Below are 115,343 nucleotides of genomic sequence, written 5' to 3'. Positions count from 1 at the left end.
GAGCTGGAGACCCTGCTCGCGAAGCTCGGTTACGTCGACGGACACCACCCCGAGGGGCGGACGGCCGTCTTCGTGGGCGACCTCGTCGACCGGGGCCCCGACTCGCCGGGCGTGCTGCGCCGGGTCATGGCGATGGTCGCCGCGGGCGACGCCCTGTGCGTCCCCGGCAACCACGAGAACAAGCTCGGCCGGTGGCTCAAGGGCCGGAAGGTGCAGGAGACGCACGGACTGGCCGAGACCATCGAGCAGTTGGGGCGGGAGAGCGAGGAGTTCCGCGCGGAGGTGGCGGCGTTCATCGAGGGGCTCGTCTCCCACTACGTCCTCGACGGCGGGAACCTCGTCGTGTGCCACGCCGGTCTGCCGGAGAAGTACCACGGCCGGACGTCCGGGCGGGTTCGTTCGCACGCGCTGTACGGGGACACCACGGGCGAGACCGACGAGTTCGGGCTGCCGGTGCGTTACCCGTGGGCGGAGGAGTACCGGGGGCGGGCCACCGTCGTGTACGGGCACACTCCCGTGCCCACCACGTCGTGGATCAACAACACCCTCTGCCTCGACACCGGCGCCGTCTTCGGCGGGAAGATGACCGCGCTGCGCTGGCCGGAGCGCGAGCTCGTCGACGTACCGGCCGAGAAGGTCTGGTACGAGCCGGCGCGGCCGCTCGTCACCGAGGCGCCCGGCGGGCACCAGGGGCGGCCCCTGGACCTGGCCGATGTGCACGGGCGGCGGACGGTGGAGACCCGTCACCTCGGGAACGTCGCCGTGCGCGAGGAGAACGCCGCGGCGGCCCTGGAGGTCATGAGCCGGTTCGCGGTCGACCCGCGGCTGCTCGCGTACCTGCCGCCGACGATGGCGCCGACCGCCACCTCGAAGGAGGAGGGCTACCTGGAGCACCCGGCCGAGGCCTTCGCCCAGTACCGGGCGGACGGCGTCGAGCGGGTCGTGTGCGAGGAGAAGCACATGGGCTCGCGGGCGGTGGCCCTGGTCTGCCGCGACGATGACGCGGCGCGCGAGCGCTTCGGCGTCGCGGGGGTGACCGGTGCGCTGCACACGCGTACGGGGCGGCCCTTCTTCGACGACGTCGCCGTCACCGAGGAGGTCCTGGGGCGGCTGCGGACGGCGATCGGCGCGGCGGGGTTGTGGGACGAGCTCGACACCGACTGGCTGCTGCTCGACGGGGAGCTGATGCCGTGGTCGCTCAAGTCCGCGGGGCTGCTGCGCGCGCAGTACGCGGCGGTCGGCGCGGCCTCCGGTGCGGTCCTGCCCGGGGCGATCGACGCCCTGGAGCGGGCGGTGGGGCGCGGGGTCGAGGGCGTCGACGGGCTGCTCGCCCGGCAGCGGGAGCGGGCCGTGGACGCGACGGCCTTCACCGAGGCGTACCGCAGGTACTGCTGGCCGACCGAGGGTCTTGAGGGCGTGCGGTTCGCGCCGTTCCAGCTGCTCGCGGCGCGTGGGCGCTCGCTCGCGGCGGTGCCGCACGACGAGCAGCTTGCCTGGCTCGACCGGCTCGTCGAGCACGACCCGACCGGGCTGCTCCAGGTCACCCGCCGGCTCGTCGTCGACACCGGCGACGAGGCCTCGGTCCGCGCGGGCACCGACTGGTGGCTGGAGCTGACCGGGGCGGGTGGCGAGGGCATGGTCGTCAAGCCGCTGGCGGCGCTGGTGCGGGACGGGAACGGCCGCCTCGGGCAGCCGGGTGTGAAGGTGCGCGGCCGGGAGTACCTGCGGATCATCTACGGTCCCGAGTACACCCGACCGGAGAACCTGGAGCGGCTGCGGCAGCGGTTCCTCGGCCACAAGCGGTCGCTGGCGCTGCGCGAGTACGCCCTCGGCCTGGAGGCCCTCGACCGCCTCGCCGCGGGTGAACCGCTCTGGCGCGTCCACGAGGCCGTCTTCGCGGTCCTCGCCCTGGAGTCGGAACCGGTCGACCCGAGGCTCTGACCCGAGCCGGGGACGGGGTACCGCCCCCGGCTGCCGCGGACCTTGCGGCCCCCGCGGCGCGGCCCGGGGCTCCGGCCCGGGGCTCCGGCCCGGCGGACCGTGCCCGCCCCGGTGGCGGTCACGCCGAAGCATGGATTCCGGTGGGTGTTCGCGAAGCCTTCACCAAGGCTTCGCGAACACCCACCGGGCGGTTCCGCGGGGGGCGCAGGGGGGCCGGGGGCGGCGCTCCCCTGCGCCCCCCGTGCTCGTTGACGCGTTTCTTCCGCACCCTCTAGCGTTCTTCACCCCATGACGTGACGCAACGTCAACAACGTGGCGCAGGACGCCACATGAGGTGGGAACACACACGCGAACACGCCGGTCGGCCACCGGCGGACGGTCTTCCCCGGAGGGCCCGCGGACGGTACGGGGGTGAGCGGCGATGAGTCTCTTCGGTCAGGACCGCTCCTTCCTCCACGCCCTCCCCGCGGCCGACCGGCGGTCGCTGCTCGCCGAGGGCGCCCGGCGCGTCTACGAACCCGGGGAGGTGATGATCCGCGAACGCGACACCACCGCCTACGTCCTCGCCCTCCTCTCCGGCTGGTCCGTCGTCTCCGTCGGCACCGAGCGCGGATCGCGGCTCATCCTCGCCCTGCGCGGCGCCGGCGAGGTCGTCGGCGACCTCGCCGCCGTCGACCGCGGCCCGCGCAGCGCCAGCGTCACCGCCCTCGGCACCGTCGAGGCCGTGGCCATCTCCGGCGACCGCTTCCGCCGCTTCCTCGCCGCCCGCCCGCACGCGACCGCGCTGATCATGCGCCAGCTCGCCACCCGGCTGCGCAGCGCCGACGTCGAACGCCGCGCGCTCGCCTCCGAGACCGTCCTCCAGCGCCTCGCCGCCCGCCTCCTCGAACTCGCCGAGCGCGCCGGACGACGCGCCGACGGCGGGACCGTACTCGAACTCCCGCTGCCCCAGCACGACCTGGCGGCGGCCATCGGAGCCACCCGCGAAGCGGTGGCCAAGGCACTGCGCCTGCTCCGCGAGCAGGACGTCGTCCGCACCGCGCACCGCACCGTCGTCGTCCTCGACATGCCGGTCCTGGTGCTCCTCGCGCAGGGGCGCGCACGCCCCGGCGGAAACCCGGCGGACGAATCTCCGCCGGGTGTGTAAACGGCTACATCGCCGGTCGCGGCACGCGGCCAGTCTGGACACGCGCACCATCACGGCACCACACACAGGGAGTCCGAGAGTGAGCAGTGCGGAAGTGAACGGGGTAGCGGGCGGGATCCACCGGTTCGTCGTCTTCGGCGACATCTGCGGTTCCGGGACCCTGGACATCGCCGGGAAGGAACTGCACCGGGCCGCCATGTACGCCGCCTTCGACGAGGCGTACGGCTCCGTCGGCGTCGAACCCGGCACCTTCCACCAGGAGGACCGGGGGGACGGCATCCTCGCCGCCCTGCGCCCCGACGTGCCGCCGACGCTCATGGTCGGACGCTGGATCGACACCCTGTACGAGAGCCTCCGCGCCCACAACACGGGCCGGAGCCGCCGCCTCCGGCTGCGGATCGGGATGAACGCGGGGCTCGTCGCCCAGGACCGGCACGGGCTCGTCGGGCGGGCCGTGGACCTCGCGGCCCGGCTCTGCGACAGCGCCCCCGCCAAGCAGATCATGGCGGAGAGCCCCGAGGTCGACCTCCTCGTCGTCGTCTCCGACTGGCTGTACGGGAACGTGGTCGCCGAGGGCGGGCGGTACGTCGAGCCCGCCCACTACCGGCCGGCCCGCATCCGGTCCAAGGAGACCGACGAGACCGCGTGGTTCCACGTACCGCGCAGGACCGTCCCGCCGCTGCCCGGCGGCGAGGAGGGTGCACGGACCGGCGTTGGGCCGTCGCGGGGGGACGGCCCAACGCCCCGGACCGGGGGAGGGGACCGTACGTACCACGTCGGGGGAGACCTCCTCGACGTCCACGGCAACACCTTCCACGGCGACTTCACCGGCATCCGCAAGAGCACGGGCGCGGGCACGGCCGCGGCCGCGGCCGCGGGGGCGGGTGAACCGGAGTGAGCGACCAGGACGACGAGGCGGCGACGGGGAGCGACACCCCGGACTCCGGCCACGACCGGGACCACCGGGACGGCCGGGGGGACGGCGGCGGCCGGGGCGACCGGGCGGATCCGCACGACCGCGGCGGCGACCGGGGCAAGGACCGCGGCGATCGCGGGGATAGGGGGGATAGGGGGCGCGGTGACCGCAGCGACCGCGACCGCGACGGCGACCGCGGCGACGGCTCCGGCGAAGCCCCGCGCGAGCCGGACGTCTTCGCGGCCGCCGACCGCGGTCCCCTCGCCGGCGGCGACACCGGCGGCGCCGCCACCGCCCGCCGCGCGCTGCGCACCTGGGCGAGCACGGCCGGCGACCGCCACACCAGCGTCCAGGGCGACGGGACGTTCTTCGAGGGCAACCAGTTCTTCTCCGTGTACGGCTTCGGCGACGCCTCGCGCTTCGTCCGGGGACCCGTACCGCCCGAGACGCTCGCCCACCTCGCCCAGGTGTACTGCGAGATCGCCGGCTACCAGCGGATGAAGGAGCGGCTCCGCGAGAACCGGGTCCTCGTCCTGTGCGGAGAGCCCGGCAGCGGCCGCAAGGCCACCGCGCTCGCCCTCCTCGACGAGGTCACCGGCGGCAAGGTCTTCCGCCTCGACCCCCGCCACGGCGTCGACGAGATCACCGGCGAGGCCCTCCAGGAGGGCGGCGGCCACCTCATGGAGCTGCTCACGGAGGACGGCCGGACCGAGGGCGAAGCACCGCGCGAGGGCGCCGTCACCGCCCGGCGCCCCGCCGCCCGCCTCTCCGAACTGCACCTGGACCGCTTCGGGGAACTGCTGCGCAGCCGTGACGCGTACGGCATCGTCCTCGTCGAGAGCGGCGAGCCGGCCGACCGGCTGATGCGCGGACGGTACGGGACGTACTGCGCGCCGCCGCCCGCCGACGAGGTCCTCCGGAGGCATCTGCGGGAACGGCTGCGGGGCGAGCCGGCCGAGGCCCTCGGTGCCGCGCGGGCGCTCGCCGCGCGGCCCGACGTCGTCCGGGCGCTCGGCCTGGAGGAGCTGCGGCCCCGCGAGGCCGCCCGGCTCGCCGAACACCTCGCCCGGCACTGGCGTGGTGAGATGACGGACGATCAACTCCTCGCCGAGTGCGCCGGGTTCGTGACGGCACAGGCCCGCGAGTGGTTCGCGGGCGCCGACCGTCCCGGGGTGCTCCCCGAGGCGCTCCCCGCCCTGAACGCCGGGGCGTTCCGGATCGCCGTCGCCGTGTTCGACGGTTCCGCCTACAGCCTCGCCGCCGAGGCCGCCGAGCTCCTCGCCTGGGAACTCGCCGTCACCCTCGACCCCGGACAGGCCCCCGGACGGCGCCTGTTCGGCGCGCACGCCGAGCACCGGCCGACGCGGGCGCGGGCCGTCCTGGAGGACGGCGAACTGGACCTCGGCCCGGCGAAGGTGCCGGTACGGGCCGTGCGCTTCCGGGGCGAGGCCCTCGCCGCCGCCGTCCTCGGGGAGGTCTGGCACGGCTACCACAACGTCCGCGGGCCGGTGGCGCGCTGGCTGCGCGCCCTCTGCGACGACCCGCGCGCCGAGGTGTGGGTGCGGGCCTCCGTCGCGGCGGGCGTGCTCTGCTCCTGGGACTGGATCCACGGCTTCCGCGAGCTGATCGTCCCCCTCGCCGTGACGGACGCCCCCGTGACCCGCCTCGCGGCCGCGACCGCGCTCGCCGAGTCCGCGCGCGACCCCCGGATCAGGCCGGCCGTCGCCTCCGTGCTGAAGGACTGGGCGGTCTCCGAGGACTCCACGCTCGTCGCGACCGCCCTCCTCGCCCACGGTTTCGTCCTGGCCGCCGGGGACGTGCCCGGCTCCCTCGACGCACTCGCCCGGGTCGTCAGGACGTGCGAGCCCGCCGACGGCGACGTGCTCGTGCCGGCCTCCTTCAGCACGGCCCGGCTGCTCGCCGCCGGAGAACCGGAGCCCGTCCTCCGGAGGCTCCGCCAGTGGCTGGAGGACGGCCGGCTCAACCTCGCCAACCTGGTCCACCTCACCGCCATCCGCACGCTGAGCACCCGGACCACCCACCTGTGGGCGCTGCGCGACGTGCCCGAACTCGACGAGCACGCGGCCCGCCCGCTCCTCGTCGCCCTGCTCGCGACCAGGCCCGGGCTCGCGCCGGAACTCGCGTGGCTGCTGCGGCACACCCTCGCCACGGCCCGCTCCGGAGGGGCCGCCCTCGAAGCCCTCGGCGGCCTGCTCCGGCGCGCCGCGAAGGACCCCGAGGCGCTCGGACGCGTCTGCGCCTTCCTGCCCCGCCTCGCGGTGGACCGCCGCGACCGGGACCGGCTCAGGGGACTGCTGAACGAACTCGTCCGGGACCGTGACCGGCCCCTGGACAGGAGCGCGGCGCGCCGGATGTGGGACGCCGTGACGGAAGGAGCGAACCGATGACCGGGCCCGAGCAGAACAGGAACGCGCGGCCGGACGAGCGGGCCCGCTGGGACGACCGGGACCACGACGACCGGCAGCGGTACGAGGCACGCGACGGCCGGGAGCGGCAACGGTACGAGGGACAGGGCCGGCAGCGGTACGAAGAGCAGCGCGACCGCCGGCCGTACGAAGGCCAGAACGGCGGGCAGCACTCCGGCGGCCGAGACGGGGACGAGGACCCGGACCTCGACCTCGACCGCGCGCGGGACGAGGAGGAGCAGCCGCGGGACCCGGGGCGGCGGCGCCCGGCCGCCGACGGCCGGTCCGCGGCCTCCGGGCGGCCGCGCGGCCCCCTCATCGGCGAGTACGCGCCCCCGTACCGCCGCCGGAGCGGCCGGGTCGCGGCCGTGCTGCTCTACCGCAACGGCGGCCACCGGGTGGTCTGGCCGGACCGCGTAGAGGACGTCGACAAGCCCATGTTCGGCTCCCCGTACACCGTCTTCGAGGTGCGGCTCGGCCGCAACGTCACCGAGTTCCGGCTCCAGCTGCCGGCCGCCGGCGACGGCGTCTTCTTCGAGGCCGTCGCGAAGGTCCAGTGGGCGGTGACCGACCCGCACCTCGTCGTCCAGGAGCAGGTCGAGGACGTCGCCGAGCTGCTCCACGACGAACTGCTCGACGGGCTGCGCAGGCTCTCCCGGCGCTTCCGGATCACCGAGGCGCAGCGCGCCGACGAGGCCGTGCGCGAGGAACTCGCCGCCGGGCGGCTCAGCTTCGGCCGGGACATCGGGCTGCGGACCCGGGTCCTCGTCTTCATCGACCTCGACGACTCCGTCAAGGCCGAGGTCTCCCGGCGCGACCGGGTCGGCGTCACCATGGAGGCCGACGAGCGGGTCGCCGAGGCCGAGCGGCGCAGGGAGGCGGCCGACCGCGCGCTCGTCGCCGAGCGCGCCCGCGAGATGGAGGCCCTCTTCCGGCGCGGCGACCTGGCGCAGATCGCCCACCACATGGCGATGAACCCCGACAAGCAGTGGGAGATCCGCACCCAGCTCCAGCGGGAGCGGCGCGAGGGCCAGGACGACTACCTGCGGGTCTTCAACCGGCTCCTGGACACCGGTGTCCTGGAACGGCACGACATCGGCGAGCAGATGTACCAGGTCCTCATGTACCTGCGGTCCCAGACCGGCACCGTCCTCGGCGGCATCACCGACCGGGTCCTCAACCCCTCCGGAGACCCCTCGGGAGACCGCCCGGGAGACCGCCCGGGCGACCCCTCGCGGGGCCGGCGCGCCCTGGAGGAGGCCTCCCCGGAGCCGAGCGCCCCGGACTGGGACGACGACCCCCGGGACGCCCGGCGCGGGCGCGGCGACGAGGAGCACGGCCCGGCCCCGCGCGACCCCCGGGTCTACGAGCCGACCCGCGTCGAGTCGCGCTCCGAACGGGAGAGGGAACGCGAACGGGAGCGCGAGAGGGACCGGGACCGGGGGCGGTCGCGGGGCCGCCGGGACGAGGGCTTCGACGACGGCCGCGACCGCTACGAGCCCGACGCGTACGAGCGGAACGACCGGTACGACCGCGACGACCCGTACGACCGCGAGCGCGGCGACCGGCCGCGCCGGACCTCCCGGCCCGCCCGGCCCAGCTCCGACTTCGACGACTGGGACGACGAATGAGCACGCCGAACCAGGCCCCCGTGCCGGTACCCCTGCCCGTGCCCGCCCCCGTACCGCCCGCGGAGATGCGGTACATGGCCGAGCGGCTCCTCTCCACCGTCCGCGAGGACATCGGCCGGGCCGACACCAAGGCCGCGATCCTGCTCTCCGGCGCCCTCGCCTTCCTCGCGGTCGTGTTCTCCGGCGACCGCGCCCCGCTGCCCACCACCGGCACGGGGCTCGCGTTCCTCCTCGCGGCGGGCGCGCTGTGGACGGCCGGGGTCCTGATGCTCGTCTCGGTGGTGCTGCCGCGCACCCGGATCGGCGCGGACCGCACGTTCCTGCGCGAGCTGACGGCCGGTCCGTCCGCGGCCGCGCTGCGGGAACAGCTCGGCGCGTCCGGCGCGGACGCCACCGACTGGCTCCTCGAACAGGCCGGCGTGCACGGGCTCGTGCTCGCGGCGAAGTACCGGTGGCTGCGCCTGGGCGTGTCCGCGCTCGCGCTCGGCGCCCTCCTGGCCCTCTTCAGCGAACTGTGGTGAGAGAGAAGATGCACTGGACCAACAAGGGGAGCGCCCTGCTCCTCGCCGGGGTGCTCCTCGCGCTCCCCGGCCCGCTCACGGCACCCGCGGCCGCCACCGGTGCCGCGGGCGTGACGCGTACGGCCGCCGATCCCGCCGAAGGCCCCGATCCGCTCGACTTCGCCGTCGTCGTCGACCAGTCGGCGAGCCTGGCCGAGAAGGACCTCGCGCGCGAGACGGAGGCGGCCGCGCTGCTCAGCCAGGGCGAGATATCGGAGCGCTCCCGGGCCACGATCATCGGCTTCGGCAGCTCCGAGAAGGCCGGCCAGTCGCCCGTGCGCGAGGTCTGCCCGCTGACCGTCGCCGACGCGGCCGGCCGCGAGCGGCTCAGCGCGTGCGTCCAGCAGCTCGGCCGCCGCGACGCCGCCCGCATGGGCCCCGGCACCGACTTCCCGGCCGCCGTCCGGCAGGCCGTCACCCGCCTCACCGAGGCCGGCGGGGCGAAGACCCCGGCCGTGCCCAAGGTGATCTTCCTGCTCACCGACGGCAAGCTGGACGTCGCCGACAGCCCCGAGTACGGCACCGACCGGGACACCCGCCAGTCCAACGGGGCGCGGCGGCTCACCGAGGAGCTCGCCCGCGCCCGGGCGGCCGGCGTCCAGATCTGGCCGCTCGGCTTCGGCAGCGAGATCGACCGCTCCGCGCTCACCGCGATGGCCGAGGGCGGCTACCGGGGCGCCTGCTCCGACATCCCCGGCTCCGTCCCCCGCATGCGGGTCGTCGGCACCTCCGCCGAGATCGACAAGGCGCTCCAGGAGACCTTCGCCGCCGCCCGCTGCGCCCGGATCGCGCAGGGCACCGTCGGGAAGCCGCCGGCCGACCTGACGGTGACCATCCCGCCCATCGCCACCGACGGCTCCCTCACCGTCGCCAAGCACGACCCGAAGGTGCGGGTCACCTACTACGACCCGGCGGGCCGCAAGGTGCCCGTGCGGGGCGAGTTCGACGGCTCGACCTTCGAGGTGAGCGGCCAGGACGGGCCGGTCGAGGCGCTGCGCGTGAAGGACCCGCTGCCCGGCCGCTGGCGCGTGCACATCGAGGCGCCGGAGGGCCACCGCGACCGGGAGGTCGCCGTCCGCGCCATCTGGCAGGGCCGCCTCCGCTCCGACGTCACCCTCGACCCGGCGTCCCCGCGCGCGGGCGAGAAGGTCACCGTGCAGGTGCGGATGCAGACCCGGCGCGGGGTCGTCATCACCGATCCGCGGCAGCTGGCCGATCTCACGGCCTCCGCCGAGGTCGCCGGCGCGGGCTTCGAGCCCTTCACCTTCCGGCTCGCCGACGACGGGCGGGCGCCCGACCGCAAGGCCGGGGACGTCCGCTTCACCGGCACGTTCACCCTGCCCGCCGGTGCCACCGGCGACCTGGAGCTCGTCACGCGCATGGCGGCGCCCGGCATCACCTCCGACCGGCGCCCGGTGCACGCCCGGCGCGGCGCGGACGTGCCGGTGCTGACCGCGGGGCTCGTCGTCGACCGCGCCACCGTGCACCCGGGCGACACCGTCCACGGCACCCTCGACCTCACCAACAACGACTCCGCCCCGCACACCCTGCGGCTCGCCCTCCAGGACCAGGCGCCCGGCGCCGAGCTGACCGTCGCCCCGACGTCCGTCACGGCGGCCGCGGGCAAGAGCACCCGCATCCCCTTCACGGTGACCGTCGCCGACGGTACGGCCCTGGGCGAACTCGGCGGGCAGGTCGCGGTCGTGGACACCGGCGACGGCGACACCGTCCTCGACACGGCCTTCCTCGACGTCCTCGTGGTGGCGCCGCCCACCTGGTGGGACCGCTGGTGGAAGGCCGTCACCGGCGGCGCCGTCGCCCTCCTGGTCCTCGCCACCCTCGTCGGGATCCGGATCCTCGCCGGGATCCGCCGTCGCGACCTCACCGGGACCACCCTCGAACTGCGCGACGACGGCCGCTCCCTGTACGCGCTGACCATCCGCAGGGGACAGAGCGAGGGCGGCACCTTCGCCTTCACCGTCGACGAGCCGTACGGGGGGCCGCCCACGCTCCGCAGCGTCCGCGGCACGGCCGCCTCCACCGCCCACGTGCTGCGCCGCACCAGCTCCGGCGAGCTGCTGCTGCGCCCCCGGGGTGGCCGCCAGGTGCCGGTCAGGGCCGGTGAGCCGATCGGCCTGGGCGAGCACGAACTCGTCGTACGGGGCGGGCGCGTGTCCCCTCCGCGGAGGAGCCGTCCCCCAAGGAGGCCCGACCCCGGCACCGGACGCGGCGGCGGCACCGGTCCCGGCACGGACCCCGGCACCGGCACCGGCACCGGTCCCGGCACCGGTCCTGGCTCCGGCCCCGGCACCGGTTCCCCCTCCGGGGCGGGCGGGTCCGGCGGGTCCGACACCTACGACGTCAACTTCTGAACGGGCACCGAGGAGAGACGACATGAAGATCTACCAGCCCATGCTCTTCGTCGGACTCGGCGGCACCGGCGGAAAGATCGGCAGCGAGCTCGAACGACAGCTCCGCAGGGAACTCTGCGGACCCGACGGCACCGACCTCGTCGACGGCGGCCGCCGGCTGCCCTTCCAGCTGCCCGACTGCCTCCAGTTCGTCTACGCCGACTTCAGCGAGGGCGAACTGCTCGGCTACCCCCAGTTCCGGGCCAGGGGCGCCGAGGGCGCCGCCTTCGGCCGGACCTCCCGCATGGTCCGCGACCTGCTGCCCACCGACTTCGACTCCTCGCCCGAGGTGACCCGCATGCTGCGGGTCTCCGTCCACGAGGAGACCCGGCTCTGGCTGCCTCCGCAGGCCCGCCAGCCGCGCGTCGCCCCCCTCAACAGCGGCGCCGGCCAGCTGCCGACCGTCGGACGCGCCGCACTCTTCGCGACCATGCGCTCCGGCCTGGGCCCCGTCCTGCAGCAGCTCCGCGCGGCGATCGGCGCCATCGGACAGGCGGCGGGCGACCTCAAGCGGGTCGGCGGCGGCCGCATCCGGGGCTGCGACGTCTTCGTCGCCTTCTCCGTCGCCGGCGGCACCGGCGCCGGCATCTTCTACGACTTCATCCACCTCATCGGGCACGAGTTCCGCAACGCCAACGTGCCCGGCGTCAAGATCTACCCCCTCGTCGTCATGCCCTCCGCCTTCCCGCCGGAGGCGGGCGGCGGCCGCGAGGCCGAACTCAACGCCGCCCGCGCCCTCGTGGACCTCTCCCGGCTCGTCGACGACCAGAACGTGCCCAACGCCCTCGACACCGTCGGCGACGTCGAGGAGCGCGGCCGGCTCAGCGTCACCTACCCCAACCACGGGGTCGTCGCCCTGCGCCCCGCCACCATGCAGACCGCCTTCCTCTTCTCCAAGCCGGCCGTCATCGGCGCCGAGGACCTCCGCCGCTCCATCACCGCCATGGTGATGTCGCTGATCGGCACCGAACTCGACAACGGTTCGGTGACCCGCGCGGAGGACGACTACCAGTCCTTCGCCGCCAGCTTCATCAACAGGAGCGTCGAACGCGCCACCCCGGCCCGTACCGGCATCGGCTACCGGGGCATGTCCACCAGCCTCGCCGCCTCCCTCACCGTCCCCGTCGACGACCTCGCCGAGATCGTCGCCGCCCGCCTCCTCGCCCAGGCCGTCCGCGGCATGTCCGAACGCGCCCGGCGGCCCGCCCGCGACGGACAGGACCTCGTCCGCGACCTCTTCACCCGCTCCGGCATCGGACGCCTCTGGAGCCGCGAGGCCCCCGACGTCCCGCTGCCCGAGCAACTCCCGCGCGGCAGCCGGGACATCACCCAGGAACTCCGGCAGCGGCTCAACGACATGGAGGACTCCCTCCAGCGCCTCGACGTCCACCTCTCCCGCGAGATCCCGCGCCTCACCGAGGACTTCAGGCCGGGCGGGGGCACCCGCGAACTCCTCGGCCTCATCGGCCCGTTCCAGCTCGAAACCGTCCTCGCCGGACTCCCCGGCCACCCCGACCGGGTGGCCAGGGAGGGCTTCACCGGCATGCTCGACAACCGGCGCAACGACCCCGAACGGCCCCCGAACGTCCAGACCGCCGCCCCCAACATCCCCCACATCAAACGAAGCGTCGGCGGAGTCGTACCCGCCCGCTGGACCGACCCCGACGTCCAGGACACCCTCGCCGCCCAGCAGGCCTGGTACCAGTGGCGGGCCCGCGTCCTCTGGCACCGCGGCTGGCAGGCCGGAGAGAGCCAGTGGCGGCCCTCCCTCAACCGCGTCACCGCCGAGGTCGCCGAACTCACCAAGGTGCTCCGCGCACACGAACAGGACGAGTCCAAGTCCTTCGCCGACCGCCGCCGCGAGCTCTACCGCGACGACCGCGCGGGCATCGCCTATCTGCTGCCCCCGCAGAACACCCTGCGCGCCTTCTACGACGACGTCGTCGACCGCCTCGCCCAGAGCATGGGCCTCCCCGAGACCACCGACGCGGCGACCCTCCTCGACCGGCTCGTCGGGCCCGACGACTGGCGGCGCGCCCTCGACGCGGTCCTGCGCCCCGGGGCGGCCGTGAAGGAGATCAAGCAGGTCGTCGAGCGGCGGGTCAAGCGCCTGTTCGGCGAGGCCAACGAGGACGTCTTCGCCCGCCCCCTGCTGCCCTCCATGGAACTGCTGCTCCGCGCCGCCGCGGGCGACGAGACCGCCGAGGCGAAGGTCGACCCGCGCTGGCTCGACCAGTTCCGCTCCCGGCTCGCCGGACTCATCCCCGTCGGCTTCGTCCCCGACGGCAGCGGCCCGCTGAAGATCCTCATCGTGCACCCGGCCAGCGAGTCGGACGGCCGCGCCTCCGACTTCCTCGGGCAGGAACTCAACCTGCCCGCCCGGGTGGTCCCCGAATGCCGGGCCGTCGACACCGACTCCATCACCGTCGTCTTCTTCCGCAGCGGCATGAACCTCACCGACATCTCCGAGGTCCGCGGCGTCCTCAGCCTCTGGTCCGAGGCCCGCGACGCCGGCGGCGAGGACGACTTCCTGCACTGGCGCCAGCGGCTCGGCTACCAGGACGACTGGCTCGTCTCCACCGAGGAGGACCGGCAGCGCATCCTCCACCGGCTGCTCTGCGCCATGTGGAACGGCCACATCGCCGCCGTGGGTCCGGCCGACTCGCCCCACCTCGTCCGGATCAGCCTCCAGGACGGCGAGTCCGCGACCATGTCGCTGCGCCTGGAGGGCTTCGACGGCTCGCTGTCCAGCTGGACGGGGCTGCTGCGCGCGTACGAACGCTGGGCGCTGCTCGACGAGGGGCAGATCATCGAGCAGTTCTGCGAACGCCTCATGCGCGCCCTGCCCAAGGGCCTCGCCCAGGTACCGGCGCCCCCGTCGCCGCTCTTCAGCCACTTCGTCGAGCAGGTCGCCCCGCGCCAGCTCCGCCTGATCGACCGGATCGCCGCCGAGTACGGCCCGGCGGACAGCGAGTGGCTGGCCCCGCTCCGCCACTTCTGGGAGGTCACCTACCCGGGCGCCCTCGCCATGCGCTTCCCGAGCGCGGCCCGCGCGACCCGGGCGAACCTCCGCGCCCTGTACGAACGGCACGCACCGCGCCAGGGGCAGGGCCAGGGCCACGGGCAGGGGAAGACGCCCGGCCGTCCGCAGGACCGGCGTCCCGGCCCCGTCCCGAGGGCCCGGCAGGAACCGGGGCCCCGGATCCGGCCCCGGTACGAAGACGGTGACGGGTACGGGTACGGCGCCCGGTACGAGGACGAGGCCCCGCGCGACCCGCGTTCCGCGTACCCCCACCGCACGCCGCCCTCCCCGGCCCCGTCCGCCTACGAAGGGGACTGGGAGCTGGAGCCCGAGCCGGACCTCGGGCCCGAGGAGGAAGAGCAGTACGACGGGGAGTACGAGGACGAGTACGAGGCGGACCACGGCGCCGACTTCCGGTCCGCCGACGACGGGCCGTACCGCCGCGACCGTTCCGCCGACGACGAGCCGTACCGCCGCGACCGGGGCGGTGAGGAGGAGTGAGCCCGCGAGTCCAGCCCGTCCTGCCCGAGCGGCCGATGCCGGGCCACGCCGTCTGCATCGACCTGCGGACGCCGACGGCCGGGGCGTACGACTCCGAGGCCGCCGTCCGTGCGGCCCTGGACGTCCCGCAGCCCGGCGGCGAGCGGCGGTTCCTCGTCGTCGACGAGGCCGACCGGCTCGTCGCCCACCAACTGCTGTACGAGCGTCTCTCCTCGTACGGCCCCGCGCACATCGTGTGCCTGGCGGTCGGCGCCCGGGGAGAGCGGACCCTCAACCGCTCCCTCACCCTCCGCCCGCCCGCCGCCGGCGTCCTGTGGGTCTTCGACTCCACGGAGGACGGCGTCCCGGGCGAGGCCGTGCTGCGCCCGCTCGTCGACGTCCTGTCCACACCGGAGGTCTTCGACGCCGTCCTGCGCGCGCTCGGCGAGGTGGTGCACGGCGTCGCCGTGCCCGCCGTGCGGGTCCTGGAGCACGACCTGACCGACGAGGCCCGGGCACGTGCCTGGCGGCAGGCGGTGGAGGGCCTGGCAGGGCCCGACGTCCCGGCCGGGAACGTCTCCGCCGAGCAGGTGCCGGCCGCGCTCGCGCTGCTCCTCGACGAGGGCGTGCCGCGCTCCCTGTCCGGGCACGCGTGGCTGCCGCTCCAGGGCCGGGCGGGCGCCAGGCTCGCCGCCTGCGACGCGGCCGTCGGGGAGGCCGTCGACGGCTACCACCGGGTCCGGGGCCCGGCCGGCCTGCTCACCGGGGCGGGCCGGGGCGTCGACCTGCCGGGGGACGTCGAGCGGGTGGCGGCGGAGCTGGACCGGTTCCGCACCGCCGTCGCGGACGCGTTCGGCGCGGCCGGCGGCACCCGGCTCACCGCCGAGCACCGGGGCGTGCTGCGCGAGCGGGGGATCGAACTCCCGGAGCTGCCACGGGAGATCTCGCGGGCCGGGATCGTCCCGGCGCTGCGCGACCTCACCCACGACCTGATCGGCAAGGGGCTGCCGCTGCGGTCCGTCGCGGCGCGCCTTTCCGCCCTCTCCGCGCGCACCGCGCCCGTGGGCAGCGCGGCCCGGCTCGCCCGGCTCGACGCGATCTGCGGCCCCGAGCGGCTGCGGCGCCTCGGCGCCTCGTACCCCTTCACCGCGGGCGGTTCGCGGCCCGTCGCCTTCGCCGTGACCGGGCTCCTGGCGCTGCTCGCCGGGGTATGGCCGGTGCTCGGCTGGGTCCTCGGTCCGGCCGTCGGCGTCCTCGCCGCCGGGCTCGCCCACCTGATGCTGCGGCGCCGGCCCAACCGCTCGCCCGACGGGCGGATCGACGGCGGCGGCGCCACGGGAGCCGCGCCGCGGCTCTTCGGCGGGCTGCTCGGCGGTCTCGTCGGGGCGGGCCTCGGCCAGTTCCTGGGCCTGCCCGTCTGGGCGGGGGCCGTGGCGGCGACCGTGGCCGTGGCGGCCGTCGTGCTGCTCGCGCTGCGGGACTGGACCCGGGCCGTGGACGACTGGTGGGCGCGCGCGGACCCGGAGGAGGCCTGGCGGATCCTGCGGGAGATCCAGGACCTCGTGGTCACGACCGCCGTGCACGACTGGCTCTTCGCCGAGGTGCGGCACCACTGCTCGGCCGGGGCGGGAGCCGTCGCCGGACTGCTCAGGGGCCTCGCGGAGACCGCCGACACGCACGGACAGCCGCGCCCGGCGCGCGAGGACGAGCGGCGAGAGGACGAACCGTCCCCGCCCCGGGAGACCGGTGCGGCGTCCTGGAGCTGGGAGGACTGGAGCGACGACGCGGACGACTGGGGGGAGTCGGCGGAGGCCTGGGGCGACGGGGCGGAGGACGACCTCTGGTCCGAAGGACCGCCCCCGGCGGCCGAGCCGGCCGCTCCTCCGCACGCCTCTCCCTCCGGCTCCTTCGACCGAGACCCCGGGGTCCCCGCCGAAGGGCCGCTGTCCGGCCCCGCGCCCGGCTGGCTGGAACGGCGGTACGGGGACGGGGGCCCCGCGCTCGTCGACACCCTCGTCGGCGACCTCGTCGCCGGGACCGTCCTGATCCTCGACCGCTGCTGGGCGGGCATCGAGCGCGACCCGGGCGCCCTCGCGCGGGCCGGCCACGAGCAGCTGCTCGCGGAGCTCCTGGACGAGACCCGGCTCCGCCTGGAGCGGGACGTGGCCGCCTCGCCGCCGCCGCGGTACGAGGGCCTCCGCGACCCCGACGCGCTCACCTCCCTCGCGGCGTTCACCGACCGCTCCGACCGGCCCGACGCGGCCCGGCTCACCGGGGTCGCCGCCGACGCGGTGGCCCGGCTGCTCCTGGCGGAGGACGACCCCGGCCGTACGGCCGTGCTGTGCGGCCCCGAGCACCTGCGGCTGCTCTCCCACGATCCGCTGTCCGCCCGCCAGGTCCGCTTCGTGCCCGAGGCGATGCGGCGCGGCGCCGCCGGGGACGACATCTGGCGGGGCACCGCCGAGGACGTGGTGTGGACCGGCGCGGGCCGGCACGCCGGAATCCTCCGCCTCGTACCGCTGCGCGCGGGCGTCGTGCACACCGTCCGCGCCGAGGAGGCGGGAGAACCGTGACCGACCCGAACCACCCGAACCATCCGAGCGACCCGAGCGACCCGAACCGTCGGGATGACGCGGACCACCCGGCGTACCAGAACCGTCCGAGCGACCCGAGTCGTCCGACGGGCCAGGGGTACCCGGACCAGTCCTTCGGGCCGGACCAGCCGCCCGGCCCGGACCCCGTGGGCGACCCGAACCATTCGGGCGACCCGAACCAGCCGCTCGGCCCGGAGCACCCCGACCACCTGAGCGAGCCGACCACGCCGACCCATCCGTACTACCAGGAGCTGGAGTTCCTCACCCCCTGGGAGGTGCCGGCGCGTTTCGCCGTGCGCTACGGCGAGGACCACCGGCCGCCAGGCCGTCCCGGCGTCCTCGCGCGCCGGGCGACCCTCGGCGCGGGCGCGCACGTCCTCCAGTACCGCCTGGCGCCGTCCGCACAGGGCGACCCGCAGGCGTACGCCCTCCTGGAACGGGAGGTGGAGGCCGCCGTCGCCCTCGAACGGCGCTACGGCGGCGCGAAGTTCGGCGCGGTCTTCGCCAGGATCGTCGGCTTCGACCTGACCGCCCCCGAGCCCTTCGTGCTGTACCGGCCGCCGGCCGGCCGGCCGCTGTCCGACTGGGCCGGGCGCCTCGGCGCCGAGGACCAGGAGCGCATCACCGGCCAACTCGCCATGGCCGTACGGCTCCTGGCCGAGTCCGGCCTCGTGCACCGGGCCATCGCGCCCGACACCGTACGGTGGGACGGCTCCCGGATCCGGCTCTGCGAACCGTACGCGGCGCAGCGCGCCGGGGAGGCCCGCGAGCCCTTCGGCGGCGCCCCCTGGGCCTCGCCCGAGCAGCGCGCGGGCCACGGCGCCGCCGACCCGCGCGACGACCTGTGGTCCGTCGCCGAACTCGCCTACTACCTGCTCGCCGGCCGCCCCGACCGGGGCGAGGGACCTCCGGCCGACCTCGCCGACTACCGGCGGCTCGCCGCCCTCGGACAGAGCGGGTTCTTCGCCGCGCGCGCGGCGGACCGGCCCCGGCCGGCCGAGCTGCTGCGGCTCCTGCACGTCCCCGACCCCCTCGCCTCCGGCAGCGGGGCGGTCGACCCGCACCACCGGTGGCGTGCCGAGTACGACCGGCAGATCGCCAGGAAACGCGCGGCCACGGGCGGCGCCCCGCTCCCCGTGGAAGCGGAGGAACCGCCCCCGCCGCCACCGCGGCCGGGGCGCCCCACCCTCCGGGACCGGATCTTCGGCGGCGGCGAGTCCTCCCGCCCCACGGCCCCCGCCGTACCGCCCGAACCGGCCGCGCCCCCGCCGTCGCGCAGCCGCATGTGCCCGCACTGCCTGCTCCCCGTCGAGTACGACGAGCGGCTGCTCGTCACCATCGACGCCAAGGGCAACCGGATCCCGCTCGACCTCAGCGCCGAACGCCGCCCCGGCCACGTCGCGGACGCCCTGCGCAAGGCCTACCACCTGTGCCCGCACACCGTGGACGGCGACGAGGAGCACGAACTCCCCGTCCCCTACCTCACCAACGGCGAACCGCTCTCCGTCGCCCTGGTCGGCAGCTCCTCCGTCGGCAAGACCCACCTCCTCGCCGCCATGCTCGGCGAGGTCGAACTCGGCGGCCTGGAACCGTACGGACTCAAATGCCGGCCCCTCAACCCCGAAGCGCACCGCACGTTCGTGCGCGAGCGGGTCCAGAGGCTCAAGGAGGGGCAGCAGCTCGGCCGGACCGGACAGCAGACCTTCGCGCGCTTCGCCGACGGCCTGCTCGTCTCGGCGGGCGGCGCGCCGCCCCGCCCCGTCGTCTTCTTCGACCTCGCGGGCGAGGACCTCGCCCAGGACGGGGAGGTCGGCCGCTTCCTCATGGGGGTCGACGCCTTCATCTTCGTCCTGGACCCGCTGCGCGCCCTCCGGCTGCCCGGCCTCGACCCGGTACGCGAACAGAGCGGGCTGCGGCGGCGCGACCTCGGCGACGAGGCCTTCACCACCGTCCTCAACCGCATCCCCCGGCAGCGCGGCGGCCTCGTCGCCGCGCCCGCCGCGCTCGCCGTCAACAAGAGCGACCTCGTCCGCTTCGAACCGGCCGTCTACCGCTGGCTCGGCCGGGCCCTGCCCGGCCGCCACGACCCCGAGGCGCTCCGGGCGGAGAGCCGGGACGCGTACGCGTTCCTCGCCCAACACGCCAGTGCCGCCTGGCTCAAGCCCTTCGACGACTGCGCCGACTGCACCCTGCACTTCGTCGCCGCGACCGGCGGGCAGGCGCGCGGCGACCGATTCCCGCACGGGGCCCGGCCGCGCCGGGTCCTCGCGCCGCTGCTGTCGCTCTTCGCCCACTGCGGGCTGCTGCCCGGGGCGGAACCTATGGAGGGGATCGTCCGATGACGCGGACGGAGAACGAACTCGACCAGATCGTCTTCCGCTGGGACAGCGAGAACCTCACCGGCAACACCGGCTTCGGGCCGGTCGCCTGGTCCGGGGCCCGCGACGAGACCGAGACCCTCTTCCAGGTCTCCGGCCCCGTCCTGCGGGCCGCCGGGGAGGAGACCCGGCCGGCCCTGATCCGGCTGCGGCGGCGCGACTACGTGATGCTGGTGCGGCGCGTGCCCTTCATGGACGCCGACGGCCGTACGTCCGTGCTCTGCCACGCCCTCGTCGGCGCGCCCGCCCTCCTCGGTCCCGCGGTCTGCCTCGGGCTGCACCGCTGGGACTGGGACGGTGCCACCGCCGCGAACGCGACCCGGGCGCGGGGGCGGCTGCCGGTGGTCCCGGCGGAGGCCGTCGTCCCCGCGGCGAGCCGCCGTGGCCTCGTGGAGCTCGACCGGCTGCTTCCGTACGCCTCCGACGAACTCGTCGGCGCGGTGGCGGAGTTCCTTCGTCACCCCGACGAGCTGTTCACCGTCCTCGACGAACGGGGCGACACCGCCTGCCCCGTGCTGTGGGGGCTGCACAGCATGCTCGGGGCGCTCACCAAACGCCCCTGGACCTTCGCCACCCACGACACGCTCGAACTGCCGTCGCTCCGCTTCGCGTTCGTCGGCCGCTGGTCCGGCGCGGCGAGCCGCAACACGGAACGACGCCGCGTCGACCCGCGCGAGCGGTGCGGCGACCGGGCGGAGGAGGTCGCGGCCCGCCTCGTCCGCCACCACCTGTGGGAACTCGAGGAGAAGGGCCGCGACCGCGTGGTCGGCAGAGCCCTCCGCACCGCCGCCACCACCTACGGCGGCCCCCTCCTGGACGCGGCCACCCGAGCGGCCGACCACCTGGACGCAACGGACTCCCGCACGTCGGGGCCGCGGCGGAGGGGGCAGCCGGGGCCGGAGACGGGGAACCGGCGGGCGCCGGGCGGTGGGGACCAGGGGGCGCGGGGCCCCTGGGGCCAGGACACCGGCTCCCAGGGAGCCCCTGGCCCCCGTGACGAGGCCGACCGGCGCACGCCAGACCCGTGGGGCGAGGCCGCCGGGCCCACACCGGGGCCTCGCAACCGCCCGGCCCCGGGGCCTCGGAACCGGCCCGCGCCGGGTGCCCGGGGCCAGGGCGCGCCCGGCTCTTGGGACGAGGGCGCTCCGGAGGCCCGGCATCCGGTCTCACCGGAGTCCCGGGGCCAGGGCGCGCCCGGCTCTTGGGACGAGGGCGCTCCGGAGGCCCGGCATCCGATCTCACCGGAGTCCCGGGACCAGGGTGTCGCCGGCTCCCGGGGCGAGAGTGCCTCCGGCCCTTGGGACCGGGCCACACTGGACCCCCGTGGCGGGGGTGCGGGGGACGCCGGGCGCGAGGGCGGCCAGGGCCGCCGGGATCAGGCGGGCTCGGATCGTCGGGACCCGGGGACTCCGGAGCCTCGGGATCAGGGGGCTCCGAGCCCTTGGGACGAGGGCTCGTCGGGCCCCTGGGGGCCGAGCCCCTCGGACCCTCGGGACCGGCCCTCTGCCGGTCCTCGGGACCGGACCGTGCCGGACCCTCGGGAGCAGGACAGTCCCAGCCCCCGGCACTCCGGCACCTCTGACCCCCGGCAGCAGGGCGCCTCGGATTCCCGGCACTCCGGCACCTCGGGCTCCCGGCACTCCGGCACCTCTGACCCCTGGCAACAGGGCACCTCGGATTCCCGGCACTCCGGCACCTCGGATTCCCGGCACTCCGGCACCTCTGACCCCCGGCACTCCGGCACCTCTGACCCCCGGCACCCCGGCACCTCTGACTCCCGGCAGCAGGGCGCCTCGGATTCCCGGCACTCCGGCACCTCTGACCCCTGGCAACAGGGCACCCCGGACTCCCGGCACCCCGGCATCTCTGCCCCCCGTCACCCCAGCACCCCGGAGCCCCAGCGCCCCGAGCCGTCCGGTGACGTGCGCCCCGACCCGGTCCGTTCTCCGTACCCGGACTCCCCGGGGCCGTGGACCGATGCCTCCGGAGCGGCGGGTCCGGATCCGGACCCGGCCGTCCGGCCCGACCGGGCCGGTCCGGCGGAGCCGCCGCCTCGGCCGGGCCGGCATCCGGAGCTCGCCGAGCCGCGTGGGGCGTCGTCCTGGTCCTCCGGCCGCTCGGACGGAAACGCAGCCGAGCGGCCGTCCGACCAGAGCCGACCCGCACCCGCCTCCGCCCCCGAGCCCCCGCCGCCGCCCGTGACTCCCCCCGCTCCCGTACCCGACGTCCCGCCCGCCGAGCAGGCCCACGGCGGTGCCCTCGCCCACCCCCGTCCCGATCTGCCCCGTGTCGGGCCGCAGTGGACCAGGCCCGGTAAAGGGGTGCGGCGGCGGAAGCAGGGGCGGGAGGTCGAGACCTCGCTCGTGCACAAGCTGCCGACCGCGCGGAGCGTGGAGGAGGCCCGGGAGCTCGTCGTCCGGGCCGGGAGCCGCGAGCTGCTCGCCGCGTTGCGCCGGCCGCAGGCGTACGCCGTCGTCACCGAACTGGTCCGGGAGATCGCCCGGCGCCTGCCGTCCTGGGGCCATCCGATGCGCCGGGAGCTCTGCGAGGTGGCCATCGCCCGGGAGCTGTGGGCCGTCCCGCCGTCGAACGCCCGCGACGACCCCTCCGAGCCCCCCGAGGAGCAGCGCGCGGCGAACGCCGCCGAGCTGCACCGCTGGGCCGTCCGCCCGCTGCTCGCCGGCGGCGACGCCCCGGTCGGCACGGTCGCGGAGCTGCTCGCGCGGCTCCGTACCAGCCCGGCGCCGTCCGCCCGCGAGGCGTTCTGGCTGATCGTCGACGGCGAGAGCCCCGGCCTCCCGGACGCCGTCTGGCTGACGCTCCTGAAGGAGGCGTACGGCCTGCCCCGCACCGCGCCCCGCCCGAGCCCTCCACCGGAACCGGAGCGGCCGGACGACCTCGGCAACGGCTACACCCAACGCTTCCTGCGCCGGGCCGCGCTCCTGATCGGCGGCCTGGTGGTCGCGATCGTCCTGATCGTCCTGGCCAAGTGAGGCGGGTGACCCACGTCGAAAGGCGGGCCGGGCGAGCCCGGCTCCGTCAGGATGGGCGCATGGGATTCCATGTCGATTCCGAGACCGGGCGCCTGCGCCGCGTCATCCTGCACCGGCCCGATCTGGAGCTGAAGCGGCTCACCCCGTCCAACAAGGACGCCCTCCTCTTCGACGACGTGCTGTGGGTGCGCCGGGCCCGGCAGGAGCACGACGGCTTCGCGGACGTGCTGCGTGACCGGGGGGTGGAGGTGCACCTCTTCGGGGACCTGCTGCGCGAGGCCCTGGAGGTGCCGACGGCCCGCGCGCTGGTCCTGGAGCGGGTCTTCCACGAGAAGGAGTACGGGCCGCTCGCCGCCGACCACCTGCGCGCGGCCTTCGACTCGCTGGACTCCGCCGCGCTCGTCGAGGCACTGGTCGGCGGGATGACGAAGCGGGAGTTCCTGGCGGCGCACCGGGAGCCGACGTCGGTCCGCTTTCACGCCATGGACCTGGACGACTTCCTCCTCGGTCCGCTGCCGAACCACATCTTCACCCGGGACACCTCGGCCTGGATCTACGACGGCGTGTCCATCAACGCCATGCGCTGGCCGGCCCGGCAGCGCGAGACGATGCACTTCGAGGCGATCTACAAGCACCACCCGCTGTTCACGGGCCCGGAGGCGGGTTCCTTCCACCACTGGTCGGAGGGGCAGTCGGACTATCCGTCGACGATCGAGGGCGGCGACGTCCTCGTCATCGGCAACGGCGCCGTGCTGATCGGGATGAGCGAGCGGACCACGCCGCAGGCGGTGGAGATGCTGGCGCGGAGGATGTTCGCGTCCGGTTCGGCGCGCACGATCGTCGCGCTCGACATGCCGAAGCGGCGGGCGTTCATGCACCTGGACACGGTGATGACGATGGTCGACCAGGACACGTTCACACAGTACGCGGGTCTCGGCATGCTCCGCTCGTACACGATCGAGCCGGGCGACGCGGGACAGCCGCTGCGGGTCACCGACCATCCGCCGGAGCAGATGCACAGCGCCATCGCGGCGGCGCTCGGGCTCCAGGACATCCGGGTGCTCACGGCGACCCAGGACGTGCACGCGGCGGAGCGCGAGCAGTGGGACGACGGGTGCAACGTGCTGGCCGTGGAGCCGGGGGTGGTCGTCGCGTACGAGCGGAACGTCACGACGAACACGCACCTGCGCAAGCAGGGCATCGAGGTGATCGAGATCCCCGGCAGCGAGCTGGGCCGGGGGAGGGGCGGTCCGCGCTGCATGAGCTGTCCGGTGGAGCGGGACGCCGCCTGAGCGGCGGGGCGGGGGAGGGGGCTGTATAGAAATGTTGAAGTGCGTATACACTTCCAGGAGTCCCGACCGCCGTCCTCCCGACCCGTACCCACAGGAGCGCGTCCCATGGCCACAGACCTCATCGGCCGCCACTTCCTCAAGGAGCTGGACTTCACCGCCGAGGAGTTCCGCGGCCTGATCGCGCTCGCCGCCGAGCTCAAGGCCGCCAAGAAGGCGGGCACCGAGGTGCAGCGGCTGCGCGGCAGGAACATCGCCCTGATCTTCGAGAAGACCTCGACCCGCACCCGCTGCGCCTTCGAGGTCGCCGCCGCCGACCAGGGCGCCTCCACCACCTACCTCGACCCCTCGGGCTCCCAGATCGGCCACAAGGAGTCGGTCAAGGACACCGCCCGCGTCCTCGGCCGGATGTTCGACGGCATCGAGTACCGGGGCGACAGCCAGGCCGCGGTCGAGGAGCTCGCCGCCTTCGCGGGCGTGCCCGTCTTCAACGGCCTCACCGACGACTGGCACCCCACCCAGATGCTGGCCGACGTGCTCACCATGACCGAGCACGTGGACAAGCCGATCGACGGGATCGCCTTCGCGTACCTCGGCGACGCCCGCTTCAACATGGGCAACTCCTACCTCGTCACCGGCGCCCTGCTCGGCATGGACGTCCGGATCGTCGCCCCCGAGGCGTACTGGCCGGCCGAGGAGGTCGTCGCCGCGGCCCGCAAGCTCGGGGAGGCCAGCGGCGCCACGATCACGCTCACCGAGGACGTGCCGCAGGGCGTGGCCGGAGCGGACTTCGTCGTCACCGACGTCTGGGTGTCCATGGGCGAGCCCAAGGAGGTCTGGGACGAGCGGATCGCCGCGCTGTCCCCGTACTCCGTGACGATGGACGTGCTGCGCGCCACCGGCAACCCGGACGTCAAGTTCCTGCACTGCCTGCCCGCCTTCCACGACCTGGGCACGGCCGTCGGCCGTGACATCCACGCCCGGCACGGCCTGACCGAGCTGGAGGTCTCGGACGAGGTCTTCGAGTCGGCGCACTCGGTGGTCTTCGACGAGGCCGAGAACCGGATGCACACGATCAAGGCGGTCCTGGTCGCGACGCTGGGCGCGTAGACCGCACGGGCCCACGGCTTCCCCCGGCCCCCGCGCAGGCCCCACGGCCCCCGCGGGGGCCGTCTCGTCCCGTCAGCCCGCCCGCCGGCGCCGCTGTTCCGGTATCCCGGGCAGCGTGAACCAGACCGCCTTGCCCTGCGCCGTCGGGCGGTGGCCGCAGTCGCTGCTCAGTGCCCGGATCAGGAAGAGGCCGCGGCCGTTCTCCTGCCAGGGGTCGACCCCGGTCTCCAGATCGGGGCAGACGAGCTCGTCGGGGCGGGCGGGCTGGGAGTCGTGGACCTCGATCTGGCAGCCGCCGGGCGCCGAGAGCAGCTCGACGACCAGCTCGATGGGGCCGGCGCCGGCGGTGTGCTCGACGGCGTTGGCGACGAGCTCGGCGGTGAGGAGCTCCGCCGTGTCGCGGTCGGGGCGGCCCCCGGCCCCGGGGGCGGGGTCGGTGAGCGCGTTGCGGACCAGGGCGCGGGCGATCGGCACGGCGGCGGTGGTGTGGGGCAGGCGGACGCGCCACGCGGTGGCGGGTCCGGTGGTGGCTTCGGGCATGTGCGGCAGGCTCCCTTCACCGAGGAGTGGGCGCTTCACCGGGAGGTGGGGCGGGACGAGTGGGCGGGTGGGGGCGGGGTGGGGAAACCCGAGACGTCCTGGTTTCAACCTTACGAGGTGCAAAATCCGTTTCCCAGGGCACCCCCACCCCCGCGACAGGGACTTCGGTCACTGATCGTCCGGGACCTCGGGAGGTCCGGATTCACGCCGTCCTTATCGGCCTTATCGCGTACTCGTGACGACAGTCACAGTAGGGTGATACCCTCCCTGCGGAGGAAGGAGGCCCCTCGGATGAGCCCCTTTACCGGCTCCACGCCCCGCACGGCCCACTGGCAGCACCTGCGCCTCGACATCGACCAGGGCGTCGCCACCGTCACCCTCGCCCGCCCCGCGAAACTCAATGCGCTCACCTTCGGCGCCTACGCCGACCTGCGCGACCTCCTCGCCGAGCTCTCCCGCGAGCGCGCCGTCCGCGCCCTCGTCCTCGGCGGCGAAGGCCGCGGCTTCTGCTCGGGCGGCGACGTCGACGAGATCATCGGCGCCACCCTCGCCCTCGACACCGCCCGGCTCCTCGACTTCAACCGGATGACCGGCCAGGTCGTCCGCGCGATCCGCGAATGCCCCTTCCCCGTCGTCGCCGCGCTCCACGGCGTCGCCGCCGGCGCCGGGGCCGTCCTCGCCCTCGCCGCCGACTTCCGGATCGCCGACCCCACCACCCGCTTCTCGTTCCTCTTCACCCGGGTCGGGCTCTCCGGCGGCGACATGGGCGCCGCCTATCTGCTGCCCCGGGTCGTCGGACTCGGCCACGCCACCCGCCTGCTCATGCTGGGCGAGCCCGTCCACGCGGCCGAGGCCGAGCGCATCGGCCTCCTCAGCGAGCTCACCGAGGAGGGCGCGGCGGGGGAGCGGGCGGCCGCCCTCGCCCGCCGCCTCGCGGACGGTCCGGCCCTCGCCCTCGCCCAGACGAAGGCGCTGCTCACCGCCGAGCTCGACATGCCGCTCGCGGCGGCCGTCGAAATGGACGCGGCGACGCAGGCGCTGCTGATGAACGGCGAGGACTACGCCGAGTTCCACGCGGCCTTCACCGAGAAACGCCCCCCGAAGTGGCGGGGGTGCTGACGGTGCCGGGGCAGGACCAGGGAGCCCCCGCAGACCCGGCCCAGGCCCCCGGACGCGCGGCCGCCCCGGACCTCAAGCCTGGAGGCGCCCCCGCCCCGGGCCCCAGGCCCGGACGCGTCTCCGCCCCGGACCTCAAGCCTGGAGGCGCCCCCGCCCCGGGCCCCAAGCCCGAGGACGCCGCTGCCCCTGCCCCTGCCCCTGCCCCTGCCCCTGCCCCTGATCCCGGCTCCGATTCCGGCCCCGGCCCCCGCCCCGCCCGGATCGCCGTCGTAGGCGGTGGTCCCGGCGGTCTCTACGCCGCCGCGCTCCTCAAGCGCCAGGACCCCGCCCGCGAGATCACCGTCTGGGAGCGGAACGCGCCCTCCGACACCTTCGGGTTCGGCGTCGTCCTCTCCGACGAGACCCTCGGCGGGATCCGGGACGCCGACCCCGTCGTGTACGAGGCGCTGCGCCGCGAGCTCGTCCGCTGGGACGACATCGACGTCGTCCACCGGGGCCACCGCACCACCTCCACCGGCCACGGCTTCGCCGCCCTCGGCCGCCGCCGGCTCCTGGAGCTCCTGCACGCCCGCTGCGCCGACCTCGGCGTACGGCTCCGGTTCCGCACCGAGGCCCCGCCCGCCGCCGTCCTCGCCGGCGGCCACGACCTGGTGATCGCCGCCGACGGCGTCCACAGCCACACCCGCGAGACCCACGCCGCGCACTTCCGCCCCCGGATCACCACCCACCGCTGCCGCTACATCTGGCTCGCCGCCGACTTCCCCTTCGAGGCCTTCCGCTTCGAGATCGCCGAGACCGAGTACGGCGTGATGCAGCTCCACGCCTACCCGTACTCCACCGACTCCTCCACGGTCATCGTCGAGATGCGCGAGGAGGTCTGGCGGGCCGCCGGCTTCCACGAGCTCGACGAGGCCGAGTCCACCGCCCGCTGCGCCAAGATCTTCGCCGAGGCGCTCGGCGGCCGGGAGCTCCGCGCGAACAACTCCACCTGGACCGCCTTCCGTACCGTCGCCAACGCCCGCTGGTCGCACGGCAACACCGTGCTCATCGGCGACGCCGCCCACACCGCGCACTTCTCCATCGGCTCCGGCACCAAACTGGCCGTCGAGGACGCCGTCGCCCTCGCCGCCGCCGTCGCCGCCCACCCGGACCTCGACGAGGCCCTCACCGCGTACGAGACGGAGCGCCGTCCCGTCGTCGAGTCCACCCAGCGCGCGGCCGGCGCCAGCCTGCGCTGGTTCGAGGAGCTCGCCGGGCACGTCGACCGGCCGCCCCGCCGCTTCGCCTTCGACCTGCTCACCCGCAGCCGCCGCGTCACCCACGCCAACCTGCGCCTGCGCGACCCGGCGTTCACCGCCGCCGTCGAGGCGGACTTCGGCTGCCCGCCCGGCACCCCGCCGATGTTCACCCCGTTCCGGCTGCGCGGACTGACCCTCCGCAACAGGGTCGTCGTCTCACCCATGGACCTGTACGTCGCCGAGGACGGCGTCCCCGGCGACTTCCACCTCGTCCACCTCGGCTCCAGGGCCCTCGGCGGCGCCGGACTCGTCATGACCGAGATGGTCTGCGTGAGCCCCGAGGGCCGCATCACCCCGGGCTGCGCCGGCCTCTGGACGGACGGGCAGGCCGAGGCCTGGTCCCGCATAGCCGACTTCGTCCATACGCAGTCGCCCGGCACCGCGCTCGGCGTCCAGCTCGGCCACTCCGGCCGCAAGGGCTCCACCCGCCGCATGTGGGAGGGCATCGACCAGCCCCTCCCCGACGGGAACTGGCCCCTCGTCGCCGCCTCGCCCCTCCCGTACCGGGCGGGCGTCAACCAGACCCCGGCCGCCCTCGACCGCGCCGGACTGACCGCCGTACGCGAGCAGTTCACCGCCGCCGCCCACCGCGCCGCCCGCAGCGGCTTCGACCTGCTCGAACTGCACTGCGCCCACGGCTACCTCCTCTCCTCCTTCCTCTCCCCGCTCACCAACCACCGCACCGACGCCTACGGCGGCGACCTCACCGCCCGGCTGCGCTACCCCCTGGAGGTCTTCGACGCGGTACGGGAGGCCTGGCCGGCCGACCGGCCCATGACCGTCCGCATCTCCGCCACCGACTGGGCCGAGGGCGGCACGACCGCCGCCGATGCCGTCGCGATCGCCCGCGCCTTCGCGGACTACGGCGCCGACGCCATCGACGTCTCCACCGGCCAGGTCGTCCCCGAGGAGGAGCCCGCCTTCGGCCGCTCGTACCAGACGCCCTACGCCGACCGCATCCGCAACGAGCTCGGCGTCCCGGTGATCGCGGTCGGCGCGATCTCCTCCTGGGACGACGTCAACTCCCTGCTCCTCGCGGGCCGCGCCGACCTCTGCGCCCTCGCCCGACCCCACCTCTACGACCCGCACTGGACCCTGCACGCGGCGGCCGAGCAGGAGTACCAGGGCCCGGCCGCCCCCTGGCCCGCCCCGTACCGCGCGGGCAGCCGCCGCCCGCCGACCGGCCGCCGGGACTGACGGCGCTGGACGCTCGCGCATGCGGGTGCGACGCGAGGCCATGGTCCGCGCACCGCCCCCGCCCTTGAATGAGGGCATGACGGAAAACAGGGGCGGGAAGGGTGCCGGGGCGGTCCTCGGCGCGGCGACGGTGGCGACCGGACTGGTCGCGGGGGTGTGGTTCGCGTACGTCTGCTCGGTGATGCCGGCGCTGGCGCGCAGCGACGACCGGGTCTACGTGGAGGTGATGCGGAACATCAACGACGTGATCCAGAACCCGGTGTTCTTCACCCCGTTCTTCGGGGTGCCGGTCCTCACGGCGGTCGCGGCCTGGCAGCACCGCGCCGGCCGGGCCCGGATCTGGACGCTCGCCGGGTTCGTCCTCGGCCTGGCGGTCCTGGTCGTCACCTCGGCGGCGAACGTCCCGCTCAACGACGCCCTCGCGGCGACGAAGGACCCCGCCGCCGCCCGCGCCGCCTTCGAGACCCCGTGGGTGGCGTGGAACCTGGTCCGCGCGGTCCTCGGCACGGCCGGGCTCGCCTGCCTGCTGCGTGCCCTGGCCGTACGGAAGTAGCTACTCCCCCGAGAGGAACGGGCCGACGTACTCCGCGCCCCGGTCCCGCAGCAGTTCGTGCAGGGCCGTGAAGACCTCCGCCGAGCGGCGGCCCGGCCAGTCGTCCGGCAGGAGCTCCGCCGGGAGCACCGGGTCCGCGTACGGCAGCCGGCGCCAGGAGTCCAGGGCGAGGAGGTAGTCCCGGTAGGCGTCCTCGGCATCCGCCGGGGCCGACCGCCAGGCCCGCAGGACCGGCTCGTGGGCCGCCAGGAACTCCTCGTGGAGCCCGGCGATTGCCGGCAGGTCCCACCAGCGGGCCACCGCCTCGGCGGTCGCCGCGTACCCCAGGTGGTCGCCGCGGAAGAGGTCCACGTACGGGGAGAGCTCCAGGCGCTCCAGGGCGTTCCGGGTCTCCTCGTAGAGCCGGGCGGGCGCGATCCAAACGCCCGGGGCGGCCGAGCCGAAGCCGAGGCGGGCGAGCCGGGAGCGCAGCAGGTGCCGCTTGTGCCGCTCGGCCTCGGGCACGGAGAAGACGGCGAGGACCCAGCCCTCGGACAGCTTCGGCTCCGTACGGGCGTAGATCCGGCGGTCGCCGTCGTCCAGGAGCCGCCGGGCGTCCTCCGAGAGGGCGTACCCGGCGGCACCGCCCGCCGTCCGGCCGGGCAGCAGCAGCCCGCGCCGCTTCAGCCGCGACACCGAGGAACGCACCGAGGGCGCGTCGACGCCGAGCACGCCGAGCAGCCTGATGAGCGCCGCCACCGGCACCGGCGACTCGTCGGGCGCACGGCCGTAGGCGCCGTAGAAGGAGACGATCAGGGATCGGGGGGTGTGCTGCTCGGCCACGTGATCACTCTAAAGCCCTTCGGTCACGCCGGGTTCCGGAGCAGGAAGCGCTGGAGCTTGCCCGTCGCCGTGCGCGGCAGCGCGTCGAGGAAGACGATCTCCCGGGGAGATTTGTACGGGGCGATGCGGGCGCGGACGAAGGCCCGCAGGGCGGCGGCGGTCCCGGCGTCGCGCGGCACCCCGTCCCGTACCACCGTGTAGGCCACGACGACCTGGCCGCGCAGCTCGTCCGGGCGGCCCACCACGGCCGTCTCCACGACGTCGGGGTGGTCGAGGAGCACCTCCTCGACCTGGGGTCCGGCGATGTTGTAGCCGGCGGAGATGATCATGTCGTCGGCCCGTGAGACGTAGCGGAACCAGCCGTCGGGTTCGCGGACGTACGTGTCGCCCGTGACGTTCCAGCCGTTCCGTACGTACTCCGCCTGGCGGGGGTCGGCCAGATAGCGGCAGCCCACCGGGCCGCGCACCGCGAGCAGGCCCTCCTCGCCGTCCGGGACGGCGTTGCCGTCGCGGTCGACGATCCTGGCCTGCCAGCCGGGCACCGGGCGGCCGGTCCTGCCGGGGCGTATGTCGCCGTCGGCGGCGGAGATGAAGATGTGCAGCAGCTCCGTCGCCCCGATGCCGTTGATCAGGCGGAGTCCGGTCCGCGCGTACCAGGCCGTCCAGGTCGCCTCCGGCAGGTTCTCGCCGGCCGAGACGCAGCGGCGCAGCGAGGAGACCTCCGGAGCGGTGCCCAGGGTCAGCTCGTCGAGCATCACCCGGTAGGCCGTGGGGGCGGTGAAGAGCACCGACACGCGGTGCCGCTCGATCGCCGCGAGGAGCTGCTTGGGTCCGGCCTGTTCGAGGAGGACCGCGCTCGCCCCGGCCCGCAGGGGGAAGACGACGAGCCCGCCGAGGCCGAAGGTGAAGGCGAGCGGCGGCGAACCGGCGAAGACGTCGTCGGGCAGCGGGCGCAGGACGTGCGCGGAGAAGGTGTCGGCGACGGCCAGGACGTCCCGGTGGAAGTGGACGCAGCCCTTGGGCCGCCCGGTCGTGCCGGAGGTGAAGGCGATCAGGGCCACGTCGTCGGCGGCGGTCGCCACCGCCTCGTACGGCTCCGAGTGCCGTTCGGCGAGGGTCAGCAGGTCGTCCGGGCCGTCCCCGCCGAAGGGGGTGACCCGGAGCCCGGGTATCCGGGCCGCGAGCAGCTCGTCGAGCACGCGGTCGTCGCAGAGCGCGTGGGTGCACTGGGCCGCTTCGGCCATCACGGCCAGTTCGGGGGCGCGCTGCTGGGCCAGGACGGTGACGGCGACCCCGCCGGCCTTCATCACGGCGAGCCAGCAGGCGGCGAGCCAGGGGGTGGTGGGGCCGCGCAGGAGGACCCGGTTGCCGGGCAGCACCCGCAGGTCGGTGGTGAGGACGTGCGCGATGCGGTTCACCCGTTCGCGGAGCTCCCCGTAGCTCCAGACCCCGCCCTCGCCGTCGAGGAACGCGGGACGGTCGGCGCCGAACCGCTCCACCGTGCGGTCGAGGAGCTCCGTGCCGCAGTTGAGCCGGTCGGGGTAGAGGAGCTCGGGAAGGTCGAAGACGAGCCGGGGCCAGTGGCCGGGCGGGGGCAGCCGGTCCCGGGCGAACGTGTCGAGGTGGGCCGTAGGTGTCAGCTCCATGAGTCCGTCCCCCTGTCGTGGTGGGGTCGTCCATCGCTCCACGAGCGTATCGTGTTGGTGACGACAGTCAACGGTTCGCGACAGAGGTGCCGCGAGGCGCGGGGACGAAAGCGCCGGACGCCGCCCGGAGCAGGGCGTCGAACGGCGCTCGGCCCAGGGCGTCGGGCGACGCCGGGGTCAGGGCGCCGGACGCCGCCCGGAGCGGGGCGTCGGACGGCGTCGGGACGAAGGCACCGGAGGGCGCCCGGAGCAGGGCGTCGAAGGGAGTCGGGACGAAGGCACCGGAGGGCGCCTGGGCGAAGGCGCGGGAAGGAGTCGGGACCGGGCCCCCGGAGGGAGCCCGGAGGAGAGCGCCGGGCGGCGTCAGGACCACGGCGCCGGACGGTGCACGGACGACGGCGCCGCACGGCGCCGCCACACGGGCGCCGGAGGGCGTCAGGGAGGGCCCACATGCCCGCATTCTCGCTCGATCCGGCACAGACCACCTGGTGTGCGGAGCTCAGCGCGCTCGCCGCCGAACGCCTGAAGCCCCTCGCCGACCAGGGCGAACCCGGCCGGGTGAACCGCCCCCTCGTCGCCGCCCTCGGCGAGCTCGGCCTGCTCGCCCGCCTCTTCGAGGCCGGCGCCCTCGAACTCTGCCTCCTGCGCGAATCCCTCGCCCGGACCTGCACCGAGGCCGAGACCGCCCTCGCCCTCCAGGGCCTCGGCACCCACCCCGTCGCCGCCTTCGGCACGCCCGCCCAGCGCGCCCGCTGGCTCCCCGAGGCCACCGCAGGACGCGCCGTCGCCGCCTTCGCCCTCTCGGAGCCGGACGCCGGCTCCGACGCCGCCGCCCTCGCCCTCGACGCCGTCCCCGACGGGCGCGGCGGCTGGCGGCTGCACGGCGAGAAACGCTGGATCTCCAACGCCCCCGAGGCCGACTTCGCCACCGTCTTCGCCCGCACCACCCGGGGTGCGGGGGCCCGCGGTGTCACCGCCTTCCTCGTCCCCGCCGACCGCCCGGGCCTCGGCGGCGAGCCGCTCGACATGCTCGCCCCGCACGCCCTCGGCACCCTCACCTTCGACGGCGTCCCCGTCGGCCCCGAGGACCTCCTCGGCGCACCGGACAAGGGCTTCCGCGTCGCCATGAACACCCTCAACCTCTTCCGCCCCAGCGTCGGCGCCTTCGCCGTCGGGATGGCGCAGGCCGCCCTCGACGCGGCCCTCGCCCACACCGCCGCCCGCCCCGCCTTCGGGGGCGTCCTCGCCGACCTCCAGGCCGTCTCGCACCGCGTCGCCGAGATGGCCACCCGCACCGAGGCCGCCCGCCTCCTCGTGTACGCGGCGGCCGTCGCGTACGACGAGGGCGACCCGGACGTCCCCCGGCGCTCGGCCATGGCCAAGCTCCTCGCCACCGAGACCGCCCAGTACGTCGTCGACGCCGCCGTCCAGCTGCACGGCGCCCTCGCCCTCCAGCGCGGCCACCTCCTGGAGCACCTCTACCGGGAGGTCCGCGCGCCCCGGATCTACGAGGGCGCGACGGAGGTGCAGCGCACGATCATCGCGAAGGAGCTGTACGCGAAGGTGCCGACCGCGACGTCCATCGAGGAGCCGAAGACCGAGGAGCCGACCCCATGAGCCTGCACCGCCACAACCCCGCCGAACTCTCCCCGCCCACCGGCTTCTCGCACGCCGTCACCGCCACCGGCACCCGGCTCGTCTTCCTCGCCGGACAGACCGCGCTCGACACCGAGGGCAAGGTCGTGGGGGAGGACCTCACCGAGCAGTTCGCCACCGCCCTCGGCAATCTGCTCACCGCCCTGCGGCACGCCGGCGGCACCCCCGCCGACCTCGCCCGCGTCACCGTCTACACCACGGACGTCCCCGGCTACCGCGAGCAGGCACACGAACTGGGCCGCATCTGGCGCCGGTTGGCGGGCCGTGACTACCCGGCGATGGCCGTCATCGGAGTCGTACGCCTCTGGGACGAGCAGGCCCTGGTGGAACTCGACGGCTTCGCGGTCCTGGAGGAACCCGCGCACGCTTGATCAACTGGTCGACCGCCCGGGCCGGGCTTAGTGTCGAAAGGTGGACTGACCGGCCCACGGCTCACTCACCAGGCGAGGCCCGAGGCGCCCAATGAGTACACCCAAGCCGACGACACCGGCACAGACCGTCGCCCCGAAGAAGGGCGGTGACGGCAAGGGCATCGCCCTGTTCGTGATCGCCTCCTGTCAGCTGATGGTCGTCCTCGACATCACGATCGTGAACATCGCGCTCCCGCACATCCAGAGCGCGCTGGACTTCTCCACGACCAGCCTGTCCTGGGTCGTCAACGCCTACACCCTCACCTTCGGCGGCCTGCTGCTCCTCGGCGGGCGCACCGGCGACATCCTGGGCCGACGGCGCGTGTTCATGGCCGGCGTGCTGCTCTTCGGACTCGCCTCCCTGCTCTGCGGACTCGCGCAGAGCGAGTGGCAACTCCTCGCGGCCCGTTCGCTCCAGGGCGTCGGCGGCGCGATCGCCTCGCCGACCTCGCTCTCCCTCATCACCACCACGTTCGACGAAGGCCCGGAACGCAACCGGGCCTTCGGCGTCTTCGCCGGCGTCTCGGCCGGCGGCGGCGCGATCGGCCTGGTGGCCGGAGGCATGCTCGTCCAGTGGCTCGACTGGCGCTGGATCTTCTTCGTGAACGTGCCGATCGCCATCGTGATCGCGGTCCTCACCCCGCGTCACGTCAAGGAGTCCGAGCGGCACCCCGGCCACTTCGACCTCGCCGGCGCGGTGACGGCGACGCTCGGCATGGTGGCGCTGGTGTACGGATTCATCCGGGCCGCGCAGGAGGGCTGGTCCGATCCCTACACGATCGGCTCGTTCGTGGCCGCGATCATCCTCCTGGCCACGTTCATCCTGATCGAGCGGCGCTCCCAGCAGCCCATCACACCGCTGCACATGTTCGCCGACCGCAACCGCTCGGGCACCTACGTCATCATGCTCTGCCTGGCGGCGGCCATCTTCGGGATGTTCTTCTTCCTCACCCTGTTCGTGCAGCAGGTGCTGGGATTCAGCCCGTTGACGACGGGTCTCGCGTTCCTGCCGGTGAGCGCGATCATCGCGGTCGGAGCGGGCTTCACGTCCAACCTGCTGCCCAGGTTCGGTCCGAAACCCTTCATGGTGACGGGCTCGCTGCTCACCGCGGTCGGCCTGTCCTGGCTGACGCTCACCGACGTGGACTCCACCTATCTCGGCAGCATCCTGGGACCGATCCTCATCTTCGGCCTCGGCATGGGCCTGATGTTCGTCTCGCTGACCATCATGGCGCTGTCGAACGTCCCGCAGCAGGAGTCCGGCGCCGCTTCCGGCCTGCTCAACGCCATGCAGCAGGTGGGCGGTTCGCTCGGCCTCTCGATCCTGGTGACCGTCTTCGGCACGGCCAGCCGCAACGAGGCGGACACGCAGGTCCCCGCCTTCCTCTCGCAGGCCGGCCCGCTGGAGAAGGCCCAGTTCGCCAAGACGGGCCAGCTCCCGCCCCCCTGGGGCGACCAGGTCCTGGCCTCCGGCGTCTCCGCGGGATTCGTGACGGCGGCGATCTTCGCCGTCGTCGGGGCCCTGGTCGCCCTGTTCGTGATCCAGGTCCGCGAGTCCGACCTCGAACGCCTCAAGGGCGGCGGCGTGATGCCCGGGGCCGGCTGAGCCTCCTGCCTACGTGTCGCAGGCGATCCCGTCGCGGTCGCGGTCGAGCCCGGAGCGGTAGCCGGGCTCGCCGCGCCGGAGGGGCGCGGCCCCGGCCGCCCGGGCCGCGTCGCAGTCGGCGAAGTAGACGCCGCCCCCGCCGGAACCCGGCGTGCGCTCGGGAGCGGTCGTCGCCGGCTCGGGATGCAACGGGGCGTACGGCCGCTCGGGACAGGCGGCACCGGGCGGAGCGACCTTCAGATAGACGGTCGCGTACTGCGGATTCTCGATCTCCCCGCCCGGAGCGGGGTCCTGGAAGCAGACCTTCCACGGGCCGTCGTCGCCGGGCAGCGCCACATCGGAGTACGCGCTCTCCACGTCGACCTTCTTGACCCCGACGGGCTTCAGCAGCTCACCGGCCCGAGCGAGGGTCACTCCGGTGACGGAGGGCATCGCGGGCCAGGGGATCTTCTCCCCGTCGGCGGCGGGGCAAGGCGCCCCGTCCCGCACCACACCGAGATCCAGCACGGGCCGGCCACCGTCCCGCTGCCCCGCCGAGGTCTGGAAGCACACGGCCCACTCACCCGCGTCCCACTGCCGGGCGTCCTGCTCGGAGGCATCGTGCGACACGACGGAGTACCCGGCGGCGGAGGCGACCTCCTGCGCCTCCTTGAGCCCCTTCCCGACGAGCGCGGGAGGCCCGGCGGGCGAGGGCGTGGCGGAGGCGGAGGCACTGACGGAAGCCGCGGGCGGCCGGGCATCGCCCCGCCCCGCCTTCCCCTCCTCCGGCGGATCCCCCCTGAGGAAGGGCAGCGCGAACCACACGGCCGCGAGCACACTGGCGAGGATCTTCCGCTTCCGGTCCCAGGGACTCAGCCACGCGAGCCCGATCCCGACGGGCGGCAGCACGACCAGCGCGACGACGACGAGCCCCGGATGCTGCCACCACCGCCGATCGGCTCCTCGGGGCGGCGACGGAGGCGGCGGCGGTGCATACGCGTACGAGTCCACGCCGGGATCGTAGACAGAACCCCCGCGCCGGGCGCGGGGGTTCGCGGGCCTCTTCCGGATTCCTCCGGACCGGGGCCCTGCTCGGGTCCTAGATGTCCCGGAAAAGACTCGATGGCGCTGCGACCTGCACTGATTGATTGCAAAGGGCTGCTGAGCTGGGCAGATGCCCTTTCCTATCTTTCAGATTAGTGCCAGCTGATGCGATCGGAAGTCCCAGGAAAGTCCCAGAGGAGCCCCATGTCCAGGTGATGCAGCCTTGCTTGTCTTGCGAGGGGGGCACGACCGGTGCTGAAGTGGAGGGGAAGGGGAGACGACCGTGGTTCGGATCGTCCCCTCTAGAAGCAGAAGGGTTCCGTCAACTGCCATGGCACAGATGTCGGGCGTGCTGTCGGTGTCGTGGTCGACGTTGGGGGTTCCGGTGATGAAGGGCATCTGGGGCTGCCGACCATCCGGCGGTGCCGTAGACGGTGTCCTCACCGGTCAGAGAGTCGGCCGCGGTGGCGAGTGAGGCGAGGTCGATGTCGCTGCGAAGGCCCACAGCGGCTCGCGTTCACCCGCTTCATCGCGCTAGCAGGTCAGCGCCTGAGGATAGGTGGATTCCGGTCGTACCCACACCATCAGGCGACGACAGGACTCATCAAAGGCCTACAAACCGCCCTCTGAAACATTCGCGGGGTGTCTTCGAGGTGAGCCCCAGAGCGGTCGTGACTCGCTCTGGGCGTGAAGTCCCTTAGAAGATGTGGCCATACGTGTTCCAGCCGCCGCCGATCCTGGTCCGCGTGGCGAACGGCGCGGCCGCGTTGCCGGTGCCCGGGTACAGCCACAGGACCCCGGCCCTGTCGCGGGCCACCGCGTCCGCCCTGCCGTCGTCGGTGAGGTCCCCGGCGACGACGAGCTGGTCGTACACACCCCAGCCGCCACCGACCCGCACCCGCGCGGCATACGGAGCCGTGCCGCTGCCCGTACCCCGGTACAGCCACAACACCCCGGCCTTGTCCCGCGCCAGCAGATCGGCCCGCCCGTCACCGGTCACATCGGCGCCACCGGCGAGCTGGTCGTACACACCCCAGCCACCGCCGACCCGCACCCGCGTCTTGAACCGCGCCCCGGTGAAGTTGCCGGTGCCCTCGTACAGCCACAGCACCCCGGCCTTGTCCCGCGCGAGCAGGTCCACGTACCCGTCCCGGTCGAGGTCCCCGGCACCGGCGATCCGGTCGTAGACGCCCCAGCCACCGCCGACCTGGACGCGGGGCGCGAAGGGGCCGTTGTAGTCGTCCTGGCGGTCGTAGTACCAGAGGGTGCCGGAAGCGTCGCGGGCGACGAGGTCGCCGTGTCCCCGGGTGGCGGCCGACGGCTTGACGTAGCCGTAGTGGACGGGGAACTCCGTCAGTGGGGAGAGTTCTGTGAGCGTGTTGTACGTCTGCCAGCCGGTACCGACCTGATCTCGGGACGCGAGCACCGAGGCCGCCTTGCCGGTGCCGTGGTACTGGAACAGGGTTCCGGTGGTGTCGCGGGCCAGGAGGCCGTGGCGGGGAAGGACGGGCTTGCCCAGCGCGGTGAAGGGGGCGCTTGTCTGGCGGACGTCGGAGTACTGGGTGCGGAAGTCGTAGATGTCGTACCTGGTGAGGGCCTCGAGTTTCGCCATGTACGTGCCTGCGAGCGTGGTGAGTTCGTAGCCGATGGTGTGGTCGCCGGGCTCGAGGCGGCAGTCGAAGTTCACCGAAGAGCTCAGGAGCGTGGTGGAGGGCTGGGTGCAGGTGGCTCCGGCCTCTGTGGTGAGCCCGCCGATGTGGATGTCGCCCGGCTGGCGCCAGAGGTACCCGTCGGCCGGTCGGAACCGGAGGGTCAGGTTTCCGGCGTCGTTGGCGTGGACCCGGAGCTGCTGGCGCACCGTTCCGCCGGAGGGGACGTCAGGCAGGTCGAAGGCCATGGTGTTCAGGGCGGCGGACGCGGCGGTCTTGACGACCACCTTCGCGCTGCCGTGGGTGGCGTCGGCCGGTGTCGCGCCGGCGGTGCGGGCGGTCTCGATGCCGGCTGCCAGGTCGCCGCCCACGGGAACATAGGCGAAGCCCCAGTGGACCGCGGTGTCCGGCGTGTCCTTGGGTACGACGAAGCCGGGGCGCAGGCCGGAGGGTCCGCACACGTACACGGCGACGAGACCGGCGACCTCCGTGCAGTCGTTGGCCTGCGTGGTGAATCCCTTCGGGACTCCCGCTCCGTCACCGGCCGGTCCGGTCAGCGGCTTGGTGGAGAAGGCGATCACGGTCTTGCCGCCGGGGGTGCCGGACTCCACCTGAGGCGAGAGGCGGGGCGCGGTACCGGGAGCCGCGACCTGGTCGTGCGCGGACAGTCTCAGGACGTTGTCCTCGGCTATGGCTGTGCCGGAGTTTGCGAGTGTCGCCACGGTGAGGAGACCGGTGGCGGCGCTGAAGGCTGCTATACGGCGTGCTGCTTGGTTCATGGATCCTTCTGTGTGTGGTGATGTGAGGAAGAGGATTCTTGCAGCGCAAGACCCCTGTGCCGACAGCTGGAATGACGGGCCGGCCACAGAGGCAGGGCGAGCCGTCCCCTTCGGGAGCGGCCCGCCTTGACAGGGCTGCTGGTTGATCAGCAGTCGGCTAGAAGATGCCGGTGATGACGGTGGCCCAGCCGGCGGTGCCGGCAAGGCGAGGTGTTCCGTGCCACGTGGAACCGCCGGGGTAGGTGAGCAGGCAGCCGGTCGGGCAGAGCCTGCTGGTCAAGTTGCCCGACCCGTCGATGTACTCGACGGGAGTGTCGGGGTCGGCGGGTGTTGTGGCCCAGATGTCGCCCTGCTCTTGGCCGACAGTGGGTGTGAACTGCTTGAATTTGTATAGCGTGCCCGGTGAGTCTGGGCCGGCGTCAGGTTCCTTGTACAGGAACTCGGCATCATTGACGGTTCCCTGGATGTTGCCCGGTGAGGTGAGGTAGGGGCGCTGGGTCCAGCCGCCGCTGCCGTATTCCTTCCTGTCCGCGAAGGGGAAGGAGAGAGTGCAGCCGGGGCAGGTGCCGGTGAGCTTGCCCGGGTAGAGCCACAGCTTGCCGGTGGCGGGCTCGCGGCCGACGAGGTCGCCGACACCGTCGCCGTTGATGTCATCTACGGCAAGGTTGGTGAAGTCTCTCCACCCACCGGTGCCGAGAGTGGTCGGCTCTGCGCTGAAGGGCCCGGTCTGGTCCTGAGAGCCATCGGCGGCGGCTTTGCCGCTGTAGAGCAGGAGCTCGGCGTTGACGCAGTTCGTGCGCTTGTCGGAGTCGTCCCAGAGGCATTCGACGGTGATGAGGTCGTTTCCGGGCTTGCCGTCGATGTTGCCGGGCAGCACGATCTGGCGCAGGCCGAGCCAGTCATCTTGAGTCGAGTGGGCGATCTCCTGGCGGGCGTAGACCCAGGGGGAGCCCATTCCGTTGCCCGGGTACACAAAGAGGTGGTACCTGTACTTGCCGTCATCATCCTTCAGGAGGAGACGGACGACAAAGTCCTCGTAGCCGTCTGGGCCCTCGTTGGAATTGATGAGGCTCTGGAGGTCACCGCCGTGGGCGATGAGCGATCCGCTCCAGCCGCCGGTGCCGACGATCTTTCCTGCCGCCGGGGTTCCGAGGGTTCCGTTGCCCGCGTAGAGGGACAGTTTGCCGTCGGTGTCGGTGGCGACGAAGTCGGCGTATCCGTCTCCGTTGAGGTCTCCACGGCGGTCGTGGGGGTAGGCGCCCAGCGTGGTGGGGTTGATGCCGGGCTCGTAGACCATCTCGGACTTGGTGGTGGAGAGCTGCTTCTCCTCGTAACCACCGTCGACAGGGGAGTGGTTGTCGGCGGCGTCGTAAGCCACGGCGTAGAGGGTGCTGTACGGGTAGGTCGCGGGGGTGAAGGTGATGGTGGCGGTGTTGTTCGCGTCCGTGCCGGCGTTCACCCACGTACCGTTGGAGCAACGCCCGTTGTCGACCGAGACGTAGTGGTCGGACCAGCAGTAGCCGACCACGTCGGCTGTGGGGTGGGTGAGGCGGAGCGTGACCGGCTTGCGGGCCGGGTACAGGTCCCTGGGCCGAGTGCTGCCGTCGAGGTTCTTGGTAGTGCCGTCTTCGTCGGCGGCACTGCCGTCGGTGTTGAGGACGGCTACCGGGATCTTGGGGAAGTAAGAATCGACCGTGAAGGAACAAGTAGCGGTCGGGGCGCTGTCAGGACCTTCGCCGTCGACCGCGTACACACTCCACGTGTACGTGCCGTTGACAAGGTTCTTGGAGGGCATGGTCGCAGACGCCTGCTTGCCACTCGTCACCCATTGATAGTTCACGTTCGGCGAGAAGGAGATCACCGTACCGTTGGAGTTCTTGACGACGAAGACGGCCTTGACCTGGCCGCCGTCGCGGTCGGTGACCTTGGCGGTGAGGGCGATGCCACTGTTGCCGATGGCAGTGCCACAGGGCACGGGCTTGTTGCCGTCACCCGAGGGAACCCAGGAGCCCTCGTATGCGGCCGAGGCGTCCACGGTGGGCTTGAAGTTGTAGTCGACCTCGAGGACCGGGTTGTTGCGGAAACGCTTGAAGCTGTTCACGTCACCGAGGTAGCTGTCCGGGACACGCAGCCCGAAGGCGAGGGGGTCCCAGCTGTTGTTGGCCGCCTGCTGCACGTAGGTGGTCAGCGCGGCACTGCTGAAGTCGTGGCCGAGGTCGCCGGGGCAGTAGGTGTCGTTGCCGCCGGCGAAGGAGCCGGAGTCCAGCTTGCTGCCCCAGTAGCTTCCCTGGGAGTTCCAGGTCGGGGTGGTGGTGATGTCCTTTGCGGACCACAGCTCCGTCGGCCCGGCGACGCTAGGGGTGCAGGACCACGTGTGGGTCTCGATGACAGCGAACCTGGCGCCGGTGATGGTGGCGCCCTGCAGGCCGTTGGTGTCCATGGCAAAGAACGAGCGGGTGTCGCCGGTCCCGTTGAAGCCGACCCGCGGCTCATCGGCGGGCGTGGAGGAGTTCCAGCCGGTGCCGTTGGGGTAGGCGGCGCTCGGCGTCGCCGAGTACACCACCGCCCACTTCTCACGGGACCCACCGCTGAAGCGCGGATCGATGATCAGCGGGAACTGGTCCGCCGTGGCGAGAAGGCCAGGGTCCGGAGCCAGCGTGAGAGTGTTGCCACTCACGTCCGCGGAGACAGGGGCGCTGCTGGGGGTCTCGGACTCCGAAGCCTCGGCAGAAGCCATCATCGCCGACATCCCAGCCGCGGCTGGCTGCTGCTCCTCGGGTGCAGCCGCCGGCTGCTCCCACATCTTGGGCGCCGGTGCACTGAAGACGGTCTCGCCGGCTTCATCCTTGGCCAGGAGCTTGTGGTCGGCGGTCTCGGTGAGGGTGACTCCGTCAGTCTGGAGGCCGAGTTCGATGCTGCGCAGGGCTGGATTGGCTGCGGCTTCGGGGGTGTTGACGACCAAGTGCTGGGCGAAGCCGTCGACTTCGGCCATGAGCTTCAGATCCACGCCGGGAAGCACGGAGCGGTACGTCACGGTGTCGCCGTTGATGACCGGCTCGGGCAGAGGGCCTGGCCAGGACAGGGCGAGCTTCTTGCCGTGCTTGACCATCGTGGCCAGCGGCTGGGAGCCGCCGCCTGAGAAGGCGATGGAGAAGGCCGGGGCAGTCGGTGCGATCGATCCGTCGGACTTCTTGATGAGCTTCGTATCGGTCTGACGCCAATGGCCATCGAACCGTGTCCACTTCGGAGTGGCGTAGGAGCGGCGGGTAGTGCTGCCGTCGGGGTTGGCGAAGAACTCGGCCGTCTCCTCGCGACGGTCGATGATCTCCACACGCTGACCCGTCCGAGCGGCCGTAGCGAAGGCCGTCTTCTCGAACTCGGCTTCCGGCGCCGTGGTCTCGCCCGCAGTTTCACCCGCGGTGTTCACGGTCGTGGAGGTCTCGGGCAGGGCCACGGCCGCCGAGACGGGCCACGCCATCGAGGCGGCTATTGCCAGAGCGATTGACCTGCGGCCGCGTCTGGATCTGGTGGTGCTCATGTTCTGTGATGCCTTTCCGGAGGGCACGGCTCTCTTTGCGGGCAAGAAAGCAAATCCTGTCTCTCCTGGCGCCGGACTCTATCCCGCGCGCAGACGCCACAGTGCACCGGGCGCCTCTTTCGCCTGACTCGAAGCAAGTTTCTTGTGTGAAGAGAACGCCACAAGCGGAATCAATGCGTCCGGATCTCGCCTGCCTGGAAATAAGCGCCTTTTGTCCCTTGATGGAACACAAAAGGCCTGGTTAGACGGTTGGTCACGCTTGCAGGGGGTCGTCGGGGGGTTGGGCGGCGGCGGCCGCTTATTCGGAATCTGGCTTCGCATTTGTGCTTGCCAAGTGTGCATACTGCGGTGTTGGATGCGAGAGATCATCGAACTTTCATGTTCTCTATCGGGGTGGGTATTTCAATGTTGTTCCGCCATGGCTTTGCCATGCCTATTTATGGGCGCCTGGAAAGGCGAGCGGCGAGGCAAGCGAGAACCGGGATTGCGGGAGTTCTTTCTGCAGCCCTGAGTGTTTCCCTGCTTTCCGCACCTGCATGGGCTGTACAGGCCGAAGCTCCAAGGCCTCCGGCTGTGCCGAAGACCAAGTCCGTCAACGGCACCGACTACATCCCCACAGGGCTGAAGAGAAGACCCAAAGCGGACCCGCCCTGGCAAGCACCACCAGTCACCTGGCCCGCTGCCGCCACGCAACAGCTCACCGTTGATGCCGGCGTACAGAACCGCGTCACGGTCGGGGGAGTGCCGGTCCGCCTCGGCCGCGCTGCCTCGCACGCGAAGAAGACCAGCGCCGGCTCCGACCGGCTGGAGCTCGCGGTCAAGGACCGCGCCACCGCCCAGAAGGCGGGCGTCGACGGCCTGCTGATGTCGCTGCGCGACACCGATTCGGCAAGCGCCTCTTCGAACCGGCTCGACGTCGAGATCGACTACACGGCTATCCGTGGCGCGTACGCGGCGGGATGGTCCTCCCGTCTGCGTCTCGTGACGCTCCCGGCGTGCGCTCTGACGACGCCCGAGAAGCCGGAGTGCCGCAAGCAGACACCGCTGGCTACCGAGAACGACACCAAGAACCACACCCTGAGCGCCACGCTGACGACGGCGGGTTCCGCAACCCCTCAGGTGCCTGCGACCGGCGCAGCGGCCAAGACGTCGGCCACGCTGTCCTCGCTCGCGATGAGCACCTCAGGTGCCACGGTCCTGGCCGCCACTGCTGGCGCCAGCGGCAGTGAGGGCTCCTTCAAGGCGACCTCACTTAGCGCCTCCGGCTCTTGGTCGGCCGAGGGGAACTCGGGTGGCTTCGGCTGGAGTGTGCCGATCGACGTCCCCACCGCACCGGGCGGCCTCGTCCCGAAGATCGCCCTGTCCTACAACTCCTCCGCGATCGACGGACGCACTGCATCGACGAACAACCAGCCATCCTGGATCGGTGAGGGTTGGGAGTACTCGCCCGGCTTCATCGAGCGCCGCTACGCCTCCTGCGAGAACGACAAGCAGGGCGGCAACAACACCGCCAACACCGGTGACCTGTGCTGGAAGTCGGAGAACGCCACCCTCTCCCTCAACGGCTCTTCCAACGAGCTTGTCTGGGACGCTGCCAAGAGCACCTGGAAGCTTGAAGGTGACGACGGCTCCCGCATCGAACGCGTCTACGACAGCGAGCCGAACAACTCGGGTGACGAAGACTCCGAGTACTGGAAGGTGACCACCACCGACGGGACCCAGTACTGGTTCGGCAAGAACCGCCTCCCGGGCTGGGCTACGGGAGAAACCGAAACCAACTCCGTCTTCACCGTCCCCGTCTACGGCAACCACACGGGCGAACAGGGCCACGCAGACGACTACGCCTCCTCCGCCGAGCAGCAGGGCTGGCGCTGGAGCCTCGACTACGTCGTCGACCCGCACGGCAACGCCATGGCCCTCTACTACACCAAGGAACAGGGCTACTACGCGCAGAACAGCAAGATCGACGACCCCAAGTCCTACACTCGCGGCGGCTACCTCAACCGCATCGACTACGGCCTGCGCGCCGGTGCCGTCTACACCACCACCAACCCCGCCGGCCGCGTCACCTTCACCACCGGCAACCGCTGCACCGCGACGGACTGCACCTTCGACAAGGCGCATGCCACCAGCTGGCCTGACACGCCTGTCGACCTGAACTGCACCTCCGGAACCGAATGCCTGCAAGGCGCTCCGTCGTTCTGGTCCAAGCAGCGCCTGACGAGCATCAACACCTACTCCCTCGTAGGCTCCACCCTGCAGCCGGTCGACATGTGGGCGCTGACCCAGTCCTTTCCTGCCACGGGCGACACCTCCACGCCGTCGCTGTGGCTGGACTCCGTACAGCGCACGGCCAAGGCCGGAGCCCTCGCCGACATCACCCTCAACCCCACCGTCTTCGACGGTGAGCTGATGGCCAACCGGGTCGACGCCGCCGAAGGCCGCCCCGCCCTGAACCGCAAGCGCATCACCAGCATCACCAACGAGACCGGCGGCCAGACCCTGGTCACCTACCACCCCACCGACTGCACCCCGACGACCCTTCCTACAGAGGACAACAACAGCAAGCGTTGCTACCCGTCCTGGTGGACCCCCGACGGCTACGTCGACCCGGTCAAGGACTGGTTCCACAAGTACCTCGTCTGGACAGTCACCGAGACCGACACCACAGGCGGCAGCGGCTCAGAGTCGAAGACCACCAGCTACAACTACGCAAACGGCCCGTACTGGCGACGCGACACCAGCGAGTTCACCCTCGACAAGCACCGGTCCTGGAACGTTTACCGCGGCTACGGCACCGTCCGCACCTACACCGGCACCACGAACCGGGTGAAGACCGAGAACACCTACTACCTCGGCATGGCCGGCGACACCCTTGCCAACGGCACCCCCCGTACCGTCGCCACCATCAACGGCATCACCGACCGCGAGGACTTTGTCGGCCGCGTCGCCTCCAGCGCGACCTACGACAAGAACGGCACCGACGGCAAGATCGTCATCAAGACCACCTACACCCCGTGGGAGTCTGCCGCCACCGCCACCCAGACGGTCAAGGGCATCACCGACCCCGACAAGCCGAACGACCCCGCCCCGACACTCCAGCCCAAAACCGCGTACCTGGCAGGCACCGCAACAGAGAAGGCCAGCGCCCTCCTCGACAACGGCACCTGGCGCACCCTCACCACCAACCGCACCTTCGACTCAACCTACGGACTCCTCCTGAAGGAGTCCGATGACGGAGCCGGTACGGTCGAAGCCCGCTGCACCTACATCAACTACGTCACCCCGGACACGAGCGACTGGCTCATCGCGTACCCCAGCGAGGTCGTCAGCACCGACAACACAAACTGCCTCTCCCGACCCAATGAGACCACCGGCCAGGCTCGCACCTACTACGACAATCAGGCCCTGGGAGCAGCGCCCGAGCTAGGCAAGGCCAACCCCACCCGGACAGAGCAGCTTTCCGAATACAAGCCTGACCTCACTCCCGTCTGGGACACCGTTGTCCAGGCCAGCCACGACCAGTACGGACGTGTTGTCACCCTCAAGGGCCAGGACGGGCAGCCCGTCACGACGACCTACGCCCCGGCCACAGGTGCACAGCCGACGACCATCTCGGTAACCAACGTCAAGAACCACACCACCAGCACGACCTTTGACGGTATGCGTGGCCTCACCCTGACGGCCAAAGATGCCAACAACCGTACGTCCAGCAGCGAGTACGACGCCCTCGGCCGGCTGACCAAGGGCTGGAGCACGGGCCGCGCCACTACTGAGCAGCCCAACGCCACCATCACCTACAACCTCTCCAACAGCATCCCTTCGACGGTCACCACGAAGAAGCTCTACGAGAACGGCACCTGGGGCACCAGCACCACCTTCTACGACTCGCTCCTTCGCGCCCGCCAGACCCAGACCGACGCCATCGGCACCACCGGCCGAGTCGTCAGCGAGACCTTCTACGACAACCACGGCCGCGCCTACCTCACCAACGCGCCCTTCTACAACAGCGCCGCGGTCTCGAACACGATGCTGGTTGTCACGCCCAACCAGATCCCGCAGGCCCTGCGCAACGAGTACGACGGCCGTGGCCGCATCATCGAGAGCGTTCAGCTCTCCCTGAACGTGGAGAAGTGGCGCACCAGCACCACCTACGGTGACTACTGGACGGCCAGCGTCCCGCCCGCCGGCGGCACTGCCACCCTCACGCTCGCCGATGTCCGTGGCCGTACGGTCGAGGAGCGCCAGTACAAGGACCGCAACCCGCTCATCGGCGCCGCTGCGACTCAGTACGAGAAGACGACCCGCAGCTACGACAAGGCGGGTCTGCTCGCTGCCGTCACGGACACGTCCAAGCGAAACTCCTGGACCTACACCTACGACCTGCGCGGCCGCCCGACGGGCACAACCGACCCAGACAAGGGCGCCAGCAGCACCCACTACAACACCGACGGCCGCGTCGACACGGTGTCCGACTCGCGTGGCACTCTCGCCACCACTTACGACGAACTCGGTCGCAAGACCAGCCTGCGCACCGGGTCGGTCACCGGCACCAAGCTCGCCGAGTGGACCTACGACATGGCCGGCGGTCTCGGGCTGCCCGCCACTTCCACCCGCTACGACTCGTCCATCACCGCCAATGCCGCATACAAGACCGCGGTCAAGGGCTACGACAGCACCGGCCAGCCCACCGGCACCACCGTGACTATCCCGTCAGTGACCGGCGAGGAACTGCTCGCCGGAACCTACACAGTCGCCACCACGGCCACCCCGGTCAGCGGCCTGCCGGAAACCGCCGCCTACAGCACCACCAACACCAACGCCACCACGCATCTGCCTGCCGAGACCGTCACCAACCATTTCGGCTCGCAGGACATGCTCGGCATTGTCGATGGCACCCTCAGCCAGGTCTACCTCCGCGGCGCCGGCTACACCCCCTTCGGAGAGCTCGCCCAGGCCCAGCTCGGCAACCTCGGCAGGCTCGTCACCCAGACGAACACCTACGAGGAGTCCACCCGGCGCCTCATTACTTCCAAGGTTGACCGCGAGGCGACCGGCCCCGCCACCCCATCCAGCATCACCTACAGCTACGACCCGGTCGGCAACATCACGTCCATCCGTGATGCCCAGGACGACGGCGCCTCCCTCGACCAGCAGTGCTTCACCTATGACTGGGCCCGCCGCATCACCGAGGCCTGGACCACAGGCGACGCCTGCGCCACCAAGCCCGTCAACGGCACCGGCATCCCGAACCTGGGCACCGTCGAGCCCTACTGGACCAGCTGGACCTTCACCGACACCGGCCAGCGCGCTACAGAGACCCTCCACAAGGCCGGAGCCATCACGGCCGATACCACTCGCACCTACGCCTACCCCACCACCGCTGGTGCCGCTCAGGCTCACGGCGTCCGCACCGTCACCGCCACCGGCGGCGTAACCGGTACGGACACTTACACCTACGACACCACCGGCAACCTCATCAAGAAGGCTCCGGCCAACGCCGGACCGGTCCAGGACCTGACCTGGAACGAAGAGGGCAAGCTCGCCACCTCCACGATCTCGGGCAAGACGACGTCGTTCCTCTACGACGCCGAAGGCACCCGGATCATCAAGCGCGACCCGACCACCACCACGCTCTATCTGCCCGGCGGCCAGGAACTCGCCCTCACTCGAAAGGTCGGCACCACCCCGGCAGTCATCGCCGGCGGCACCCGCTACTACACCGTGCCCGGCGGCTCCGCCATCCGCACCAGCAACGACGGCAAGGTCCGCCTCCTCGTCGCTGACCACCACAACACCAACACCCTCTCCTTCAGCGCCACCACCCTCACCTTCAACCGCCGCAGAACTCTCCCCTACGGCGGACAGAGGGGAGCGGCACCGGCCTTCTGGCCCGGCCAGAAGGGGTTCGTCGATGGCGACATCGACTCCACCACCGGCTTCACCCACATCGGCGCCCGCGACTACGACACGAGCCTCGGCCAATTCATCAGCGCCGACCCGCTTTTCGAAATCGACAAGCCTCAAACCCTCAACGGCTACAGCTACACCGTGCAGAACCCCATCACCTTCTCCGACCCCACCGGACTCGGAATCGACGACGGCACGGGCCACACCGAACGGCCCGGCAAGAAGAAGGGCGAAGGAACCGGAGTGCCTCGCGGCACTAACGCCGGTACGAATAGCAGCGACTCTGAGGGGTCGGGCGGCAGTGACGCCGGCCAGCTCGGGGACTCAGGAATCTACCTTCCCGTCGAAGACGACGAAGAAGCTCCTGATGGATTCTTCGCGACGTTTAACGCGGAGCTCCCCAAGCGGACTGCCCAGTGGAAGAAGGAAACCGGGGACGACAAACTCCCACGTGACCAGATAGCCGCCCTGGGAATGGAAGTCTGCTCCGACCTCGGCACCTGCACCGATGCGCAGATGGCTTACCTGTACGACGTCTACGTGACTCCCATCCTGAAGGAAGCGCCAGAGTGGGCAATGGGAGGAGGGCGCGGCGTAGCGGCTGGCCCTGGGCTTCGCAGAGTTATCGAGTCAATCAAGTCGCGTAAGGGAATTTCCTCCGCAGCAGGTTGCCCCCCTAACAGCTTCACGCCTGACACTCTCGTTCTGATGGCAGACGGGACAACAAAGAGGATCGAAGACGTACGGAAGGGGGATCGAGTTCTAGCTACTGACCCCGAAACCGGTGAGACGCGATTTGAAGAAGTCACGGCAGAGATCAAGGGGCACGGCACCAAGAAGATGGTGAAGGTCACCATCGACATCGATGGTGATAGCGGCACAGCTACAGCATCCGTCACGGCGACCGACGGACACCCCTTCTGGGTTCCGGAGCTCGGTGAATGGATCGAAGCTACCGATCTCCAGGAAGGCAGCTGGCTCCAGGTAGCGCGAGAAGGAAGCTACGTCCAGGTAGAATCCATCAAGCGTTGGACTGCAACCGAAGCGACGGTGTACAACCTCACCGTCGAAAGCCTCCACACGTACTATGTGCTGGCGGGACAGACTCCGGTTCTTGTTCACAACAGTACTTGTCCTACGGGTGCTGCGAATGGAGAGAAGCTTCGTAGGCAGCTCGCGGAGGAGGCTGGTCAACTTCCGGGTATTCGCTCGGCAGATGACATCTTCGATACTCCGTCTACCCTCAGGGGTGGCGTAACGCCCGATCAGGTCAAGCCGTTCTTTGAGGGTAAGCCAGGATGGCGTCAAGAAGGCTTGGGGCGCGGCAAGAACGCTGGAGGTGGATGGGTGATTCGCGAATACACGGATCGAGGAAACCCGACCGGGCGGATGCTCAGGTGGAATCCTGGCGGTGGCCATCATGGCGATGGCGCCTACTGGAGAGTCGTGGGCCCTGAGGGAGATCTGGGAGGGATCATTCGATGACCGGGGAGCGAAAGCTGGCCGACTTTCGGCGGTGGACTCTCGCCGTGTTGGACCTGCTCAGCGCAGAACCCGACCGTCAAGCTGCATATTTGCAGGCGTCAGGAGTGGGGGTGGATGAGATCTTGCTTCAGTTCGACGACGTGCTGCATGTAGCTCGCGCCAGAGTGGGCGATCGTTCGCTGAGTCATGAGGAATATCTCCTGCTTCAGTCGGTCAATGGGCACGCGGATGCAGTGAGTGCGGGGCCTGAGTCGATTTGGACTGATCTCGCGCTCGAAGAAGCGGTCGAATGGCGAGAGCTTCGGGCTGCGGCGAGAGTGGCGAAGGCGACTCTTGAGAGGTCTTGGAGTCAAGATTTCGATAACTCGCCGAAATCTCTCGATGGGTGATTCGTGGTGAATCTGCTTCGAATTCGCCAGTGTGAGCAAGAGGCGTTTCGGTAGTTCGCTGAAATAGACAACAAGTGCCCCCGCTGATTCACAGCAGTGGGGGCACTTGAGTCGTTTGACGGCAACGGTGACGGCAACGTCAGCGGACGACGGCTGCGGCGGATGGGGCGTCAGGGTCGTCACCGGTCGGGCTGAGGGCTGCGCCGAGGGTGTCGATGGCCTGGCGCTGAAGGCGGAGTCGGACGTGGGCGTGGACGCCAGCGGCGACGCTGATGTGGGCGTGGCCGAGGAGTTCCTTGATGACGACGAGGTCGTCGCCCTGTTCCAGGAGCAGGGTGGCGGTCGAGTGGCGGAGGTCGTGGAAGCGGATCGTCCGGAGCCTGGCCTTGTGGAGGAGGCGGCGGAAGCGACGGGTGAGGTTGGTGGGGTCGAGCGGCCTGCCCCTCGGGGTGATGAAGACGAGCCCTTGTCCGTCCAGCCCGTTCCGGCCACCTGGCGCTCTTCCTGCTGCCGTCCCTGGTGGATCTTGAGGGAGTTGATGCACTCGGTGGGCAGAGCAATGCGGCGTTCGGAGGCGAGCGTCTTGGTGTTCAGTACGGTCAGGCCCTGGGTGCGGGTGCGCTGGAGGGAGCGGTGGATGGTGGCGGTGCCGCTGTCGAGGTCGAGGTCTTCCCAGTGGAGGCCGAGGAGTTCGCCCTTGCGGAGTCCGGTGCGCAGGGCGAGTTCGTGCAGCGCGTGCAGCCGGTCACCGCTCGCCGCCTGGAGGAGCTGCCGCGCCTCGGCCACTGTATGTGGCTGGAAGCGTCTCGGGCGGGGCGCGGCGGTCTTGAACGTTCCGGGCTACGTTGCGCGGCAGCTCATCCTCGCGGATGGCCTGCTCCGGGGCGGACTTGAGGACCGAGTGGACGTACGTCACGGTCAGCGGCGACAGCATTTTGCCGCAGCACTGGCCGATGGTGCAGCAGGAACGCCGGGCCGCGTCTCGTTCCTGGGTGCAGCACTGGTAGCTGGTGCGGAACCCATCGAGGAAGGCGCGTACGTCGCGTGCGGTGAGCCGCGCGAGCTTCTTCTTGCCGAGCCCGGGGATGAGGTGGAGGCGGATGCAGGCGGCGTAGCGGGTGTGGATAGGTGGTGAAGCGGGCCCCCAGGAGGGGGCGTGGGCGTTGGACAGGACCGCGCCCGCGTAGTCGTATGAACGCCAGGGCGTCTATCCTCGTTGGCCGTGCCCATCTGGGATTCGAGCCGCCTTGCCAAGCGCATAGGCTGGTTTGTCTGTAGGGCGCGGGGACCGGCCTACGCAAGGGACGCCTCGTGACCGCGCTCGCCAACATCCCCGACCAGCTCCTCCCGCTCGCCGTCCCCATCGCGGAGCTGACGCCCTACTACCGCAACCCCCGCACCGGCGACCTCCCGGCCATCACCGAGTCCCTGACCGTGAACGGCCAGTACCGCGCCGTCGTCGTCAACAAGGGAACGCACACCGGCCGCCCCAACGAGATCCTGGCAGGCAACCACACCGTCGCCGCCGCCCAGCAGCTCGGCTGGGAGCAGATCGCCGCCACCTGGGTCGACGTCGACGACCAGGCCGCCGCGCGCATCGTCGTGGTCGACAACCGCACCAACGACCTCGCCGGCTACGACACCGCCCTGCTCGCCGAAGTCCTCTCCGAGATCCCCGACCTCGGCGGAACCGGCTACGACCGCGAGAGCGTCGACCGACTCCTCGACGACACCTCCCTGCCCGAGACCCTGGAGCTCACCTCCGACGGAGCGGGCACCGGCGCGGCCGCCACCGTCGACTACCTCCAGTGGGGCTACCTCCAGTGGCAGTCCAAGCGCGTCCGGATCACCGCCGAGGAGGTCGAGGCCCTGGACGCCATCTACACGAAGTTCGTCGACGACACGAACAGCGACATGGGCTTCGGCTGGCACGTCCTGCAGCAGGCCCACCAGGAGGGCGCGGCATGAGCAAGGTGCCCACCACGACGTTCCACGAGTCGTACCCGCTCGACCAGCTCCGCCCCGCCGACTACAACCCGCGCCGCCTCAGCGAGACCGCGTTCATCCGCCTCCAGGCGTCCCTGCGTCGGCACGGCGTCGTCAAGCCGGTCATCCTCAACGCCGACGGGACCCTGGTCGCGGGCCACCAGAGAACGAAGGGCCTCAAGGCGATCGGGCTGACGCACACGCCCGCGGTCATGCTCGGCAGCAAGGTGAGGTTGCAGGACGAGATCCAGTTCAACCTCCTCCACAACCGTGTCGAGACCGAGGCCAGCGTCGTCTACGCCGACCCCGGCGAGCTCGGTGCCTGGTCCTGGATCCCCTGGCAGTCCATCCGCGTCGCCGAACGCAAGAACCTCAGCTTCATCAACGCGATCGGACACATGGCCGCCGGCCACGGCCCCTGGGACAGCGTCGTCATGGACGACCAGGGCCGCATCGTCCTCAACGCCGAGTACGCCGTCGTCGCGTCCATCAACCGCTTCGACCTCCTCGCCTGGACCGTGCCCTCCTCCGAGGCCGCTCAGCTGCACGCCGACCTCACCGGCGAGTACGGCGTCTACGACTGGACCGCCATCGAGGACAAGGCACCCGTCTGGAACCAGCACATCGTCCAGCCCAAGCGACTCCGGCAGTTCTCCTCCAAGGCCAAGGCCGGCAAGCTCGCCTACGGCTCGGAGACCTGGGACCAGCTCGTCACCCCATTCCTCAAGCCCAGCCACCATGTCATGGGCTTCGGCGCTGGGCGCGGGGACTACACCAAGCACCTGCGCGCCATCGGCTTCAATATCTCTTCCGGGTGCTCTTGCTGCTGCGCAGGCCGGTGGTGATGAGGTGATAGGTGCCGTGGCAGCAGAGCCTGGCGCAGGAGGGGCAGTGGGCGGTGCGGCGTTGCCATAGCGGACCAGGAGGCGCCTGGTTGGCGGCTCTTTGGATGCGACGTCATTCCGGACCAAGCGAAAGGTGGCGGCAGCTCCACGCCCCCATCGGGCGGGTCGTGCAACCCGTCCAGAGACTCCGGATCGGAGCCAGCGCTCTACCGGTGCAGCACGAGGCCCTTGGCGCCGCACCCGAGAGGTTCCTCGACTGGGGTGCGGGGTACTGGAGGCATAGCTCCATTACTGCGGCCGGAGCACGGCGCGAGTCGGTGGCTGCGTTGGGCCGGCATCTTGCAGCGACGCGCTGTGCAGACTGCTTGGCGCGGCCGACGGAAACCGGAAGCCATCCGGCAGCGGCGCAAAATCCCAGAGAAGTCCCACAGACACCACCACACCCCTCCCGGGTCCACGTTTATGCAGGTCAGGAGGGGTGTGAGAGATGTCTGTCCAGGGACTGTCAGATGTCCCGGAAGATCTCGATCTGCGCGCCGATCGAGTTCAGGCGCTCCGCCAGGTCCTCGTACCCCCGGTTGATGACGTAGACGTTCCGGAGGACCGACGTGCCCTCCGCCGCCATCATCGCGAGGAGGACGACGACCGCCGGGCGCAGGGCCGGGGGGCACATCATCTCGGCGGCGCGCCAGCGGGTGGGGCCTTCGACCAGGACGCGGTGGGGGTCCAGGAGCTGGAGGCGGCCGCCGAGGCGGTTGAGGTCGGTGAGGTAGATGGCGCGGTTGTCGTAGACCCAGTCGTGGATGAGGGTCTTGCCCTGGGCCGTCGCGGCGATCGCCGCGAAGAAGGGGACGTTGTCGATGTTCAGGCCCGGGAACGGCATCGGGTGGATCTTGTCGATCGGCGCTTCCAGCTTGGAGGGGCGGACCGTGAGGTCGACGAGGCGGGTGCGGCCGTTGTCCGCCGCGTACTCCGCGGAGCGGTCGTGGTCGAGGCCCATCTCCTCCAGGACCGCGAGCTCGATCTCCATGAACTCGATCGGGACCCGGCGGATCGTCAGTTCCGATTCCGTGACGACCGCCGCGGCCAGGAGGCTCATCGCCTCGACCGGGTCCTCCGAGGGGGAGTAGTCGACGTCCACGTCGATCTGGGGGATGCCGTGGACCGTCAGGGTGGTCGTGCCGATGCCGTCCACCCGTACGCCCAGCGCCTCCAGGAAGAAGCAGAGGTCCTGGACCATGTAGTTGGAGGAGGCGTTGCGGATGACGGTCACGCCGTCGTGGCGGGCGGCCGCGAGGAGGGCGTTCTCCGTCACGGTGTCGCCGCGCTCGGTCAGGACGATCGGGCGGTCGGGGGAGACCGAGCGCTCGACCTGGGCGTGGTAGATGCCCTCGGTGGCCGTGACCTCCAGGCCGAAGCGGCGCAGCGCGATCATGTGCGGCTCGATCGTGCGCGTACCGAGGTCGCAGCCGCCGGCGTACGGCAGCTTGAAGCGGTCCATGCGGTGCAGCAGCGGGCCGAGGAACATGATGATCGAGCGGGTGCGGATCGCGGCCTCGGAGTCGATGGACTCCATGTCGAGCTCGGCCGGCGGGACGATCTCCAGGTCCACGCCGTCGTTGATCCAGCGGGTGCGGACGCCGACGGAGTTGAGGACCTCCAGGAGCCGGAAGACCTCCTCGATGCGGGCGACGCGGCGCAGGACGGTGCGGCCCTTGTTGAGGAGGGAGGCGCAGAGCAGCGCGACACAGGCGTTCTTGCTCGTCTTGACGTCGATGGCGCCGGAGAGGCGCCGGCGGCCGACGACCCGGAGGTGCATCGGGCCGGCGTAGCCGAGGGAGACGATCTCGCTGTCGAGGGCTTCGCCGATACGGGCGATCATCTCAAGGCTGATGTTCTGGTTGCCGCGCTCGATCCGGTTGACGGCGCTCTGGCTCGTGGCCAGCGCTTCGGCGAGCTGCGTCTGCGTCCAGCCACGGTGCTGCCGGGCGTCACGGATGAGCTTGCCGATGCGTACGAGGTAGTCGTCTGCCATGGCGTCAACTTATCTCAGATATGAGATGCGACCTGTCATCGGGGTGGGCTATCGGGGTGAAGCGCCGTGCGCGGTCGGGTGACTTGGCTGGTAGAGCGGGAGTTCGGTGCCGCTCGGCAGCCGCACCGCGGCGAGCAGGCCCCAGGTCTGTTCGGTGATGGCCCGTGAGATCTCCGCGCCCCGGTCCTCCAGGGTTGTCAGGGTTTGGGTGAGGTCGTCACACATGAGGTAGACCTCGTGCTTGGGCTCGTCGGTGGTGGGGTGCACCGCGATCTCGGCGGGCGGCAGCTTGAAGATGAGCCAGCCGCCCCCGGCGTCCACGTGCTCGAAGCCGACGACGTCCTTGAGGAAGGCCCGGTCGGCTTCCGCGTCCCGGGTGTAGAGAATCACGTGCGCGCCGCTGAACATGATCCGATCGTCGGCCGGGGGGTCGGCTGCGGCAATCGGGCGGCGTCCGTACGGGGTGCGGTCGGCCGTGGTTAGGATCTGCCGCCATGTACACGGGTGGGGATCACATGCGGGACGCGGCCGCGCGGGACGCCGCCGTCGCCTTCGTCTACACGCCGACCGAGGCCGACTACCGGTCGGCCGTGCGGCGCTATTCGTTCGGGACGCCGTCCGGACTCGCGGGCGTGCTCGTCCCGGTGGCCGTAGGTCTCCTGATCGCGTATTTCTATGCGTGGCGCAAGGGCTTCTCGCCCGCCACGTCGGCCGTGGTGGGTGCCTGCGTGCTGGTCGCCTCGGGCGTGATCCTCCCTCGGATCCTGGCGCGCGTCGCGCGCGAGCAGTACTCCGGGACGGCGGATTACGGAACCTGTACGACCGTCGTCGGCGCCGAGGGGATGACCACCACCGGTGGCGGTCTGACCAGCACCATCGACTGGCAGGCGTTCCCCCGGTGCGTCGAGACCGACGAGCTGTTCGTCTTCATGCCCAGGCGTATGCGCATCTACTTCGTCCTGCCCAAGCGCGGCGCCGCGGACCCCGCCGACGTGGACCGTGTGCGCGCCGTCCTGGCGGCGGCGAACGTCCACCGGCTTCGGGGCATGCCAGGCATGACCGCGAGGCGGTGATGTACTAGAGTTATCTCGACATCGAGATATCTGCCGAGGCGCACCGCTGCCGCCACCCTGGTAAGGGATACCTAACTTAGCCTTACCTTAGCGGATCGACGACGCGTACGTGGCGGCAGGATGTGGTGGAACGCGCACATATATGAAGGAGACTGTCGTGTCGGCGAACAGCTTCGACGCCCGCAGCACGCTGCGCGTGGGCGACGAGTCGTACGAGATCTTCAAGCTGGACAAGGTCGAGGGCTCCGCGCGCCTCCCTTACAGCCTGAAGGTCCTCCTGGAGAACCTGCTCCGCACCGAGGACGGCGCGAACATCACCGCCGACCACATCCGGGCCCTCGGCAACTGGGACTCGCAGGCCCAGCCGAGCCAGGAGATCCAGTTCACGCCGGCGCGCGTGATCATGCAGGACTTCACCGGTGTCCCCTGTGTCGTCGACCTCGCCACCATGCGCGAGGCCGTCGCGGCGCTCGGCGGCGACCCGGCGAAGATCAACCCGCTCTCCCCGGCCGAGATGGTCATCGACCACTCCGTCATCGCCGACAAGTTCGGCACCAACTCCGCCTTCGCCGAGAACGTCGAGCTGGAGTACGGCCGCAACAAGGAGCGCTACCAGTTCCTGCGCTGGGGCCAGACCGCGTTCGACGACTTCAAGGTCGTCCCGCCGGGCACCGGCATCGTCCACCAGGTGAACATCGAGCACCTGGCCCGTACGGTCATGGTCCGCAACGGCCAGGCGTACCCCGACACCCTCGTCGGCACCGACTCGCACACCACCATGGTCAACGGCCTCGGTGTGCTCGGCTGGGGCGTCGGCGGCATCGAGGCCGAGGCCGCCATGCTCGGCCAGCCGGTCTCCATGCTCATCCCGCGCGTCGTCGGCTTCAAGCTGACCGGCGAGCTCCCCACCGGCACCACCGCCACCGACCTGGTGCTGACCATCACCGAGATGCTGCGCAAGCACGGTGTCGTCGGCAAGTTCGTCGAGTTCTACGGTGAGGGCGTCGCCGCCACCTCCCTCGCGAACCGCGCCACCATCGGCAACATGTCGCCGGAGTTCGGCTCCACCGCCGCGGTCTTCCCGATCGACGGCGAGACCCTGAACTACCTCAAGCTCACCGGCCGCTCCGAGCAGCAGGTCGCGCTCGTCGAGGCGTACGCCAAGGAGCAGGGCCTCTGGCTCGACCCGACCGCCGAGCCCGACTTCTCCGAGAAGCTGGAGCTCGACCTCTCCACGGTCGTCCCGTCCATCGCCGGCCCGAAGCGCCCGCAGGACCGCATCGTCCTCGCGAACGCCGCCGAGCAGTTCAAGAGCGACGTCCTCAACTACGTCACCACCGCCGACGAGGCCGAGCTGGAGTCCTTCCCGGCCTCCGACGCCCCGGCCAACCACCCGAACGGTGGCGCCCCGTCGAACCCGGTCCAGGTGACCGCCCCCGACGGCACCACCTACACGATCGACCACGGCGCCGTCACCGTCGCCGCGATCACCTCCTGCACCAACACGTCGAACCCGTACGTGATGGTCGCCGCCGCGCTCGTCGCGAAGAAGGCCGTCGAGAAGGGCCTGACCCGCAAGCCGTGGGTCAAGACCACCCTCGCCCCGGGCTCGAAGGTCGTCACCGACTACTTCGACAAGGCGGGCCTCACCCCGTACCTCGACAAGGTCGGCTTCAACCTCGTCGGCTACGGCTGCACCACCTGCATCGGCAACTCCGGCCCGCTGCCGGAGGAGGTCTCCAAGGCCGTCAACGAGCACGACCTGGCCGTGACCTCGGTGCTCTCGGGCAACCGCAACTTCGAGGGTCGCATCAACCCCGACGTCAAGATGAACTACCTGGCCTCCCCGCCGCTGGTCGTCGCGTACGCCATCGCGGGCTCCATGAAGGTGGACATCACCAAGGACGCCCTCGGCGTCGACCAGGACGGCAAGCCCGTCTACCTGGCCGACATCTGGCCTTCGGAGGCCGAGGTCAACGACGTCGTCGCCAACGCCATCGGCGAGGACATGTTCTCCAAGTCCTACCAGGACGTCTTCGCGGGCGACGCCCAGTGGCAGGCGCTGTCCATCCCGACCGGCAACACCTTCGAGTGGGACGCCGAGTCCACCTACGTCCGGAAGCCCCCGTACTTCGAGGGCATGACGATGGAGACCACCCCGGTCACCGACATCACGGGCGCCCGCGTGCTCGCGAAGCTCGGCGACTCGGTCACCACCGACCACATCTCCCCGGCCGGCGCCATCAAGGCCGACACCCCGGCCGGCAAGTACCTCACCGAGCACGGTGTGGAGCGTCGTGACTTCAACTCCTACGGCTCGCGCCGAGGCAACCACGAGGTCATGATCCGCGGCACCTTCGCCAACATCCGCCTGCGCAACCAGATCGCGCCGGGCACCGAGGGCGGCTACACCCGCGACTTCACCCAGGCCGACGCGCCGGTGTCGTTCATCTACGACGCCTCGCAGAACTACCAGGCCGCCGGCACCCCGCTGGTCATCCTGGGCGGCAAGGAGTACGGCTCCGGCTCGTCCCGCGACTGGGCCGCCAAGGGCACCGCGCTCCTCGGCGTCAAGGCCGTCATCACCGAGTCGTACGAGCGCATCCACCGCTCGAACCTCATCGGCATGGGCGTCCTCCCGCTCCAGTTCCCGGCCGGCCAGTCGGCCGACTCGCTCGGCCTGACCGGCGAGGAGACCTTCTCCATCACCGGCATCACCGAGCTGAACGAGGGCACGACCCCGAGCACGGTCAAGGTCACCACCGACACGGGCGTCGAGTTCGACGCGGTCGTCCGCATCGACACCCCCGGTGAGGCGGACTACTACCGCAACGGCGGCATCATGCAGTACGTCCTCCGCAACCTGATCCGCGGCTGACGCCACAGGATCCGGTAGACGGAAAGGGCCCCGCTCCTCGGAAGAGGAGCGGGGCCCTTGCGTTGGGGCGGGAGCCCGATCAGAACAGCTCGCGGAAGCTGTTCCAGCCGGACGTGCCGATCTTCACGCGGGCGCTGAGCGGCGTCGAGGCGTTGCCCGTGCCCTTGTACAGCCAGAGCTCGCCGGCGCTGTTGCGGGCGACGATGTCGGCCTTGCCGTCGAAGTTCAGGTCACCGGAGGAGGCCAGCAGGTTGTACGTGTTCCAGCCGGCGCCGATGCGGGTGCGGGCGGTGAAGGGCGCCTTGTAGTTGCCCGTGCCCTTGTACAGCCACAGCACGCCCGAGCCGTCGCGGGCGACGAGGTCGGGACGGCCGTCGCCGGTGAGGTCGCCCTTGCCGGCGATCTGGTTGTAGGCGTTCCAGCCGCCGCCGACCTTGTAGCGCGTGGTCAGCGCGCCGTTGCCGTAGCCGAGGTAGTGCCACAGCACGCCGGAGGTGTCGCGCGCGAGGATGTCGTCGGCCGCGCCGCCGCCCGTGTTGGAGGCGGAGACGATCTTGTTGTAGATGTTCCAGCCGCCGCCGAGGTCGCGGGGGGCGCCGGTGTCGACGAAGTTCAGGCGGCCGTTGCGGATGGCGTACCAGCCGTCGGAGTGGCCGTCGCCGTCCAGGTCGGCCTGGGCGAACTTGCTGTGGTAGTTCCAGCCCGTGCCGGAGTTGTCCGCGAGGCGCTGGAGGGCGCCGCCACCGACCGGCTCGTAGGCCCAGACGGTGCCGGCGCTGTTGACGCCGAGGAGGTAGTTGACCGGCGCCGAGACGGCGGTGGTGGTGGCCGCGAAGGCGCTCGCGTTCGAGGTCCGAGCGATGCCGGAGGAGACGGGCTGCGGCGCCTCGGCGGCGACCGCCGCCGTCGTGGTGCCGACCAGGGCGGCCGTTATCGCCGCGACCGTGACACGGGACAGGATGCCCGTGCGGTTCAGGCCAGAAGAGTTGGCCACGTGTACTCCAGATCCGTATGGAATAAGGCAGGTCCCGCCACGCGCCCCCTGCGGGAGGCAAGGGGTGGGCGGGGTCTCTATGATCCCGGATCCTTCTCATCGAATCTTCACCCGGCAACGGGTTTGTGACACAACTGTTTCGATGTTCGATCATTTGTCCTTTTCGTCACTTCCCTCCCTCGCGCGCGGACGTGCGTGGGAGTGAATCGCCGCCCCATGCCGTGACTCTGACGTCATGTCAAGGGTGTTGTGCGGCGAATGGTTGGACGAAACGCCGCAGATCCAGCGTGCTTATCCCGGAGGTCTCAACTCGGGAAAGATGGTCGTGCAAACCTGGTTTCGATCTTGCTCCCGCGAAGGGAAGTGGACTATACCTGTCGGCGTCCAGCCAGTCGGAGCAATCCGGCGACGGCCCGACGCGTGCACGACCCGGCTGCAAATGACCGCGGTGGCGGGGCCCTTCGCCTGTGGCGAGTGAGTACGGGCGACCGGTACACCGCCTGAGTCCTGAATGAAGGCGAGGACTTGAGCATGGGATCCACCTCCGCACACAACGGTGAGGGCCTCGGCCGTCGCGATCTGATCAAGCGTTCCGCCGCTATCGGTCTGATCTCCGTACCGACCATGGGCTTCCTGTCCGCCTGCGCGAGCAGCGGTGACGGTGGCAACGAGAAGGTCGAGAAGGGTACGAAGTCCGACAAGAACCCGCTCGGGGTGAATGCGTCGGCCCCGCTCGATTTCGTTCTCTTCGACGGCGGATTCGGACAGCAGTACGCCAAGGACGCGATCAAGGTCTACGAGACGAATTACCCCAAGGCGAGCGTCAAGTTCACGCCGACCCAGAAGATCACCACCACGCTGCAGCCGCGCTTCAACGGCGGCACCCCGCCGGACCTCATCGACAACTCGGGCGCCGAGCAGATGGACATGGGCGTCCTCGTCGGCCAGAAGCAGCTGGCGGACCTCACCCCGCTGCTCGACGCGCCGTCCATCGACGACCCGAGCAAGAAGGTCCGCGACACCCTGCGGCCCGGCATCGTCGAGATGGGCCAGTTCGACGGCGACCCGGTGTGGATCATGTACTACGCCTACACGGTCTACGGCGTCTGGTACTCGCAGAAGCTGCTCGACTCCCTCGACGCGAAGTACCCCGAGACCTGGGACGAGATGCTGGCCGTCTGCGAGAAGGCCAAGAAGAAGGGCATCGCCGGCTGGACGTACGCCGGCAAGTACCCGTACTACGTCCCCTTCTCGCTCTACCCGATGATCGGCAAGGTCGGCGGCCGCGAGGTCCTCGACGCGATCGACAACCTGGAGCCGAAGGCCTGGGAGCACCCCGCCGTCAAGACCTGTTTCGAGGCGTACTACGAGCTGGTCAAGAAGGGCTACATCCTCAAGGGCACCCCCGGCCTCGACCACATCCAGTCGCAGACCGCCTGGACCGAGGGCAAGGCGCTGTTCATCCCGAACGGCTCCTGGGTCGAGAACGAGGCCGCGAAGACCATGCCGGCCGACTTCGACCTGGCCGTCTCCGCCCCGACCGGCATCGACTCCTCCGACAAGATGCCCTTCGGCACCATCTGGGCCTCCGGCGGCGAGCCCTTCATCGTCCCGGCGAAGGCGAAGAACCTGGAGGGCGGCCTGGAGCAGCTGCGCATCATGCTCAGCGAGGCCTCCTCCAAGAACTTCACCCAGTCCGTGAAGTCGCTGACCGCCTTCAACGGCGGCACCGACGGCATCGAGCTGACCCCGGGCCTCAAGTCCGGCGTCGCCGCCCTGGAGAAGGCCGGCCAGAACGTGGTCAACCCGCGCCTCCAGGACTGGTACGTCGCCCTCCAGAAGGAGAAGATCGGTGTCGCCGGCCTCGGCGAGATGATGGCCGGCCGTGCGACGCCGGCCGAGACGATCAAGAAGATCCAGAAGTACGCCGACGAGGCGGCCAAGGACTCCTCGATCAAGCACTACAAGCACCAGTGAGCAGTGCCGGGGCCCCTTCCCGCCGACCGGGAGCGGGCCCCGGCCCCATGGCGCGCGGCAGCAGCGGCGCGTGGCACCAGCGGCGCGCGTCTCCGCGGGAAGATCGGGGTCGGTAGGAATGCAACACGGCAAGTACCGTTTCATCGTGGGGTTCCTGGCGGCCCCCCTCGCGCTCTACGTGCTGTTCGTCATCTGGCCGTTCATCCAGTCCATCTACTACTCGTTCACGGACTGGACCGGGCTGAGTCCCGAATTCGGGATGGTCGGATTCGACAACTACAGCAGAATGCTGGACGACGAGGTCTTCTGGAAATCGCTCCAGCACAGTCTGACCTTCGCGGTGGTGCTGCCGCTGGTGACCGTGGGACTCGCACTTTTCTTCGCCTTCATGCTCAATGTCGGCGGTCGGCGCCGCAGGGGCGCGGCGATCGCGGGTGTGCGCGGTTCCTCGTTCTACAAGATCGTCTATTTCTTCCCGCAGGTGCTGTCGATCGCGATCGTCGCGCTGCTCTTCCAGTTCGCGTACAACCCGAACAGCGGAGCCATCAATTCCGTATTGAAGGGCGTCGGTCTCGGCTCCATCCAGCCGGACTGGCTCGGTGATCCGGACCTCGCCCTCATCTGCGTGATGGTCGTCCTCGTCTGGTCCACCGTCGGATTCTTCGTCGTCCTCTTCTCGGCCGGCATGGCGTCCATTCCGAGGGACTTCTACGAGGCGGCCCTGCTCGACGGCGCGAACCGCTTCACCACCTTCTTCAGGATCACGATGCCGCTGCTCTGGGACACCGTGCAGTCCGGCTGGATCTACATGGGCATCCTCGCGCTCGGCGCGGAATCCTTCGCCGTCGTCCAGATCATGACCGTCGGCCCCAACGGCGGCGGACCCGACTTCTCCACCGTCGTCCTTCCGCTGTACGTGTACCAGAAGGCGTTCCGGGACGGTCAGGCCGCCTACGCAACGACCATCGGTGTCGCGCTCCTCGTCGTCACGCTGGCCTTCGCGGCCGTCGTGATGAAGGTGGGCCGGCGCGAGCGGCTGGAGTTCTGATGAAGACGACCGACACTGCCACCACCGGCGTCGGGACCCCCGGCTCCCCGGCCGGTCCCGGCCCCGCGGTCACCAAGATCGCGCCGCCCGCCGCGCGCAGGACCGCCAAGGCCGAGGGCGCGGCCCTCAACGTCTTCTCGCACGGCGTCCTGATCATCTGGGCGATCATGGTCGTCATGCCGCTGCTCTGGGCGGTCATGACCTCCTTCAAGACCGACAAGGCGATCTTCACCTCGCCGTGGTCGCTGCCCGACAAGCTGCACTTCGAGAACTGGTCGCGCGCCTGGACCGAGGCGCACATGAGCGACTACTTCCTGAACACCCTCCTGGTGGTCGGCGGCTCGCTCGTCGGCACGCTGCTCCTCGGCTCGATGGCGGCCTACGTCCTGGCCCGCTTCGACTTCCCGGGCAACCGCTTCATCTACTTCCTCTTCATCGGCGGGATGAGCTTCCCGATCATCCTGGCGCTCGTGCCGCTCTTCTACGTCATGCAGAACATGGCCCTGCTCAACACGCAGCACGGCCTGATCCTGGTCTACATCGCGTACTCGCTGCCGTTCACCGTCTTCTTCCTCACGGCCTTCTTCCGCACCCTGCCGACCTCGGTGGCGGAGGCGGCCTTCGTGGACGGCGCCTCGCACACCCGGACCTTCTTCCAGGTGATGCTGCCGATGGCCAGGCCCGGCCTCATCAGCGTCGGCATCTTCAACTTCCTCGGCCAGTGGAACCAGTACCTGCTGCCCACGGTGCTCAACACCGACCCGGAGAAGAAGGTGCTCTCGCAGGGCCTCGTCCAGCTGGCCGTCAGCCAGGGCTACAAGGGTGACTGGTCCGGCCTCTTCGCCGGCCTCGTGATGGCGATGCTCCCGGTCCTCGCCGCGTACATCGTCTTCCAGCGGCAGGTGGTCGCGGGCCTCACCGCGGGCGCCGTGAAGTAGCCCCGCGACCCTTCCTCCGGAGCCCCCGGCGCACCCGCGCCGGGGGCTCCGCGCGTCGTGTGACACTCGCCGCCGGACACTCAAGGTCTTGACGGGAACCAAGCCGAAAGCGTCCCCTTAGAGTTCACATGTTGGAGAAAACGGTGGGAGTGAGAGAGTCGATGGAGACTCCGGGGTCGCAGACGTCTCTGCACAGGGCCAATCTCGAACGGGTCGTCCGGGCGGTGCGCATGGCCGGCTCGCTCACCCAGGCGGAGATCGCCCGGGCGACGGGCCTCTCCGCCGCCACGGTCTCCAACATCGTCCGGGAGCTGAAGGACGGCGGCACCGTCGAGGTCACGCCCACCTCCGCGGGGGGCCGCAGGGCCCGCAGCGTCTCCCTCTCCGGCGACGCCGGCATCGTGATCGGCGTGGACTTCGGCCACACCCACCTCCGGGTCGCCGTCGGCAACCTCGCCCACCAGGTGCTCGCCGAGGAGGCCGAGCCGCTCGACGTGGACGCCTCCGCCGCCGAGGGCTTCGACCGCGCGGAACAGCTGGTCAAGCGGCTGATCCGGTCCACCGGCATCGGCTACGACAAGGTGATCGGCGTCGGCCTCGGCGTGCCCGGACCGATCGACGTCTCCTCCGGGACCCTCGGCTCGACCTCGATCCTGCCGGGCTGGAGCGGCATCAACCCCGCCGACGAGCTCTCCGGCCGGCTCGGCGTCCCCGTGCACGTCGACAACGACGCCAACCTCGGCGCGCTCGGCGAGCTCGTCTGGGGCAGCGGCCGGGGCGTCAAGGACCTGGCCTACATCAAGGTGGCCAGCGGCGTCGGCGCCGGACTCGTCATCGACGGGCGGGTCTACCGGGGTCCCGGCGGCACCGCCGGGGAGATCGGGCACATCACCCTGGACGAGTCGGGACCGGTCTGCCGCTGCGGCAACCGCGGCTGCCTGGAGACCTTCACCGCCGCGCGGTACGTCCTGCCGCTGCTCCAGCCGAGCCACGGCCCCGATCTGACGATGGAACGGGTCGTCCAGCTGGCCCGGGAGGGCGACCCCGGCTGCCGCCGGGTGATCGCCGACGTCGGACGGCACATCGGCAGCGGCATCGCCAACCTCTGCAACCTCCTCAACCCCAGCCGGGTGGTGCTCGGCGGCACCCTCGCCGAGGCCGGTGAGCTGGTCCTCGCGCCCATCAGGGACTCCGTCTCGCGGTACGCGATCCCCAGTGCCGCCCGGCAGCTCTCGCTGGCCCCGGGGGCCCTCGGCGGGCGCGCGGAGGTGCTCGGCGCCCTCGCCCTCGTACTGAGCGAAATGGGCGATTCAACCCTTTTGGAGAGTGCGCTGCCCTCCGCGGCGCCGACCTCTCGCCTTGCCTTCACTTAGAGAACGAACACCACCGTTGTCATCTCGTTAAGAATTTACTTCTTGACGGCAACGTTGCGGCCGAGTTGACTTCGTGGCACCTCGGCCGCACCGTCGCGGCCTCGTCAGGGAGGCAACCCCACATGAACGCAGTGACGCGTCGTGCCGTCATAGCCACGGCCGCGGTCTCGATGGCCCTCTCGCTCGCCGCCTGCGGCCAGGCCGGTGGCGGCGACAGCGCTGACAAGGGCAGCTCGACCAAGATCGGCCTGCTCCTGCCGGAGAACAAGACCTCGCGCTACGAGGCCCTGGACAAGCCCCAGTTCGAGAAGGCCGTCAAGGCCGCCTGCTCCGACTGCGAGATCGTCTACAACAACGCCGTCTCCGACGTCGTGAAGCAGAAGCAGCAGTTCGACCAGCTCATCGCCGACGGCGTCAAGGTCATCGCGCTCGACCCGGTCGACGCCGCCAAGGCCGAGGGCTGGGTCAAGGACGCCAAGGCCAAGGGCGTCAAGGTCGTCGCGTACGACCGCGCCGTCCCGGGTGCCGACGCCTACGTCAGCCACGACAACAACAAGGTCGGCGAGCTCCAGGGCCAGGCCCTGCTGACCGCGCTCGGCGCGAAGGCCGCCACCGCCAACGTCGTGATGATCAACGGCGACGAGAAGGACCCGAACGCCGCCCTGTTCAAGAAGGGCGCCCACACCGCGCTCGACGGCAAGGTCGGCAAGATCGCCTACGAGGCCTCCGGCGAGTGGGACCCGAAGGTCGCGGGCGAGAAGATGTCCGCCGCGATCTCCTCGGTCGGCAAGGACAAGATCGGCGCCGTCTACTCGGCCAACGACGGCATGGCCGGCGGCATCATCACCTCCCTCGAGAACGCCGGCGTCAAGGGCATCCCGGTGGGCGGCCAGGACGCCGAGGTCGCGGGCATCCAGCGCATCATCGCCGGCACCCAGACCTTCACCATCTACAAGTCGCCGCTCCAGCTGGCCCCCGAGGCCGCCAAGTTCGCGGTGAACCTGCTCAAGGGCAAGGACCTCGGCGCCCAGGGCGCGACCGACGGCGTCCCCTCCACGCTCTTCGCCCCGGTCGTGGTCGACAAGACCAACATCCAGACCACGGTCGTCAAGGACGGCATCTACAAGGCCGCCGACCTCTGCACGGCGGACCTCGCCGCCAAGTGCGCCGCGCTGGGCATCAAGTAACACCGCCCGAACCCGCCGGGCCCGTAGCGGCCCGGCGGCACGGATCCGGCCCCAGCGCCCCCGAAGCGGGCGCCGCCGCCCCGAGTACAGAGGGTGAAGACCCCCGGTAACAAGGCGGCGTACGACGCCCGGATCCGTCCCCAGAGCCCGTCCGGCCCCCGGCCGACCCAGACCCCGCTGTCGGTCCGGGGGCCGGACGAGCCCAGCCCCCCTCGAAACTTCGGCGCCGCACGACGGCGCGACATGCCGTCGCCCCCTCGGGCGGCGAAGGAGTTGGTTCACGTGTCCCAGACGCCCGTGCTGGCGTTGCGCGGGATCTTCAAGCGATTCGGAGCGGTCCAGGTCCTCTCCGGTGTCGATCTCGAAGTCCACGCAGGAGAGGTCGTCGCACTCGTCGGCGACAACGGAGCGGGAAAGTCCACGCTGGTCAAGACGATCGCCGGCGTGCACCCCATCGACGAGGGCGTCATCGAGTGGGAGGGCGAGCAGGTCGAGATCCAGCGCCCGCACGACTCCCAGAACCTCGGTGTCGCGACCGTCTACCAGGACCTCGCGCTCTGCGACAACCTCGACGTCGTCGCCAACCTGTTCCTCGGCCGCGAGATCAAGAAGGGCGGCGTCCTCGACGAGGTCGCCATGGAGAAGCGGGCCAAGGACCTGCTCTCCACGCTCTCCATCCGCATCCCCAGCGTCCGCATCCCCGTCGCCGCCCTCTCCGGCGGTCAGCGGCAGGTCGTCGCCATCGCCCGCGCCCTGGTCGGCAACCCCAAGATCGTGATCCTGGACGAGCCCACCGCCGCGCTCGGCGTCGAGCAGACCGCGCAGGTCCTCGACCTGGTCGAGCGGCTGCGCGAGCAGGGCCTCGGCGTCATCCTCATCAGCCACAACATGGCCGACGTGAAGGCCGTCGCCGACACCGTGGCCGTGCTCCGCCTGGGCCGCAACAACGGCACCTTCCCGGTGGCCACCACCACGCACGAAGAGATCATCGCCGCGATCACCGGTGCCACGGACAACGCCGTGACCCGCCGTCAGGCCCGCAACGCGGAGGTAGCGAAGTGAGCACGACCCCCAGCACCTCCGAGGACACCGTGCCCGAGCCCCGTACGGGCGAGGAGGCGCCGGCCGCCGCCGCGGTCCCCGCCGTCGACCCCCGCCTCCTCGTCCGCGAGCAGGGCTTCAAGGGCTACGTCGACGAGTTCAAGCGCAAGATCCGCTCGGGCGAGATCGGCTCGCTGCCCGTCGTCGTCGGCCTGATCGTCATCGGCATCGTCTTCCAGGCCCTCACCGGCAACTTCATCACCTCGTACAACCTCGACCAGATCACGCTGTACGCGGTCGGCCCCGGCATCATGGCCGTCGGCATCGTCTTCGTCCTGCTGCTCGGCGAGATCGACCTCGCCGTCGGCTCCGTGGCGGGTCTGGCCGGCTCGGTCTGGGGCGTGCTCGGCACCGACATGCCCGACGGCCTCGCCATCCTCCTCGGCATCCTGTCCGGCACCCTGATCGGCGCCTTCCACGGCATGGTCTTCGCCAAGATCGGCGTGCCCGCCTTCGTCGTCACCCTCGCCGGCTTCCTCGGCTGGGCCGGTCTGCAGACCTGGGTGATGGGCGACCGGTCGACCATCCCCACCCCGATCGGCAGCTTCGTCGAGGACCTCACCAAGTACTACTTCTCCGACGTCGCCGCCGCCTACGGCCTCGCCGTGGCCGTCATCGCCGGCTTCTACCTCGCCCAGCTGCGCGACTCCCGCCGCCGCAAGGCCGCCGAGCTGCCGCACCGCCCGCAGAGCGAGATCATCCTGCGCACCGCCGTCCTCGCGGTTCTGGTCCTCGTCGCCGCGTACGGCTTCAACCAGGAGAAGGGCCTGCCGCTCTCCCTGGTGATCTTCCTGGTGATCCTGCTCGCCACCGACTTCGTCCTGCGCCGCACCACGTACGGCCGCCAGGTCTTCGCGGTCGGCGGCGGCATCGAGGCCGCCCGCCGCGCCGGCATCAACGTGGACTGGATCCGGATCTCGGTCTTCATGATCTCCGGCACGATGGGCGCCGTCGGCGGCCTCTTCCTCGCCTCCGCGACCGGCGGCGCCGACCGCTCCCTCGGCGGCGGCAACCAGCTGATGATGTGCATCGCCGCCGCGGTCATCGGCGGCACGTCCCTGTTCGGCGGACGCGGCAAGGTCTGGTCGGCGCTCCTGGGCATCCTGGTCATCCAGTCGATCGTCCAGGGCCTCAACCAGATGAACCTGTCCTCGAACGCGATCCAGTACATGATCACCGGAGCGGTCCTGCTGATCGCCGTGATCATCGACTCGGTCTCCCGCCGCACGCAGAAGACCGCCGGACGCGCGTAACAACCGTCACATCAGCCCGGCACCGGGAAACCGGTGCCGGGCTGCGGCGCGTCCGGAGCAGTACGCCCGACCAGCACGCGCGCGCGTACAGAGCCGTACAGATCAGCGGCTTGTCGGCCGTGCGGGTGACGCCTCACCCCATGGCCCGATGCCCACGATCCAAGACGGAACATTAGACTCGACAAATCGGCAAGCTCGACCAGCTCAAAGCAAGGAGGAACGGGTGGCTCTGCTGACCCGTATCAGGGGACCGCGAGATCTGGACCGGCTCTCCCCGGAGCAGCTGGACCAGCTGGCCGACGAGATCAGGACGTTCCTCGTGGACGCCGTCTCCAAGACCGGCGGGCACCTCGGCCCCAACCTCGGTGTGGTCGAGCTGACCATCGCCCTGCACCGGGTGTTCGACTCCCCGAAGGACAAGGTCCTCTGGGACACCGGCCACCAGAGCTACGTCCACAAGCTCCTCACCGGGCGCCAGGACTTCTCGAAGCTCAAGATGAAGGGCGGCCTGTCCGGCTACCCCTCGCAGGCCGAGTCCGAGCACGACGTCATCGAGAACTCGCACGCCTCCACCGTCCTCGGCTGGGCCGACGGCCTGGCCAAGGCGAACGAGGTCCTGAAGAAGGACGACCACGTCGTCGCGGTCATCGGCGACGGCGCCCTGACCGGCGGCATGGCCTGGGAGGCGCTGAACAACATCGCCGCCGCCAAGGACCGCCCGCTCGTCATCGTCGTCAACGACAACGAGCGCTCGTACGCGCCCACCATCGGCGGCCTCGCCAACCACCTGGCCACCCTGCGCACCACCGACGGCTACGAGCGCTTCCTCGCCCGAGGCAAGGACATCCTGGAGCGCACCCCGGTCGTCGGGAAGCCGCTCTACGAGACCCTGCACGGCGCCAAGAAGGGCCTCAAGGACTTCATCGCCCCGCAGGGCATGTTCGAGGACCTCGGCCTGAAGTACGTCGGCCCCATCGACGGCCACGACATCGAGGCCCTGGAGTCCGCGCTCACGCGCGCCAAGCGCTTCGGCGGCCCGGTCATCGTCCACTGCCTCACCGAGAAGGGCCGCGGCTACCAGCCCGCCCTCCAGGACGAGGCGGACCGCTTCCACGCCGTCGGCAAGATCCACCCCGACACCGGCCTGCCCATCGCCTCCTCGGGCGCCGACTGGACCTCGGTCTTCGGCGAGGAGATGGTGGCGCTCGGCAAGGAGCGCGAGGACATCGTCGCCATCACGGCGGCCATGCTCCAGCCCGTCGGTCTCGACAAGTTCGCCAAGGCCTTCCCCGAGCGGGTCTTCGACGTCGGCATCGCCGAGCAGCACGGCGCGGTCTCCGCGGCCGGCCTCGCCACCGGAGGCCTCCACCCCGTCTTCGCGGTCTACGCGACCTTCCTCAACCGCGCCTTCGACCAGGTCCTGATGGACGTGGCCCTGCACAAGTGCGGCGTCACCTTCGTCCTCGACCGGGCCGGCGTCACCGGAACGGACGGCGCCTCGCACAACGGCATGTGGGACATGTCGATCCTCCAGGTCGTGCCCGGCCTGCGGCTCGCCGCCCCGCGCGACGCCGACCAGGTCCGCGCCCAGCTGCGCGAGGCCGTCGAGGTCACCGACGCCCCCACCGTGGTCCGCTTCTCCAAGGGCGCGGTCGGCCCGGCGGTCCCGGCCCTGCGCCGGGTCGGCGGCATGGACGTGCTCCGCGAGGCCGGCAGCGACAGGCCGGACGTCCTCCTGGTCTCCGTGGGCGCCCTGGCGCCCATGTGCCTGGAGATCGCCGACCTCCTGGACCGGCAGGGCATCTCCACCACGGTCGTCGACCCCCGCTGGGTCAAGCCCGTCGACGAGGCCCTCGCCCCGCTCGCCGAGCAGCACCGGGTCGTCGTCACCGTCGAGGACAACAGCCGCGTCGGCGGCGTCGGCTCCGCCGTCTCCCAGGCGCTGCGCGACGCCGGTGTGGACGTGCCGCTGCGTGACTTCGGCATCCCGCCGCGCTTCCTCGACCACGCCTCCCGCGGCGAGGTCCTGGCCGAGATCGGGCTGACCGCCCCGGACATCGCGCGCCAGGTCACCGGCCTGGTCTCGCGGCTCGACGGACGGTTCGAGAGCAGCGCCAAGGCCGTGGAGCCCGCGCGCGACTGACGGACCGCCGTCACCCGACGTCACCTTTGGGCCGGTTGGCTCACTCTTCGGAGTGCCGACCGGCCCTTTCGCGTGCATTCTGGCCAAAAGGCGGGCAGCCCATGGGGGATGCAGCAGGGAGGTGGACGTGAGTACGGACCAGCAGCCACGCGCCAATACCGGAATGTTCCGGACAAAATCGGTCGAGCAGTCGATCCGCGACACGGAGGAGCCGGAGCACGCGCTCAAGAAGTCCCTGTCGGCCTGGGACCTGACGGTGTTCGGCGTCGGCGTCATCATCGGCACCGGCATCTTCGTCCTCACCGGCAAGGTGGCCAAGGAGAACGCGGGCCCGGCCACCGCCCTCGCCTTCGTCGCCGCGGGCATCGTCTGCGCCCTCGCCGCCCTGTGCTACGCCGAGTTCGCCTCGACGGTGCCGGTGGCCGGATCGGCGTACACCTTCGCGTACGCGTCGATCGGCGAGCTGCCCGCCTGGATCATCGGCTGGGACCTCGTCCTGGAGTTCGCCCTCGGCACGGCGGTGGTCGCCGTCGGCTGGTCCGGGTACGTCAGATCCCTGATGGACAACATCGGCTGGCACCTGCCGGCCTCGCTCGAAGGCCCGGACGTCTCGGGCGGCACCTTCGACATCCTGGCGTTCCTCCTCGTCCTCGTGCTGACCGTGGTCCTCGTCCTCGGCATGAAGCTCTCCGCGCGGATCACCGCCGTCGTCGTCGCGATCAAGGTGACCGTGGTGATGATCGTGATCATCGCCGGTCTGTTCTTCATCGTCGGCGACAACTACAAGCCCTTCATCCCGCCGGCGGTCAGCCCGCCCGGCGGCACCTCGGGGTGGACCTCCCCGATGGTCCAGCTGATCTTCGGCTACGAGCCGACGAACTTCGGCGTCATGGGCATCTTCACCGCCGCCTCCGTCGTCTTCTTCGCCTTCATCGGCTTCGACGTGGTGGCCACCGCCGCCGAGGAGACCAAGCTGCCGCAGCGGGACATGCCCCGGGGCATCCTCGGCTCGCTCCTCATCTGCACCGTGCTGTACGTGGCGGTCGCCCTCGTCGTCACCGGCATGGAGAAGTACACCAACCTGTCCACCAGCGCCCCGCTCGCCGACGCCTTCAAGGCCGCCGGACACCCCTGGTACGCGGGCGTGATCAGCTTCGGCGCCGCCGTCGGCCTCACCACGGTCTGTCTGATCCTGCTGCTCGGCCAGACCCGGGTCTTCTTCGCGATGAGCCGCGACGGCCTGCTGCCGCGCTTCTTCTCCATCACGCACCCGAAGTTCAGGACCCCGTACCGGCCGACCATCCTGCTCGGTGTGATCATCGCCGTCGTCGCCGGCTTCACCAGCATCAACGAGCTCGCGACCCTGGTGAACATCGGCACCCTGTTCGCCTTCGTCATGGTCGCCATCGGCGTCATCATCCTCCGCCGCACCCGCCCCGACCTGCACCGGGCCTTCCGCACCCCGTGGGTGCCGGTCCTCCCGATCCTCTCCGTCGCCGCCTCGCTCTGGCTCATGCTCAACCTGCCGGGCGAGACCTGGTTCCGGTTCGCCGTCTGGATGGTGATCGGCTTCTTCGTGTACTTCCTGTACGGGCGTCGTCACAGCCGGCTCGGACAGGTGGGACGGGACGCCCGGTACTGATCCCCGGGGGTCGGAGACCGTCCGGGAGGGCGACTAAAGTCGGTTCGTACCCGAACTCCTCCCGACGACCGGAGTGCTGGATCCCCCCATGGCGAATCGATCCCAGGCCACCGACGACCGTTCCCACGGCCCCGCCGCCCCCGTGCTCCAGGGCGGCTGGCTGACCAGAGGGGAGGAGGGCCGGTTCAGCGCCTACCTGCCCCGGGACGGCGAGGTGGTGCGCTGGACCGAGGAGCCCGGCGGCGCCTGGAGCGGCCCCGTCTCCCTCGGCGGCGACGGACTGACCTCCTTCCTCGCCATCGGCCAGGGCGCCGACCGCTACGTCCACCTCGTCGGACTGCGGCCCACGGGCGGCGACGAGGGGCACGTCGAGCTGGTGCACGCCGTCCAGTTCCAGACGGGCCGCCCCGCGGCCCCCTGGCGGTCCCTGGGGCACTCCAACGGCAAGGGACCCTGGATGGGCAACCCCGCGGTCGCCGTGGACGCCCAGGGCCGCGTCTACGCCTTCGTACGGAACGGGGGCGGCGGCATCAGCTGCCGCGCCCAGAAGGACGCGGGCGGCTGGCACCCCTGGTGGGACCTGAAGGGTTCGAGGACCGACCCCTCGCCGGTCGCCGTCACCAACGGCGCGGGCATGGTCGAGCTGTACACCTCGCACGCCACCGGCCTCGCCCGCTACGTGCAGCGCGAGGCGGGGGCGAAGCCGGTCCGCGAGGAGATCCTGCCCGCCTCCGTGGCCATGGGCACCCTCGCGGCCGTGACCGGTCCCTCCGGGCACGTGACGCTCTTCTACCTCGACCAGGAGGGCCAGGTCACCGCCTGGTCGCCGGAGCGCTCCCTGGAGCCGACGCCGCTGGGCAAGGCGGCCGGCACCGGCCGACCGTCCGTCACCCGCTGCCTCATCGACGGCTTCGACTGCACGGTCCTCGCCCAGCAGTCCGAGGACGGCCGGCTCGCCCTCGCCGCCTACCCCAGCGAGCAGGAGTCGGCAGGCCTGAACTGGTCGGAGACGGGGGAGCGGCACGGCAGCCTGAACGCCGTCCTCACCCGCGGTCTCGACGGCGGCCTGGTCGCGATGACGGCGGCCGACGGGCGCACGCCGGTCACCACCCGTCAGAAGGTGGGCGCCGAAGGGCTGCTGCTCGAAGGCTGGCGCTCCATAGGCTGAGCCCGGCCCGGCACACAAGGCCCCGCCGCGGACGCGAAAGGCCTCGCCCCGTACACGAAGAGGCCCCGGCACCTGGGAAGGTGCCGGGGCCTTTCGCATGAGGCGTTACGCCGGGACGCTCGCCACGCCCTGGGCGAGGAAACGCTTGCCGTTGACGCGCTCGGAGACGCCCTCACGGTCCAGGTACGGCGTGATGCCGCCCAGGTGGAAGGGCCAGCCCGCACCGGTGATCAGGCAGAGGTCGATGTCCTGCGCCTCGGCGACGACACCCTCCTCCAGCATCAGGCCGATCTCCTGCGCCACCGCGTCCAGGACGCGGTCGCGGGCCTGCTCCTCGGTCAGGACGACGTCGCCCTGCTTCAGGAGCGCGGCGACCTCGGGGTCGAGCTCCGGCTTGAAGCCGTTCTCCGCGTTGTAGACGTAGAAGCCGCGCTTGCCGGCCTCGACGACGGCCTTCAGGTTGGGGGAGACCGTGAAGCGCTCGGGGAAGGAGCGGTTCAGGGTCTCGGAGACGTGCAGACCGATGGCCGGGCCGACGAGCTCCAGGAGGACCAGCGGCGACATCGGCAGGCCGAGCGGCTCGACCGCCTTCTCCGCCACGGCCACCGGGGTGCCCTCGTCGATGATGTTCTGGATCTCGCCCATGAAGCGGGTGAGGATGCGGTTCACGACGAACGCCGGGGCGTCCTTGGTGAGGACCGCGGTCTTCTTCAGCTTCTTGGCGACGCCGAACGCGGTGGCCAGGGAGGCGTCGTCCGTCTTCTCGCCGCGGACGATCTCCAGGAGCGGGAGGATCGCGACCGGGTTGAAGAAGTGGAAGCCGACCACGCGCTCCGGGTGCTGGAGCTTGGAGGCCATCTCCGAGACGGACAGCGAGGAGGTGTTGGTGGCGAGGATCGCGTGCGCCGGGGCGACCGCCTCGACCTCCGCGAACACCTTCTGCTTGACGGACATCTCCTCGAACACGGCCTCGATGATGAAGTCCGCGTCCGCGAAGCCCTCGGCCTTGTCGAGGACACCGGAGACCAGGCCCTTGAGACGGTTGGCCTTGTCCTGGTTGATGCGGCCCTTGCCGAGCAGCTTCTCGATCTCGCCGTGGACGTAGCCCACGCCCTTGTCGACGCGCTCCTGGTCGATGTCGGTCAGGACGACCGGCACCTCGAGGCGGCGCAGGAAGAGCAGGGCCAGCTGGGAGGCCATCAGACCGGCGCCGACGACGCCGACCTTGGTGATCGGGCGGGCCAGCGACTTGTCCGGGGCGCCGGCGGGGCGCTTGCCGCGCTTCTGCACCAGGTTGAAGGCGTAGATGCCGGAGCGCAGCTCGCCGCCCATGATCAGGTCGGCGAGGGCCTGGTCCTCGGCGTCGAAGCCCTTCTGCAGGTCGCCGTCCTTGGCGGCCTCGATGATGTCGAGGGCGCGGTAGGCGGCGGGGGCGGCGCCGTGCACCTTGGAGTCGGCGACGAGACGGCCCTTGGCGACGGCCTGGTCCCAGGCCTCGCCGCGGTCGATCTCGGGGCGGTCCACGGAGACGTCGCCCTTGAGGACGGACGCGGTCCAGAGGAGGGACTGCTCCAGGAAGTCGGCGCCCTCGAAGAGGGCGTCGGCGATGCCGAGCTCGAAGACCTGCTTGCCCTTGAGCTGGCGGTTCTGGTTGAGGCTGTTCTCGATGATGACCGAGACGGCCTTCTCGGCGCCGATCAGGTTCGGCAGGATCGCGCAGCCGCCCCAGCCCGGGACGAGACCGAGGAAGACCTCGGGCAGCGAGAAGGCCGGGAGGGCCTTCGACACGGTGCGGTAGGTGCAGTGCAGACCGACCTCGACGCCGCCGCCCATGGCCGCGCCGTTGTAGTACGCGAAGGTCGGCACGGCGAGCGCGGACAGACGCTTGAAGACGTCGTGGCCGCCCTTGCCGATGGCGAGCGCCTCGTCGTGCTTCTTCAGCAGCTCGACGCCCTTGAGGTCGGCGCCGACGGCGAAGATGAACGGCTTGCCGGTGATGCCGACGCCGACGATCTCACCGTTCGCGGCCTCGGCCTCGACCTGGTCGATCGCCGTGTTCAGGTTGGCGAGGGACTGCGGGCCGAAGGTGGTCGGCTTGGTGTGGTCGAAGCCGTTGTCCAGCGTGATCAGCGCGAACCGGCCCGCACCCGCGGGGAGTTCGAAGTGCCGTACGTGGGCCGAGGTGACGACCTCGTCCGGGAAGAGCTCGGCGGCGCCCTTCAGAAGCTCGGCGGTGGTGCTCACTTGCCCTCCCAGTGGGGGTTCTCCCAGATGACCGTCGCGCCCATGCCGAAGCCGACGCACATGGTGTTGAGGCCGTAGCGGACCTGCGGGTTCTCCTCGAACTGGCGGGCCAGCTGCGTCATCAGACGGACGCCGGAGGAGGCGAGCGGGTGGCCGTAGGCGATGGCGCCGCCGTACTGGTTGACGCGCGCGTCGTCGTCGGCGATGCCGTAGTGCTCCAGGAACGCGAGGACCTGGACCGCGAAGGCCTCGTTGATCTCGAAGAGGCCGATGTCCTCGATGGACAGGCCGGCCTGGGCGAGGGCCTTCTCGGTGGCCGGGATCGGGCCGTAGCCCATGACCTCCGGCTCGACGCCGGCGAAGGCGTACGAGACGAGGCGCATCTTGACCGGGAGGTTGTTCTCGCGGGCGAAGTCCTCGGAGGCGATGATCGAGGCGGTGGCGCCGTCGTTCAGGCCGGCCGCGTTGCCCGCGGTGACGTTGCCGTGGACGCGGAACGGCGTCTTCAGGTTCGCCAGCGACTCCAGCGTGGTGCCCGGGCGCATCGGCTCGTCGGCGGTGACCAGGCCCCAGCCGGTCTCGCCGGTGGAGGCGTCGGTGCGGCGGACCGAGATCGGCACCAGGTCCTGCTGGATCTTGCCGTCGGCGTACGCCTTGGCGGCCTTCTCCTGCGAGCGCACGGCGTACTCGTCGGCGCGCTGCTTGGTGATGCTCGGGTAGCGGTCGTGCAGGTTCTCGGCGGTCATGCCCATGAAGAGGGCGGACTCGTCGACCAGCTTCTCGCTGACGAACCGCGGGTTCGGGTCGACGCCCTCGCCCATGGGGTGGCGGCCCATGTGCTCGACGCCACCGGCGATGACGGCGTCGTACGCGCCGAAGGCGATCGAACCGGCCGTCGTCGTCACGGCGGTCAGCGCGCCGGCGCACATGCGGTCGATGGAGTAGCCCGGGACCGACTGCGGCAGGCCGGCGAGGATGCCCGCCGTGCGGCCGAGGGTCAGGCCCTGGTCGCCGATCTGCGTGGTCGCGGCGATGGCGACCTCGTCGATCTTCGCCGGGTCGAGGGCCGGGTTGCGGCGCAGCAGCTCCCGGATGGCCTTCACGACGAGGTCGTCGGCGCGGGTCTCGTGGTAGATGCCCTTCGGGCCCGCCTTGCCGAACGGGGTGCGGACGCCGTCGACGAAGACGACGTCCCTGACGGTACGAGGCACGATGGCTCTCCTCCAGGGTGCGGGATGGCACTGCTGCTGCGGCCCACGGCTAAGCGTGCGCTTGCTCCCCCCATGCTACTTGCGGGTAACCAGGCTGCCCACCCCCTGAGGGCCAAGCGGCGAAGGTCACATCCCACACCACCGCGCGCGCCCCCTCCGCGCGCCCCTCCGTTGGGACGGACCCGCAACCCGATGGGCCCAGGGCGGCGGCCCTGCCGTGGCGGCCGCTCCCCGCCAGGAACACGCTGGCCGGGCCGGGGCCGCGCGGCCCCGGACCCCCGCACGGAACGGATTCCCATGGCGAAGGTCATCACCACCGATCACTGGGTCTGGCACACGTCCACGGTCCCCGCGAACAAGGACGAGGAGGTCGAGCTCTTCGTACGGGAGCGCAACGGCACGCCCCCCGGACAGAAGCGCAGGCCGGTCCTCATGCTCCACGGCCGGAGCATCCCGGTGCTCCCGGGCTTCGACCTCCGGTACAAGACGTACAGCTGGGCCGGGGTGCTGGCGCAGGCCGGCTACGACGTCTTCATGATGGACCTCCAGGGCTCCGGCCTCTCGGCGCGACCCGAGATGGACGACCCCCGCAACGTCAACCCCGCCCAGCAGAACCTGCTGACGCCGAGGCCACCGGGATTCGTCCCGGGTCCGCCGCACTACCCGTACCAGCTGAACAACTCGTACAGCGACTGGGACGAGCTGCACACCGTCGTGGAGTTCATCCGCAAGCTGTGCGAGGTGGAGAAGATCGCGTTCATCGGCTGGTCCGCCGCCGCGTTCTGGATGGGACCCTACGCGGTCAAGAACCCCGACAAGGTCGAGAGCCTGTTCCTGCTGGCGCCGATCTTCCCGCCCAAGGGCACCTCGAACCCGCCGGCCACGCTGCCGCAGCCGGGCTTCCCGACCTTCCTCAGCACGAAGAAGGGGCTGCGCGACGGCTGGGCGGGCGAACTGCACTGCGACGGCCAGCGTGAGGACGGCATCGTCGACGTGGTCTGGGACGCGATGCAGAAGAGCGATCCGGTCGGCAGCGTCTGGGGGGACTACGACGGGCTCAACCGGTACAGGAACTTCGTCCGGTGGGGATGGAACGAGACCACCGCGGCGCAGGGCGGGGTGCTCGGCGGCAGCGTGCCCGTACTGCTCGTGTACGGGGAGTACGACAAGCAGGCGAACACGAAACCTCCCAGCCCCAACCCGGAACTCAACTTCTCGGTCCCCGCGCTGTACGACTCCGTCGCGGGCGCCCACAAGCTGATGGTCAAGCTGGCCTGCGCCGGGCATTCCGTGCCGTGGGAGAAGCAGCACGGGAACGTGCACGAGCTCTCGAAGCACTGGCTCAAGCAGCTCAAGGTCGACGGCAAGACCCACGGCGTCTTCGACATGGACGTCGACGGCAACCTCAGCCCGGCCCCGTAGGACCCGTCCCCGGACACGGCGGAGCCCCCGGCGCACGAAGAGGCGCCGGGGGCTCCGCCGACGGGGTCACGCCTTCGCCGTCAGCGCCTTCACGAGGAGCGGGGTCACCAGGTCGACCTGCCACGGGCGGGCGCCGTAGCCGCTCAGCGCGGCCGCGACCGCGTCCGGGGTGCCCGGGGCCGGCGGCTCCCAGCAGACCCGGCGCACGGTGTCCGGAGTGATCAGGTTCTCCTGGGGGAGGTGCAGCTCCTCCGCGCGCGCCGAGACCGCCGTGCGGGCCGCCGCGAGGCGGGCCGCGGCGACCGGGTCCTTGTCCGCCCAGGCGCGCGGCGGGGGCGGGCCCGCGACCTGCTGGCCCGGCTGGGGAAGCTCGCTCTCCGGGAGGGCCCTGGCGCGGTCCACCGCGGCCTGCCACTGCTCCAGCTGGCGGCGGCCCATGCGGTTGCCGAAACCGGGCAGCGCGGTGAGCGCGCCCACGTTCAGGGGGACCGCGAGCGCCGCCTCCACGATCGCCGCGTCGCTCAGCACCTTGCCGGGGGAGACGTCGCGCCGCTGGGCGACCTTGTCACGGGCCGTCCACAGCTCCCGTACGACCGCCATCTGACGGCGGCGGCGCACCTTGTGCATGCCGGAGGTGCGGCGCCACGGGTCCTTGCGCGGCGGGGCCGGCGGGGCCGCGGCGATCGCGTCGAACTCCTGGTGGGCCCACTCCAGCTTGCCCTGTCGGTCGAGCTCCTTCTCCAGCGCGTCGCGCAGGTCGACGAGGAGCTCCACGTCGAGCGCCGCGTACCGCAGCCACGGATCGGGCAGCGGGCGGGTCGACCAGTCCACCGCGGAGTGGCCCTTCTCCAGGGCGTAGCCGAGGACGGACTCGACCATCGCGCCGAGGCCGACCCGCGGGAAGCCCGCGAGGCGACCGGCCAGCTCGGTGTCGAAGAGCGAGGTGGGGAACATGCCTATGTCGCGCAGGCACGGGAGGTCCTGGGTCGCGGCGTGCAGGATCCACTCGGTCCCGGTGAGCGCCTCGCCGAGCCCCGACAGGTCGGGACAGCCGACGGGGTCGATGAGCGCGGAGCCCGCGCCCTCGCGGCGGAGCTGGACGAGATAGGCGCGCTGGCCGTAGCGGTAGCCGGAGGCGCGCTCGGCGTCCACGGCCACGGGACCGCTTCCGGCGGCGAACGCGGCGATCACCGTGGCGAGGGCCTCGTCGGTCTCGACGACGGGGGGGATCCCCTCGCGGGGCTCCAGCAACGGGATCGGAAGCCCATTCGCAGGGACATCGTCGTCCGGGGGGCCGCCCCCGGTGGTGCGCAGTGCTGTGTCTGCTGCGGTCTCTTGGGCGTCGGTCACGTGTCAAGGGTATCGGTCGACGGCAAGCGCCTGCCGACGGAACGTTCCGTCGGCAGGCGCGGGCCCGTGTCCACCGGCCGTCAGTGGATGATCCCCGTCCGCAGGGCGACCGCGACCATGCCGGCGCGGTCCCCGGTGCCCAGCTTGCGGGCGATGCGGGCGAGGTGGCTCTTGACGGTGAGGGCGGAGAGCCCCATGGAGACGCCGATCGCCTTGTTCGACTGGCCCTCCGCGACGAGCCGCAGCACTTCGACCTCACGGCCGGAGAGCTCGCGGTAGCCGCCCGGGTGGCTCGGGGCACCCGGGGGGCGGCGGTGGCCGAGGCGGGCCGCCGCGGCGCCGATGGGGGCGGCGCCGGGGCGGGTCGGGTGACCGATGTTGGTCCGGGTGCCGGTGACGACGTAGCCCTTCACGCCGCCCGCCAGGGCGTTGCGTACGGCGCCGATGTCGTCGGCGGCCGAGAGGGCGAGGCCGTTGGGCCAGCCCGCGGCGCGGGTCTCGGACAGCAGGGTCAGGCCGCTGCCGTCGGGCAGGTGGACGTCGGCAACGCAGATGTCGCGCGGGTTGCCGACGCGGGGACGGGCCTCCGCGATGGACGACGCCTCGATCACGTCGCGCACTCCGAGGGCCCACAGGTGGCGGGTGACGGTGGAGCGGACGCGGGGGTCGGCCACGACGACCATGGCCGTCGGCTTGTTCGGGCGGTAGGCGACCAGGCTTGCGGGCTGCTCGAGGAGAACGGACACCAGGCCTCCTGGGGGGAAGGGTGCGGGACGGAGCCGGCTCGGGGAAGAAGCCGGGGGCGAACCCGTGCTGTGAAGGGGTCACTGACTCCTTCGGCAGCTGGGCCGCCCGCCTTTAGGGAAAGATCACGATTTGGTGAGTAACAATTAGGGCAATTCGGACGCGTGATCGATCATCCTACGAGCGGCCCCCGCCCCGTCACCCCCACGAGGGACGCGAACGAGCCCCGCTCACGGGCCCCCCGCGGGCCTCGCCGAGCCCGTTCCTCAGGCCCCCTGCGGCCCCCGGCGCTGGGGCAGTGAGACGACTCCCGCGCCCGTCACCGTGCCCGCCCCCGGATCCGCCGGCGCGGGCGGCAGCCCCGCGATCTGGCAGAGCAGGTCGCACCAGGCCGCCAGGTGCGCCCCCGTGTCCGGCACCCCGCCCAGGCCCTCGCGCGGGGTCCAGGACGCCCGGATCTCGATCTGCGTCGCCGGCCTGCGGTCCGCGAGACCGCCGAAGTAGTGCGAGCCCGCCATCGTCACGGTCCCGCTCGCCTCCCCGTACGCGAGGCCCCGCGCCTCCATCGCCCCGGTCAGCCAGGACCAGCACACCTCGGGCAGCAGCGGGTCCGCCGCCATCTCCGGTTCCAGCTCCGCCCGGATCAGGGTCACCAGGCGGAACGTGCCCTTCCAGGCCTCGTGCCCGTCCGGGTCGTGCAGCAGGACGAGCCGCCCGTCGGCCAGGTCCTCCTCGTCCTCGACGACGGCCGCCTCCACCGCGTACGCGTACGGGGCGAGCCGCTGCGGCGGCCTGGTCGGGTCGATCTCGATCTCGGACCGCGGCCTCGCCGACCGCAAGGCCTCCACCGCCCGCCGGAACGCGGGCGGAACCCGGTTAGCCTCCGTACTGTCCGCCGTCTCGTCCTTCCCTCGGTCGCCGTCGGAATGATCGGAAAAATGTCCCTGAGCCGCAGCCATGCGGGGAAGAGTAGGCGGAACGGGGCCTCCGTGCAGGGAGGACACCCGGCCCGGACGAGCGGCTTCCCGCCACATGCGAAGATTCTGGGCGTGAGTGCCATGGACAGCCCGCAGGGCCAGCAGAAGAAGCAGCAGTCGCGGACGTACGACTCCGCGTTTCTCAAGGCGTGCCGGCGCGAGCCGGTGCCCCACACCCCCGTCTGGTTCATGCGACAGGCCGGGCGCTCCCTCCCCGAGTACCTGAAGGTCCGCGAGGGCATCCCGATGCTCGAGTCGTGCATGCGGCCCGAGCTCGTCACCGAGATCACGCTCCAGCCGGTGCGCCGCCACAAGGTCGACGCCGCGATCTACTTCAGCGACATCGTCGTCCCGCTCAAGGCCATCGGCATCGACCTCGACATCAAGCCCGGCGTCGGTCCGGTCGTCGCCGACCCGATCCGCACCCGCGCCGACCTGGCCCGGCTGCGCGACCTCACCCCCGAGGACGTCCACTACGTCACCGAGGCCATCGGCATGCTCACCGCCGAGCTGGGCGACACCCCGCTCATCGGCTTCGCCGGCGCGCCCTTCACCCTCGCGAGCTACCTCGTCGAGGGCGGCCCGTCGCGCAGCCACGAGCACACCAAGGCGCTCATGTACGGCGACCCGCAGCTCTGGGCGGACCTGCTCGACCGCCTCGCCGAGATCACCTCGACCTTCCTCAAGGTCCAGATCGAGGCCGGCGCCTCCGCCGTGCAGCTCTTCGACTCCTGGGTCGGCGCCCTCGCCCCGGCCGACTACCGCCGCTCGGTGATGCCGGCCTCCACCAAGGTCTTCGACGCGGTCGCCGGCTACGGCGTCCCGCGCATCCACTTCGGCGTGGGTACGGGCGAGCTGCTCGGCCTCATGGGCGAGGCCGGCGCGGACGTCGTCGGCGTCGACTGGCGCGTTCCGCTCGACGAGGCCGCCCGCCGCGTCGGCCCCGGCAAGGCCCTCCAGGGCAACCTGGACCCGGCCGTGCTGTTCGCCTCGACCGAGGTCGTGGAGGCGAAGACCGACGAGGTCCTGGCCGCCGCCGAGGGCCTGGAGGGGCACGTCTTCAACCTGGGCCACGGCGTCATGCCGGCGATGGACCCCGACGCCCTGACCCGCCTCGTCGAGTACGTGCACACGCGGACGGCCCGCTGACCGGTGCCCGCACGCCCCTGTGCGCCGCCGGACATCCGGCGGCGCACAGGGGTGACGTCATGCGCCGCTCAGGTCACTCCGCCGCCCGAACGGCCGCCACCGCCTTGCGCGCCGCGACCAGCACCGGGTCCCACACCGGCGAGAACGGCGGCGCGTAGCCCAGGTCCAGGGCCGTCATCCCCTCCACCGTCATCCCCGCCGTGAGCGCCACCGCCGCGATGTCCACCCGCTTCGCCGCGCCCTCCCGGCCCACGATCTGCACTCCGAGCAGCCGGCCCGTGCGCCGCTCGGCCAGCATCTTCACCGTCATCGGCGCGGCCCCCGGGTAGTAGCCCGCCCGGCTCGTCGACTCGACCGTCACCGTCACGAACCGCAGGCCCACCTCCCGGGCGTCCCGCTCCCGCAGGCCCGTCCGCGCGATCTCCAGGTCGCACACCTTCGACACGGCCGTGCCCACCACGCCCGGGAAGGTCGCGTAGCCGCCGCCCGCGTTCGCGCCGATGACCTGGCCGTGCTTGTTCGCGTGCGTGCCGAGCGGCACGTGCCGCTGCCGGCCCGAGACCAGGTCCAGGACCTCCACGCAGTCACCGCCGGCCCAGATGTTCTCGTGGCCCCGGACCCGCATCGCCAGATCGGTGAGGAGCCCCCCGTACTCCCCGAGCGGCAGCCCCGCCGCCCGCGCGAGCGAGGTCTCCGGCACCACGCCCGTGCCGAGCACCACCACGTCCGCCGGGTACTCGTCGGCGTCCGTCGCCACCGCCCGCACCCGGCCGTCCGGGCCGGTGAGGATCTTCGTCACCGGCGCCGAGACGACCGTCCTGATCCCGAGACCGTCCATCGCCCGGTGCACGAGCCGCCCCATGTCCGGATCGAGGGTCGCCATCGGCTGCTCGCCCCGTGTCAGCACGGTCACCTCGTAGCCCCGGTTCAGCAGGGCCTCGGCCATCTCCACCCCGATGTACCCGGCGCCGACGACGACCGCCCGCCGCCCCGGCGTACCGGACAGCGAGTCGAGCAGCGCCTGGCCGTCGTCGAGGGTCTGCACCCCGTGCACCCCGGGCGCGTCGATCCCCGGCAGCGGCGGGCGCAGCGGCCGGGCGCCGGTCGCGATCACCAGCTTGTCGAAGCCCGTCCACGCCTCCGTGCCGGTCTCCAGGTCCCGTGCGCGGACCCGCTGCCCCGGGACGTCGATCTCCGTCACCTCGGTCCGCGTCCGCAGATCGATGTCACGGGCCCGGTGCTCCTCGGGGGAGCGCGCGATCAGCTCCCCGCGCTCGGCCACGTCACCGCCGACCCAGTACGGGATGCCGCAGGCCGAGTACGAGGAGAAGTGCCCGCGCTCGAAGGCGACGATCTCCAGCTCCCCGGGGCCCTTGAGCCTGCGCGCCTGCGACGCGGCGGACATGCCCGCCGCGTCGCCGCCGATGACCACCAGTCGTTCGCTCATGAGACTCATGATGGGACGTCAGGGGGACGCCAGGGGACCTCAGGGGTACGGGGCTACTTCTCGGGGGTCTCCCGGGGGTGAGGCGTCGTCGGCGCCCCGGCCGCGTTCCGCGGGGTGCCCGGCAGGACGGGGCCGGGCGCGGGGGCCGCCGCCCTGGTGCGGGTCGCCAGACGCGGGCGGACCAGACGGCGCCACAGGACGAAGCCGACCAGCGCCACCGCGAGCCACGGAGCGAGCGCGCTCAGGACGACCCCGATCCAGGCCGCCGCGCCCACCAGCGCGTTCCAGCCGCCGCTCAGGGCCTCCCCGAAGCCGGGACGGCCCTCCTCCGGCTTCTCCTCCACCGGCTTCTCCTTCTCGGAGAGCCGGAGGGTGATCGTCGCCATCGTCGTCCGGTCCTTCAGCGAGGCCTGCTGGGCGAGGAGCGCCTCCAGGTCCGCCTGGCGGCGGCTCAGCTCGCTCTCCAGGCTCACGACGTCGGACAGCTTCTCCGCCCGGTCCATGAGCGCCCGCACCCGGGCCACGCTCGCCCGCTGGGTGGCGATCCGGCTCTCCACGTCCACGACCTGGTCGGTGACGTCCTTGGCGTCCGCCTTGCGGTCGAGCAGCTTCCCGGCGCCCGAGAGCTCGCCGAGGACGGAGTCGTACCGCTCCTGCGGCACCCGCAGCACGATCTGCGAGGCCAGGTGCGTGTCGTCGACCCGCTCGGTCGACTCGTTCTCCACGTGCCCGCCCGCGTCCGCCGCCACCCGGCGGGCCGTGGCCAGGGCCTTCGCCGCGTCCTTCACCTCGACGGAGAGCGAGGCCGTCCGGATGACGTGCTGCCGGACCTGCGCCTTCGACGCGGGCTTCCCGGCGGCCCCCGCGCTGCCGTCCGCGGCCGATCCGTCCGCGGCGCCCCCGCCCTCGGCCGCCCCGTCGGCGGGCTTCGCCGCCGCCATGCCCTGCTTGCCGTCGGAGGCCGTGTCCGTGGCGCCCGCGCCGCAGCCGGTCAGGACCAGTGAGGCCGTCAACAGGACCGCGGCCGTCGTTCTCGTTCTCGTTCTCGCTGTCCGCACGAGGATCCCCCCAGGTGGTGGTGAGTGATGCCCTTTGGATGAGTGATGTCCTTTGGACGTACGAGCCCCGGGCACGGGTTGCCCTCCGGCGGTAGCGATGCGGTCACGGTCCGGCCTCGGAACGGGAGCGCGCGGGCGATTTGAGAGAGTGGTGCCATGAACGCGGACATCACGGGACACCACGCCGGGCCTCATGTCGTCGTCGCCGGAGGCGGGATCGCCGGACTCGCGGCCGCCCACCGGCTGGCCCTCGCCGGCCACCGGGTGACCCTCCTCGAAGCCGACGGCCGGCTCGGCGGCAAGCTCCTCGCCGGGGAGATCGCGGGCGCGCCCGTCGACCTCGGCGCCGAGTCCCTGCTCGCCCGCCGCCCCGAGGCCGTCGCCCTCGCCCGCGCCGTCGGCCTCGGCGACCGGCTCCAGGCCCCCGCGACGACCACCGCGTCCGTCTGGTCCCGGGGCGAACTCGTCCCCATGCCCAAGGGCCACGTCATGGGTGTCCCCGGCGACCCCGCCGCCGTCGGGGGCCTGCTCTCCGCGGAGGGCGTGCGCCGCATCGGCGGCGACCTGGAGCTGCCGCCCACCGAGATCGGCGAGGACATCGCCATCGGCGCGTACGTCGCCGCGCGCATGGGCCACGAGGTCGTGGACCGGCTCGTCGAACCCCTCCTCGGCGGGGTGTACGCCGGCGACGCCCACCGCATCTCGATGAAGGCCGCCGTCCCCGCCCTCTTCGAGGCGGCCCGCGTCCACCCCACGCTCACCGCCGCCGTCCACGCCGTCCAGCGGGCCGGCGCCGCCACCCCCGCCGACGCGGCGGGCGCCGCCACCGGCCTCGGCGGCTCCGTCTTCCTCGGCATCGACGGCGGCATCGGCACCCTCCCCGGCGCGGTCGCCGACGCGGTCCGCGCCGCCGGCGGCGAGATCCTCACCGGCACCCCCGTGACCGCGCTCATCCGCACCGGCGCCACCGGCTGGCAGGTCGTGACCCGCGACCGGACCTTCGACGCCGACGCCGTGGTCCTCGCCACCCCCGCCGGCATCGCCGCCGGCCTCCTCGACGGCCACGCCCCGGACGCCGCCGCCGAGCTCGACGCGATCGACTACGCCTCCATGGCCCTGGTCACCCTCGCCTTCCGCCGCGCCGACGTGCCCGCCCTGGAAGGCTCCGGGTTCCTGGTCCCGCCCGTCGACGGCCACACCGTCAAGGCCTCCACGTTCTCCGCCCAGAAGTGGCAGTGGGTCGCCGACGGCGCCCCCGACCTGTTCGTGCTGCGGACCTCCGTCGGCCGCCACGGCGAGGAGGAGCAGGTCCACCGCGAGGACTCCGACCTCGTCGACGCCTCCCTCAAGGACCTCGCCGCCGCCACCGGCCTCTCCGCCCGCCCCGTCGCGAGCACGGTCACCCGCTGGATCGGCGGCCTGCCCCAGTACCCGGTCGGCCACCTCGCCCGCGTCGCCCGCGTCCGCGCGGCCGTCGCCGCCCTCCCCGGACTGCGCCTCGCGGGCGCCGCGTACGACGGCGTCGGCATCCCCGCCTGCATCGCGTCGGCCCACCGCGCGGCCGACGAGATCATCGCCACGTCGAAAAGGACCGACCCCGGTGCGGGGCACTCCCTGTGACGGGCGAGAATAGGCGTATGAGTGCGCCCGAAAAGATCCCGAACGCCGGTAAGAAGGCGAAGGACCTCAACGAGGTCATCCGCTACACCCTGTGGTCTGTGTTCAAGCTGCGCGACGTTCTGCCCGAGGACCGCGCCGGCTACGCCGACGAGGTCCAGGAGCTGTTCGACCAGCTCGCCGCCAAGGACATCACGATCCGCGGCACGTACGACCTGTCCGGTCTGCGCGCCGACGCCGACGTCATGATCTGGTGGCACGCCGAGACGAGCGACGAGCTCCAGGAGGCGTACAGCCTCTTCCGCCGCACCAAGCTGGGCCGCGCCCTGGAGCCGGTCTGGTCGAACATGGCGCTGCACCGCCCCGCCGAGTTCAACAAGTCGCACATCCCGGCCTTCCTGGCCGACGAGAACCCGCGCGACTACGTCTCGGTGTACCCCTTCGTGCGCTCCTACGACTGGTACCTGCTGCCGGACGAGGACCGCCGCCGCATGCTCGCCGACCACGGCAAGATGGCCCGCGGCTACCCCGACGTCCGCGCCAACACGGTCGCCTCCTTCTCCCTCGGCGACTACGAGTGGATCCTCGCCTTCGAGGCCGACGAGCTGCACCGCATCGTCGACCTCATGCGCCACCTGCGCGCCTCCGAGGCCCGGATGCACGTCCGCGAAGAGGTCCCGTTCTACACCGGCCGCCGCAAGAGCGTCGCCGACCTGGTGGCGGGCCTGGCCTGACGGCCGTACGAAACCTGGTGGCGCGCCCGGCTCCCGGCCGGGCGCGCCACCCCTTGACCCGGAAGATCAGACGGCGGGCGGCACCATTGCCCGCCGCTCCAGCGACACCGGGTCCGGCTCCGGGTGCGGCGCGCGTCACGCGCGCCGCACCGGCGTCATTTCCGGGACCTTTTTCTTCGAGGCGGCTCTCGGGCCCGTTCTCAGCCCCGCAGGGCCGCGCGGAGCTCCGGCTCCAGGACGGCGGGACCCCGCGTCGCGAGGGCGGTCAGCGGATCGGCCGACGAAAGACCGGACAGCAGCCGCTGCCCGGCCGGTGAGGCCCAGCGGGTGTACGGGTACACCTCGGCCCGCCCGATCAGCAGGCAGAGCCCCGACCCCACCAGCGGCAGCGCGAAGGCGGCGACGACCAGGCCCCGCTCCTCCGTCGGCACGAGCAGCGCCGCGACCGCCCCCAGCACCAGCGTCAGCAGGAACCCCGCCCGTACCGCCCGCACCCCGGCCGCGACCTCCCGGCGGCCCTCCTCGGACACGGCGAGCCCCCGCTCCACGAGTCCCTCCGCGAGGAGACGTACGGACTCGGCGGCGGCGACCACCGGACGCACGGCGGGAACCGGCGACTGCCCGCCCGGCCCGATCGCACCGAGCACCGCACGCTCCAGCTCGTCCCCGCCGGAGGCGTCCACGACCGTCGCCCAGCCGGTGTGGGCGAGCAGCAGCCGCCGCGCCCGGTGCATCGACACCAGGGTCAGATCCGTCACCCGCAGCGGCCCGCCGGCCAGGTAGGCCGCCTCGCACACGGTGAGCTCATCCGTACCGCCCGGCGTGGCGTGCGGGCCGGCGGCGAGCGAGGCACGGCAGACCCGCACACAGCCGACGCCGGCCACGACGTACGCCACGAGGAGGAGCGGAACCCAGACCATGTCCCGGTTCTACGGGACGACCGGCAGGCCCGCCACCCGAATGGCCGCTCAGCTGCTGGAGCTGGAACACGAGCTCGAACTCGAACTCGAACACGAGCTGGAACTGGAACACGAGCTGGAGCTTCCGCAGCTCGACCCGCCACCGGAGCAGGAGCCGGAGGAACAGGACCCGGAGGAACAGGAACTTCCACCCGAGCAGGAACTCCCGCCGCCTCCTCCGTCTCCGCAGGAGCTGCTGCCCGCACACCACTCGGTCGCCACGCCGAGGGCGACGGCGTCCGAGGACGAGAAGTGCGACGGCGAAGGCCGCCGCCCGCCGCGCCCGTTGCGGCGGGGCGGCCCGTAGAACCGGGCGGCGGCGACGAGCTGCTCCCGGAGCACCGGGTCCGGCACGGCCCGCAGCCCGTGCAGGGCCACGAGGAGGCCGGCGTCGGCGAGATGGCCGTGCTCCCTCCCGTACGCGAAGACCGCACGCCGGCCCGCCGAGGTGACCTGCTTCGCGGTGATCGAGGCGCAGACGATCGCGGTGATCCCCGCCGCGAACAGCACCGGCAGCACCTTGACGACGAACGGGAGCCGGAAGTCCGGGTCGGCGGCGAAGTCGACCACCGTGAGGACGATCGACACCGGGAAGAGTGCGAACGCGGTCAGCCCGAGGACGCCGCACCAGCGGCTCGTGGTCCGCCGCGTCGCCGGCTCGACCACCAGCCCGCGCGCCGCGAGACCGTTGCCGATCTCCTGGACCGCCGGGTGCCGCATCACGCCGAGCCGCAGGTGGTGCAGGGCCCCGTGCGGGGCGGCCGCGAGCTCCTGGAGGACGGCGCGCTCCACCGGGTCGTACCCGGTGGGGCGGACGACCGCGACGATGCCGGGCCCGCCGATCGCGATCCTGCCGTCCGCCTGGAGGGCGGCGAGCGCGGTGTCCACGACCCTGGCCGGGCCGCCGTTGAGGAAGGCGACCTCGTACCGGTCGTGGACGGGCCCGCCGGGGCCGCTGCGCGTCCGGACGACCCGGGCGATGACGAGGGCGATGGCGGCGGCGCCCACGAGGTAGACGAGAACGACGAGAAGGTTCACGGGGTCATCTCCGTACGAGGGCGTGGCGGGCGGCCCGGACGAGCCGGGTGGCACGGCCCGGCGGGCGGCTGCCGGAACGGTCCTGCCACCACTCGGTGAGCTGCCGCCGTTCCGCCGGGTCCTCCGGGCGCCCCGCGAGCAGCAGGTGCTCGGCGAAGTCGAGCGCGTCACGGCGGTAGCCGCCGGTCATGGGACGGGACCTGGCGTACGCGAGGAACGCGGGCCGGAAGTCCTTCCCGAGGATCTCCGGCAGCTCCGGCGCGACCTTCGCGACGACCCCGGCCCGCTTGGCCGCGAGGGCACGGCTCTGGACCCCGACCCGACGGGTGTCGAAGCCCTCGGGGACGGGGGTGCCGGCGACGAGGGCGGAGAGGAGGGAGGCCTGGGTGACGGCCAGACGCTGGCGGGCGGCTTCCGCCGGTGCGGGGTCCTCGACGGGTGCCGCGACCGGCATCGGGCCGCCCGAGGCCCTCGCACCGGCGCCGATCAACAGGGACGGCCGTCGGGGTGCGGGTATCCGGGGACGGGCGCCGTGCGCGTGGGCTGTGCCCACCGGTTCCGCCCTTGCGGAACGTGTGCCCACAGCGGTGATCGCCTCCAGTTCCGCCGCCAGTTCCTCGGCCGGCGGGAAGTCGTCGTCCCGCTCCAGCAGCACCCCTGGCGGGGACACGCGTGAGGCCAGGTCGCCGAGGATGTCCAGTACCGCCCCCGGCACGGGATGCGCATGGGTGTCGTGCCAGACGCCGTCGCGTTCGACGCCGCCCGCCACGTGCACGTACGCGATGGCCTCGACCGGCAGTTCGGACAGGGCCTCGGCCGGGTCCTCGCCCCGGTTGACGTGGTTGGTGTGCAGGTTGGCGACGTCGACGAGGAGCCGTACCCCCGTACGCTCCACCAGCTCCGCCAGGAACTGCCCCTCCGTCATCTCCTCGTCCGGCCAGGCGATCAGGGCCGCGATGTTCTCCAGGGCGAGCGGCACGGGCAGCGCGTCCTGCGCGATGCGCACGTTCTCGCAGAGCACGTCGAGCGCGTCCCGCGTCCGGGGCACCGGCAGCAGGTGCCCCGCTTCGAGCAGCGGGGTCGCGGTGAGCGGCCCCCCGGCCCGTACGAACGCGATGTGCTCCGTGACCAGCGGCGCCCCCAGGGCCACCGCCTTCTCGCCGAGCGCCGCGAGCCGCGCCGGGTCCGGCCGGTCCGCGCCGCCGAGCCCGAGCGAGACGCCGTGCGGCACGACCGTCACGCCGCGCTCGCGCAGCCGGGTCAGCGAGTCGGGCAGGTGGTCCGCGCAGATGTTCTCCGCGACGACCTCCACCCAGTCGACTCCGGACAGCGCCTCCACCGCCTCCGCGATCTCGGGACGCCAGCCGATGCCGATGCCGAGTTCCGTCATGTCCCCCTCCTTCGGTCCTCAGTCCCTCACCTGATGGCCCGGGAGGCGCCGGCCGAACCCCACGAGGCCGAGGTTCAGAGCTTCATTTGAGCTTCGGCCGACGTGACCGCCCCCGCCCCGGGGACGGTCACCGGCTGTCGGCCACCCAGACGTGCAGGGCGTCGCCGGACTCGGACGCCGTCGCCCAGGCGCCGTTCCCGAGTGCGGTCGGCTGGCCGGAGGGCGGGGACGGGTAGGCGATCTGCCGGAGTCCGTGCGTCCCCGTGGTGTCGAGCAGCCAGTGCCGGACCTCACCCCACTCGTCGTCGCACTCCACGGTCGAGACGACGAGGGTCGTCTCGTCCACGAAGCCGCCGGCCCAGTCCCAGCAGGCGAGCGCCTCGTCCTCGTCGTCCTCATCGGCCGAGGGGGCGTCAGGATGCCGCGGGAGCACCGACTCCGCGTCCCACTCCAGCCCCTCCAGGAGGAGGCCGCGGAAGTCGCGGACGGAGAGCGCGTCCTGGTCGTGGGAGACCGTCATGAGCCGCTCGCCCGAGGGGCTCACGCTCATCAGGCAGAGATCGCCCTCCACGTACGTGACGTCCAGCCGCTCTCCGTCCCAGCTGCCCAGGCGCAGCGGCGCGCCGTCCTGACCCTCGCCGATGCCGAGGCCCATCCGGCGGGGGTCGGTCGGGTGCGGGAGGTGCTCGCTGCCGGCCGCCGCGGCCTCGGCGTTCCCGCGGGCGAGCACACGACCGCTGACGGCGTCGATCACCAGCCACTCGTCGACCGTGTCCGGGCTCAGCTCGCCCTCGGGCAACGGGCCGCGCACATGGGCCCAGACGAGCGCTCCGTCCGCCGAGAAACCGACCGAGCCCCCGTCCGGGTAGCGGTGGCCCCGGTCCTCCGCGTACTCCTCGTACGACGCGTGCATCTCCCGGCACGCGCCGTGCCAGCAGCCGTGCCGGACCTCCCAGCGCGTCGCACCCGACGGCTCCACGGCGCGCACCGCGTGCACCCCGGCGAAGACGGCCAGGCTCGTGTCCGGCGCCACCTCCCACGTCCCGCGGTCGCGCGGCCACGGCGCGGGGAAACGGACCTCCGCCGCCGGGAGCGCGGCGAAGGCGTCGTCCAGGGGCTGCGCCGCGATCTCCTCGTCGCTCCGCTGGACGAGTGTCCGGCGCCCCGGCAGGCCCGCGAGTTCCGGTGGACCGGCCTGGGGCGAGGACATGAGGGCGGGGAGCGTGGCGTGGAGCCGGGCGCGAACGGACATGCGGATCTCCTTGAGGTGCAGGACCCGGCGCACGCTACGGCACGCGTCCGACAACCGGCCGCGCGGTCGGACGTCAGGCGCGCGGTCGGACGTCAGGCCCGAGGGAAGCGCAGGTGCGACGCGAAACGGTCGCTGCCCTCGGACACCACCGTGCACGAGCCGGGGGCGATCTCCGTGAAGCCCGCGTCGCGGACGACGGGGAGGCCGCTCGTCGTCAGGCGCGGCCAGTCCTCGGCCGCCGCCGTCCGGACCGCGAGCGGGAAGCCCGCCTCGTGCCAGGCCTTCCGGTCGGCCTCCGGCATCGCCCACCACAGGAGTTGAGCCCCGTGTCCGGCCTGGGCCATCGCCTTGCCGGCCGACATGTCGAGCTCCGGGTTGAGCCAGAGGACCGCCGCCCCCTCCGGTACGGGACCGGGCTCGGCCGGGTCGTCGAGGTCGGTGCCCGAGACCTGGAGCTTGGCGAGGTCCTTGGGCCAGCCGTCGAGCGGGACCGGCGGAAAGACCCGTACCTCCGCCTCCGTGCCGTCGACCGTGATCCCCGGCAGCGTGCCCGCGCGGCGCCACTCCGCGCCGCGCGCCCGGCGCACCACCTTGCGGATCCGGGCGTCCTGCCAGTCGGTGACGGCCTGCGCCCACTCGCCGTCGCCGAGGGAGCGGTCGTCGGTCAGGATCTCCAGGACGGCCCGCGCCGCGGTCTCCAGGGCGTCGGTACGGCTCGGGGGCGCGTCGCGCTCGATCCTGACGACCAGGGGGAGGACGAACTGGGGCTTCTCATCGCGGAGATCGGTCTCGTTGCTGCTCACCCGGCAAGTCTGCCATCGCGGCGAGGCCTGATTCTTGTGGGAATCATCGCTTCCGGGACAGGATGCCCCTCATGAAGAGTGATCTTTTTGCAGGCGAGCACCTCGCCGAGGCGGCGACGTTTCCGGGGATGACCCTCCAGAACGCCAAGTCGGTCAAGTACACCGTGAACGGGGAGATGCACGCCCGCCAGGGTTCGATGATCGCTTTCCGCGGCGACCTCCAGTTCGAGCGCAAGGGCCAGGGGATCGGCGGCATGCTCAAGCGCGCCGTCACCGGCGAGGGCCTGGCGCTGATGGCCGTACGCGGCCAGGGCGAGGCCTGGTTCGCGCACGAGGCGCAGAACTGCTTCATCGTCGAGATCGAGCAGGGCGAGGCCTTCACCGTCAACGGCCGCAACGTGCTCTGCTTCGACTCCACCCTCCACTACGACATCAGGACCGTGAAGGGCGCCGGCATGACCGGCGGCGGCCTCTTCAACTCCGTCTTCTCCGGCTACGGCAAGATCGCCCTGATGTGCGAGGGCAACCCGATCGTCATCCCCGTCACCCCGCAGGCCCCGGTGTACGTCGACACCGACGCCGTCGTCGGCTGGAGCGAGCAGCTCCACACCTCCCTGCACCGCTCGCAGTCCCTCGGCTCGATGATCCGCGGCGGCTCGGGCGAGGCGGTGCAGCTCAAGCTGGAGGGCCAGGGCTTCGTCGTCGTCCGGCCGAGCGAGCTCACCCCGCAGAAGAACGCCGCGCATTGAGGCTGGAGCACGTCGGGCGGCGGCACGGCCTGCGCGGGCCGTGGGTGTTGCGGGGGGTCTCGCTCGACCTCCCGTCCGCCGCCCTCGTCCGGGTCGTCGGCACCAACGGCACCGGCAAGTCCACGCTCCTCCGGCTCCTCGCCGGCATCGACGCGCCCACCGAGGGCCGCGTCACCGGCCGCCCCGCCCGCACGGCGTACGTTCCCGAGCGCTTCCCGGTCGCCCTCCCCTTCACGGCCCTCGACTACCTGGTCCACCTCGGACGCGTCCAGGGCCTCGGCCGGGCGGCTGCCCGGGCCCGCGCGGGGGAGTGGCTGGAGCGCTTCGGGGCCGCCGGGCACGCCGGGACCGGGCTCGCGGAGCTCTCCAAGGGCACCAGCCAGAAGGTCGCCGTCGCCCAGGCGCTCCTCGCCGACCCGGCCCTCCTCGTCCTCGACGAGGCCTGGACGGGCCTCGACGCCGGCGCCCGCGCCGAACTGGACACCGCCGTCCGCGAACGCCTCGCGACGGGCGCGACGGTCGTCTTCGTCGACCACGACCCGCGCCGCCTGGAGGGGGAGTCGGCGGTGGTGTACGGGGTGGAGGCGGGCGGGGTGCGGGAGACGGAGCCTGAGGCGCCTGGGCGCGGCCCCGGGCCGGGGCTCGGGTCGGCGGCGGCCGGTCGTCCGGAGGCGGCGGCCGGTGTTCCGGCGGGCGGGCCCGAGTCCGTGGCGGCGGGCGTGGGGCTTCGGGAAGCCCGGCCCGGGCCCGGGGCGCGGGAGGCCGGTCTCTTGAGGGGCAGGACCGGGCCCGGGTCCGACGTGCGTCTGCCGGGGGCCGCTCCCGGCGCCCCCGGGGCCCGCGTCCGTATCGTCGTCTCCGGGGGACCGTCGCTCCCCGGGCGGCTGCCCGGCGGTCCGGCGGTCGCGGTCGGCGACGGCGGCACCACCGTCCTCACCGTGGACGCGGCCCACTCCGACGCCCTCCTCGGCACGCTGCTCGCCGCGTCCTGGCACATCCACCACCTCGGTACCGAAGGCGTACGGGTATGACGGCGCTGCTGCGCTACCAGTCGGGTCTGCTGCTCCGCTCCCAGCGCTGGCTGGCGCCGCTGCTGCTGTACGCGGCCTTCATCGGCGTCGGCGTCCAGGCGGGCGAACCGGTGCTCGGCGCACTCGGGTTCAGCGCGGCCGCGCTGCTCCCGGTGGCCGCCTGGTCGGTGCGGATCTGCCTCACGCAGGAGCCGCCCGCCGCCCGGAGCGTGGTCGCGGCGGCCGCCGGCCGGGGCCGTGCGCATCTCGCGGCGCTGGTCACCGGGGCCGCGTGGCCGGTCCTCGTCGGTACGGTCGCGGTCCTCGCGGTGACGGCGATCGGCGACCGGCGCGGGGTCGGCGGGCTCGCCGCCGCCTCCGCCGGGCTGCTCGCGGCGCCGGCCTGCGCGTTGACGGGGGCGGTCGTCGGCGCGCTGAGCTCCCGCCCGTTCCTGAAGGCCCCCGGCTGGTCGCTCACCGCGCTCGTCCTGGGCTCCCTCCTCGCGCTCGTGACGACGGGTTCCCCGGCGAAGTACGCCATGACCGCCCTGGTCACCGGGGCCCGCACGGCGACCGCCGACCCGCCGTGGCTCGCCTGCGGCGGAGCGCTGCTCCTCGCGGCGGCGACGGCGGCGCTCGCGTGCCGGGCCACGGCGCGCCTGGAGTGAGGCGCGTGCCGGGTCAGCGGCGCATGAGCTCCGAGACCTTCACGAAGCGGTAGCCGCGGGCCCGGAGCTCGGGGACGATCCGGCGGATCGCCCGCTCGGTCACGGGGGCGGCGCTGCGGGTGCAGTGCATGACGACGAGCGAGCCGGGCTTCACGCCGTCGAGGACCTGGTCGGCGACGGCGTCGGGGTCCTTGGCGAAGGCGTCGCCGCTGACGACGTCCCACTGGACGGCGGTGACCCCGGCGGGCGCGAGGGCGCGCAGGGCGGCGTCGTCGTAGCAGCCGCCGGGGAAGCGGAAGTACGGGACGACGTTGACGGCCCCGGCGTCCCGGAAGGCGTCGAAGGCGCGCTGCACGTCGGACGCCTGGTCGGGCCCGGCGACGGTCGGCAGGCCGTAGCAGGGGGTCGCGAAGGCGTAGTGGCTGTAGGAGTGGTTGGCGATCTCGAAGCGCGGGTCGCCGCCGATGGACTTGGCCTGGTCGGGGTACTCCTCCGCCCAGCGGCCGGTCATGAACACGGTCGCGTCCACCTTGAGCCGGCGCAGGGTCGCGATGAGCTCGGGGTTGTCGAAGTGCTCGCCGCGCGCGGCCCGGGGGCCCTGATCGGCCGTCATGTCGGCGTCGAAGGTGAGCGCGACGACCTTCTCGGCGCTCTTCGCGCGGTGCGTGTAGACGGGGGTGAGGCCGTTCGGGCCGGGCGCCATGGTGGGCGGGGCGGCGGGGACGCGCGCGGGCTTCGCGCCGGGGGCGGCCGCGCTCGCCTTGGGAGAGGGACTCGCGACGACGGCCGCCTTCGCCTTCGGCTTGGGCGCGGGCGCGTCGGCCGCGCCGGTGCCGCAGCCGGCGAGGGCGGCCCCCAGCAGACCGAGCGCCGCCATTCTTCGTACAGAAGTGTTCACGATCGGAAGTTATCCGATCAAAGTGATGATCAGATGACGACTCGGCGTTCACCCGCCGGATCGGCCTACGAGGCGAGCAGCCGCGCCCGGCACGCCTCCACGTCGAAGTCACCCGGCGGGTACTTCGGATCCAGCGCCTCCAGGTGTTCGAGGAGCAGCTTGCTGATCGCCCAGTTGCGGTACCACTTGCGGTCCGCCGGGACCAGGTACCACGGCGCCTCGTCCGTCGAGCAGCGTTCGAGGGCCAGTTCGTAGGCGTGCTGGTACGCCGGCCACAGGGCCCGCTCCTCGATGTCGCCCGGGTTGAACTTCCAGTGCTTGTCGGGGTTGTCCAGGCGTTCGAGGAGACGGGCGCGCTGTTCCTCGTAGGAGAGGTGGAGGAAGACCTTGACCACGGTCACCCCGTCGTCGGCGAGCGTCTTCTCGAAGCGGTTGATCTGGCCGTAGCGGCGGCCGAGGAGACGCCGGGGGACCAGTTCCCGGACCCGGGCGACGAGGACGTCCTCGTAGTGCGAGCGGTCGAAGATGCCGATCTCGCCCGGCTGGGGGAGCGCCCGCATGATCCGCCACAGGAAGGGATGGTTCCGCTCCTCCTGTGTCGGCGCCTTGAAGGCGTGGATGCGGCAGCCGGACGGGTTGAAGAGGCCGATGACGTGCTTGACCGTGCCGCCCTTGCCGCTGGTGTCCATGCCCTGGAGCACGAGGAGCAGCCGCCGGCGGTCACCGGCGGTGCTGGCCGCGTACAGGCGCTCCTGGAGCGCGGCGAGGCGCGGCCCCAGGGCGGCGGTGGCGGCGAGCCCCGCCGCCTTGTCGGCGGGGCCGGCCGGGATCGCCCTCGCGTCGTACCCGGCGAGGTCGATCCGCTCGCCCTCGGGGACGCGCAGGACGTCGCGCAGGACGGGTTCCGGAGCCTTCCGCTTCTTCCCGCTCTTCTTCGCCATCCGCCGTCCCTTCCGTCGCGCCGTTCGACCTCTCCCGATCGATCCTGCGACGGATCCCGCGCGCCCGCTAGCTCAGCACCACGGGCCCGTCACCGCGAACGTCGTGCCGGGCGTGTAGCAGTTGACGTACATCGTCGAGCCGTCCGGCGAGAAGGTGACGCCCGCGAACTCGCCCCACTCCGGGGCCTCCGGGGTGCCGATGTTCTGGGCTCCCCGCGCGACCGCGTACACCTCGCCGTCCGCGCTCAGCCCGAAGACGTGCTGCGCCCCGTCGCCGTCCTCGCAGACCATCAGGCCTCCGGTCGGCGCGAGGCAGATGTTGTCGGGGGACTCGCCGGGGAGCTGGACGTCGGTGTCCGGGCCGAAGACCACCACCAGGGTCAGCCTGCGCCTGTGCGGTTCGTACTTCCACACCTGGCCGAAGTGCGTCGCCGCCGAGCCGTCCTTCGCCCGGGCGAAGGAGGACACGAAGTAGACGGCCCGCCCGCCCCAGTAGCAGCCCTCCAGCTTCTGGGCGTGGGTGATGCCCCGGGGGCCGAAGTCCTGGTGCCGGATCGGGGTCGCGGTCGCCAGGGGGTCCGGTACGGGGACCCATTCGATGCCCTCGAAGCGGGTGCCGGTCTCCTGGACCACGGACAGGTCGGGTACGCCGGGCACCCGCATGGCCTCCAGGGTGCCGCCCGCGCGCAGCGAGCCCGTGCCGCCCAGCGGCCTCTCCGGGAGGAAGCGGTAGAAGAGGCCGAAGGGCCGTTCGAAGGCGTCCTCCGTCTCGTAGACGATGCCGTTCGAAGGGTCGACGGCGATCGCCTCGTGCTGGAAGCGGCCCATCGCGGTGAGCGGGACGGCTCCCGTGCGGTGCGGGTCGGCGCCGTCGACCTCGAAGATGAAGCCGTGGTCCTTGGTGTAGCCGTTGGTGCCGGCCCGGTCCTCGGTCTCCTCGCAGGTCAGCCAGGTGTTCCAGGGCGTGGGCCCGCCGGCGCAGTTGACGGCCGTGCCGGCGATGGCGACCCGTTCGCCGAGGACGTTGTTCCGGCCGTCGAGTTCGAGGACCGTACAGCCGCCCTTGCCGGCCGGGTCGTACGTGAGCCCGGGGACGGTGGGGACGGCGATCTTGCCGGTGACCCGGTTCTCGTGGTTGCGGACGAGGTGCACCCGGCCGCGGCGGCCGGCGAAGGCGCCCATGCCGTCGTGGTTGCCGGGGACGAGGCCCTCGCCGGAGCGGAGCGGGTCGCCCTGCCGGGAGAGGACCCGGTAGCGGAAGCCGGCCGGGAGGTCGAGGAGACCGTCCGGGTCGGGTACGAGGGGGCCGTAGCCGGCCGTGCGGGGCGCGGCGCTCGCGCTGCCGGCGAAGAGTTCGGAGAGAGCGCCCGTGAAGGCGATGCCGGCGACGGACGCGCCGGTGCGGGAGAGGATCTGACGTCGCGTTGCGGACATGAGGCAACCCACTTTTCCTGTTTGGGGGTCCCCCCAGGCCGCAGGGCCTAGGGGGAGGACAGGTGTGTGTGATGTGACGTGTGACCCGCATGTGTGTATCACGCACCCTCGTGGCGCGTGAACCATGCGGGCCACAACTGCCTCGTGTGGCGCCCGTTCTGACCTGGTGTCAGGCCAGTTCGGCGGTGAGCGTGATCGTCGTGCCCGTGAGCGCCTGGCTGACCGGGCAGTTCTTCTTGGCGTCCTCGGCCAGCGCCTGGAACTCGTCCGCGTCCAGGCCCGAGACCGTGCCGCGCACGGTCAGGTGGATGCCGGTGATGCCCTCGCCCGGCTGGAAGGTGACGTCGGCCTTCGTCTCCAGGCGCTCGGGCGCGTGGCCCGCCTTCGCCAGGCCGTTCGAGAAGGCCATCGAGAAGCAGGAGGAGTGCGCCGCGGCGATGAGCTCCTCGGGGCTCGTCTTCCCGTTGGGCTCCTCCGACCGGGCCGGCCAGGAGACGTCGTACGAGCCGAGACCGGAGGAGTCGAGGGTGACGACGCCGGAGCCCTTGAGGAGGTCGCCCTGCCAGATGGTGTGGGCGTGACGCACGGTGGCCATGTGAATCCCTTTCGATCGGGTACGGCCCCCAAGCTACTGCGCCACGAGCCCCTTCGCGTCGCGGGCGAGCGCGGTGAGCCGGGAGATCGCCCGGAAGTACTTCTTGCGGTAGCCGCCGTTCAGCATCTCGTCGCTGAAGAGCTTGTCGAAGGGGAGACCGGAGGCGAGCACGGGTATCTCGCGGTCGTAGAGCCGGTCGGCGAGGACGACGAGCCGCAGTGCCGTGGACTGGTCCGGGACCGGCTGGACGTCGGTGAGGCAGACGGCGCTGAGGTCGTCGGTGAGGGCGCCGTACCGGCTCGGGTGAACCCTGGCCAGGTGTTCGAGCAGGTGCGGGAAGTCGTCGAGGGAGGCGCCGGGCGTCGCGTACGCGGTCTGGGTGACGACCTGGTCGGAGTACGGGGACGGGGCCTCGGGCAGACCGCGGTGGCGGTAGTCCTCGCCGTCGATCCGCAGCGGCCGGAAGTGGGCGGAGAGGCCCTGGATCTCGCGGAGGAAGTCGGCGGCGGCGAAGCGGCCCTCGCCGAGCTTGCCCGGCAGCGTGTTCGAGGTGGCGGCGAGGGCGACGCCCGACTCGACGAGCTTGCCGAGGAGGCTGGAGACGAGGACGGTGTCGCCCGGGTCGTCGAGCTCGAACTCGTCGATGCAGAGGAGGCGGTGTCCGCTCAGGGTCTGCACCGTCTGCTGGAAGCCGAGCGCGCCGACCAGGTTGGTCAGCTCGACGAACGTGCCGAACGCCTTCAGTGCGGGCTCCGCGGGGGTCGCGTGCCACAGCGAGGCGAGCAGGTGGGTCTTGCCGACGCCGTACCCGCCGTCCAGGTAGACCCCGCGCGGGCCGCTGGGGGCGGCGGGCTTCTTCGCGAACCAGCGGCGCTTCCCGGCGCCGGTGGCGTGCGCCCCGCCGAGGCCCTCGGCGAAGGTGCTCAGCGTCTTGACGGCGTCCGTCTGGCTCGGCTGGTTCGGGTCGGGGAGGTACGTGTCGAAGCGGACGGAGTCGAAGCGCGGCGGCGGCACCATCTCCGCGACGAGGCGGTCGGCGGGGACGTGGGGCTCTCGGGAGCAGAGCGAGAGCGGGGCCGCTTCCTGGGAAGCCGCTTCGGTGAGGGCACGGGTCGACACAGTTCCCCACTGTAAGCGCCGTGTCAGACTTCGATCATGCGCCAGCTCTTCCCTGTGACGGACATGACAGCCTTCAGCGCCGCCTCCGACCGGGAGTGGTCGCTCGACGCCCTCGCCGACGCCTACGCGTATCCGGAAGGGGATGCTCCGTGGCTGCGGGCCAACATGGTCTCCTCGCTCGACGGCGCCGGTCAGCACGAGGGGCGCTCCCAGCCGCTCTCCTCCGAGACCGACATGCGGATCTTCGGCATCCTGCGCGGGCTCGCCGACGTGGTCGTGGTGGGTGCGGAGACGGTACGTCTGGAGGGCTACCGCCCGGCCCGCGCCCGCGAGGCCTTCGCGGACCGCCGCGCCGCCGCCGGCCAGGGTCCGGCGCCCGTGCTCGCCGTCGTCAGCGCCTCCCTGAACCTCGACTTCTCGCTGCCGCTCTTCACCGAGCCGCTGGTGCCGACCCTGATCCTCACGGGGGCCGCCGCGCCCGCCGAGCGGGTCGCGGTCGCCCGGGAGGCGGGCGCCGAGGTGCTGATCGCGGGCGACGGTGCCGGGGTGGACCCCGCCCGCGCGGTCGCGGTGCTCGCGGCGCGCGGGCTGCGCCGCCAGCTGACCGAGGGCGGGCCCCGGCTGCTCGGTCAGTTCGTGGCGGCGGGCGTCCTCGACGAGCTGTGCCTGACGATCTCGCCGACGATGACGGCGGGTGACGCCCAGCGCATCGCCGGAGGCCCCGCGGTGGCCGTCCCGACACGCTTCCAGGTGGCTTCTCTGCTGGAGCAGGACGGCTTCCTCTTCACCCGCTACCGTCGGATCTGACAATCGGCGGAATTTGCCGTTCCGCTTAGCGTCCGCTGGGCACACTTACTGTCGCAGACCCCGTGCGGGCACGGGGAAGGATGGTTTCCGCAGAAGGGCTCCTGAGGTGTTCACAAGCGTTCTGATGATCGAGAAGCCCCTCACGTCCGTCGACGTGGAATTCGTCACCACCCTGCACGGCGACGAGGGCATGTCCTTCATCGTTCTCATGCAGCCGCGTGGTGACCAGGCCGATGTACTGCTGCGTGCCATCGACGACGTCGCCATGGGCGAACTGAAGGATGCCGCCCACGAGGGCGGCGAACCGGAGGGCAAGGAGGCCAGGGTTCCCGCCGAGAAGGCCCTGGAGGTCTCGCTCCAGGCCCTGAGGAAGGCCGGCTGCGAGGCGGTCGGCCAGGTCGTCGAGGACCACCCGCTCGACAAGATGAAGGCGGTGGTCGACGAGTCGGAGGCGGACGAGGTGATCGTCCTCACCGCCCCGCACTACGTGGAGGAGTTCTTCCACCGCGACTGGGCCTCCCGGGCCCGCCACAAGGTCGGCGTCCCCGTCCTGAAGCTCTTCGCCCACAGCGAGTAGCGGGAAGGCCGGTCCGCGTCCGCGCCCCGTGCAGGGGGCGCGGACACGGACCCGTCGACCGCCGGGCCCCGGACGGAGCCACTAGGCTGGAGGCTTCCAGAACCATCACCCCGGGGAGAGATCCGCATGGCACCCGCCATTCCCGCCGCCATGGAACGGCCGCACTTCATCGGCATCGGCGGTGCCGGAATGTCGGGCATCGCGAAGATCCTCGCCCAGCGCGGTGCCAAGGTCGCCGGCAGCGACGCCAAGGACTCCGCGACCGCCGAGTCGCTGCGCGCCCTCGGCGCCACCGTGCACATCGGCCACGCCGCCGAGCACCTCGCCGACGACGCCTCCGCCGTCGTCGTCTCCAGCGCCATCCGCGCCGACAACCCCGAGCTGGCCCGCGCCGCCGAGCTCGGCATCCCCGTCGTCCACCGCTCCGACGCGCTCGCCTCCCTCATGGACGGCCTGCGCGCGATCGCCGTCGCCGGTACGCACGGCAAGACGACCACCACCTCCATGCTGGCCGTCGCCCTCACCGAGCTCGGCCTCGACCCCTCGTACGCGATCGGCGGCGACCTGCACGGTCCCGGCACGAACGCCCGGCACGGCGCCGGCGAGGTCTTCGTCGCCGAGGCCGACGAGAGCGACCGCAGCTTCCAGAAGTACGACCCCGAGGTCGCGATCGTCCTCAACGTCGAGCTGGACCACCACGCGAACTACGCCTCCATGGACGAGATCTACGAGTCCTTCGAGGCCTTCACCGCGAAGATCCGCCCCGGCGGCACCCTGGTCGTCGGCGAGCACGCGGGCGCCCGCGAGCTGGCCCGCCGCGTCGCGGACCGCGAGGGCCTCTCCGTGATCACCGTCGGCGAGTCCGAGGACTCCGACGCCCGCATCCTGAAGATCGTCCCGAACGGCATGAAGAGCGAGGTGACGGTCCTCCTCGACGGCGTCGAGCACACCTTCACCGTCTCCGTCCCCGGCCGCCACTACGCGCACAACGCCGCCGCGGCCCTCGCCGCCGGCGCCCGCGTCGGCATCGACCCGGCCGAGCTCGCCCAGGCCCTCACCGCCTACACCGGCGTCGGCCGCCGCCTCCAGCTCAAGGGCGAGGCCAAGGGCGTGCAGGTCATCGACTCGTACGCGCACCACCCCACCGAGATGACCGCCGACCTGGAGGCCATGCGCGGCGCCGCCGGGGCCTCCCGCCTCCTCGTCGTCTTCCAGCCGCACCTCTTCTCCCGCACCCAGGAGCTGGGCAAGGAGATGGGCGACGCGCTGGCCCTCGCCGACGCGTCCGTCGTCCTCGACATCTACCCGGCCCGCGAGGACCCGATCCCGGGCGTCACCAGCGAGCTGATCATCACGGCGGCCCGCGCCGCCGGCGCCGACGTCACGCCCGTCCAGGACAAGACCGCCGTCCCGGACGTGATCGCGGGAATGGCCGCCCCCGGCGACCTCGTTCTCACGATGGGCGCGGGCGACGTCACGGACCTGGGTCCGCAGATCCTCGCCCGCCTGTCGAACTGAGGGAGTGGACGAACGATGGCGTACGAGGTCGAGAAGCCGGACGAGGAGTGGCAGGCGCAGCTGACCCCGTCGGAGTACCAGGTGCTCCGGCTGGCCGGCACGGAGCCCGCGTTCCGCGGTGAGTACACCGACACGAAGACGAAGGGCGTCTACTCCTGCCGCGCCTGCGGGGCGGAGCTCTTCACGTCGAACGAGAAGTTCGAGTCGCACTGCGGGTGGCCGTCCTTCTACGACCCGAAGGACAGCGAGGCCGTCGAGCTCGTCGCGGACACCTCGCACGGCATGATCCGCACCGAGGTCCGCTGCGCCCGCTGCGGCTCCCACCTGGGCCACGTCTTCGAGGGCGAGGGCTACCCGACCCCGACGGACCAGCGGTACTGCATCAACTCGATCTCGCTGCGGCTTGAGCCCGAGGAGAGCTGAACCCGGACGGTTCGTCAGCCGCCCCCCGTGGCAGGACTGTTGCGCATGGCGACAGCCGACGCGGGGGGCGTCGTCGTCTCCGGTGCGGCGGCCTCGGTCCTTCACGGTCGGCCGGGAACCTCCTGGGCCTGCGGGCGGGTCTTCGGCTGGGCGCGGAAGGAGAACGCCTCCATCAGGGGGCGGTGCTTGGTCTTCTGGACGGCGGCGATGGCCCAGTCGCCGCCGGCCGTGCGGACCAGGGTGTACGTGGCGAGCTTGCCGAGGCGGCGGGGGCGGCGCGCGGCCTTGTGGACCTCGCCGCGCGTGACGGCGATCGCGGTGCCGGGGGCGGGGAAGCGCAGGTCGACGATGTCGACGACGAGCTTCGTGTCCTTGAGGAAGCTGTCGAAGAGGGCCTGGTGGGCGCTGCCGATCTCGGTGGCGCCGCGGTAGACGGTGCCGACGAAGGTGACGTCGGTGGCGTCCTCGGTGAAGTGCGCCCCGTAGCCGGCGCCGTCGCCGCGGCCCCAGGCTTCGGCGCTGGAGCGGAGGAGCGCGCGGATCGCGACGGTGTCGGTCTCGGTGCCGGCGGCGGTGGTGCTGGCGTGGGTGTGCATGGTGGTGCCCCCTTCCGTGGTACCTTCCGCAAGGAAGTAGCTTCTCAAGAGAAGTTTCTTCCTTCGTGAGTTCTCTTCCTTTAGGAAGAGATTAGGGAGTGAGGAGTCCCGGTGTCAACGTCCGCGATGCCGTCGTCCGCGATGCCGTCCGACGCGAGCGCGATCTACCGCCGCTATCTGAGCGCCGTCCTGCTGCACGGCCACGCCGGCGCGCGCGCCGTCGGGCTCGGCGCCACCGACCTGTACGCGCTCAACATCCTCGACCTGACCGGGCCCATGACCCCCGGCGAGCTCGGCGAGCGAACCGGCCTGACCACCGGGCCCACCACCCGGCTCGTCGACCGCCTGGAGAAGGCCGGCTACGTCCGCCGCGCCGCCGACCCCCACGACCGGCGCAAGGTCATCGTCGAGCCCCTCGACCGGCCCGCCGGTCTCGACGGGGCCCTCGACCCGGCCCGCCGCCGGATCGGCGAGATCCTCGGCGGCTACACCCCCGAGCAGCTGTCCGTCCTCTTCGACTACTTCACCCGCGCCGCCGAGGCCTACCGCGAGGCGGCCGAAGAGCTCTGACCCGCGGCCGGAACCTCGCTAGTTGTGGTGTCTCAGGACGTTGGTTCCACGGCGTCCTCGAAGGTGAGCTGCTGCGGGATCGTGTCGAGAGGCTTCGGTGGCTGGTCGAACACGATGCGGTAGTCGCTGCCGGAGGTCCGGCTGATGGGTGGCCGACCTCCGAGTGCGGAGTGCGGGCGCTCGTGGTTGTAGTAGTTGAGGAAGTCCGCGAGCGCGGCCCTGCGTTCCTGCTCGGAGGTGTAGTCGCGCACGTAGGCCCACTCGCGGGCCGGCGTCCCGTTGAACCTCTCCACCTTCCCGTTCGTCCGCGGCGTGTACGGCCTGGTGCGCTTGTGCTCCGTTCCCGTCACGAACAGGGCGGCGGCCCGGGCGCGGGAGCGGTAGCAGGAGCCGTTGTCGGTGAGGACACGGCGGATCGGCGTGATGTCGTGGGCGGCGAAGAACGCGACGGAGCGATGCCAGAACGCGGCTGCGGTCACGGCCTTCTCGTCGTCCAGGGCCTCGGTGTAGGCGAGCCGGGAGTGGTCGTCGATCGCCGTGTGCAGGTACGTGTAGCCGACCTTCCCGGTGCCGGGACCGGTGCGCTTGGAGGCCCGTGCGGCTTCGGTGCCACGGTGATGCCGTGCAGCCTCTTCAGTTCGGCGGCGAGCCGGGCGGGCCCGTACTTGGTCTGGCGCCGCAGCGCCTCTACCAGATCGGCGATGTCCTCGCTCGTGCGGTTGGGGCTGGCGATGGGCCGGGAGGAACGATCCATCAGGCCGTCCTCGCCGTGGGCGAGCCAGCGGGTGTACCACTTGGCCAGGGCAGCGGCGGGAGATTCCTGCTTCCGCAGCGACGTGTGCGATCGGCCGTCCGGCATCGACCCGCAGGCACAACCGCAGACGTCCTTCGGGGGGTCAGCGATGCGTTCCGATGTCCTCTGCTGGTGGCGCTCCTGGACTCGGCGGCCGCGTTCACCGGGAGCCCCGGGACCTCGGGGCTCCCGCGTGAGCGGCTGTGCGTGGCGTCAGCGTGCGAACTTTTCGATGGCCTCCGGAGTGACGGGGGTGAAGAAGTTGACGAGGTTGCCGTCGGGGTCGCGGAACAACAGCGACCGGTTGCCCCAGGGCATCGTGGTGGGCTCGTTGACGAAGTCGGTGACGAAGCCGGTCAGGTTCTGGTGAACGCGGTCCACGTCGTCGACGAGGAACTCGGTGATCACGCTGTGGTTGTCCGCCGGACGGGCAGAGCCCGGGGAGAACAGCGGGACGGTGCGGGTGCTGGCGATCGCGAGGGTTGCGCCCGCGGTCTTGAGTTCGGCGAAGTCCTCGGTGGCCCGTATCGCCTGCATCCCTGTAGCTCGCTCGTAGAACTCGACGAGGCGTGCGACGTCGCTGGTGATGATGCGGATCGAGACGAAGTCCATGGGAATCTCCTTGGCCGTGCTGGAGGCGTGTACGTCGCAGGCTAGGAGAAATAGTGGACAGAATCGGTCCTGTATTCGCGTTAGGCTGCGAACATGCCACGACCCACCGGCCGCGTGCTGACACTCCTGGAGCTGCTGCAGTCAGGCGGCACCCGGACTGTGGCCGAGCTCGCCGACCGTCTCGGCGTCGAAGGGCGCACCGTGCGGCGGTATGTGTACCAGCTGATCGACCTGGACGTGCCCGTGGAGTCGGTGCGCGGCCGCTACGGCGGATACCGGCTGGCTCCCGGGTACCGCTTGCCTCCGCTCATGCTCAGCGATGACGAGGCGCTGGCCGTGCTGCTCGGCCTGGTCGCCGACCGCCGGGCAAGGCTGACGACGACGGAGCGCACGGCAAACGAGACGGCGTCAGCGAAGATCCGGCGGGTGCTGCCCAAGCACATCGCCCGCCGGCTCGACACACTCCTGGAATCCCTCGCCTTCACGGATCAGCCCGGCGAGTTCGACACCCCAGACGCCGGAGTCCTGCTCACCATCGCCGATGCGGTGCACCACCACCGACCGGTCTCGATCCGCTACACCGACCGCGACGGACGGCGCAGCGAACGCACACTGCACGCGTACGGGATCGTCGCCCATGCGGGCCGGTGGTACGTCACGGGCAAGGACGCCCAGATCGACGAGGACCGAACCCTCCGGCTCGACCGCATCGCAGACGCGCGGACCCTGCCCGGCTCATTCGAAACGCCCGTGGGTCTCGGTCCTGCACAGCGCGTGTTGTCAGGATTCGCCACGGCCGAGTACCGGCATCATGTGATCTTGCGGATCCACGGGACAGTTGAGCAGATCCGCGCCCATCTCCCCGCCGGCGTCGCGAGCCTGGAGGAGCACGAGCCCGCGGCCGGCCAGGACCCTGCGGCCGAGCACTGGCTGCGTGTCGAGCTACGGGCGCAGCAGCTCGACTGGTTGCCTCGGATACTCGCCTCACTCGACCGGCCGTTCGTCATCGAGCGCCCCGATGAACTACGCGACCTCGTCATCGCGCTCGCCGATCGCCTCACGTCCTGCACCCGCCAAGCCTGACGGCGAGGAACCAATGTCATGAGACAGCACAGCTAATGGACGGAGAACCCGCCGTCCACGAACAGCGACTGGCCCGTCACGTACGCCGACGAGGTGCTCGCCAGGAAGACGGCCGCGCCCGCGAAGTCCTCGGCCAGGCCGTTGCGGCCGACCATCGTGCGGGCCGCCAGGGCGGCGACCTTCTCCGGGTCGGAGGAGAGGCGCTGGTTGAGCGGGGTCATCACGAAGCCGGGGACCAGGGTGTTCGCGGTGACGCCGTACGGGGACCAGGCCTCGGCCTGCGAGCGGGCCAGCGACTCCAGGGCGCCCTTGGACACCCCGTACGCCCCGCTCTGCACGAACGCGCGGTGCGCCTGCTGCGAGGTGATGTGGATGATCCGGCCGAAGCCCCGCTCGGCCATCCCGGGCCCGAAGCGCCGGCCGAGCAGGAACGGCGCCTCCAGGTTCACGGTCATCGTCGTGTCCCACACCTCGTCGTCCAAGTCGCCGAACGGCGGACGCAGGTTGATGCCGGCCGAGTTCACCAGGACGTCCGGCTCCCCGAACACGGCCGCCGCGGCCTCCGCCCCCGCCTTGATGCCCTCCCGCGTGCTCAGGTCCGCGCTCACCCAGGCCGCCCGGCAGCCGTCGGCCGTCAGCTCGTCGACGGTCGCGACGAGCTCGGCCTCCTTGCGCGCCAGGACCACCACACGCGCCCCCGCCCGGGCCAGCGCCCCGGCGATGACCTTGCCGATACCGGAACTTCCGCCGGTGACCAGGGCGTTGCGCCCTTCGAGCGAGAACAGTCCGGAGAGGTAGCCGGCGGGGGTGCTCATGGAGGTCGCTCCTTGTGTCGTACGGTGCCGGCCGCACGTGTGCGGTGAGCGGCCGGTCCCCGCATCCTGGCACACGGGCCTCGGCGTCACCGCGCCTTGAAGACGAACCTCTCGACCTCGCTGCGGTCCAGGTTCCAGAATGTGACCGAGGGGTTCTGGCCCACGTTCACGAACTGGACCTCGTCGGAGAACTCGACGTCGATCGGCGAACCGTCCTCGCTGTTGCTCGGGTCCGCGTACGCGATGCCGAACGACTTGTAGCCGCCCGAGGTCTTCTCGCCTCCCAGGAACAGCTTCACGCCCGCGTACGCCTTCTGCTTCGGTCCGATCGTGGCGATCGCCTTCGCCGGGGACTCCATCGGCGTGAGCGGGCTGTCGGTGTTCTGGCCGAAGGTGATGAAGGGGTAGTTGTAGAGGGTGCACGGCTTGTCCGTGACGTTCGTGGCCGTGATCAGGAGGTGCTGGCCCGAGTCGTGCGCCCAGTACGACGTGCCGATCGAGACGTCATGGTCGCCGCAGGCCGGGGCCTTGCCCGAGCTGGTGGCGGTCGCGCTCGCGGACGGGCGCGCGGAGGTGGTCGCGCTGGGCTGCGGGGCTTCGGTGCTCGGGCTGGGGCTCGGGGCGGTGCTCGGCTGGGCCGAGTCGGTCGCGCTCGCGGTACCGGACGGGGCCGGGCTCGCCGCCCCGTCCTCCGTGGCGCTCGGCCCGCACGCCGTGGACGAGAGGAACGCGGCGACGGCCGCTGCTCCCAGGGCGTACGTCTTCCAACTCGTGCGGGCAGCGCGCATGGTGATCCCCCGTGTCCTTCGTATGGCTCGACGAGCAGATTCTGCACCGGCGCGGCTGCCGTATTCCGGTGCAGGACTGCTCGTTACGAACCACGGACATGGAGGTGATGCTTCCTCAGCCCAGCTGGTCGAGGAACTCTGCCCAGGTGCCGGGGGAGAGGGTCAGCTGGGGGCCGGTGGGGTTCTTGGAGTCGCGGACGTGGACGGTGGTGGGGGCGGTGGCCACCTCGACGCAGTTGCCGCCGTCACCGGTGCTGTAGCTGCTCTTGAACCAGGCCAGTTCAGTCGTGCTCATAGTGCTCCTCGGATCTCCCGCAACAGGCCCACGGTCGCCTCTACGGACAGAGCCTGTGTCCGCATCCTGGCATATCGCTGCTGGAGGATGCTGACCTCTTTGGGGTCGGAGATGAGCTGGCCCGTGCCCTGGCCTTCGCTGTACGCGTACCAGGTGTTCTCCTCGGTCTCCAGCAGACACAAAGGGCCGTCGAGCCCCGCGTGGTGCCCGCGCGACTGCGGCATGATCTGGATGTCGATGTTGCGTCGTTCGCCGAGTCCGATGATGTGGTCGATCTGCTCGCGCATGACCTCCGGAGTGGCCACCTGGCGGCGCAGCGCGTGCTCCTCCATGATGAAGCTGAAGATCGTCTCCGGGAGCTCCGTGAGGATGTGCGTCCGCTCCATGCGGGCCACCAGGTTCGACTCGATCTTGTCATCGCTCATCGCCGGGAGCTGTTTCTCGAAGAGCGTCCGGGCGTATGCGGTCGTCTGGAGCAGGCCCGGTACGAGTCGGTTCTCGAAGGTGTACAGCGTCACCGCCTGCGGCTCCAGCTCCGCCCACCCCGCGAACCATTTCGCAAGCCCCGCCCTCCGCGTCAGATGCTTCGCCGCCGCCTTGATGACGCCGAACGCCTCCAGCACCTCCTCCGCCCGGTCCACGAACTCCTTCGACGGCAGTCGTCTTCCCTGTTCGATCGAGGCGATCATCGGCACCGAGTACCCCACCAGCGGGGCGAACTGTTCCTGCGTCAGGCCCGCCCGCTTGCGGAAGACCTTGACCACTTCCCCGAAAGCCCTCAGGCTCTCCGACGTCTCCGGTTCGCTGCCCTTCGGGACCTCGTCCGTCACCCCGCCACCTCCCGTACCGATGTGCTCGCGCTGAACGCATCAAGGTTCACCGATAGTTACCGGTACAGTCCAGAGAGTGAACCCGTACGCTGCGCAGCGTACGAGTTTCTGAGCTGGTAACTCGCCTCGGGCGACGCCACATTGTCCCCATGACCTCCCCCGTGACCCGCGAACCCGCCGTCACCGTACGTGTGTTCACCCAGCGTTTCAGCTCGACCCCGCGCGGCGCCCGTCTCGCCCGCCGGCTGGCTCTCCATCAGCTGGACCGTTGGCGGCTTCCGTACGGCTCCGAGACCTCCGACGCCGTCGGGCTGCTCGTCGCCGAGCTCGCCGCCAACGCCGTGACGCACGGCCGGGTGCCCGGGCGCGACTTCGAGCTGACGCTCTCGTACGCACCCGGGCTGCGGCTCCGGGTCGACGTCTCCGACACCCGGGGCGAGCGGCGTCCGGCGCCCGTCGCCCCGGGGCCCCTCGACGAGGGCGGGCGCGGCCTGCTCCTCGTGGAGGCGCTGGCCTCGCGGTGGGCGGTGCTCGACCGCGTACCGGTCGGGAAGACCGTACGGGCCGAACTGGACCTCGCCCCGTGACTCAAGTGAGTACGGGTACTCAGGTGTTGTCCGACGAGCTTCCCCATGCTGGGGGGCGAACGCCGGACCGCATCAGAGGGGACGCCCATGGACCACGCCGTACAGCTGCGCACCGCCACGTCCGATGATCACGACTGGATCCACGAGCTGCGGCACCGGGTGTACGCGGAGGAGCTGGGCCAGCATCCGGTGCATCCGTCCGGGCGGTTGAGCGACGGTCTTGACGGCGACAACGTGTATCTCGTGGCCGCGCGCGGGGAGACGCGGATCGGTTTCGTCAGCCTCACCCCGCCGTGGGTCGGCCGCTACTCGCTGGACAAGTACCTGACGCGCGAGGAGCTGCCGGTCCTGTCGGAAGAGGCGCCGTTCGAGATCCGCGTCCTGACCGTCGAGGAGCGCTGGCGGTCCACGGCGGCGGCGCCGCTCCTCATGTACGCGGCGCTGCGCTGGGTCGCGGCGCGGGGCGGCCGCCGGGTGGTGGCGATGGGACGCACGGACCTCCTCGACATGTACCTCGCCGCCGGGTTGCGGCCGGTGGGGCGGACGGTCCGCTCGGGCGCGGTCTCGTTCGAGGTGCTGAGCGGTTCCGTGGCCGAGCTGACGAGGACGGTCCGCGAGCGTCACGGCCGGACCCTGGAGCGGCTGCGGGCGGGCCTCGACTGGCGGTTGGACGTGGAGTTCGCGCCGCGCGCGGACGGCTGCGAGCACGGCGGCGCCTTCTTCTCCGCGATCGGTACGGACTTCCGGACGCTGGCCCGCCGTCACGAGGTGGTCGCGGCCGATGTCCTCGACGCCTGGTTCCCTCCGTCTCCGAAGGTGCGCGGGGTGCTGTCGGAGGATCCGGGGTGGGCGGCACGGACCTCGCCGCCCACGGGTGCGGAAGGGCTGCTCGCGGAGATCGCCGGGGTCCGTGGGCTGCCGGTGGAGTCGCTGGTCGTCGGGGCGGGTTCGTCCGATCTGATCTTCCGGGCGTTCGGCCGGTGGCTGACGCCGGGGAGCCGGGTGCTGCTCCTCGACCCGAGCTACGGCGAGTACGCCCATGTCACCGAGCGGGTGATCGGCTGCCGGGTGGACCGGCTCCGGCTGAGCCGGGAGGACGGCTGGCTGCTCGATCCGGCCCGGCTCGCCGCCGCGACCGGGGACGGGCGGTACGACCTCGTGGTGGTGGTCAACCCGAACAATCCGACCGGCCGCCACGCTCCCGCGGAGGCTCTGCGCGCGGTGATCGAGGCCTCTCCCGCGCGGACGCGGTGGTGGATCGACGAGGCGTACCTGGGCTATGTCGATCCCGCGGAGTCGCTGGCCGGGCTGGCTTCGGTCGATCCCCGGGTCGTGGTGTGCACATCGCTTTCGAAGATGTACGCGCTGTCGGGCATGCGGGCCGCGTATCTGGTGGCCGACCCGGACACGGCCGGGGAGCTGCGCCGCTGGACGCCGCCGTGGCCCGTGAGCCTGCCGGCCCAGCTGGCCGCCGTGACGGCGCTGCGCGACCCCGGGTACTACGCGGAACGCCGGGCGCGCACCGGGGTGCTGCGCCGGGAGCTCGCCACCGGACTCTCGGAGCTCGACGGGTTCTCCTCCGTCGACGAGGGAGTGGCGAACTTCCTCACCGTGACCCTGCCGCCGGGTGGACCGAGCGCGGCCGAGCTGGTGCGTGAGTGCCGGCGCCACGACGTCTACCTGCGGGACCTGTCGCCGATGTCCCCGGCGTACGAGGGAAGGACCGTCCGCGTCGCCGTGCGCGACACGGCGGAGAACGCGCGGATCGTGGCGGCATGCCGGAGCGCCCTGGACGCGCTGCGCGCGTCGGCCGCGATGACGTCGGGCGTGCCGGGCGACCGGGTCTCCCGGTGACGACGGTCCCCGCTCTCGTGCCGTACCTCGGCGGGGCACTGGCCGTCGGCGGGGTCGCGGTGGCGGCGACCCGGCGGCGTGAGCTGATGGTCCGCTGGTGCGTGTGGGCGCTCGGCGTCCCCGTGGTCACGGGCGCGTTCTGGCTCGGGCCGCCGGGGATCGCGGTGCTCGCAGCCGTGGTCGGGGTGGTCGCGGTGGCGGAGTACGGCGGACTGCTGCGGATGGGCCCGGTCGACCGGGCGGTGCTCGGCGCGGCGGTCGTCGGGCTCGTCCTGACCGCGTGGCTGGCCCCCGGGGAGGTGCTGCGGGCCGCGGCGGCCGGGGCGCTCGCGATCGCCGGGGTGCCCCTGCTGTCGGGCGACGCCGAACACGGGCTCCGCCGCCTGGGGGCGGGCCTGCTCGGGCTCGTGTGGCTGGGCGCCCTGGCGGGTCTCGTCCCGTCGGGTGCGGTGGGCCTCGTCCTGTTCGTGGCCGTGTCGATCGCCGACATCGTCGCGTACGGGGCCGGCCGCCGTCTCGGCGGCCCCCGGCTCTCCGCGCTGTCACCCGCCAAACGGTGGAGCGGCACGCTGGCCGGGGCGGCGGCCGGTCTCCTGGCGCTCGCCGCGCTGTCGTCCCTGACGTGGCAGACGGCGGTGGCCGTGGCGGTCGGCGGGCCGCTCGGGGACCTCCTGGAGTCGATGGTCAAGCGGGGCGCCCGGGTGAAGGACGCCGGTCGTTGGCTTGCCGGCTCCGGTGGTCTGCTCGACCGGATCGACTCCCTCCTCGTCGCCCTGGCGGTGCTGCTGGTGCTGGGCTGAGCGGTCACGTGCCGTGTTCGGCCCGCGCCCGCGCAGGGCGGCGCGGGCCGAACGGCGTTCTTCGAGCGGCCTTACGGGGCCGTGGCGTACCCGGCAGGCCGGGTGGTGAAGGTGCCCCGGCCCTGGGTGCGGCCGCGGAGGCGGGACGCGTAGCCGAAGAGTTCGGCCAGCGGGACCGTCGCCGAGACCACCGCCGTGGTGGAGCGGGTCGTCTGGTCCGTGACCCGGCCCCGGCGGGCCGCGAGGTCGCCGAGGACCGAGCCGACCGACTCGGCGGGGACGGTGACCGTCACCTCGGCCACCGGTTCGAGCAGGGTCATCACGCTCGCGCGGAGCGCCTCGCGCAGGGCGAAGCGGCCCGCCGTGCGGAACGCCATCTCCGAGGAGTCCTTCGGGTGCGTGGCGCCGTCCGTGAGCGTGACCCGGACGCCCGTCACCGGGTGGCCGCCGAGGGGACCCTCGACGAGGGCGTCCCGGCAGCCGGCCTCGACCGCGCGGACGTACTCCTGCGGGACGCGGCCGCCCGTGACGGTCGAACGGAACTCGAACTCCTCCTCGCCGTCCGTCGGTTCGACGGTGATGACGACGTGGGCGAACTGGCCCGCCCCGCCGTCCTGTTTGACGTGGCGGTGGAGTAGATCCGTGACGCCCTTCGTCACCGTCTCCCGGTACGCGACCTGCGGACGGCCGACCGTGACTTCAAGGCCACGGTCGCGCCGCAGCTTCTCCACCGCGACCTCCAGGTGCAGTTCGCCGAGACCCGACAGGACGGTCTGGCCCGTCTCCGGGTCGGACCGCACCACGAGCGACGGGTCCTCCTCCGTCATCCGGGCGAGGGCCGTCGCGAGCCGCCCCGTGTCCGTGCTGCGGCGCGCCTCGACCGCGACCGAGACCACCGGGTCGGCGGTCGTCGGCGGTTCGAGGACGACCGGTGCGTCCGGCGCGCACAGCGTCGCACCGGCGCGGGCGGACTTCGGCCCGACGACGGCGACGATGTCGCCGGCGCGCGCCTCGTCCACCTCGGTCGCCCGGTCGGCCTGGACGCGCAGGATGCGGGCGATCCGCTCCGTACGGCCTGTGGTGGCGTCGAGCACGGTGTCCCCCTTCCCGATCGTGCCCGCGTAGACGCGGAGGTAGGGTTTAACCTTCGTCCGTGAGGGCCTTCTCACGTCCATGGGACGGGAGAAAGTGCAGGTCGCATGCCATGTGGACGCACCCACATGCGCTGGTGCGTGAGACATCTGTGAGATGCCCGCTGCGGTCACTCGCGTACAGGTGACAGCCTGTGAGTGAAGGGGCCGCACACGGCGCCAGTACGCACCGAAGCCGGAACCGCGCACCTTGGGGGTGAAAAATGCGGCTCCGGCTTCGGCGTGTTGTCCAACGAATGCGTCGCGCACTGAGCACGGGGTGGGGTTCACTCGTTG

83 protein-coding genes and 3 pseudogenes (1 of these 86 only partly in view) are annotated in these 115,343 nt (G+C 71.7%); 51 read left to right on the top strand and 35 right to left on the bottom strand.

The features are described 5' to 3' along the window. The 13 genes from GGE06_RS29915 to argF all read left to right on the top strand — a co-directional run. Positions 1–1,941: the 3' portion of a polynucleotide kinase-phosphatase gene (locus tag GGE06_RS29915; RefSeq protein ID WP_184932304.1), read on the top strand. 588 nt of this gene lie to the left of the window's left edge; 1,941 of the gene's 2,529 nt are visible here — the last part of the coding sequence; the start codon falls outside the window, past its left edge; its stop codon occupies positions 1,939–1,941. Between the two features lie 421 nt (positions 1,942–2,362). Then, positions 2,363–3,088 carry a Crp/Fnr family transcriptional regulator gene (locus tag GGE06_RS29910; protein WP_116158344.1) on the top strand — a complete coding sequence of 242 codons (726 nt, stop codon included), beginning with the start codon at positions 2,363–2,365 and terminating at the stop codon, positions 3,086–3,088. 79 nt (positions 3,089–3,167) lie between these two features. Next, positions 3,168–3,986: a nucleotidyl cyclase domain-containing protein gene (locus GGE06_RS29905; protein WP_221518646.1), complete on the top strand. Its 819-nt coding sequence runs from the start codon at positions 3,168–3,170 to the stop codon at positions 3,984–3,986. Beyond that, complete coding sequence (locus GGE06_RS29900; protein ID WP_312883356.1) at positions 3,983–6,412, top strand: hypothetical protein; 2,430 nt, start codon at positions 3,983–3,985, stop codon at positions 6,410–6,412. The genes GGE06_RS29905 and GGE06_RS29900 overlap by 4 nt, the downstream gene beginning before the upstream one ends. Further along, positions 6,409–8,061 carry a hypothetical protein gene (locus GGE06_RS29895; protein WP_184932303.1) on the top strand — a complete coding sequence of 551 codons (1,653 nt, stop codon included), beginning with the start codon at positions 6,409–6,411 and terminating at the stop codon, positions 8,059–8,061. Before GGE06_RS29900 ends, GGE06_RS29895 begins: the two co-directional genes overlap by 4 nt. After that, entirely contained in the window at positions 8,058–8,582 is a 525-nt protein-coding gene (locus GGE06_RS29890) for a Pycsar system effector family protein (protein WP_246532846.1), read from the top strand. Before GGE06_RS29895 ends, GGE06_RS29890 begins: the two co-directional genes overlap by 4 nt. Then, positions 8,579–10,993 (top strand): VWA domain-containing protein, encoded by a 2,415-nt coding sequence (locus tag GGE06_RS29885; RefSeq protein WP_184932302.1) that lies wholly within the window; start codon positions 8,579–8,581, stop codon positions 10,991–10,993. The genes GGE06_RS29890 and GGE06_RS29885 overlap by 4 nt, the downstream gene beginning before the upstream one ends. A gap of 22 nt (positions 10,994–11,015) precedes the next feature. Further along, positions 11,016–14,555 carry a tubulin-like doman-containing protein gene (locus tag GGE06_RS29880; protein WP_184932301.1) on the top strand — a complete coding sequence of 1,180 codons (3,540 nt, stop codon included), beginning with the start codon at positions 11,016–11,018 and terminating at the stop codon, positions 14,553–14,555. After that, entirely contained in the window at positions 14,552–17,107 is a 2,556-nt protein-coding gene (locus GGE06_RS29875) for an amino acid adenylation domain-containing protein (protein WP_184932300.1), read from the top strand. The genes GGE06_RS29880 and GGE06_RS29875 overlap by 4 nt, the downstream gene beginning before the upstream one ends. Beyond that, positions 17,104–19,470 (top strand): hypothetical protein, encoded by a 2,367-nt coding sequence (locus GGE06_RS29870; RefSeq protein ID WP_312883355.1) that lies wholly within the window; start codon positions 17,104–17,106, stop codon positions 19,468–19,470. Before GGE06_RS29875 ends, GGE06_RS29870 begins: the two co-directional genes overlap by 4 nt. Continuing rightward, positions 19,467–22,499, top strand: coding sequence for a hypothetical protein (locus GGE06_RS29865; RefSeq protein ID WP_184932299.1), 3,033 nt, complete (start codon positions 19,467–19,469; stop codon positions 22,497–22,499). Before GGE06_RS29870 ends, GGE06_RS29865 begins: the two co-directional genes overlap by 4 nt. A gap of 59 nt (positions 22,500–22,558) precedes the next feature. Further along, entirely contained in the window at positions 22,559–23,791 is a 1,233-nt protein-coding gene (locus tag GGE06_RS29860; RefSeq protein WP_116158336.1) for an arginine deiminase, read from the top strand. A gap of 105 nt (positions 23,792–23,896) precedes the next feature. Further along, positions 23,897–24,898 carry an ornithine carbamoyltransferase gene (gene argF / locus GGE06_RS29855; protein ID WP_184932298.1) on the top strand — a complete coding sequence of 334 codons (1,002 nt, stop codon included), beginning with the start codon at positions 23,897–23,899 and terminating at the stop codon, positions 24,896–24,898. Between the two features lie 72 nt (positions 24,899–24,970). On the opposite strand, the gene GGE06_RS29850 is transcribed toward argF, so the two are convergent. Next, positions 24,971–25,438: an ATP-binding protein gene (locus tag GGE06_RS29850; protein WP_116158334.1), complete on the bottom strand. Its 468-nt coding sequence runs from the start codon at positions 25,436–25,438 to the stop codon at positions 24,971–24,973. A gap of 291 nt (positions 25,439–25,729) precedes the next feature. On the opposite strand from GGE06_RS29850, the gene GGE06_RS29845 reads away from it, so the two are divergent. The 3 genes from GGE06_RS29845 to GGE06_RS29835 all read left to right on the top strand — a co-directional run bounded on the left by GGE06_RS29845 (position 25,730) and on the right by GGE06_RS29835 (position 29,605). Then, entirely contained in the window at positions 25,730–26,557 is an 828-nt protein-coding gene (locus GGE06_RS29845; protein ID WP_116158333.1) for an enoyl-CoA hydratase family protein, read from the top strand. 260 nt (positions 26,558–26,817) lie between these two features. Continuing rightward, positions 26,818–29,052, top strand: a complete 2,235-nt coding sequence (locus tag GGE06_RS29840) for a bifunctional salicylyl-CoA 5-hydroxylase/oxidoreductase (RefSeq protein ID WP_184932386.1) — start codon at positions 26,818–26,820, stop codon at positions 29,050–29,052. Between the two features lie 76 nt (positions 29,053–29,128). Next, positions 29,129–29,605, top strand: coding sequence for an anthrone oxygenase family protein (locus tag GGE06_RS29835; RefSeq protein ID WP_116158332.1), 477 nt, complete (start codon positions 29,129–29,131; stop codon positions 29,603–29,605). Here GGE06_RS29835 and GGE06_RS29830 read toward each other — a convergent pair whose 3' ends face one another. Together GGE06_RS29830 and GGE06_RS29825 are read right to left on the bottom strand one after the other, a co-directional pair. Then, entirely contained in the window at positions 29,606–30,427 is an 822-nt protein-coding gene (locus GGE06_RS29830) for a PaaX family transcriptional regulator (RefSeq protein ID WP_116158331.1), read from the bottom strand. Between the two features lie 23 nt (positions 30,428–30,450). Next, positions 30,451–32,073, bottom strand: coding sequence for an AMP-binding protein (locus GGE06_RS29825; RefSeq protein ID WP_184932297.1), 1,623 nt, complete (start codon positions 32,071–32,073; stop codon positions 30,451–30,453). A gap of 450 nt (positions 32,074–32,523) precedes the next feature. Between GGE06_RS29825 and GGE06_RS29815 the strand changes: the two genes are divergently transcribed. From GGE06_RS29815 to GGE06_RS29805, 3 genes are all read left to right on the top strand, one after another. Further along, positions 32,524–33,690, top strand: a complete 1,167-nt coding sequence (locus tag GGE06_RS29815; RefSeq protein WP_116158329.1) for an acyl-CoA dehydrogenase family protein — start codon at positions 32,524–32,526, stop codon at positions 33,688–33,690. Then, a complete protein-coding gene (locus GGE06_RS29810; RefSeq protein WP_116165261.1) occupies positions 33,687–34,100 on the top strand; it encodes a RidA family protein in 414 nt (137 codons plus the stop codon). The genes GGE06_RS29815 and GGE06_RS29810 overlap by 4 nt, the downstream gene beginning before the upstream one ends. Before the next feature lie 91 nt (positions 34,101–34,191). After that, positions 34,192–35,745 (top strand): MFS transporter, encoded by a 1,554-nt coding sequence (locus GGE06_RS29805; protein WP_184932296.1) that lies wholly within the window; start codon positions 34,192–34,194, stop codon positions 35,743–35,745. Between the two features lie 9 nt (positions 35,746–35,754). Here GGE06_RS29805 and GGE06_RS43855 read toward each other — a convergent pair whose 3' ends face one another. The 3 genes from GGE06_RS43855 to GGE06_RS29790 all read right to left on the bottom strand — a co-directional run bounded on the left by GGE06_RS43855 (position 35,755) and on the right by GGE06_RS29790 (position 42,734). Next, positions 35,755–36,735, bottom strand: a complete 981-nt coding sequence (locus GGE06_RS43855) for an excalibur calcium-binding domain-containing protein (RefSeq protein WP_312883354.1) — start codon at positions 36,733–36,735, stop codon at positions 35,755–35,757. 730 nt (positions 36,736–37,465) lie between these two features. Further along, entirely contained in the window at positions 37,466–39,196 is a 1,731-nt protein-coding gene (locus GGE06_RS29795) for an FG-GAP repeat domain-containing protein (protein ID WP_184932295.1), read from the bottom strand. Between the two features lie 157 nt (positions 39,197–39,353). Then, a complete protein-coding gene (locus GGE06_RS29790; protein ID WP_184932294.1) occupies positions 39,354–42,734 on the bottom strand; it encodes a VCBS repeat-containing protein in 3,381 nt (1,126 codons plus the stop codon). A 573-nt stretch (positions 42,735–43,307) separates the two neighbouring features. Between GGE06_RS29790 and GGE06_RS43850 the strand changes: the two genes are divergently transcribed. Further along, positions 43,308–50,129, top strand: coding sequence for a polymorphic toxin-type HINT domain-containing protein (locus tag GGE06_RS43850; RefSeq protein ID WP_184932293.1), 6,822 nt, complete (start codon positions 43,308–43,310; stop codon positions 50,127–50,129). Positions 50,130–50,173: 44 nt separating this feature from the next. Further along, the gene (locus GGE06_RS29780; protein ID WP_221518645.1) at positions 50,174–50,518 is read left to right on the top strand and encodes a hypothetical protein; all 345 of its coding nucleotides are present in this window, start codon (positions 50,174–50,176) and stop codon (positions 50,516–50,518) included. A 139-nt stretch (positions 50,519–50,657) separates the two neighbouring features. Here the strand turns inward: GGE06_RS29780 and GGE06_RS42890 are convergent. Beyond that, positions 50,658–51,641, bottom strand: a pseudogene (locus GGE06_RS42890) (tyrosine-type recombinase/integrase); the annotation flags it as partial. Between the two features lie 188 nt (positions 51,642–51,829). On the opposite strand from GGE06_RS42890, the gene GGE06_RS29770 reads away from it, so the two are divergent. Beyond that, a complete protein-coding gene (locus GGE06_RS29770; protein WP_184932291.1) occupies positions 51,830–52,486 on the top strand; it encodes a ParB N-terminal domain-containing protein in 657 nt (218 codons plus the stop codon). Then, the gene (locus tag GGE06_RS29765) at positions 52,483–53,349 is read left to right on the top strand and encodes a ParB N-terminal domain-containing protein (RefSeq protein WP_184932290.1); all 867 of its coding nucleotides are present in this window, start codon (positions 52,483–52,485) and stop codon (positions 53,347–53,349) included. The genes GGE06_RS29770 and GGE06_RS29765 overlap by 4 nt, the downstream gene beginning before the upstream one ends. A 505-nt stretch (positions 53,350–53,854) precedes the next feature. Here the strand turns inward: GGE06_RS29765 and GGE06_RS29760 are convergent. After that, a complete protein-coding gene (locus tag GGE06_RS29760) occupies positions 53,855–55,384 on the bottom strand; it encodes a helix-turn-helix domain-containing protein (protein ID WP_116158326.1) in 1,530 nt (509 codons plus the stop codon). Positions 55,385–55,432: 48 nt separating this feature from the next. Further along, positions 55,433–55,792 (bottom strand): VOC family protein, encoded by a 360-nt coding sequence (locus GGE06_RS29755; RefSeq protein WP_116158325.1) that lies wholly within the window; start codon positions 55,790–55,792, stop codon positions 55,433–55,435. Positions 55,793–55,878: 86 nt separating this feature from the next. Between GGE06_RS29755 and GGE06_RS29750 the strand changes: the two genes are divergently transcribed. Next, the gene (locus GGE06_RS29750) at positions 55,879–56,457 is read left to right on the top strand and encodes a YcxB family protein (protein ID WP_184932289.1); all 579 of its coding nucleotides are present in this window, start codon (positions 55,879–55,881) and stop codon (positions 56,455–56,457) included. Between the two features lie 157 nt (positions 56,458–56,614). After that, entirely contained in the window at positions 56,615–59,335 is a 2,721-nt protein-coding gene (gene acnA, locus GGE06_RS29745; RefSeq protein ID WP_116158323.1) for an aconitate hydratase AcnA, read from the top strand. Positions 59,336–59,414: 79 nt separating this feature from the next. Here acnA and GGE06_RS29740 read toward each other — a convergent pair whose 3' ends face one another. After that, positions 59,415–60,329, bottom strand: coding sequence for an FG-GAP repeat domain-containing protein (locus GGE06_RS29740; RefSeq protein WP_116158322.1), 915 nt, complete (start codon positions 60,327–60,329; stop codon positions 59,415–59,417). A 531-nt stretch (positions 60,330–60,860) separates the two neighbouring features. On the opposite strand from GGE06_RS29740, the gene ngcE reads away from it, so the two are divergent. From ngcE to GGE06_RS29690, 10 genes are all read left to right on the top strand, one after another. Continuing rightward, the gene (gene ngcE, locus GGE06_RS29735; RefSeq protein WP_116158321.1) at positions 60,861–62,306 is read left to right on the top strand and encodes an N-acetylglucosamine/diacetylchitobiose ABC transporter substrate-binding protein; all 1,446 of its coding nucleotides are present in this window, start codon (positions 60,861–60,863) and stop codon (positions 62,304–62,306) included. 118 nt (positions 62,307–62,424) lie between these two features. Continuing rightward, positions 62,425–63,354 carry a carbohydrate ABC transporter permease gene (locus GGE06_RS29730; RefSeq protein ID WP_116158320.1) on the top strand — a complete coding sequence of 310 codons (930 nt, stop codon included), beginning with the start codon at positions 62,425–62,427 and terminating at the stop codon, positions 63,352–63,354. Beyond that, positions 63,354–64,292: a carbohydrate ABC transporter permease gene (locus tag GGE06_RS29725; RefSeq protein ID WP_116158319.1), complete on the top strand. Its 939-nt coding sequence runs from the start codon at positions 63,354–63,356 to the stop codon at positions 64,290–64,292. The genes GGE06_RS29730 and GGE06_RS29725 overlap by 1 nt, the downstream gene beginning before the upstream one ends. Before the next feature lie 161 nt (positions 64,293–64,453). Further along, the gene (gene rok7B7, locus GGE06_RS29720) at positions 64,454–65,665 is read left to right on the top strand and encodes an ROK family transcriptional regulator (protein ID WP_184932288.1); all 1,212 of its coding nucleotides are present in this window, start codon (positions 64,454–64,456) and stop codon (positions 65,663–65,665) included. 122 nt (positions 65,666–65,787) lie between these two features. Then, on the top strand, positions 65,788–66,852 hold the full coding sequence (locus GGE06_RS29715; RefSeq protein WP_184932287.1) for a sugar ABC transporter substrate-binding protein: 1,065 nt from the start codon (positions 65,788–65,790) through the stop codon (positions 66,850–66,852). Between the two features lie 273 nt (positions 66,853–67,125). Continuing rightward, entirely contained in the window at positions 67,126–67,914 is a 789-nt protein-coding gene (locus GGE06_RS29710) for an ATP-binding cassette domain-containing protein (protein WP_181924844.1), read from the top strand. After that, positions 67,911–69,206: a sugar ABC transporter permease gene (locus tag GGE06_RS29705; RefSeq protein WP_116158316.1), complete on the top strand. Its 1,296-nt coding sequence runs from the start codon at positions 67,911–67,913 to the stop codon at positions 69,204–69,206. Before GGE06_RS29710 ends, GGE06_RS29705 begins: the two co-directional genes overlap by 4 nt. Positions 69,207–69,429: 223 nt before the next feature. Beyond that, positions 69,430–71,349 carry a 1-deoxy-D-xylulose-5-phosphate synthase gene (dxs, locus tag GGE06_RS29700; RefSeq protein WP_116158315.1) on the top strand — a complete coding sequence of 640 codons (1,920 nt, stop codon included), beginning with the start codon at positions 69,430–69,432 and terminating at the stop codon, positions 71,347–71,349. Positions 71,350–71,512: 163 nt separating this feature from the next. Further along, on the top strand, positions 71,513–72,991 hold the full coding sequence (locus tag GGE06_RS29695; protein ID WP_181924843.1) for an amino acid permease: 1,479 nt from the start codon (positions 71,513–71,515) through the stop codon (positions 72,989–72,991). 88 nt (positions 72,992–73,079) lie between these two features. Next, entirely contained in the window at positions 73,080–74,159 is a 1,080-nt protein-coding gene (locus tag GGE06_RS29690; RefSeq protein ID WP_184932286.1) for a PLL family lectin, read from the top strand. A 105-nt stretch (positions 74,160–74,264) separates the two neighbouring features. On the opposite strand, the gene GGE06_RS29685 is transcribed toward GGE06_RS29690, so the two are convergent. Together GGE06_RS29685 and GGE06_RS29680 are read right to left on the bottom strand one after the other, a co-directional pair. After that, on the bottom strand, positions 74,265–76,403 hold the full coding sequence (locus GGE06_RS29685; RefSeq protein ID WP_116158312.1) for a 3-hydroxyacyl-CoA dehydrogenase NAD-binding domain-containing protein: 2,139 nt from the start codon (positions 76,401–76,403) through the stop codon (positions 74,265–74,267). Then, a complete protein-coding gene (locus GGE06_RS29680) occupies positions 76,400–77,614 on the bottom strand; it encodes a thiolase family protein (RefSeq protein WP_116158311.1) in 1,215 nt (404 codons plus the stop codon). Before GGE06_RS29680 ends, GGE06_RS29685 begins: the two co-directional genes overlap by 4 nt. 297 nt (positions 77,615–77,911) lie before the next feature. Between GGE06_RS29680 and GGE06_RS29675 the strand changes: the two genes are divergently transcribed. Beyond that, positions 77,912–79,036 (top strand): alpha/beta hydrolase, encoded by a 1,125-nt coding sequence (locus tag GGE06_RS29675; protein ID WP_116158310.1) that lies wholly within the window; start codon positions 77,912–77,914, stop codon positions 79,034–79,036. A 66-nt stretch (positions 79,037–79,102) separates the two neighbouring features. Here the strand turns inward: GGE06_RS29675 and GGE06_RS29670 are convergent, their stop codons facing one another. The 3 genes from GGE06_RS29670 to GGE06_RS29660 all read right to left on the bottom strand — a co-directional run bounded on the left by GGE06_RS29670 (position 79,103) and on the right by GGE06_RS29660 (position 82,089). Next, the gene (locus GGE06_RS29670; protein ID WP_116158309.1) at positions 79,103–80,386 is read right to left on the bottom strand and encodes a ribonuclease D; all 1,284 of its coding nucleotides are present in this window, start codon (positions 80,384–80,386) and stop codon (positions 79,103–79,105) included. An 80-nt stretch (positions 80,387–80,466) separates the two neighbouring features. After that, positions 80,467–81,132 carry a response regulator transcription factor gene (locus tag GGE06_RS29665; protein WP_015037008.1) on the bottom strand — a complete coding sequence of 222 codons (666 nt, stop codon included), beginning with the start codon at positions 81,130–81,132 and terminating at the stop codon, positions 80,467–80,469. Between the two features lie 264 nt (positions 81,133–81,396). Next, positions 81,397–82,089: a DUF3000 domain-containing protein gene (locus GGE06_RS29660; protein WP_116158308.1), complete on the bottom strand. Its 693-nt coding sequence runs from the start codon at positions 82,087–82,089 to the stop codon at positions 81,397–81,399. A gap of 90 nt (positions 82,090–82,179) precedes the next feature. Between GGE06_RS29660 and hemE the strand changes: the two genes are divergently transcribed. Continuing rightward, positions 82,180–83,256 (top strand): uroporphyrinogen decarboxylase, encoded by a 1,077-nt coding sequence (gene hemE, locus GGE06_RS29655; protein WP_376773600.1) that lies wholly within the window; start codon positions 82,180–82,182, stop codon positions 83,254–83,256. Between the two features lie 73 nt (positions 83,257–83,329). On the opposite strand, the gene GGE06_RS29650 is transcribed toward hemE, so the two are convergent. Together GGE06_RS29650 and GGE06_RS29645 are read right to left on the bottom strand one after the other, a co-directional pair. Beyond that, a complete protein-coding gene (locus GGE06_RS29650; RefSeq protein ID WP_116158306.1) occupies positions 83,330–84,703 on the bottom strand; it encodes an FAD-dependent oxidoreductase in 1,374 nt (457 codons plus the stop codon). Positions 84,704–84,756: 53 nt separating this feature from the next. Then, positions 84,757–85,716 carry a DUF4349 domain-containing protein gene (locus GGE06_RS29645; RefSeq protein WP_246532844.1) on the bottom strand — a complete coding sequence of 320 codons (960 nt, stop codon included), beginning with the start codon at positions 85,714–85,716 and terminating at the stop codon, positions 84,757–84,759. A gap of 201 nt (positions 85,717–85,917) precedes the next feature. Between GGE06_RS29645 and hemG the strand changes: the two genes are divergently transcribed. Together hemG and hemQ are read left to right on the top strand one after the other, a co-directional pair. Next, entirely contained in the window at positions 85,918–87,381 is a 1,464-nt protein-coding gene (gene hemG, locus GGE06_RS29640; protein ID WP_184932285.1) for a protoporphyrinogen oxidase, read from the top strand. 17 nt (positions 87,382–87,398) lie between these two features. Beyond that, on the top strand, positions 87,399–88,112 hold the full coding sequence (hemQ, locus tag GGE06_RS29635; protein ID WP_116158303.1) for a hydrogen peroxide-dependent heme synthase: 714 nt from the start codon (positions 87,399–87,401) through the stop codon (positions 88,110–88,112). 200 nt (positions 88,113–88,312) lie between these two features. Here hemQ and GGE06_RS29630 read toward each other — a convergent pair whose 3' ends face one another. The 5 genes from GGE06_RS29630 to GGE06_RS29610 form a co-directional block, all read right to left on the bottom strand. Then, positions 88,313–89,032 carry a TIGR04222 domain-containing membrane protein gene (locus GGE06_RS29630; RefSeq protein ID WP_184932284.1) on the bottom strand — a complete coding sequence of 240 codons (720 nt, stop codon included), beginning with the start codon at positions 89,030–89,032 and terminating at the stop codon, positions 88,313–88,315. Positions 89,033–89,080: 48 nt separating this feature from the next. Continuing rightward, positions 89,081–90,109 (bottom strand): TIGR04222 domain-containing membrane protein, encoded by a 1,029-nt coding sequence (locus GGE06_RS29625; protein WP_116158301.1) that lies wholly within the window; start codon positions 90,107–90,109, stop codon positions 89,081–89,083. Positions 90,110–90,113: 4 nt separating this feature from the next. Continuing rightward, positions 90,114–91,499 (bottom strand): MbnB/TglH/ChrH family RiPP precursor modification enzyme, encoded by a 1,386-nt coding sequence (locus GGE06_RS29620; RefSeq protein WP_116158300.1) that lies wholly within the window; start codon positions 91,497–91,499, stop codon positions 90,114–90,116. Positions 91,500–91,626: 127 nt separating this feature from the next. After that, the gene (locus GGE06_RS29615; RefSeq protein WP_184932283.1) at positions 91,627–92,751 is read right to left on the bottom strand and encodes a hypothetical protein; all 1,125 of its coding nucleotides are present in this window, start codon (positions 92,749–92,751) and stop codon (positions 91,627–91,629) included. A gap of 92 nt (positions 92,752–92,843) precedes the next feature. Continuing rightward, positions 92,844–93,554: a peptidyl-tRNA hydrolase gene (locus tag GGE06_RS29610; protein WP_116158298.1), complete on the bottom strand. Its 711-nt coding sequence runs from the start codon at positions 93,552–93,554 to the stop codon at positions 92,844–92,846. A 71-nt stretch (positions 93,555–93,625) separates the two neighbouring features. Between GGE06_RS29610 and GGE06_RS29605 the strand changes: the two genes are divergently transcribed. Genes GGE06_RS29605 through GGE06_RS29595 form a run of 3 tightly spaced genes read left to right on the top strand, consistent with a single transcriptional unit; the run spans position 93,626 to position 95,981 of the window. Next, a complete protein-coding gene (locus tag GGE06_RS29605) occupies positions 93,626–94,303 on the top strand; it encodes an AIM24 family protein (RefSeq protein WP_116158297.1) in 678 nt (225 codons plus the stop codon). Continuing rightward, the gene (locus GGE06_RS29600) at positions 94,300–95,334 is read left to right on the top strand and encodes an ABC transporter ATP-binding protein (protein ID WP_221518644.1); all 1,035 of its coding nucleotides are present in this window, start codon (positions 94,300–94,302) and stop codon (positions 95,332–95,334) included. Before GGE06_RS29605 ends, GGE06_RS29600 begins: the two co-directional genes overlap by 4 nt. Beyond that, a complete protein-coding gene (locus GGE06_RS29595; RefSeq protein ID WP_184932282.1) occupies positions 95,331–95,981 on the top strand; it encodes an ABC transporter in 651 nt (216 codons plus the stop codon). Before GGE06_RS29600 ends, GGE06_RS29595 begins: the two co-directional genes overlap by 4 nt. Positions 95,982–95,994: 13 nt before the next feature. Here GGE06_RS29595 and GGE06_RS29590 read toward each other — a convergent pair whose 3' ends face one another. From GGE06_RS29590 to zapE, 5 genes are all read right to left on the bottom strand, one after another. Further along, the gene (locus GGE06_RS29590; protein WP_116158295.1) at positions 95,995–96,858 is read right to left on the bottom strand and encodes a polysaccharide deacetylase family protein; all 864 of its coding nucleotides are present in this window, start codon (positions 96,856–96,858) and stop codon (positions 95,995–95,997) included. An 86-nt stretch (positions 96,859–96,944) separates the two neighbouring features. After that, a complete protein-coding gene (locus GGE06_RS29585) occupies positions 96,945–97,820 on the bottom strand; it encodes a PPK2 family polyphosphate kinase (RefSeq protein WP_116158294.1) in 876 nt (291 codons plus the stop codon). Positions 97,821–97,892: 72 nt separating this feature from the next. After that, positions 97,893–99,254 (bottom strand): alkaline phosphatase PhoX, encoded by a 1,362-nt coding sequence (locus GGE06_RS29580; RefSeq protein ID WP_116158293.1) that lies wholly within the window; start codon positions 99,252–99,254, stop codon positions 97,893–97,895. A 169-nt stretch (positions 99,255–99,423) separates the two neighbouring features. Beyond that, positions 99,424–99,849 carry an OsmC family protein gene (locus GGE06_RS29575; RefSeq protein ID WP_116158292.1) on the bottom strand — a complete coding sequence of 142 codons (426 nt, stop codon included), beginning with the start codon at positions 99,847–99,849 and terminating at the stop codon, positions 99,424–99,426. A gap of 33 nt (positions 99,850–99,882) precedes the next feature. Then, positions 99,883–100,968: a cell division protein ZapE gene (gene zapE / locus GGE06_RS29570; protein WP_116158291.1), complete on the bottom strand. Its 1,086-nt coding sequence runs from the start codon at positions 100,966–100,968 to the stop codon at positions 99,883–99,885. Between the two features lie 36 nt (positions 100,969–101,004). On the opposite strand from zapE, the gene GGE06_RS29565 reads away from it, so the two are divergent. The 4 genes from GGE06_RS29565 to msrB all read left to right on the top strand — a co-directional run bounded on the left by GGE06_RS29565 (position 101,005) and on the right by msrB (position 104,293). After that, positions 101,005–101,775: a pyrimidine reductase family protein gene (locus tag GGE06_RS29565; protein WP_116158290.1), complete on the top strand. Its 771-nt coding sequence runs from the start codon at positions 101,005–101,007 to the stop codon at positions 101,773–101,775. A gap of 106 nt (positions 101,776–101,881) precedes the next feature. Then, complete coding sequence (locus GGE06_RS29560) at positions 101,882–102,352, top strand: indole-3-glycerol phosphate synthase (protein WP_116158289.1); 471 nt, start codon at positions 101,882–101,884, stop codon at positions 102,350–102,352. Positions 102,353–102,478: 126 nt separating this feature from the next. Then, complete coding sequence (gene murC, locus GGE06_RS29555; protein WP_116158288.1) at positions 102,479–103,870, top strand: UDP-N-acetylmuramate--L-alanine ligase; 1,392 nt, start codon at positions 102,479–102,481, stop codon at positions 103,868–103,870. A gap of 15 nt (positions 103,871–103,885) precedes the next feature. After that, positions 103,886–104,293: a peptide-methionine (R)-S-oxide reductase MsrB gene (gene msrB / locus GGE06_RS29550; protein WP_116158287.1), complete on the top strand. Its 408-nt coding sequence runs from the start codon at positions 103,886–103,888 to the stop codon at positions 104,291–104,293. Positions 104,294–104,394: 101 nt separating this feature from the next. On the opposite strand, the gene GGE06_RS29545 is transcribed toward msrB, so the two are convergent. Continuing rightward, positions 104,395–104,889 carry an SgcJ/EcaC family oxidoreductase gene (locus GGE06_RS29545; protein WP_184932281.1) on the bottom strand — a complete coding sequence of 165 codons (495 nt, stop codon included), beginning with the start codon at positions 104,887–104,889 and terminating at the stop codon, positions 104,395–104,397. A 111-nt stretch (positions 104,890–105,000) separates the two neighbouring features. On the opposite strand from GGE06_RS29545, the gene GGE06_RS29540 reads away from it, so the two are divergent. Further along, a complete protein-coding gene (locus GGE06_RS29540) occupies positions 105,001–105,459 on the top strand; it encodes a MarR family winged helix-turn-helix transcriptional regulator (RefSeq protein WP_312883353.1) in 459 nt (152 codons plus the stop codon). A gap of 125 nt (positions 105,460–105,584) precedes the next feature. On the opposite strand, the pseudogene GGE06_RS29535 reads toward GGE06_RS29540, so the two are convergent. Further along, positions 105,585–106,359: pseudogene (locus GGE06_RS29535) on the bottom strand (integrase core domain-containing protein); the annotation flags it as partial. Positions 106,360–106,465: 106 nt separating this feature from the next. Further along, positions 106,466–106,864 carry a VOC family protein gene (locus GGE06_RS29530; RefSeq protein ID WP_184932280.1) on the bottom strand — a complete coding sequence of 133 codons (399 nt, stop codon included), beginning with the start codon at positions 106,862–106,864 and terminating at the stop codon, positions 106,466–106,468. Between the two features lie 93 nt (positions 106,865–106,957). On the opposite strand from GGE06_RS29530, the gene GGE06_RS29525 reads away from it, so the two are divergent. Continuing rightward, the gene (locus GGE06_RS29525; RefSeq protein ID WP_184932279.1) at positions 106,958–107,947 is read left to right on the top strand and encodes a helix-turn-helix transcriptional regulator; all 990 of its coding nucleotides are present in this window, start codon (positions 106,958–106,960) and stop codon (positions 107,945–107,947) included. A gap of 32 nt (positions 107,948–107,979) precedes the next feature. On the opposite strand, the gene GGE06_RS29520 is transcribed toward GGE06_RS29525, so the two are convergent. The 4 genes from GGE06_RS29520 to GGE06_RS29505 all read right to left on the bottom strand — a co-directional run bounded on the left by GGE06_RS29520 (position 107,980) and on the right by GGE06_RS29505 (position 110,675). Continuing rightward, the gene (locus tag GGE06_RS29520; protein ID WP_184932278.1) at positions 107,980–108,762 is read right to left on the bottom strand and encodes an SDR family NAD(P)-dependent oxidoreductase; all 783 of its coding nucleotides are present in this window, start codon (positions 108,760–108,762) and stop codon (positions 107,980–107,982) included. Positions 108,763–108,848: 86 nt separating this feature from the next. After that, on the bottom strand, positions 108,849–109,550 hold the full coding sequence (locus GGE06_RS29515; protein ID WP_184932277.1) for a DUF4232 domain-containing protein: 702 nt from the start codon (positions 109,548–109,550) through the stop codon (positions 108,849–108,851). 115 nt (positions 109,551–109,665) lie between these two features. Beyond that, positions 109,666–109,845 carry a DUF397 domain-containing protein gene (locus tag GGE06_RS29510; RefSeq protein WP_184932276.1) on the bottom strand — a complete coding sequence of 60 codons (180 nt, stop codon included), beginning with the start codon at positions 109,843–109,845 and terminating at the stop codon, positions 109,666–109,668. Further along, the gene (locus GGE06_RS29505; protein WP_116158279.1) at positions 109,842–110,675 is read right to left on the bottom strand and encodes a helix-turn-helix domain-containing protein; all 834 of its coding nucleotides are present in this window, start codon (positions 110,673–110,675) and stop codon (positions 109,842–109,844) included. Before GGE06_RS29505 ends, GGE06_RS29510 begins: the two co-directional genes overlap by 4 nt. 149 nt (positions 110,676–110,824) lie before the next feature. Between GGE06_RS29505 and GGE06_RS29500 the strand changes: the two genes are divergently transcribed. From GGE06_RS29500 to GGE06_RS29490, 3 genes are all read left to right on the top strand, one after another. After that, entirely contained in the window at positions 110,825–111,262 is a 438-nt protein-coding gene (locus GGE06_RS29500) for an ATP-binding protein (protein WP_116158278.1), read from the top strand. A gap of 87 nt (positions 111,263–111,349) precedes the next feature. Continuing rightward, entirely contained in the window at positions 111,350–113,116 is a 1,767-nt protein-coding gene (locus tag GGE06_RS29495) for a histidinol-phosphate aminotransferase family protein (protein ID WP_116158277.1), read from the top strand. After that, on the top strand, positions 113,113–113,916 hold the full coding sequence (locus GGE06_RS29490) for a phosphatidate cytidylyltransferase (RefSeq protein ID WP_184932275.1): 804 nt from the start codon (positions 113,113–113,115) through the stop codon (positions 113,914–113,916). Before GGE06_RS29495 ends, GGE06_RS29490 begins: the two co-directional genes overlap by 4 nt. A 71-nt stretch (positions 113,917–113,987) precedes the next feature. Here the strand turns inward: GGE06_RS29490 and GGE06_RS29485 are convergent. Beyond that, a pseudogene (locus tag GGE06_RS29485) lies at positions 113,988–115,052 on the bottom strand (EF-Tu/IF-2/RF-3 family GTPase); the annotation flags it as partial. Positions 115,053–115,343 lie beyond the last annotated feature (291 nt).

The organism is Streptomyces nymphaeiformis, from assembly GCF_014203895.1.
Taxonomy (GTDB): Bacteria; Actinomycetota; Actinomycetes; order Streptomycetales; family Streptomycetaceae; genus Streptomyces; species Streptomyces nymphaeiformis.
The sequence above is the reverse complement of the archived record's forward strand: the minus strand, read 5'-3'. Positions and strand labels throughout refer to the sequence as shown.

What these genes read in the sequence shown, in the direction of transcription:
- GGE06_RS29910 (WP_116158344.1), top strand. Translation starts at nt 2,363, where the DNA reads ATGAGTCTCTTCGGTCAGGACCGCTCCTTCCTCCACGCCCTCCCCGCG.
- GGE06_RS29895 (WP_184932303.1), top strand. Translation starts at nt 6,409, where the DNA reads ATGACCGGGCCCGAGCAGAACAGGAACGCGCGGCCGGACGAGCGGGCC.
- GGE06_RS29890 (WP_246532846.1), top strand. Translation starts at nt 8,058, where the DNA reads ATGAGCACGCCGAACCAGGCCCCCGTGCCGGTACCCCTGCCCGTGCCC.
- GGE06_RS29880 (WP_184932301.1), top strand. Translation starts at nt 11,016, where the DNA reads ATGAAGATCTACCAGCCCATGCTCTTCGTCGGACTCGGCGGCACCGGC.
- GGE06_RS29865 (WP_184932299.1), top strand. Translation starts at nt 19,467, where the DNA reads ATGACGCGGACGGAGAACGAACTCGACCAGATCGTCTTCCGCTGGGAC.
- GGE06_RS29860 (WP_116158336.1), top strand. Translation starts at nt 22,559, where the DNA reads ATGGGATTCCATGTCGATTCCGAGACCGGGCGCCTGCGCCGCGTCATC.
- argF (WP_184932298.1), top strand. Translation starts at nt 23,897, where the DNA reads ATGGCCACAGACCTCATCGGCCGCCACTTCCTCAAGGAGCTGGACTTC.
- GGE06_RS29850 (WP_116158334.1), bottom strand. Translation starts at nt 25,438, where the DNA reads ATGCCCGAAGCCACCACCGGACCCGCCACCGCGTGGCGCGTCCGCCTG.
- GGE06_RS29845 (WP_116158333.1), top strand. Translation starts at nt 25,730, where the DNA reads ATGAGCCCCTTTACCGGCTCCACGCCCCGCACGGCCCACTGGCAGCAC.
- GGE06_RS29835 (WP_116158332.1), top strand. Translation starts at nt 29,129, where the DNA reads ATGACGGAAAACAGGGGCGGGAAGGGTGCCGGGGCGGTCCTCGGCGCG.
- GGE06_RS29825 (WP_184932297.1), bottom strand. Translation starts at nt 32,073, where the DNA reads ATGGAGCTGACACCTACGGCCCACCTCGACACGTTCGCCCGGGACCGG.
- GGE06_RS29815 (WP_116158329.1), top strand. Translation starts at nt 32,524, where the DNA reads ATGCCCGCATTCTCGCTCGATCCGGCACAGACCACCTGGTGTGCGGAG.
- GGE06_RS29810 (WP_116165261.1), top strand. Translation starts at nt 33,687, where the DNA reads ATGAGCCTGCACCGCCACAACCCCGCCGAACTCTCCCCGCCCACCGGC.
- GGE06_RS29805 (WP_184932296.1), top strand. Translation starts at nt 34,192, where the DNA reads ATGAGTACACCCAAGCCGACGACACCGGCACAGACCGTCGCCCCGAAG.
- GGE06_RS29795 (WP_184932295.1), bottom strand. Translation starts at nt 39,196, where the DNA reads ATGAACCAAGCAGCACGCCGTATAGCAGCCTTCAGCGCCGCCACCGGT.
- GGE06_RS29790 (WP_184932294.1), bottom strand. Translation starts at nt 42,734, where the DNA reads ATGAGCACCACCAGATCCAGACGCGGCCGCAGGTCAATCGCTCTGGCA.
- GGE06_RS29765 (WP_184932290.1), top strand. Translation starts at nt 52,483, where the DNA reads ATGAGCAAGGTGCCCACCACGACGTTCCACGAGTCGTACCCGCTCGAC.
- GGE06_RS29760 (WP_116158326.1), bottom strand. Translation starts at nt 55,384, where the DNA reads ATGGCAGACGACTACCTCGTACGCATCGGCAAGCTCATCCGTGACGCC.
- GGE06_RS29755 (WP_116158325.1), bottom strand. Translation starts at nt 55,792, where the DNA reads ATGTTCAGCGGCGCGCACGTGATTCTCTACACCCGGGACGCGGAAGCC.
- GGE06_RS29750 (WP_184932289.1), top strand. Translation starts at nt 55,879, where the DNA reads ATGTACACGGGTGGGGATCACATGCGGGACGCGGCCGCGCGGGACGCC.
- ngcE (WP_116158321.1), top strand. Translation starts at nt 60,861, where the DNA reads ATGGGATCCACCTCCGCACACAACGGTGAGGGCCTCGGCCGTCGCGAT.
- GGE06_RS29730 (WP_116158320.1), top strand. Translation starts at nt 62,425, where the DNA reads ATGCAACACGGCAAGTACCGTTTCATCGTGGGGTTCCTGGCGGCCCCC.
- GGE06_RS29725 (WP_116158319.1), top strand. Translation starts at nt 63,354, where the DNA reads ATGAAGACGACCGACACTGCCACCACCGGCGTCGGGACCCCCGGCTCC.
- rok7B7 (WP_184932288.1), top strand. Translation starts at nt 64,454, where the DNA reads ATGGAGACTCCGGGGTCGCAGACGTCTCTGCACAGGGCCAATCTCGAA.
- GGE06_RS29715 (WP_184932287.1), top strand. Translation starts at nt 65,788, where the DNA reads ATGAACGCAGTGACGCGTCGTGCCGTCATAGCCACGGCCGCGGTCTCG.
- GGE06_RS29695 (WP_181924843.1), top strand. Translation starts at nt 71,513, where the DNA reads ATGTTCCGGACAAAATCGGTCGAGCAGTCGATCCGCGACACGGAGGAG.
- GGE06_RS29690 (WP_184932286.1), top strand. Translation starts at nt 73,080, where the DNA reads ATGGCGAATCGATCCCAGGCCACCGACGACCGTTCCCACGGCCCCGCC.
- GGE06_RS29675 (WP_116158310.1), top strand. Translation starts at nt 77,912, where the DNA reads ATGGCGAAGGTCATCACCACCGATCACTGGGTCTGGCACACGTCCACG.
- GGE06_RS29660 (WP_116158308.1), bottom strand. Translation starts at nt 82,089, where the DNA reads ATGGCTGCGGCTCAGGGACATTTTTCCGATCATTCCGACGGCGACCGA.
- GGE06_RS29650 (WP_116158306.1), bottom strand. Translation starts at nt 84,703, where the DNA reads ATGAGCGAACGACTGGTGGTCATCGGCGGCGACGCGGCGGGCATGTCC.
- hemG (WP_184932285.1), top strand. Translation starts at nt 85,918, where the DNA reads ATGAACGCGGACATCACGGGACACCACGCCGGGCCTCATGTCGTCGTC.
- hemQ (WP_116158303.1), top strand. Translation starts at nt 87,399, where the DNA reads ATGAGTGCGCCCGAAAAGATCCCGAACGCCGGTAAGAAGGCGAAGGAC.
- GGE06_RS29630 (WP_184932284.1), bottom strand. Translation starts at nt 89,032, where the DNA reads ATGGTCTGGGTTCCGCTCCTCCTCGTGGCGTACGTCGTGGCCGGCGTC.
- GGE06_RS29620 (WP_116158300.1), bottom strand. Translation starts at nt 91,499, where the DNA reads ATGACGGAACTCGGCATCGGCATCGGCTGGCGTCCCGAGATCGCGGAG.
- GGE06_RS29615 (WP_184932283.1), bottom strand. Translation starts at nt 92,751, where the DNA reads ATGTCCGTTCGCGCCCGGCTCCACGCCACGCTCCCCGCCCTCATGTCC.
- GGE06_RS29605 (WP_116158297.1), top strand. Translation starts at nt 93,626, where the DNA reads ATGAAGAGTGATCTTTTTGCAGGCGAGCACCTCGCCGAGGCGGCGACG.
- GGE06_RS29595 (WP_184932282.1), top strand. Translation starts at nt 95,331, where the DNA reads ATGACGGCGCTGCTGCGCTACCAGTCGGGTCTGCTGCTCCGCTCCCAG.
- GGE06_RS29590 (WP_116158295.1), bottom strand. Translation starts at nt 96,858, where the DNA reads ATGGCGGCGCTCGGTCTGCTGGGGGCCGCCCTCGCCGGCTGCGGCACC.
- GGE06_RS29585 (WP_116158294.1), bottom strand. Translation starts at nt 97,820, where the DNA reads ATGGCGAAGAAGAGCGGGAAGAAGCGGAAGGCTCCGGAACCCGTCCTG.
- GGE06_RS29580 (WP_116158293.1), bottom strand. Translation starts at nt 99,254, where the DNA reads ATGTCCGCAACGCGACGTCAGATCCTCTCCCGCACCGGCGCGTCCGTC.
- GGE06_RS29575 (WP_116158292.1), bottom strand. Translation starts at nt 99,849, where the DNA reads ATGGCCACCGTGCGTCACGCCCACACCATCTGGCAGGGCGACCTCCTC.
- GGE06_RS29565 (WP_116158290.1), top strand. Translation starts at nt 101,005, where the DNA reads ATGCGCCAGCTCTTCCCTGTGACGGACATGACAGCCTTCAGCGCCGCC.
- murC (WP_116158288.1), top strand. Translation starts at nt 102,479, where the DNA reads ATGGCACCCGCCATTCCCGCCGCCATGGAACGGCCGCACTTCATCGGC.
- msrB (WP_116158287.1), top strand. Translation starts at nt 103,886, where the DNA reads ATGGCGTACGAGGTCGAGAAGCCGGACGAGGAGTGGCAGGCGCAGCTG.
- GGE06_RS29545 (WP_184932281.1), bottom strand. Translation starts at nt 104,889, where the DNA reads ATGCACACCCACGCCAGCACCACCGCCGCCGGCACCGAGACCGACACC.
- GGE06_RS29530 (WP_184932280.1), bottom strand. Translation starts at nt 106,864, where the DNA reads ATGGACTTCGTCTCGATCCGCATCATCACCAGCGACGTCGCACGCCTC.
- GGE06_RS29525 (WP_184932279.1), top strand. Translation starts at nt 106,958, where the DNA reads ATGCCACGACCCACCGGCCGCGTGCTGACACTCCTGGAGCTGCTGCAG.
- GGE06_RS29520 (WP_184932278.1), bottom strand. Translation starts at nt 108,762, where the DNA reads ATGAGCACCCCCGCCGGCTACCTCTCCGGACTGTTCTCGCTCGAAGGG.
- GGE06_RS29515 (WP_184932277.1), bottom strand. Translation starts at nt 109,550, where the DNA reads ATGCGCGCTGCCCGCACGAGTTGGAAGACGTACGCCCTGGGAGCAGCG.
- GGE06_RS29510 (WP_184932276.1), bottom strand. Translation starts at nt 109,845, where the DNA reads ATGAGCACGACTGAACTGGCCTGGTTCAAGAGCAGCTACAGCACCGGT.
- GGE06_RS29500 (WP_116158278.1), top strand. Translation starts at nt 110,825, where the DNA reads ATGACCTCCCCCGTGACCCGCGAACCCGCCGTCACCGTACGTGTGTTC.
- GGE06_RS29495 (WP_116158277.1), top strand. Translation starts at nt 111,350, where the DNA reads ATGGACCACGCCGTACAGCTGCGCACCGCCACGTCCGATGATCACGAC.